Origin of the sequence: Xanthomonas sp. CFBP 7698, assembly GCF_003600855.1 — a bacterium.
Taxonomy (GTDB): Bacteria; Pseudomonadota; Gammaproteobacteria; order Xanthomonadales; family Xanthomonadaceae; genus Xanthomonas; species Xanthomonas cannabis.
The window spans coordinates 342,051-454,363 of the sequence record NZ_PRDN01000003.1 but is presented as its reverse complement, the minus strand read 5'-3'; the positions used below and the strand labels follow the sequence as shown (position 1 = coordinate 454,363).

Genomic DNA, 112,313 nt, shown 5'->3' with positions numbered 1-112,313 from the left:
GTAGAACAGCTCCTTCATCTGGCGCTCGATGAAGGCCTTTTTCTCTTCCACCACCACGATGTCTTCAAGCCCGCGCGCAAACGCGCTGATGCCCACCGGCTCCAGCGGCCAGGTCATGCCGACCTTGTACACGCGGATGCCGATCTGCGCGCAGGCCTGCGCATCCAGGCCCAGGTATTCCAGTGCCTGCAGCACGTCCAGGTAGCTCTTGCCGGTGGTGACGATACCCAGCCGCGCGCGTGGCGAATCCAGCACGATGCGGTCGATCCGGTTGGCCCGTGCAAAGGCCTGCGCCGCGGCCACCGCATAGCGATGCAGGCGCATTTCCTGATCCACTGGCGGGTCCGGCCAGCGGATGCTCAACCCGCCCGGCGGCAGCGCAAAGTCCTCCGGCAGCACGATCGTGCGTGCGAATGGGTCCACGTCCACCGAGGCGGACGATTCCACCGTTTCGGCAATCGTCTTGAAGCCGATCCAGCGCCCGGTGTAGCGGCTCATCGCCCAGCCCAGCAGACCCATGTCCAGGATGTCCTGCACCCCGGCCGGGTTGAGGATGGGCATCATCGCGCTGACGAACTCGTCTTCCGAACCGTGCGGCAGGGTCGAGCTGCGGCAGGCGTGGTCGTCGGCGGCCAGCGCCAGCACGCCGCCAAAGGGCGAGGTGCCGGCGGCATTGCCGTGCTTGAACACGTCGCCGCTGCGGTCCACGCCCGGGCCCTTGCCGTACCACATGCCGTAGACGCCCTGCACCTTGGCGCCGGGGAACAGGTTGGTCTGCTGGGTGCCCCACACCATGGTGGCGGCCAGGTCCTCGTTCAGGCCGGGGGTGAAGGTCACCCGGGCCGCGTCCAGATGCTTGCGCGCGCGCCACAGCTCCAGGTCCAGTCCGCCCAGCGGGCTGCCGCGGTAGCCGCTGATGAAGCCGGCGGTGTCCAGGCCGGCAGCCTCGTCGCGCAGGCGCTGCAGCAACGGCAGCCGCACCAGCGCCTGCACGCCGGACAGATAGATGCGCCCGTCGGTGCGCGTGTATTTGTGGTCCAGCGTGTAGTCCGCATCCACCCGGCCGAGCTCCGGCGTATTGGCAGAGTCGGGAGAAGAAAGTGCAGCGGTACTGGTCATGGCGTGCCCGGAAAGGGTGGCTGGGACCCGGTGCAGGTCATCTGAAACCAGATGATCCGCCCGACGGATTCCAAAACGGCGGCGCAAAGTGTAACAGTCAGCTTTCACGCGCCCGTCCGCATGCGGATGCGCAGCCGTCGCGCTGCGGTTAGGATGGGGATGGGAAGGGGTCGTTTGCTGTCAGGGGAAAACACAGTGAAAAGGAAATACGCATGGGCCGCCTTGGCCCTGCTCGGGGGCGTGTGGTCGTTGGCGCAGGCACAGAGCCTGCCCAAGCCCAAGGAGTTCTATTTCGACGAAGACCGCAGCACCACCAAGGCGGTGGTCGCGGTGCAGGGGCAGGGCGATGCCGTGGTCGACCGCCTGGCCGCGATGGTGCAACGTGACGCACGCGCGGCCGAACCGCGTGCCCAGCTGGCCTCGCTGGCCTATGCGGGCGGGCGCACGCAACTGGGTGATGAGCTATACCAGGGCGCGCTGGCACTAGTGTCCAACGGCAGCCAGCAATATCGCGCAATTACCTGGAATTACGGCTGGGACCTGCTGCGCGCCGACAAGCCCGACAAGGCGCTGCAGCAGTGGGCCAACCTGGCCAATGGCCGCCCGGCCACGCCGGAGTGGCTGCCCGTGACGGCCGCGCTGGCCCTGTGGCGCGCCGGGCGCAAGCAGGAGGCTACCGAGTGGTACGCCGCCGCCGTGCGCACCTGGCCCGATCGCTGGAGCAGTACCGCCAGCTACGCCAGCCTGCTGCCGGACTGGCGCGAGGCAGAGCGCGCCAGCCTGGCCGAGGTCTTCACGGCATGGCAGGCCAACCCGCCCGCGTTCCCGTAAGCGCTTCGCTCCGCTGCGGGAGTGTCGCGCAGCGGGCCGTGCACCGGGCCGAGTTGCTGCAGGGCCCTTGCCCGTGCACCATCGCGGGACACGCTGCAAGTACGTCCATGTGAGCTCTGGCGCGGCATCCATGCCGCCAAGGGTCCCGCGACGGTGGGCGGGCAAGGACCAGTCCAGATGGTCGATGCGCATGGATCTCAATAGCGACTACCAAGCTGGCGACGCGGTGTCTTAGCTTTCAACAAAACCACCAGCCAACTGTCTGGCGTGGTGTCCTCGCCGATTGCGGGACCGTGTGGCGGCATGGATGCCGCCACCGAGCCTCCACGGACGGATTCACGGCGTGTCCCGCGAGCGGTGAGGGCACCGCGCCCTCGACGCTGCGGCATTGCTGCACTTCCCTTGCCCGTCCGCCTCGCGGGACACGCCGCAAGTACGTCACGTCAGCGCTCATGCGGGATGCCGACTTCGGGATAGACCAGATGACCGAATTGCATGCCGCGCCTCGCGTCAGCGCGCCCCACGCCAGCGCTCTGCCGACGCCCGCGCTGCGTCATGCGATCCTGTGCCTCTGTTTCCAATGGACCTGACCCCGCATGGCGGTGGATGCCTTTGCGTTGATCCTGGCGATGCTGGGCCTTGGCTTGCTGTTCGCCCGTCTGCGGGTGCTGCCCGACAACAGCGCCGACGTGCTCAATCGCGTGGTGTTGTACATCTGCCTGCCCGCCTCGGTGCTGACCTACGTGCCGCGCCTGCACCTGGACGCCTCGCTGGGCGGGGTGATCGCCACGCCGTGGCTGCTCACCGCGATCATCGTGCCGCTGCTGTGGGCTTGCAGCCGCCTGCTGCGATTGGGCCGTGCCGACTACGCCGCGCTGCTGATGTGCGTGGTGTTCACCAACTCCAGTTTCATCGGGTTTCCGATGGTGCGCGCACTGCTTGGCGATCAGGCCTTGCCGTATGCGGTGGTCTACGACCAGTTCGGCACCTTCGTGCTGCTGTCCACCTTCGGGCTGTACGTGCTGGCGCGCTACAGCGGCGACACCCCACCGACCGCCAGGACCATCCTGACCCGGGTGCTGAAGTTCCCGCCGCTGTGGGCGCTGCTGTTCGCGCTGACGTTGATGCCCGAGCAGCCGCCGGCCTGGATCGGCTCCGGGCTCAAGAGCCTGGCCGATGCCATGCTGCCGCTGGTCATGCTGGCGGTCGGCTTCTCGCTGCAGTTGCGTCTGCCTGCCGACGAGCTCAAGCCACTGGCGGTCGGCCTGGTGTTCAAGCTGGCGGTGATGCCGGTCCTGGCGCTGCCGTTGTCCTGGGCGCTTGGCCTGCGCGGCCTGCTGCTGCAGACCAATGTGCTCGAATCGGCCATGCCCACCATGATCACCGCCGCCGCGCTGGCCATCTCGCATCGGCTGGCCCCCAGGCTGGCGGCGGCGATGGTGGGCTACAGCATCCTGCTGTCGTTGCTCACGCTGCCCGCGTGGGCCTGGTTGCTGGCGCAGCTGGTAGCTTGATGCGGTTCAACCCTTATGAAATGCTGATCTCAACAACGTGCACCATCACATGGACAGGAGCAACACATGTACGGATATCGCGTGATCGGCAGTACGCTGCTGTGGATTGGTAGCGTCTGCATGGCACATGCCGCCTCGGTGCCGTCCTCCAATTTATCGGCTCCGGCAAATGACCCTGTCGTGGATCACTGGGCGCAGCAGGTCGGCCAGACCATGCAGGCACGCCTGCGCAGCATGGCGGCCAGCGGTGATCCCAGGCAGCTGTATCTGGCCGGTCTGTTGTGGGCCGATTCCGAGCACGACGACACCGCGCCCGCCGCAGAGGGAGGCTATGCGCCCATCCAGCGCGTCTGGCTGCAGCGCGCCCTGGACGCGCGGCCGCGCGACCCGATGGTAGCGCGGATGGAAGCAGTCGGTTGCGCGCCCGGATTACGCTGCGATCCAGATGCTGCCCTTGCCTTCCTGGAGCAGGCCGATGCCGGCAATGCGGATGTGCACCTGCGGGCCTACGCCGCTGCGCAGCGGCGCGGCGATCAGCCGGGTGCCGAACGCGCCTGGCAGGCGGCGGTGCAGGCGGATCATTTCGACAGCGGCGCGCTGGAACTTGGCAAGGCCCTGCATGCCACCTACGACGGCGTGCAATGGCCATCGCTGACCTCGGTCAGCTTGCGCTCGCAACTCGACGCGCAAGGCCTGCCTTCCACCGGCGCGGGCATGGCTGCGATGTTCGTGATGGGCGCCTGGTCTGCACATGCACTTCCCGCGTTAGGCGATGTGGTGCGCCGCTGCACTTCCAATGTTGCTACGCCCGCATTGCGCGACGAATGCATGGCAGTGTTCAACAGCGTGGCCAATGACGAGTCGACAATGCTGACGGCCATGGTCGGCGCCAGGCGCATGGCCGCATTGAGCAGCGGTGCCGACGCCACGCGCTGGCAGGCGCGGCTGCGAGAGCTGGAGTGGCTGCAGCAGCAATACCAACGCCGCGCGCCCACGGCCACCGACCAAGCCATCGATCTGGACGCCCTCCTGACGCAAGGCGAGGTGCCTGCATTGCGCGCGCTGGTGCAGCGTCAAGGCCTTGCACCGCAGCCGCCTGCGCAGTGGCAGCCGAGCGCAGCGGTCCAGTAGTCCAGATAACCTGCTGGCCGCCGTATGCCTGCGTTGGCTACGTTGCCGGCGAGCGATGCTGCGTTGCGACACCTTCCGCCGTTCGACGTTTAACGCCTTTCGACTACTTCCTCACCCAGCTGCGGTGTACGCTGCCGGCTTGCTCCCGGAAGCGAGGCGTGCATGAAGACAGTCCTGGTGGCCGCCTCCAAAGGCGGCGTCGGCAAGACCACGATCGCCACCAATCTGGCCGCACACGCGGCGTTGCAGGGCCAGCGTACCGTGCTGGCAGATGCCGATCCGCAAGGTTCGTCCACCCGCTGGGCGCAGCGTCGCGCCAGTCTCGAAAGTGCGGTGCTGCCGATCGATGCCACCAAGCGCCGCAACTGGCAGGCCGCGGTGCCCGATGGCACCGACCAGCTGATCATCGATGCCCCGGCCGGCGCCATGGCCGACGACCTGAGCGGTTTCCTGGACCATGTCGACGCCATCGTGGTGCCGGTGCTGTCCTCGGCGCTGGACATCGAAGCGGTGGTGGGCTTCCTCAATACGCTCGCCAAGGTGCCGCGCGTGCACCAGCGCAAGCTGCCGGTGGGCCTGGTGCTCAACCGCGCACGTCCGTGGACCCAGACCTCGCAGCAGGCCGCCGAGATGATCGGCACCTGGCCCTATCCGCTGGTGACCCAATTGCGCGACACCCAGGCCTATGTGGTCATGGCCGGGCTGGGGCGCAGCTTGTTCGATTACCGCTCGGCGCAGGTGCGCGACCATCAACAGGACTGGGAGCCGCTGTTGAAGTGGCTCAAGAAGTCCTAACCGGAAAGTTCCCATGCGCGAATTGATCTTGTTGCGACACGCCCACGCCGAACCGGCCGACACCGGCCAGGCCGATTTCGACCGCCCGTTGTCGCCGCACGGCATCGCCGAGGCCGAATCGGCCGGGCGCTGGCTGCGCGAGCAGCGTCTGGTGCCCGACCGCGTGCTGTGTTCGCCGGCGCGGCGTGCCCGCGAGACCCTGGAAGCGGTCCTCGAGCTCACCGGTTATATCGAACAACGGCTGGACGAACGCATCTACGAGGCCACGCCCGGCACCCTGGCCAGCCTGGTGGACGAGCATCGCGAGGCCGAGCGGCTGCTGCTGGTGGGCCACAACCCGGGCCTGGAGCGGTTGGCCGCGTTGATGCACAGTGGGCAGACCGGCGATTACCGCGGCATGCCGACCGCCTCAATCGCCCTGCTGGCCCTGCCGCTGGATGCCACCATCGAGCCGGGCATCGCCCGCCTGACCGCCTTCTGGTGGCCTTGATCCGTGACATCGTCGCTGCGCTGGTTCGCCTGGCTCGCGCTCTGGGTCGCGCTGCCCTGCCTTGCACAGCAGAAGGTGCACACCATCGACCCGGCGCAGTCGCGCTTCGGGTTCGAGATCAAGACCCGCTTCGGGATGAAGATCGAGGGCTTTTTTCCACGGTTTCGCGGTGAACTGGTGGAGCTGCCGGACCGGCGCCTGCAGGTGCGGTTCCGCCTGGACGCCACCCAGGTGGAGATTCCCGGCAAGGACCGCTACACCAGCTGGATGCGTGGCGAGGATTTCTTCAACGTGGCGCGTTACCCGGTGGTGGAATTCGAGTCGCTCCCCTATGCCGAAGAGGTGGTCAACCAGGGCGGCGACATCACCGGCAACCTGACCATCCGCGGAATCACCCACATCGAGACCCTGCATGTGGCGCCAGCTGAATGCGCACGGCCGGGCTATGATTGCGACGTGATCAGCCGAGGTACGGTCCTGCGTGGACGTTACGGAATGAATGCGTGGCAGATGGCCCTGGGCGACAGGGTGACGTTCATTCTGCGTGGGCGGCTGCAGGAGGCGCGGCGCCCGTGAGGTTCCTGTTGAGGGTCCTGGTGCTGGCAACCCTGTTGCTCGGCACCGGATGCGCCAGCCTGTCGCAAACCGAACGCAACCGCGCGGCCGGTGTTGCCGCTGCCGCGCGCAGCACGGTGGTGGATTGCACCCAGGCCAACCGTTGCGCCCAGCCTTCGCCCTTGCGCGCGCTGGGCGGGCAGGCCATCACCGCCTCCACGCCGGCCGCGCCACGGCATTACGCCACCATCCTCGACCACGGCGAGGAATCGCTGGTGGCGCGGCTCAACCTGATCCGCAGCGCCACCCGCAGCATCGACCTGCAGACCTATATCTTCGACAAGGACGACAGCGCGCGCATGGTGCTGGACGCGCTGACCGACGCGGCCCGCCGCGGGGTCAAGGTGCGCATCCTGATCGACCAGCTGTCGGCGATCGCCGATCTGCAGATCCTGGGCGCACTCGCCAGCAGCCACGACAACCTGCAACTGCGCATCTACAACCCCACCTTCGGCAAGGTCAAGCTCAACTACTTCGACTATGCCGGCAGCGTGCTGTGCTGTTTCCGTCGCTTCAACCAGCGCATGCACAACAAGCTGCTGGTGGTGGACGACGTGCTCGGCGTGGTCGGCGGGCGCAATTACCAGGACGACTATTACGACTGGGACAGCGAGTACAACTTCCGCGACCGCGACGTGATTCTGGCCGGGCCGGAAGTGCGTGCGATGGCGGCCAATTTCGATGCGTTCTGGCGCGCGCGGCGCAGCATTCCGGCCGAGCGCCTGAACGATGTCGGCCGGCTGTTGCTGGAGCAGGGCGCCCCGCAGATGCCGCCGGCACAGTTCCGGCGCCCGGAGCGGGTGGCGCGGGTCGATCGCGAGGCAGGCGACGCGCAGTTCATACGCGACGCCTTCGTGACCCCGGCCATGCCGGTGCAGCGCGTGCTGTATGTGGCCGACCTGCCGCAAAAGCACCGCAAGGAACATGGCGCAAAGGCGGTGTCCACCGCGCCGGAACTCGATGGCCTGATCGCCAATGCGCAGCAGGAAGTACTGCTGCAGACGCCGTACCTGGTGTTGTCCGACGAGGCCCAGGCCATCTTCCGCGATCTGCGCAAACGCCCGCAGCCGCCGCGCGTCGTGGTGTCGAGCAATAGCCTGGCCGCCACCGACAACCCCATCGTGTACGCGCTCTCGTACAAGTTCAAACGGCGCAACCTGCGCGAGCTGGGCTTCAACGTGTACGAGTTCAAGCCATTCCCGCTGGATGCGCCGGTGGACTATGCCAACCTGGTGCCGGATCCGCTCAACCCCGCCTCGGAGATCAACGAGGACAGCCGCGACAACCGCGACAACCGGTTGATCGGCGGCAGCGCGGCCGGCAATGCGATGCGGGGCAGCAGCGGCGGGGACGGGCGCACAAGTGCCGGAAGCGTGATTCGCGGCAGCAGTGGGGGTGGCCGTGCACCCGGCGGCAGCGAAGTTGATCGCCGCGTGTTGCGCACCGAAACGCGGCCTTCGTTCCTGGGCACGCGCGCGGTCAACAAACCGCTGCCGGTGACCCGCGCCGGTGCGCGCATGGGGCTGCACGCCAAATCGCTGGTGGTGGACCGCCGCATCGGGGTGATCGGCACGCACAACTTCGATCCGCGCAGCGAGAACTACAACACCGAGGCCGCGGTCGTCATCGACGATGTGCGCTTTGCGCAGGCGCTGGCGGCCAGCATCGAGCGCGACATGAGCCCGGAGAATGCCTGGACGGTGGCTCCGCGCGAAAAACCGCCGCTGTTCAGCGGATTGAACTACAGCGTGGGCAAGGTGTCGGAAGCCTTGCCGGTGCTGGATTTCTGGCCCTGGCGCTATGCGACCAATTACGAGTTCCAGCCCGGCCCGGGCTGCCCGTTCCCGCTCAAGCGACAGGACCCGCAGTTCCGGCAGTGCTATGTGGCGGTGGGCGATTTCCCCGAGGTCAACGTCGGACCGAAATGGCTGCTGGTACGCATGCTGACCGCTTTCGGTGCGGGCCTGGTGCCGATTCTCTGATCGCTGCAGCGTGCTGGCCTGGGCCGGCGTGCAGACGGCGCGTGGTGGGGGCATCGTGCCGTGGCGCGCCGCTGCAATGGCACGTTGCGCGGAAATAGGCCGCGCCGCCAACCCGCTGAAAGTCGCTGGCGCAATTCGGCCCGCAGATAGCCGAAAGGCAGTTGCATCAGACCCCAGCGCCGCCGATGCTGTCCCGATTCCCGATTCCCGATTCCCGATTCCCGATTCCCGATTCCCTGCCCATGACCTTCCGCGCTCCCGTCGACCTCGTTGCCCTCAACGCCTCCAGCAAAAACACCCTGATCGACCATCTGGGCATCGTGTTCACCGAAGCCGGTGACGATTGGTTGCGCGCCACCATGCCGGTGGACGCGCGCACCAGGCAGCCGTACGGCCTGCTGCACGGCGGCGCATCGGTGGTGCTGGCCGAAACCCTGGGCAGCAGCGCCGGCAATCTGTGCGTGGATATGACCACGCAGATGTGCGTGGGGCTGGAAATCAACGCCAACCATCTGCGCGCGGCCACCGACGGCCTGGTCACCGGCACCGCGCGCGCAGTGCATGTGGGGCGCAGCACCCAGGTCTGGGACATCGTCATCGAGAACCCGGCCGGCAAACGGGTCTGCGTGTCGCGCCTGACCCTGGCCGTGGTGGCACGCAGCAATGGCTGAGCACACCCGGCAACGGCATGGGTGGAACAGCGCCATCCGCTGCCGGCGCTGCGCCGCGCCCATGCTGCTGTCACAATCGTCGTGCTCCCTTTCCCTGTCACCGGTCCCGTTGGTCGAATGAGCGAGTCATCCCTGGACGCCACGCGCGAGGCTGGCGGCGCGTCGCGTTGGTTCCGGTACCTGTATCGGGTGCCGTTGCTGCTGCTGCACCTGTGCATCGGCCTGCCGATCACCATGCTGTGCGTGGTGGCCCCGCCGCTGGCGCGCATCCGCACCGGCCCTGCAGACACCCTGGACGAGCGGATGATCCGCTGGTGGCAGGGCAACCTGATGCGCATCTTCGGCTTCCGGCTGCGCCGCTTCGGCACGCCGCTGTCCGGCGCGACCCTGTTCGTGGCCAACCACGTCAGCTGGGTCGACATCTCGATGCTGCACAGCCAGCGCGTGATGGGCTTTGTAGCCAAGCGCGAAATCGCCGGCTGGCCGCTGGTGGGCTGGCTGGCGACCAAGGGCCAGACCATCTTCCATCAGCGCGGCAATACCGAATCGCTGGGCGGGGTGCTGCTGGAAATGCTGCAGCGCCTGCGCAGCGGCAAGCCGGTGGGCGTGTTCCCGGAAGGGCGCACCCGCGGCGGGACCGAAGTCGGCCCGTTCCATGCGCGCATCTTTCAGGCAGCGGTGGAGGCCGGCGTGCCGGTGCAGCCGGTGGCGCTGCGCTACGGCGTGCGCGGCAATGCGCAGGCGGTGGTGGCCTTTGGTGAGCGCGAGAGTTTCTTCGCCAATATCGTGCGCCTGCTCGGCGAGCCGTCGCGGCTGGCCGAGGTGCATTTCCTTGAGCCGATCGCCGCATTCGATCTCGAAGGACGTCGTCGCCTGGCCGATACCTCGCGGCAACGCATCATCGCCGCGATGGAGTCCTGAGCCGACCATGCACGCACGCATCTTCCTTGCGGCCAGCATCCTGCTGCCGGGCCCGATGCGCGCATGAACGCCTCCGACTTCCAGCCGCCGCGCTGGCTGCGTAACCCGCATGTGCAGTCGGTGCTGGGCAGCAGCGCCTTGCGTCGCCTGCGCAGCCGTCAGTTGCTCAGCGCCAGCGGCGCAGTCACCCGCGAACATATTCTCGATGGCGGCGACGGCGTGCGCCTGCAGGGCTGGATGAGCGTGCCGCCCGTCGATGCGCCGGTGCGCGGCACTGTGTTGCTGCTGCACGGCTGGGAAGGCAGCGCCGATTCCAATTACATGCGGCTGACCGCCGCGCGTTTGCTCGGCCTGGGCTACCAGGTGTTCCGGCTGAATTTCCGCGACCACGGCGGCACCCATCACCTCAACGTGGACCTGTTCCACTCCGATCGCATCGACGAGGTGGTCAACGCCGCAGGCGATCTGTGGCGGCGCTTTCCGGCGCCGCAGCTGCTGGCGGCCGGGTATTCGCTGGGCGGCAACTTCGCGCTGCGGCTGGCGTTGCGCGCACCGGCCGCCGGCCTGCCGCTGGCACGCGTGGCGGCGGTGTGCCCGTTGCTGGACCCGGCGGCCACCATGACCCAGCTGGAAAAGGGCCCGCAGTTCTACGACTGGTATTTCCGCCGCAAATGGCGCGAATCGCTGCTGCGCAAGCGCAAGCTGTTTCCGGACCAGCACGGCTACGACGATGCCACCCTGGCATTGGACATGCGCGAGCTGATGGCCTGGCTGGCCGTGCAACACACCGGCCACGGGTCGCTGGAAGCGTATTTCAACAGCTATTCGATTGCCGGCGCGCGCCTGACCGGCCTGCAGGTGCCCGCGGACATCCTGATGGCCGAAGACGACCCGGTGATTCCGTTCGAGGATTTCGCCGGCTGGCAGTTGCCCGAGCATGCGCACCTGGAAATCGCGCGCTGGGGCGGGCATTGCGGGTTTCTGGAAAATGCCCGTGGCGACGGCTTCGCCGAACGCTGGGTGGCCGAGCGGCTGGCCGCTGCTAGGTAGGTCGGCGGCGCAGCGCGCATCGTTACAATAGCGGTTTGTCCTGGACACCCCGCCGCCATGCAAGACGCCATTCTTCAAGCCCTGCGCCGCAATGCGGCCGACGATGCGGTGGCGCTGGCCCGCGAGTGGGCGATCAGCGCGCCCGACAGCGCCGCCGCACACCGCTGGCTCGGGCTGGCCCTGCAGCAGCAGGGCCAGCCGGCACTGGCGCTGACCAGCATCGACACCGCGTTGGCCCTCACACCGGAAGACGCCGACCTGCACCTGCTGCGCGCCGGCCTGCTGCTGGCTGCGCGCGACCTGTCCGCCGCAGACGCCGCCTTGTCGCGCAGCACCGCGCTGGACCCGAACCAGTTCAACGCTTACGTGATGCAGGCGCACCTGGCCGTGGCACGCGACGATCTGGACGAGGCCGAGCGGCTCAGCCGCACTGCCGCGCGATTGGCGCCGGAGCATCCGCAGCTGCTTGCGGTCGATGGCGTGGTGGAGATGCGCCGCGGCCAGAGCGACCGCGCGCTGGCGCTGCTGACCCGCGCCGCCGAGCAACTGCCGGACGACCCGCGGGTGATGTTCGCGCTGGGCTTTGCATATCTGCAGAAGGAGCATTTTGCATTTGCCGAGCGCGCCTTCGAGCGCGTGGTCGAACTCAATCCGCCGGGCACCGCGCTGCGCGCCTTCATCGCCCAGCTGGCCCAGCGCCAGGGTCGTCTGGACGATGCGCTGACCGCGATGCAGGCCGTGCTGGCGCAACCCGATGGCGACCTGCCGGCCATGCGCCGGCTGGCGGGCGAGATGGAATTGCAGGCCGGCCGCCCCGACCAGGCCGTGGCGCACCTGCGCCTGGCGCTGGCCCACTGGCCGGCCGACCGCCGCACCTTGCACGCGCTGCTCACCGCCTGGGAACGGCTGGGCGCGACGGACGATGCGCGCGACACGCTGGACGCGGCACTGGCCACCTCGGCCACGGCGCACGACCTGTGGCTGGCGCGCCTGGCGGTGGAGCCGGTCGGCGGGCCGCAGGCGCAGGCCGTGATCGAACGCTGGCTGCTGGCCATGCCCGAGCACCTGCCGGCACTGGAAGCGCTGATGCGCGTGCACGACATGCAGGGTCATGCCGACGAAGCGGAAATGGTGGCGCGTCAGATCGTGGCGGTGGAACCGGGTCGCATCAGCGGCGAGCAGCGCATCGTCGAGGCCTTGCTGGAACGCGACCCGCCGGCGGCGATCGCCTGCGTCGAATCGTTGATCGAGTCGTTGCCGCCGCCACAGCAGACCGTGCTGCGGCCGTGGCTGGGCAATGTGCAGGACCGCGCCGGCCAGCCCGACGCCGCGCTGGCCACCTGGATGCAGTTCCATCGCGAACAGGCCCAGCACCGGCTGCCGTTGCCGCCGCAGGCCGCCAGGCAGCCGATGCAATGGCCTGCGCTGGGCAGCATTCCGGACAGCGTCACCTCGCGCCCGCTGTTCGTCTGGGGCACGCCCGGCTCGCATGTCGAACGCCTGATCGCGGTGATGGACGCTGCCACTCCGCTGGTGCGCGGCGATCGCTACGGCACCACCCCGCCGTCCGATGCGCTGCAGAGCTACCGCACGGTCGAGCAACTGGCGTCCGGCGAGCTGGCGCCGATGGCGCTGGTGGAAGGCTGGAAAGCGCAGCTGCCGCGTCGCGGCATCGACGACGGCAATGTCATCGACTGGCTGCTGTGGTGGGACAACACCCTGCTCACCGCGCTGCGCCCGCACCTGCCCGAAGGCCGGCTGGCGATCGCGCTGCGCGACCCGCGCGACATGCTGCTGGACTGGCTCTCGACTGGCGCGCCGGCACCGCTGGCGCTGCAGTCGCCGCAGCAGGCCACCGACTGGCTGCTGGCCGCGCTGGAACAACTGGCGGTGTTGCACGAGCGCGATCTCTACCCGCACCGGATCATCCGGCTCGACGGCATCGAAAGCGACCCGCAGGGAATTTCCGACGCGCTGGAGCAGGCCTTCGGGCTGCGCTTCCCGCTGGTCGAACCACGCGGCCCCGCCCGCCTGGCCTCCGGCCGCTGGCGCAACTACCGCAGCGTGCTCGGCGCCCAGTTCGACCTGCTCACCCTGATCGCGGTGCGCTTCGGATATCCGCAGGACTGACGCGCCGCCGCCGCATATATCCCGCAAGCGCGACGCCGTCGTAGGAGCGGACCCGGCCGCGACGAGGCGTTACCGATACCGGTGAAGCCCGTCGCGGCCAGGTCCGCTCCTACGGAGATCCAGAGACCCGGACGGCGCGGCACGCATGGACGCCGATGGCGTTCACGCGTGCCTGCAATCCGTGCCCAGAGATCCCCGATGCGCAAGGCTGTTGTAGGAGCGGACCCGGCCGCGACAAGGCGTTACCGATATCGGTGAAGCCCGTCGCGGCCAGGTCCGCTCCCACAGAGATCCAAAGCCCGCACCACGCGTGCCTGCAATCCATGCCCGGAGATCCCCGATGCGCAAGGCTGTTGTAGGAGCGGACCCGGCCGCGACAAGGCGTTACCGATACCGGTGAAGCCCGTCGCGGCCAGGTCCGCTCCTACGGAGATCCAGAGACCCGGACGACGCGGCGCGCGTGGACGCCGATGGCGTTCACGCGTGCCTGCAATCCGTGCCCGGAGATCCCCGATGCACAAGGCTATTGTAGGAGCGGACCCGGCCGCGACGAGACGTTACCGGTACCGGTGGAGCCCGTCGCGGCCAGGTCCGCTCCTACGGAGATCCAGAGACCCGGACGACGCGGCACGCGTGGACGCCGATGGCGTTCACGCGTGCCTGCAATCCATGCCCGGAGATCCCGATGCGCAAGGCTGTTGTAGGAGCGGACCCGGCCGCGACAAGGCGTTACCGGTACCGGTGAAGCCCGTCCCGGCCAAGTCCGCTCCTACGGAGATCCAGAGACCCGGACGGCGCGGAGCGTGGACGCCGATGACGTTCACGCGTGCCTGCGATCCGTGCCCGGGGATAGTGCAGCTTGCTGTTTGGCGTGTTGCTCGCCTTGGTTGGCGCATCGCGCGCTCCACTCTCGCTGCGCTCTGCCGCACGCTGAATTGGCTGACAACACGCGCACACCAGACGCGCCTGCTGTGCCACACAAGGTTCCACTGCGACGGCTTCCGTTGCAGTGCCAATCCAGGCAGGCTGGGTGCTTGGATCCACGGAGACTTTGCATGCGTCTGACCAGCACCAGCATCGAAAACGGCAAGCCTATCGCAGTGGAATTTGCTGCCGGTACCCCGGACGGCTTCGCGCCCAACCGCAACCCGCATCTGGCCTGGAGCGATGTCCCGCAAGGCACGCAATCGTTCGCGCTGCTGTGCCTGGACCCGGATGTGCCCACCGTGCCGGAGACCGTCGGCCGCGACGATATCCAAATCCCGGTGGACCAGCCACGCACCGATTTCGTGCATTGGGCCATGGCCGATATCCCCGCCGACGTGCATGAAATTGCGGCAGGCAGTTGCAGCGACGGTTTCGTGGCCAAGGGCAAGCAGCAGCCGGCCGGCCCGGCCGGTGCGCGCCAGGGCCTGAATTCGTACACGCAGTGGTTTGCCGGCAATCCCGACATGGCCGGCAATTATCTGGGCTACGACGGACCGTACCCGCCGTTCAACGACCTGCGCGTGCACCGCTATTTCTTCCGCGTGTTCGCGCTGGACGTGGCCAAGCTCAGCCTGCCCGAGCCCTTCACGGCCGCCGACGTGCTGTCGGCCATCCAGGGCCACGTACTTGCCGAAGCCGCGCTGCATGGCACCTACACACTGAATCCTGCCCTGCGCTGAGAGACCGGCTCGCGTACCCCGCACGACCAAGCGCGCGGGGTACGCGCAACGGCCGGCTGGATCGGTCACCGCGACCGACCGGCGCACCGACACGCCGCACGCTCAATCCTGCATGGCATTCGCAATCAGGCAGCCATCGCGGCCGCGTTGGTTCCGGTTTGTTTCTGCTTTCCTGGTCAGTCAGCGGAACGGCAATTGATCCCGGCTGCAGTCTCCCGCTTGGGCCGGATTGGCATCGCCTGCGCGGGCCGCCGACCGCATTGCCGGTCACATAACGCTTGGCAATGAATTCGAGAGTGGCGGCCCAACCATTAGATTCCCGACTCCCGACTCCCGACTCCCCATTCCCGATTCCCAATTCCCAATTCCCAATTCCCAATTCCCAATTCCCGAACCTACCCACTGGCCTCGATCATCTGATCCAACACATACACCGGGGCACCATCTGCGCCGGGATACCGGGTGACGCGCAGCAAGGTGCGGATGCCCGCTTCGTGGTCGAAGCCCTCGATCCGGCCATCAAGGGGGCGCCAGGGTTCGGTCGCGGGCTGGCCGTCCGCCGTCTGCTCGCGCAGCTGCAGACATGCGCGCGACGGGTCGGCGGGGCAGGGCACGGTTTCGGCGGCCACCTCGAGCAACAGTGTCTGTCCGGGCCCGCCGTAGCGGGTGGCGGCCGTCGGCGTGCTGCCGAACAGCAGGCGGGTGCCATCGCTGCGGGTCAGGGCCAGCTGCGGCGTGGCCTGCGCACTGTCCATCGTCACCGCAAAACGGCCGGACAACAGGTCGCTGGCAGCACGTTCCTGCGCCATCTTGCGCGGTTGCGCGCACAGGCGTTTGCTCGAAACCACCCGGCCGATCTGCAGCTGCGTCCCGGCCACGCTGTAGCTGGCGCCCAGGGCGTTGCAGGTCTGGCTGACGTGGATGCGCTGGTCGCTGAAGTCCAGTTGCAGCGGTGCGCTACCGGCAACGAACAAGCTGCGTAACGCGGTGCCATGGGCGTCGCTGGCCTGCACCAGTTGCCAGTGCCTGGCCTGCAATGCCGCGCGCAAGGGGGCGTTATCGGCCAACGGCGCAGCGGCGGCGGTCGCGCCGGACCCGGCACCGCCGGGCCCGGTACCACCAGGATCCCGCGCATCGGGCAGCGCACCCGAACCGCAGGCCGTCACGCCCGCCGCCAGCAGGGCTGGGGCGAAGAACACGGCACGCATGGGCGGCTCCCGGTGGGCAAGGCCTCAGTGATACCGCCGGCGTGGCGCCAGGGCAATGACCGGCGTCACTGCCCGTGCAGTTGCCCTGCCTCGCTGCTCAAGCAGCGACAGGCAGGGCCACGGCCGTGGCGGGTCAGGCCGCGACCGGCAACCACAGCAGCAGGGCGGCGCCGAGCACGATGCGGTACACCGCAAACACCGTGAAGCGGTGCTTCTTGATGTAGCCCAGCAGCCACTTCACCACCACAAAGCCGGTGAGGGTGGCCGCCACGAAGGCCACTGCCACATCGGTCCAGTTTTCGCTGCCGACGCCGCCTTCCTTGTACATCTCCAGCAGTGCATAACCGCTGGCCGCGAACATGGTCGGGATGCCCACCATGAACACGAAATCCGCCGCCGCCGAGCGCTTGCTCAGGCCCAGCAACATCGCCAGGAAGATCGCCGAGGCCGAGCGCGAGGTGCCGGGAAACACGCCGGCCACCACCTGTGCCAGGCCGACGGCAATCGCCACCTTCCAGGTCACCACGTCGCGCTCGGGCAACTTGCCGGCAAAGTGCTCGGCCACCAGCATCCAGACACCGCCGATCAACAACGCCCAGGCCACCGGGTGCACGGTTTCCGGCAGCTGCCAGCCGGCCTTGCGCACGATCAGCCCCACCACCGCCGTGACCAGGAAGGCCACGCCGATCTTGAGCACATAGTCGCGGTTGGCGCGCTCGCCCAGGCCGGTGGCCAGGGTCCACAGCTTCTGTCGCAGCGCCAGGCAGATGGCCAGGATGGCGCCGGCCTGGATGACGATATTGAAGAAGTCAGAACGGCGTCCGAGCCATTGTTCGGCGATCAACAAGTGGCCGGTGCTGGAGATCGGCAGGAATTCGGTGAGGCCTTCGAGAATGCCCAACAGCAGGGCGGAAATCAGATCGGACATCGGACTGGAGGGGGGGTTGGGGGAGGCGTCAGGATAGTGCATTGCGGCATGCACCATATTGGTGCAGCATGGATCCGGTTAGCACCTTTCCGGTGCTAACGCCAACGTGGCGGTCTCAAGTGATGCAAGCAAAATCAACGACTTGTGAAAATCCGCGATTTGGCACGGTCCCTGCTGTATTCCCGTCCACGAGCCACTTCACTCCAATCCGAGGTTTCTTCCGATGTCCGTGGAAAACGTTGAAAAGCTGATCAAGGACAACAAGGTCGAGTTTGTCGACCTGCGCTTCGTCGATATGCGTGGTGTACAGCAGCACATCACCTTTCCGGCCAACATCATCGAGCCGGCGCTGTTTGAAGAAGGCAAGATGTTCGACGGCAGTTCGATCGCGGGTTGGAAGGGCATCAACGAGTCGGACATGGTGTTGTTGCCCGACGCCGGCACCGCGTATCTGGATCCGTTCTTCGCCGATCCGACCATCGTGCTGACCTGCGACATCCTCGACCCGGCCACCATGCAGAGCTATGAGCGCGACCCGCGCGGCATCGCCAAGCGCGCCGAGGCCTACCTCAAGTCCTCCGGCACCGCCGACCAGGCGTTCTTCGGCCCGGAACCGGAATTCTTCATCTTCGATTCGGTGCGCTTTGCCAACGACATGGGCCACACCTTCTTCCAGGTGGGCTCGGAAGAAGCGGCCTGGAACACCGGCGCCAAGTACGACGGCGGCAACAGCGGCTATCGCCCGGGCGTGAAGGGCGGCTACTTCCCGGTACCGCCGACCGACACCCTGCACGACCTGCGCGCGGAAATGATCAAGACGCTGGAACAGGTCGGCATCGAGACCGAAGTGCACCACCACGAGGTGGCGACCGCCGGCCAGTGCGAGATCGGCACCAAGTTCAGCTCGCTGGTGCAGAAGGCCGACGAACTGCTGACCATGAAGTACATCATCAAGAACGTCGCCTACCGCAACGGCAAGACCGCGACCTTCATGCCCAAGCCGATCGTCGGCGACAACGGCTCGGGCATGCACGTGCACCAGTCGTTGACCAAGGGCGGCACCAACCTGTTTGCCGGCGACGGCTACGGCGGCCTGTCGCAGATGGCGCTGTGGTACATCGGCGGCATCTTCAAGCACGCCCGCGCCATCAATGCGTTCTCCAACTCCGGCACCAACAGCTACAAGCGCCTGGTACCTGGCTTCGAAGCACCGGTGATGCTGGCCTATTCGGCGCGTAACCGTTCGGCCTCGTGCCGCATTCCGTGGGTCACCAACCCCAAGGCGCGCCGCATCGAAATGCGCTTCCCCGATCCGTTGCAGTCCGGCTACCTGACCTTCACCGCGCTGATGATGGCCGGCCTGGACGGCATCAAGAACCAGATCGACCCGGGTGCACCGAGCGACAAGGACCTGTATGACCTGCCGCCGGAAGAAGAGAAGCTGATCCCGCAGGTGTGCTCCAGCCTGGATCAGGCCCTGGAAGCGCTGGACAAGGACCGCGAGTTCCTCAAGGCCGGCGGCGTGATGAGCGACGACTTCATCGACGGCTACATCGCGCTGAAGATGCAGGAAGTGACCAAGTTCCGTGCGGCAACGCATCCGCTGGAATACCAGCTGTACTACGGCAACTGAGTTCCACCGCGGTGATGGCGGAGGCCCCCCCTCCCACCTCCGCCATCGCCGCACATGTTTGACGCTCCACGGCACCGGCCGTGGAGTGAGGGGAACGAGAGAGCACACAGTTCGCGGCGCGCGGGCCTGACCTCTCCCACGCGGCAGATGCATCGCATCGGCCGAGGTCTGCGCGATCTGCGAACGATTGGATGCCGGGGTTGGCATCCAGGTGACTGACACCGCCGGGCGGCGCAATGCCGGCCGGTTCCTTCCACCTTTCGGGGTATGCGCATGAAATTGATCACCGCCATCATCCGGCCGTTCAAGCTCGACGAGGTCCGCGAGGCCCTGTCTGCCGCTGGCGTGTCGGGTATCACCGTCACCGAGGTCAAGGGCTTCGGGCGCCAGAAAGGCCACACCGAGCTGTATCGCGGCGCCGAGTATGTCGTGGACTTCCTGCCCAAGATCAAGATCGAGACGGTGGTGACCGACGACCGGCTCGATGCCGTGGTCGAAGCGATCCAGAACGCGGCCGGCACCGGCAAGATCGGCGACGGCAAGATCTTCGTCACCGCGATCGAGCAAGTGGTGCGTATCCGCACCGGCGAAATCGGCGCCGATGCCCTCTGAGTCCACCACCTCCGGAGTTCGTATGAAGACAGCTCTTTTTGCCGGGTGGAAAGCCCGGTTCTACAGCGTGTGCATGCTGATGCTGTTCAGCGCGCTGGTGGTGGGCGGCATGGGCAGCGCGCAGGCGCAGTCCACCCCGCAGGTCACCCCGCTCCCGACCGAGCCGGTCACCACCGAGCCGCTGCCGTCTGCGCAGCCGGCCGCCGCGCCGGTGGCTGCCGCCGAGGCCGCACCGGTGGTGGACAAGGGCGACGTCGCCTGGATGCTGACCTCCACGCTGCTGGTGCTGCTGATGGTGGTGCCGGGCCTGGCGCTGTTCTACGGCGGCATGGTGCGCGCCAAGAACGTGCTCTCGGTGCTGATCCAGGTGGCCACGGTGTTCTCGCTGCTGACCATCCTGTGGGTGATCTACGGCTACAGCCTGGCGTTCTCCGGTGAAGGCGCGTGGATCGGCAACCTGGACAAGGCGCTGCTCAAGGGCGTCACCATCGAGACCCTGTCGGCCACCTTCACCAAGGGCGTGAGCCTGCCGGAATACGTGTTCGTCGCCTTCCAGGCCACCTTCGCCGGCATCACCGGCGCGCTGATCGTCGGCGCCTTTGCCGAACGCGCCAAGTTCGCCGCGGTGCTGCTGTTCTCGGTGATCTGGTTCACCTTCGGCTACCTGCCGCTGGCGCACATGGTCTGGGCCACCGGTGGCTACCTGTTTGGCCTGGGCGCGCTGGACTTTGCCGGCGGCACCGTGGTGCACATCAATGCCGGTATCGCCGGCCTGGTGGGCGCCTACTTCGTCGGCAAGCGTGCCGGGCTGGGGCGTGAGGCGATCAAGCCGCACAACGTGACCCTGACCTTCGTCGGTGCCTCGCTGCTGTGGGTGGGCTGGTTCGGCTTCAACGCCGGCTCCAACCTGGAGGCCAATGCCGGTGCGGCGCTGGCCTTCCTCAACACCTTGCTGGCCACTGCCGCGGCCATCCTGGGCTGGTCGTTGACCGAGAAGATCATCAAGGGCAAGTCCTCCGCCCTGGGTGTGGCGTCGGGCATGGTGGCCGGCCTGGTCGGCATCACCCCGGCCTGCGGCACCGTGGGCCCGTTCGGCGCCATCGTGATTGGCCTGGCGGCCGGCGTGCTGTGCGTGTGGGGCGTCACCGGTCTGAAGCGCCTGCTGGGCGCCGACGACAGCCTGGACGTGTTCGGCGTGCATGGCCTGGGCGGCATCATTGGCGCGATCCTGACCGGCGTGTTCTCGGCGGCCTCGCTGGGCGGCCAGAAGGGTGGCGATTACGACATCGTGCACCAGGTCGGCATCCAGGCCCTGGGCGTGGGCATCACCGTGGTGTGGATCGGCGTGGTGTCGGTGGTGGGCTTCGTGGTCGCCAAGCTGGTGTTCGGCCTGCGCGTCACCGAAGAAGCCGAGCGCGAGGGGTTGGACATCACCTCGCACGGCGAAGCCGCCTACGAGTCCTGAGCATGGCCACCCGCGGCTCCCTGGCCGCGGGTGGCGCAACGACCCGGCCGGCGCTGCCGTGCCGGGGACGGTTTCTCCCGCGGCCCGTGCTGGCGCGGATCCACTACCGAGGTGCCTGCATGACCAGCCCCCCGCCCGTCACTGTCGGCGCGGATGCGCGTCGGGTCGGTGCACGCCACCACCGTCGGACCCCGGATGTCCTGATGCACGCTTCGTTCGGCGCGCCACACGCGCACGCCGGCGCTGCTTGCACTAAATTGGTGCAATGCTGATGACGACCCCCACACCGTCGCTCGACAGCCTGGGCACGCCGGTAGCCTGGGCCGACCGCGAGGGCCGCGTGCTGGGTGTCAACCCGGCCTTTGCGCGCTGGCTTGGCGTCAGCGCCCGGCGCCTGGTCGACCAGCCGCTGGCCGCGCTGGAAGTGCAGGGCGATGCGCTCGCGCGCTTCCTGCTCAACGACGAGCGCGACGTACTGCGCCTGCATCGCCTGGCCCTGGGCCTGCCCAACGACGCGCCACGCTTTGCCGAAGGCTGGCTGTCGCGGCTGGATGATGGCGGCTGGCTGTTGGAAACCCACCCGGTCGACGAATTCCCCGCGCTGGACCCCACGCACGCCTTGCCCAACGCCTTGAGCGCCGCGCTCAAGGGGCTGGCGCACGAACTGCGCAACCCGCTGGCGGGCCTGAAGGGCGCAGCGCAGCTGCTGGCCCGCCGCTCGGCCGGCCGCGACGAGGACGAGCGCGAGTTGATCGAGTTGATCGGCACCGAGATCGAGCGCCTCAACACCTTGCTCGAGCGCCTGCTCTCACCCTCGCCGCTGCGCCCGCACGAGGGCCTCAACATCCATGTGGTGCTCGAACGCGTGCTGCGCCTGGCCGAGGCCGAAGGCGGCTGGTCGGTGCAGGTGCAGCGCGACTACGACCCCAGCATTCCGGACATCCTCGGCGATGTGGATCGCCTGACCCAGGCGGTGTGGAACCTGGTGCGCAATGCCTTCCAGGCCGGCGCCACCCGGGTGACCCTGCGCACCCGCGTCGAACACGGCCAGCGCATCCGCGACCGCGTGCATGCGATGTCGCTGCGGCTGGAAATCATCGACGACGGCGGCGGCGTGCCGGAGGAACTGGCCGAGCATCTCTTCCTGCCGCTGGTCAGCGGCCGTGCCGAAGGCAGCGGACTGGGCCTGGCGCTGGCCCAGCAGGTCTCGCGCGAACACCACGGCACGCTGACCTACCGCTCGCGTCCGGGCCATACCGTTTTCACCCTGCTGCTGCCCGAGCTGGCCGGCGATCACGACAAGGAGCACCTGCATGGCTGAGGCCGCCGCCGCATCCCACCATATCTGGGTGGTCGACGACGACCGTTCGGTCCGATTCGTGCTGTCCACCGCGCTGCGCGATGCCGGCTATGCCGTCGATGGTTTCGACAGCGCTGCCGCTGCATTGCAGGCGCTGGCGATGCGGCCCACCCCGGACCTGTTGTTCACCGACGTGCGCATGCCCGGCGAAGACGGCCTGACCCTGCTGGACAAGCTCAAGGCCAAGCACCCGCAGCTGCCGGTGATCGTGATGTCGGCCTACACCGATGTCGCCAGCACCGCCGGTGCCTTCCGCGGCGGGGCGCATGAATTCCTCTCCAAGCCGTTCGACCTGGACGACGCCGTCGCGCTGGCCGCACGCGCCTTGCCCGACGCCGATGCCGGTGTCGACGAGATCATCGGCACGCCGCTGGCCGAGGGCTCGGCCGCATTGATCGGCGACACCCCGGCCATGCGCGCGCTGTTCCGCGCCATCGGCCGGCTGGCGCAAGCTCCGTTGTCGGTGCTGATCAACGGCGAAACCGGCACCGGCAAGGAGTTGGTCGCACGCGCGCTGCACAACGAGTCGCCGCGCGCGCGCAAACCGTTCGTGGCGCTCAATACCGCCGCCATTCCCGCCGAACTGCTGGAAAGCGAGTTGTTCGGCCACGAAACCGGCGCCTTTACCGGTGCCACCAAGCGCCACATCGGCCGCTTCGAACAAGCCGATGGCGGCACCTTGTTCCTGGACGAAATCGGCGACATGCCGCTGCCGCTGCAGACGCGCCTGCTGCGCGTACTGGCAGAGAACGAGTTCTTCCGCGTCGGCGGGCGCGAGTTGATCCGCGTGGACGTGCGCGTGATCGCCGCCACCCACCAGGATCTGGAAGCGCTGGTCGAACAGGGCCGCTTCCGTGCCGACCTGCTGCACCGTCTGGACGTGGTGCGCCTGCAGCTACCGCCGCTGCGCGAGCGTCGCGGCGACATCGCGCAACTGGCGGAAAACTTCCTGGCCATGGCCGGACGCAAGCTCGACATGCTGCCCAAGCGGTTGTCGTCGGCCGCGCTGGAGGACCTGCGCCAGTACGACTGGCCCGGCAACGTACGCGAACTGGAAAACGTGTGCTGGCGCCTGGCTGCCCTGGCCACCGCCGACATCATCGACGTGGTCGACGTGGACGCCGCCCTGTCGCGCGGCCGTCAGCGGGCCGGCCGCAGCGATGGCCAATGGGACGACATGCTGTCCAGCTGGGCCGCGCAACGCCTGAGCGAAGGCGCCCAGGGCCTGCATGCCGAAGCCCGCGAACGCCTGGACAAGACCTTGCTGGAAGCCGCCCTGCAACTCACCCAGGGCCGTCGCGCCGAAGCCGCCGCCCGCTTGGGCCTGGGCCGCAACACCGTAACCCGCAAGCTCGGGCCGGGGCGCAAACGCCGCTGATCAGTCCGCACGCGGCGTCGAGCCCCTCTCCCGCCTGCGGGAGAGGGGTTGGGGTGAGGGGCGCTGCGAAACGCAGTGCTGCGCGCGCAGGTGCTGGAGCCAGGCAGCGAACCAGGCGGGACTGACGCGCATCACGGCGGCAAGCGTGCATGCGCTCACCGGTTTGCTCGCACGCGCCACTGTCTCGATTAGCTGGCGGCGCACAACGCCCCCCATCCGCCCTTCGGGCACCTTCCCCCGCACGCGGGAGAAGGCAAGGCAGGCGAGAAAGGCAAGGCAGGCAGGCACGGGCAAGGCAGGCAGGCGGGCAGGCGGGCAAAGCGGGCAGGCGGGCAGGCAGGCAAGGGCAAGGCAGGCGGGCAAAGCGGGCAGAAAACTGCGCAGTCGAGCCCCTCTCCCGCCTGCGGGAGAGGGGTTGGGGTGAGGGGCGCTTTTTGCGCATACCCCGGCTCGCGACACCCGCCCCGTAAACTCCCGGGCTGCCCCGGCGCATTTCATGACACGTGAACATGCGCCCGCATAGGTTTCCAGCCTGATCAGGAGAACAGCTCGATGCGTTACCGGTCGCCCACGATCGTTGCCCTCACCGCGCTGGCGCTTGCCGCCTGCAGCAGCACGCCACCGCCGCCAAAGACACCTCCACCGCCGGTGGCGAGGGTAGTGCCCACCCGTCCGGTGCAACAGGCCGAAGCGGTGCTGGCATCGGCCTCGGGCAGCCTGGTCAGCGGTCGCGTCGTGCTGGTGCCTGCATTGCAGGGCATTCGCGTGACCGGGACTGTCGGTGGCCTGCGCCCCGGTGGCGTGGCCGGCTTCCATGTGCACGAACGTGGCGATTGCAGCGCCGCCGATGCCAGCAGCGCGGGCGCGCATTTCAATCCGGCGGGTGCGCCACACGGGCGCGCTGGCAGCAATCCCCACCACGCCGGCGACATGGACAACCTGCGCGCCGATGCCGAAGGCGTTGCGCACCTGGACATGATCGTTTCAGGCATCACCCTGGGCGATGCCGCGCCCGGCGATGTGGTCGGCAAGTCACTCGTCGTGCATGCCGATCCCGACGACTATCGCAGCCAGCCCAGCGGCAACGCCGGCGCACGTCTGGCCTGCGGCGTCATTCGCGTCACCCAGTGGCGCATACCCCCTTCGCAGCCCTGAGATGGGGCATCCATGGCCGCCTGCGCGGCCCCTACAGGAGTTTTCCATGCGCATTCTTCCCACCACGCTATTTCTGGCAACCGCCCTGGCATTGACCGCATGCAAGCGCGAGGAGCCCGCGCCGGCCGATCCCGCCCCCGCACCGCAGGCCGGCACGCCGGCTGAAGCGGCGCATGGTGGCGAGCATGCCGCCTCCATGGTCACCGAAGCGGCGGCCACCACCACGGCCACCGCCGAGCTCAAGCCGACCAAGGGCAATGACGTCAAAGGCACGGTGACCTTCAAGACGGTCGACGGCGCGCTGCGCGTCACCGGCCAGCTGAGCGGCCTCAAGCCCAACACCGAGCACGGCTTCCACATCCACGAAAAGGGCGACTGCAGCGCCCCGGACGGCAGCAGCGCCGGCGGCCATTTCAACCCTGCCCAGTCCGACCACGGCAACGTCAGTGCCGACCCGCACCACGGCGGCGACATGCCCAACATCAAAGCCGACGCGCAGGGTAATGCCAGCATCGACGGTCCGGTCTCGAGCAACGTCAATCTCGGCAAGGCGGACCAGTTCGACATCGCCGGACACGCCGTGATCGTGCATGCCGATGCCGACGACTACAAAACCCAGCCCACCGGCAATGCCGGCGGCCGCCTGGCCTGCGGCGTGATCACCACCGACAACGCGCAGGCGGCGACCAAGTAAATAGAGGTGTGGCGCACCAGTGGCCACACATCCTCATCGATGGACGCGGCTGCGTAATGCAGCTGCGTCCATTGCGGATGGAGCCCGAGTGAGATGGCTGAGGCGTCGGTGGGTGTCGCCATGCTGTCGTCCTCTGTGCAGCGAGTGGCGATGGACGCGCATGTGCGAGCGCATGCGAGCGGCACGGCCGCCTAACTGCTGGTTCGCCACAGCAACGATCAGTAATTGGTCCAGAGCCCCGGAGTGGCTAGTTCCAGCAGGTGCGCATCGGGATCGCGGAAGTAGATGCTCTGTCCGCCTCCGGGCCATTGCGTGCGGCCTTCGATCGGCACCGCGCACTCACACAGATGTTCTTCCCAGCCGGCCAGCGCGTCGGTGGCGATCGCAAAGGCGTAATGCGTACGCCCGCTACCGTCGTGCGGCGGAATGGTGCCACCAGGCAGGCTGACCGTGGTTGCCGTGCTGCCCTGCAGGAACAGCAGCAACACCTGTGCTGGTGCGATTGCATAGGCAGCCATGCGCGTATCGCGATGCATGGGCTGCAGCCCCAGCACACGGGCATAGAACGCACACGCGAGCTCCAGGTCGGCCACATACACGCCGGTTTCCAGCACACCCTGCAACGCGGGCGGCGACGAAACCTGCGCCTGCGTCACGCCGCCAGTGCCTGGTGCGGATCCTGGCCCGGCTCGACATGCACGTACAGCACCGGCAACCCATGCGCTTCCAGCACGGCCGCCATTTGCCGCTGGCGCGAGAGGAATTGCTCGTAGACGCCGCGCAGGCGTTCGCAATGCTCGCGGTCGTGTGCGTAGTGATCGCACCAGCCGGCTGGGTCGAACAGCGCGATGCGCACTTCGCCGCCGACATAGCGCAGCACCGGCTCCGGCGCCTGCTCCAGCCATTCTTCGCTGGTTGGCGCGAGCAGGGCGGCTTCGATCAGCGGCCACAGCGGCGCCAGGCCCTGATTGTCGTACTGCATCGAAATCATCGCCGCCAGGTCGTGCGCGGTGAGATAGCGGGCGTGTTCGATGCGCGCACCGAAGCTCTCCTGCGCCAGCAGCGCAGTGTCGGCCTGCGCCATGCCCTGGGCCAGCAGCACTTCTTCCATTGCCTCGGCGACGCTGGCCACGGTCTGCGCATCGCCGGTCAGCAGGAAGGGCAGCACGCGCAGGCCGCCACCGGTGAGCTGGGCATCGGCCTGGAACGGCAACGGAATCTCGCCTTGCGCATCGGCGCCGAAGGCCAGCACGCGCGGGCCCTGGTCGCGTCCGGGCGCACGCGCCTGCAGTTCTTCCAGGCGGCGATGCAACGGCCAGCCGGGCCGCAGGACCTCGGCCGGGTCGAAATGCGCCATCGCCACGCTCAGTTCCAGATCGCGGATCTCCGGGATCCATTGCGCCAGGTCGCGGCCGATGCGCTCGGCCAGCATGCCAGCCTGTTCGGGCGGCAGGGCGCCGCGCTCGGGGGCGCTTCCGCCGGTCAATTCCAGCGCCAGCACACCCATGGCGGTCACGCCGTGTTCGGTCTTGCTCATGATTCGCGGTTGGCCCATCACGGGGTCGAAGCTACACTGCGGCCATTATGCCTGCCGGCCCTGTGCAGGCCATGTCCCCGAGTCCTCCATGCCAGGTCAACCGATGCCCGCAGCCCGTCCCGTCGCCATCCTGGGCGGCGTTCGTATCCCGTTCTGTCGTCAGAACACCGCTTATGCGGACGTGGGCAACCTGGGCATGTCGGTGCGCACGCTGGGCGCGCTGGTCGAGCGCTTCGGGCTGCACGGGCAGCAATTGGGCGAAGTGGCGATGGGGGCGGTGATCAAGCACTCCTCGGACTGGAACCTGGCCCGTGAGGCCGCGCTGTCGTCGGGCCTGTCGCCGCTGACCCCGGGCATCACCCTGCAGCGGGCCTGCGGCACCAGCCTTGACTCGGTGATCACCATCGCCAACAAGATTGCGCTGGGGCAGATCGATTCGGGCATCGGTGGCGGTTCGGACACGACCTCTGAAGTGCCGATCGTCTACGGCAAGAAGCTGCGCGCGCGGCTGCTTGCCGCCAACCGCGCCAAGGCCACCGGCGACAAGCTCAAGGCGCTGCTGCGCGGATTCAAGCTGGGCGAGCTCAAGCCAGAATTCCCCGGCGTGGCCGAGCCGCGCACCGGCAAGAGCATGGGCGACCACTGCGAAGACATGGCCAAGGAATGGAACATCTCGCGCGATTCGCAGGACGAGTGGGCGGTGGCCTCGCACCACAAGTTGGCCGCAGCGTATGAGCGCGGTTTCTTCGATTCGCTGATCGCTCCGTTCCGCGGCGTCTCGCGCGACAACATCCTGCGCGCCGACACCTCGCTGGAAAAACTCGCCACCCTGCGCCCGGCCTTCGACAAGACCTCCGGCCGCGGCACGCTCACCGCGGCCAATTCCACTCCGCTCACCGATGGTGCGGCCGCCGTGCTGCTGTCCAGCGAAGCCTGGGCGTTGGCCCATGGCCACACGCCGATGGCCTACCTGCGCGACGCGCAGGTGGCGGCGGTGGATTTCGTGCACGGCGAAGGCCTGCTGATGGCACCCACCATCGCGGTGCCGCAGATGCTGGCGCGCCAGGGCCTGACCCTGCAGGATTTCGATATCTACGAAATCCATGAAGCCTTCGCCGCGCAGGTGCTGTGCACGTTGCGCGCCTGGGAGAGCGAGGATTACTGCCGCAACCGGCTGGGGCTGGATGCGCCGCTGGGCCGCATCGACCCGGACAAGATCAATCCGCTGGGCTCGTCGCTGGCCACCGGCCACCCGTTCGCCGCCACTGGCGCCCGGGTGGTGGCCACCGCCGCCAAACAACTGGAAGAACGCGGCGGTGGACGCGCGCTGATCTCGATCTGCACTGCCGGCGGCATGGGCGTGGTGGCGATCGTCGAGCGCTAAGCTGCTGCGCAGCGGGATTGGGCATTCGGGATTGGGGATTTGCAATGGCGAAACCCGCTCTTGCGAATCCCCAATCCCGAATCCCGAATCCCCAACCTGCAAGGACGCATGGATGTCGAACGATGCAAAGCACCCGTCGCCCAGCCTGTACCTGCCGCCGGTGGACGGCGATGTCTGGCGCGAGGGCGATGTGCTGGTCTGCACGCCGGGCGCGACGCTGCCGCCGCGGTGCGTCAAGTGCAATGCGCCGGCCGATATACCGCCGCGCCGCTACATCTTTTACTGGCATCACCCGGTGATCTACGCCGCGCTGTTGCTCGGCGTGCTGCCCTATCTGATCCTGGCGATCGCGCTGCGCAAGCGCAGCGCCCATGTGCTCATCCTGTGCGAGCAACACGAGCGTCGCCGCGTCCGCTATGTCGCGGTGGCGGTGGCCTCGGTGCTGGCGCTGCTGGTGTGTGGGCTATCGCTGGATGGCCCGTCCCGCTGGCTGATCGGCGCCGGCGTGATGGCCGTGATGTTGCTTGTCGCTCGCCTGGGGTCGCGCGTGTTGTCACCGACGCGGGTCGGTCACACGCAGGCGCGCTATCTCGGCGCCTGCGATGCATTCCTGGACGATCTGCCACCGCCGCCGTGGGTGTCGCGCGGACGCTGACACTGGGCAGCGCTGTCTATCTGCCGCGACGGCCCAGCGCCGTCAGATCCACGGCCTGAGCCCGTGTCACAGAATCCGGTCGTCCGGTGGGGGCGCAAACGGGTCGGCCGCAGGCGTTGGCCCCACCGACACGATCGGACCGCGCAACGACTGCTGCGGCATGCCTTGCTGCACCGGCTCGCCGCGTGCGGCGCGCAAGGCATTGGCGTAGCAATGCTGGGCGGAGAGTAGGTCGCCGGCAGCCGCAAAGCCATGCCCGAGCTCCTCCCACGCATCGGCGCTGGCGCCGGTGGCGATGGCACGGTGCAGGAACTCTTCGGCCTGCGACCACTGCTGCTGATGGCGTGCCAGGCGTGCCAGCGTCAACAGCAAGCCCGGGCTGTCCGGGTACTGGGTGAGCCAGCGCTGTGCACTGGCCCGGCGCGAATCGTATTTTTCCAGCGGCAGTACGCCGTACAGGCGCACCAGCGACTCGTCCCACTGCGCATCCAGTGCCTGTTCCAGGCTGTGCACGGCGGCGTCATCCCAGTGCAGCACCGCTGCCCGTTGCGCATACGCCCCGACCACGGCCGGATAGGTGCGCAGCGGCTTGGGCAAGGCTTCCCAGCGCTCGGCCAGCGCATTGGCATCGCCGGCCTGCAACAGGGTCTGTTCGGCCAGCGTGGCTTCCAGCGCGCCGTAGGCCTCCGGTGCCAGCACCGCCTGCTGACGCAGGGCGCCGAGCTGGCCATAGGCCTCATCGGCACGGCCGATCTGGGTCAGCGCATGCGTGCGCAGCAACAGCCCGCGCGCCGGTAGCGGCTGCGCATTGGCGGCATCGAGTGCATTGATCGCTTCCACCGGGCGTTGCCGCGCCAGATGCCGTTCGCCCTGCAACAGCGCATGCGCGGTGGGGTCGCGCTCGGCCAACTGCTGCGCAAGCGCATTGGCCGAGGCCTCGTCACCGCGTGCATCGGCCACACGCACTGCGCTCGCCAGCGCAATCCCGCTGACTTCATCGTCTTCGCTGGCAGTGACCAGCAAACGTTCGGCGCGTTGCCACTGGCCGTGGTCGGCGGCGCGCAGGCCTTCGATCAGGCGTGCGCGGCCTTTCTTGCGGCGGTACTTGCCCCACACCCGGAACGGCAGGCTGATCAACGTCCACAACAGCCACAGCACCAGCAGCGCGATGATCAGGATCAACACCGCCTGCGGCATCGCGGCGCGGTAGTCGTTGCCACCGACGCTGACCACGACATTGCCCAGGTCGTAACTGTTTTGGTGCGACAGCCACTGCGCACCGAGCACGCCCAGTGCCACGGCCACCAGCAGGATCAAGACGGTACGCAACACTTTCATTGGGTGGATCTCCCTTCACGCATGGCCTGCAGTTGCAGCAGGGTGGTGCCCAGTTCCGGCAGGCGCGGACGCAGTGGCGCTTGTTGCAACGTGCGCAGGCGCGCGAGCACCTGCGCACGTTGCGGCGACTCCGGCCACAGCCGGGTGGTCCAGGTGTCCACGCGGCGCAGCGCGTGTGCAAAGCCGTCCGCATCGCCGCGTTCTGCGGCCGCACGGGCCAGGCTGAGTTCGATCTGCAGCGCATCGCCGGCGGCATGGCGGTCGCTGCGGGTCAGCGGGGCATCGCCGCGGCTGGGCCGGATATCCACCAGCGGGGCGAGCACCTTCTGCCACCACGGTCTGGCCGCGTCGCCGGCCTGTGCGGACTGCTCGGGCAGGCGCTGCAGATCGGCGGCGATGCGGTCCAGCGTCTGTCCCACCTGCGCCTGCGGGCCGGCGCCTAGGCGGTCCAGGGCATCGCGCTCCTGCACCAGGGCCTGGCGCAGGTTGAGATAGCCCGGATCGTCGATGCCATTGAGCGCGCCATTGGCCAGCGCGTAGGCGCGGCGTGCGCCGTCGGCATCGCCGGCGATGCTGAGCCGTTGCTGGCCGAGCCGCAGCAGCAGCTCCACTTCATCCAGCCGCAATGCCTGTGCGCCGTGACGATTGGGGTCGGCCAGCTTCTGCACGGTGTCTTCGAGCAAGGCGCTACGCTGGCTCAGGCCCAGCATTTCGTCGCGCAGCACGCGGTTGGTCGCTGCCGCATCCTGCAGCCGCTCGTTGGCCAGACGTTGATCGCGTCGCAGCGTTTCCAGCAACTGCTGCGTGCCATCCCAGCGCTGCTGCTGTGCCTGCGCCGCCTGCAGCTGCGCTGCTTGATAGCTCTGCCATGCGCGCCAGCCCAGAAACAGCGCCACGCCCACGGCGACCACCGCCACTGCAAGCAGCAGCCAGGCCAGCGGAAAGCGTCGCGGGGAAGCGGGGACTTCGGTCATTCGGACATCCTCGGGCGGTCACAACGGGCGCAGGCGCCGCAGTCATCCCACACAGCATGGCGTGCGCCGGCAGACGCCCGCAAGCTGTGCTTGAGTTCGCAGTTCAGCAAGGTCGCGACGATGTCACGACGGCAGCTGCCGCAGCGGCCAACTGCACTGGCAGTGGGCCCTCGGCACGCGCCACGCGGGTGAAACCGGCGGCCTGCGCTGACGCCAGCATGCGATCGCTGGACGCGACCACCGGCTGCTGCCGCCATGCCTGGGCCAACGCATTCGGAAGTTGCTGCAGCACCAATGCCAGCGCCTCGGCACTGCTCAGGGCCAGGACGCTGCGCGGCATTGCGGCGGCCAGTGCCTTTACCTGCCCGGCGCGCAAGGGCAGCGCGAAGCGTTGGTAGACATCGGCGCGCAGGACGCGCGCGCCGCGGTGTTCCAGCGCGGGGGCAAGCATGCCGCGCCCGCCCGGTGCGGTGACCAGCCCCACCGATGACAGTGGCGGCTGGAACAGCGGCAGGGCGAGCAGGCCTTCGCTGTCCATGCGGGACGGGCGGACCACGTCGTCGATACCGCAGGCATGCAGGGCGCGCGCGGTGCCGTCGCCCACGCTGACCCACTGTGCCTGCGGCGGTCGCTGCAAGGGCGCAAGCCGCTGTGCTGCCTGGACTGCGGCCGGGCTGGTAAACACCACGATCGGTGCCCGCAGCGCTTGGTGCAGGGCAGTGCGTGCCTGGTCGGTGTCATTCGGCGTCAGCCGCCACGGCGACAGGGCAAGGACGCGGGCGCCATGGCGCGCGGCGGCACGTCGCAGCGGGCCGTGTTCACCGCTGGGCCGCAGCGAGATCAGGGTCCAGGCAGCGGTGGCAGGGGCAGGGCGGGTCATGGGGCGATTATGCGAGAGCTGCCTGGCCGCCGTGCGGGTGCAGCGCGACGGCGATGTCGCGCTCGGCGATTCGTCGCCCTGCCTGTCACTCCAGGGTGTACCCGGGCCCAGCCTGGCCCGGATCATTTTCGAGACTTGACGCGCATTTCCACCCCTCTTGCAAATGCGCCCAATCGCGCCACGATCCGCCTCGACAATCGAGCTGGAGCGGCGCGTGATCAAGTCCTACCTCATCAACATGCAGCGCAGCGGCGACCGTCTGCAGGCGATGTCGGCACGGTTCCAGGCGCTGGGCCTGCCGTTCGAGCGTCTTCCGGCCGTCGATGGCGCCACCTTGAGCCCGGAGCAGATCGCCGATTTCGTGCGCGAGCGCCCGCTCGAGGGATCCGGCGATGCCTACAGCGCCGGCCCCCGGAGATGGACCGCCTCCAATATCGGCTGCTTTTTGAGCCACCACGCCGCGTGGCGTATCGCGGCCGAGTCCGACGATGCCTACACCGCCATCTTCGAAGACGACATGCATCTGTCCGATGCGCTGCCGGCGCTGTTGCGCAGCACCGACTGGCTCCCGCCGGGCAACAGCATCGTGCGGCTGGAGCCGTCCTACAACCGGATCAAGCTCGATGCCAAGGTCGCCGACGTCGCCGGGCGCCAGCTGCGCCTGGTGCGTCCATCGCCTCACCAGCATTGCTGGCCGGTGTGCGCCGGTGCGTTGATCATCAGCCGCGATGCGGCGCGCCTGCTGCTGGCGGCGCAGGCGCGCTGGCACACCATGGCCGACATCTTCCTGTTCGGCTGGAACGAATCGCCGGTGGCGCAGCAGCTATCCACCTACCAGCTGTCGCCGGCGGCCTGCATCCAGGACAAGTTCTTCCACGCAGCGCCGGAGCAGATCGTGTTCACCAGCACCATCGACGCACCGCTGACCCAGGCGCAGAAGCAACGCAGCGCGCACTGGAAGGCCAAGGCGACGGCCCTGTTGCGCGTGGCGCAGGGCTATCGCAAGGTGGGGTTCGCACCCTGAAACACCGCTGCAGCACGCGTGCGCATTGCTGATAGCGGAGCCGTCGCGCATGCGCACGGAGCGCGCGTGCGGGGCACACGTGCGTGTGCAGTGCGTGGTGTCCGACCGGCGATTGGCGCGCGCAAGCGCTCCTGTTCGATGCGGCATCGGCGAAACGACGCGCACCGCAGTGCTGCACGCGTTCACCATGCGGTACCGCATGTCATCGAACAGCACAAGACGCTTGCCGGACATTGCGGCATGATGCCGCCCTTCGCCGTCTTCCTGCCTTTCCGATGACTCCTTCGTGCACGCTCGTTTCCGCCCTGCAGTCGCTGCAGCAGCAGTTCATCGCCATGCCGCCGGTGCTGTCGATGGGCATTGCCGTCGACGGGCTGCACGACGGCGCGCTGCGCCTGCGCGCGCCGCTGCAGGCCAACGTCAACGACAAGGCCAATGCGTTCGGCGGCAGCCTGGCCTCGTTGATGACCCTGGCCAGCTGGGGGTGGCTGACGCTGCAACTGCAACTGGCCGGGTACGAAGCCGACGTGTATGTCGCCGACAGCCAGCTGCGCTACGTCGCGCCGGTCTACGAGGACCTGGTGGCCAATGCCGAGCCGGCCGAGCTGGGCGGCTGGGATGCGTTTCTGTCCACCTTCCGGCAGCGCGGCAAGGCGCGTATCGGCATGCGCGCGCAGATCGCGCTGGGGTCCGGTGCGGCAGCGGCCACGCTGAGCGGGCGCTTCGTGGCGTTTCCAAAACGGTAGGATGCGGGCTGGATGGAAGGGGGATTACGCATGCGTGCAGTCATTGGAGCACTCGTCCTGCTGGGGCTGGCGACACTGAGCGGGGTGGCCAGCGCGGGCAGCCGCGCCCAGGCGCGCGCGCTGGAAACCACCCAGGCCGCCTACACGGCGGCAGTGCGCTGGAGCGATTTCGATGCTGCGCAGGGTTTTGTCGAACCAACCTATGCCCAGGCGCATCCGCTCAGCGACCTGGAACGTTCGCGCTACGAGCAGGTGCAGATTTCCGGTTACCGCGAGCTGCGCGTGGGCGAAGACGCCAATGGCGACCTGCGCCGCGAGGTCGAACTGCGCGTGATCAACCGCAATACCCAGGCCGAGCGGTTGGTGCGCAGCATCGAGCTGTGGCGCTGGGACGCCGAGCACAAACGCTGGTGGCTGGCCAGCGGCCTGCCCGACCTGTGGAAGGGCCAATAGCCCGGCCCTGCCCGCGCTGGCCGTCGCGTGCGCCAGCTGTGCGACAATTCCCGCCCGCTTGACTGACCCTGACCCCGTGAATTTCGAAGAGCTGCAGGCCTTTGTCGGCCGCAACCCCATGTTGTCGCTGGCCCTGGTGGGCCTGACCATCGCCCTGATCGTCACCGAGGTCGCGCGCCTGTTCCGTGGGTACCGCGCACTCAAGCCGGCCGAGCTGACCCGCCTGATCAACAGCGAAGACGCGCTGGTGATCGACCTGTCGCCGACCGCCGATTTCGAAAAAGGCCATATCGCCGGCAGCCGCAACGTGGCGCTGGCCAAGTTCGACCCGGCCAGCAAGCTGCTGGCCAATGCCAAGGCGTCTCCCGTGGTGGTGGTCTGCCGCAGCGGAAACACCTCTGCAGGTGCGGCCAAGACGCTGAAGAAAGCCGGCTTCGAGAAGGTGTACTGGCTCGAAGGTGGCATTGCTGCCTGGCAGATGGCCGAGCTGCCACTGATCAAGGGCCGCTGACCCGCCTTGTGCGGTCCCCCGCAAGCCCCCATTGCTGGCATGAGAGACTTGCACTTTCACGTCTGCATCACTCAACGCTGCATCCACCGAACCGTTTCTGGAGTTAGGAATGTCCGACGAAATCCTCAACGGCGCCGCTGCGCCGGCCGACGCCGCTGCTGGCCCTGCCTTCACCATCGAAAAGATTTACGTCAAGGACGTGTCCTTCGAATCGCCGAATGCACCGGCTGTCTTCAATGACGCCAACCAGCCCGAGCTGCAGCTGAACCTCAACCAGAAGGTGCAGCGCCTCAACGACAACGCCTTCGAAGTCGTGCTGGCCGTGACCCTGACCTGCACCGCCGGTGGCAAGACCGCCTACGTGGCCGAAGTGCAGCAGGCCGGCGTGTTCGGTCTGGTCGGCCTGGAGCCGCAGGCGATCGACGTGCTGCTCGGCACGCAGTGCCCGAACATCCTGTTCCCGTACGTGCGCACCCTGGTCAGCGACCTGATCCAGGCCGGCGGCTTCCCGCCGTTCTACCTGCAGCCGATCAACTTCGAAGCGCTGTACGCAGAAACCCTGCGTCAGCGTCAGGGCGAAGGCACCTCGCTGGCCGATTCCGAGCCGGCTGGCAACGCCTAAGCACTGTCTGCGCCGATGAGCGAGTCGACCCGGAAAATCGCCGTGCTCGGCGCCGGCTCCTGGGGCACGGCGTTGGCTGCGCTGCTCGCCAGGCACGGTCATCCGACCGTGCTGTGGGGACGCGATGCGGCGATGGTGGACACCATCGACCGCACCCACGAGAACGCGCGTTACCTGCCGGGCATTCCACTGCCCGACAGCCTGCGTGCCACCACCGACCTGCAGGCAGCGATTGCCGATGCCGCCTGGATCCTGGTGGTGGTGCCTTCGCATGCCTTCACCGAAACCATCCGGCTGATTGCACCGCTGCGTCCGGCCAACGCCGGCGTGGCGTGGGCAACCAAGGGCTTCGAGCCCGGGTCCGGGCGGTTTCTGCATGAAGTGGCGCGCGATCTGCTCGGCCCGGCCATTCCGCTGGCCGTGGTGACCGGGCCGTCCTTCGCCAAGGAAGTCACGCTCGGCCTGCCGACCGCCATCACCGTGCACGGTGACGATGCCGCGTTTGCACAGGTCGTGGCCGATGCCATGCATGGCCCCGCCTTCCGCGCCTATACCGGCGATGACATGGTGGGCGCCGAGCTCGGCGGCGCCATGAAGAACGTGCTGGCCGTGGCGACCGGTGTAGCCGATGGCATGCAGCTCGGCCTCAATGCGCGTGCCGGCCTGATCACCCGTGGCTTGAACGAGATGTTGCGGTTGGCTGCGGCGATCGGCGCGCGTCCGGAGACCTTGATGGGCTTGGCTGGCCTGGGCGATCTGGTGCTCACCTGCACCGGCGATCTATCGCGCAACCGGCGGCTCGGATTGGCGTTGGGGCGTGGGCAGAGCTTGACCGATGCAATCCGCGAGATCGGCCAGGTGGTCGAGTCGGTGCAGACCGCCGACGAGGTGATGCGGCAAGCCGAGCAGCATGGCATCGAACTGCCGATCTCCAATGCGGTGCGCGCCGTCCTGCACGGCGAAATCACGCCGGAGGCCGGTTTGAAAGGCCTGCTGGCACGCGAGCGCAAGCCCGAGTACCCGCACACCTTGTTTACCTGAGTGGACCCAGCGCGCCGCGTGCGCTGCGCAGAATGCAAAAGCCCGGCACTGCCGGGCTTTTTGCTGTAACCGACCATGGCCGGATTGCGCTGCAATCACGATGCGCACGCGGTGCGTTGCCCGAACGCCACGCCGAATGCGGAGTCTGACGCCAACCGCTCCTGGCTTCACCGATCGCACAAAAGAAAGAAGCCCGGTCGGGGGACCGGGCTTCCGATGCAGCGCGGGAGAGAGTCGCGCTGCAGTCAAACGTGCGGCTTACCAGCTGAAGCGCGGGCCGACCGACCATTCCTTGTTGCCGTCGCCATCCATACGGATGTCGCCGTTGATGCCCCAGTTCTGGTTCAACTTCACCTGGGCGCCGAGGCGGCCGTAGAAGTTGTCGCCGATGTCGATGCCGCGCTTCTTGGAGAAGTCTTCGTAGCCAGCCAGGGCATAGACTTCGAAGTGCTCGCCAAAGGCGTTACGCAGGCCGGCTTCCACGCTGTAGCCGTCGAAGCTGATGTTCGGGGTGTCCAGGTCCAGCTTGCGGTAGGCAACGCGCGCAACGAAGTCGGTGCTGGTGGCGATCTCGTGGTTGTAGCCCACGCCCACGCCCCACTGCTGGAAGTCGGAGTTGGAGCTTTCGAACACGTTGTCGTTGTCGTCAGCGTTCTGCTTGCTGTAGTCGCCGAACACGTGGAAGTTCGGAGCAACGGCGTAGGACGCCTTCAGGCCCCAACCGTCGGCGTCGCGACCTTCGGTCGGCGTGCGCACGTAGTCGCCTTCGACGAAGTTGTAGGAGAGATTTTCAGCAGCGGAGGCCGCAAACGGCAGGGCTGCGAGGAGGCCGAGGGCCAGCAGTGAGTTCTTCATGATCGATACCTGTACTTATGGTTTGGGCCGGCGCTGAGGCGGATGCCGTTCGCTGCCGAGATGTAAATTCTCCGTTATTCGATGGAACGCGACATGAATTCTGGACCGACCAGTGAATGAATCATCGCGCCAGATTCAGCTGCGCTTTCTTGTGGCGCTCAGGCGATGCGCGTAGCGCACGCGTGAAGCGTGACGGCATGACGGTTATGCGGCGCAAATGTGAGATGCGTGTGCAGAAATGCAAAATCCCCGCAATTCCCGCTGCTTTCGCATGTCAGCACATTGTACTGACATCGCCGCTGGGAGCATTGCACGCTCCTGGATGAGTGCGGAGCTACATCGTGGCGAAGAAGAAGACGTTGGCGCGGTTTCTGGCCGAGACACTGCAGAGCGCGGGGGTGGAGCGGATCTGGGGTGTGACCGGCGACAGCCTCAACGGCCTGACCGACGCGCTGCGCGAGATGCAGACCATCGAGTGGATGCACGTGCGCCATGAAGAAGTCGCCGCATTTGCCGCAGGCGCGGAAGCGGCGGTCACTGGCCAGCTGGCGGTGTGCGCGGGAAGCTGCGGGCCGGGCAATCTGCACCTGATCAATGGTTTGTTCGATTGCCACCGCAGCCGCCAGCCGGTGCTCGCGATCGCCGCGCACATTCCGTCCTCGGAGATCGGCCTGAACTATTTTCAGGAAACCCATCCGCAGGAGCTGTTTCGCGAGTGCAGCCACTTCGTGGAGTTGGTGACCAACCCGGCGCAGTTGCCGGAGGTGCTGCACCGGGCGATGCGCTCGGCCATCCTGCAGCAGGGCGTGGCCGTGGTGGTGATTCCCGGCGATATCGCCTTGCTGGAAGTGGACAAGAATCTGTCCAGCGCATGGCCGGCGCTGCGTGCGCCACGTGTGCTGCCCGCCGCGCAAGACGTGCAACAGCTGGCCGAGTTGTTGCAGCAGAGCAAGGCGGTCACCTTGTTGTGCGGCAGCGGCTGTGCCGGTGCGCACGATGCGGTGGTGGCACTGGCCGATACGCTGGGCGCGCCCATCGTGCACGCGCTGCGCGGCAAGGAATACGTGGAATGGGACAACCCGTTCGATGTGGGCATGACCGGCTTGATCGGCTTCAGTTCCGGCTACCACGCAATGCTCAATTGCGACACCTTGCTCATGCTGGGCACGGACTTTCCGTACCGGCAGTTCTATCCGAAGGACGCCACCATCGTGCAGGTGGACCGCGACCCGAGCGCGCTCGGGCGGCGTACGCCGTTGCAGCTGGGCATTGCGGCGGATGTCGGCGAGACCATCGCCGCGTTGCTGCCGCAGCTGCAGCGCCGCGAAGAGCGCGGATTCCTTGAAAAATCGCTAGCGCACTACCGCAAGGCGCGCGAAGGCCTGGACGATCTGGCGGTGCCGGCCGACCCGGGCGAGCCGCTGCACCCGCAGTTCGTGACTCGGCTGATCAGCCAGATTGCCGATCGGGATGCGGTGTTTACCTGCGATGTCGGCACGCCGACGGTGTGGGCGGCACGCTACCTGCGCATGAACGGCAAGCGGCGCCTGCTGGGGTCCTTCAACCACGGCTCGATGGCCAACGCGATGCCGCAGGCGCTGGGCGCACAGGCGGCATTCCCGGGGCGCCAGGTGATCTCACTGTCCGGCGATGGCGGCTTTGCGATGCTGATGGGCGATTTCATTTCGTTGGCGCAGTTGAATCTGCCGGTGAAGATCGTCGTGTTCAACAACGCGTCGCTGGGATTTGTGGCGATGGAGATGAAGGCGGCCGGGTATCTGGACACCGGCACCGAGCTGCGTAATCCGGACTTTGCCGCGATGAGCAATGCGATGGGCATCCTCGGCATTCGTGTCGATGAATCGGCGCAGCTGGAACGTGCATTGCGACAGGCCTTTGCGCATGCTGGTCCGGCGCTGGTGGATGTACGCATCGCCACCCAGGAACTGGCGGTGCCGCCGGCAATCAAGCTCGAACAGGCCAAGGGCATGGGGCTGTACCTGCTCAAGGCGGTGATGAGCGGGCGTGGCGATGAGGTGATCGAACTGGTCAAGACCAACCTGCGTTAATTCAGTTGCACTCGCGCACACTGGCCGCCCTCTTCAGGTCGCTTCGTCCATGCCCCGTTCGCTGCTACGGCAACTGTTGCTGATCTGGGTGGTGATCGTGGCCGCGTGTCTGGGCGTGGCCACGATGCTGTACGGCTTGTATCGGCAGACCGAAGGAGTGCGGCTGGAGGAAGCGCGGCAGCAATTGAGCGGGCAATGCGCGCGCATCGTGCAGCGCTATGTCGGGGCGAGCGAGGCGGCGCGTACCGGCGACGATGGCGTGGGCCTGGCTGCGGTGGTGGTGCATCTGGTGCTGGCCGATGCGCCAGGTGTGGAAGGTGGCGTCTGGGACCTGCACAAGGGCTTCGTTGCCTACGCGTACCCCACCTACGACGGAAGCGACCACAAGACCGACATTCCTGCTGCGGAATGGACCACCATCGTCAACACCGCGCGGCAGAGCGTGAGCGAGGACAAGCCGGTGCACTACCGCCGCGACGGCAGCCGCGAGGTCCTGTTGATCAGCGCCTGTCCGTTGGCATCGAACAGTGCGGCATGGACGATGATGCGGGTGCCGGCCAGCAAGGCCGATGCGTGGCGGCCGCTGGTCGTCGGCATGCTGTTGATCTTCGCGATGGTGGCGGTGTCGGCCATTGCGCTGGGCGTGGTGGTGCGGCGCTGGCGCCAGCGCCTGCAGCGCATCGAGCAGGCGCTGGCCGCCGACACCGAGACGCCGCAGATCCCGCCAACCGGTACGCCGGAACTGGATCGGCTGGGCGCGGCGGTCAATGACTATGCGCAACGCACGGCACAGGCGCTGGTGCAGACGCGCAGGTTGGCCGACGAACTGTCGCGGCACGAGCGCCTGGCCGCGCTGGGCCGGATGACTGCCACGGTGGCGCATGAGATTCGCAACCCCATCGCCACGATGCGGCTGGCGGTGGAGAACGAGGTCGCCCAGCGCGAGGCCACCCCCGACTCGGCGGCCCATGCCGAGATGATGCTGGCGCAGATCCGGCGCCTGGACGGGGTGGTCGAGAGCCTGCTCGGCATGGTGCAGCCGATCCGCCTGCACCTGGAGACGGTGGTGGTGCAGGACTGGCTGGACACGCTGCTGGAGCCGAGTCCGTTGCCGCCGGGCACGCCGCCGCCCCGCTTGCTGCTGCCGGCTGCGCCATTGCACTGGACCCTGGATCCGCAGCAACTGGGGCGCGCGGTGCACAACCTGCTGCGCAATGCCGGGCAGCACGCCGATCCGGGCAGTGCGATCACGCTGCAGGCGGCAGCGGTGGAAGGGACGCTGCAGCTGCAGGTCTCCAACCACGGCGCTGCAATCGCCGAACCGATCGCCGCGCAGTTGTTCGAACCATTCGTCAGTGGTCGTAGCGATGGCAATGGCCTGGGGCTGGCGCTGGTGCGCGAGATCGCGCGCGCGCATGGCGGGCAGGCGCGTTACGCGCATGCCGACGGGCTGACCCATTTCATCCTGGAGCTGCCATGGCGCGCATCCTGATCATCGACGACGATGCCGCGTTCCGCATGACCCTGCAGGCCACCTTGCGCTCGCTCGGGCACGCGGTGGTCACCGCCGAGAACGGGCCGGACGGGCTGGCCCGGCTGAGCGAAGGCGGGATCGACATGGCGTTCGTGGATTTCCGCATGCCGGGCATGGACGGCATCGCGGTGCTGCGTGCGCGCCAGGACGATGCGCAGGCGCGTCAGGTGCCGCTGGTGATGCTCACCGCCCATGTGTCCAGCGGCAACACCATCGAGGCGATGACGCTGGGCGCCTTCGATCATCTGGTCAAGCCGGTGGGCCGCGCGGACATTGTCGAGGTGGTGCAACGTGCGCTGCTCAGTCGCGCCGATGCGCAGGCTGCGGCAACGGAAACGCCACGTGCGTCAGACGAGGACGACGACGCGCTGGTGGGACACAGCCCGGCGATGCGCACGGTGCACAAGCGCATCGGGCTGGCGGCGGCGTCCGAGTTGTCGGTGTTGATCACCGGGGAAACCGGTACCGGCAAGGAGCTGGCCGCACGCGCGCTGCATCGCGCCAGCTCACGTGCCAACGCGCCGTTCGTTGCGGTCAACTGCGCGGCCATTCCGCTGGAGCTGATGGAGAGCGAGTTGTTCGGCCATCGCAAGGGTGCGTTTTCCGGCGCCGGCAGCGACCGTCTGGGGCTGATTCGCGAGGCCGACGGCGGCACGCTGTTCCTGGACGAGATTGGCGACATGCCACTGCCGATGCAGGCCAAGCTGCTGCGGTTTCTGCAGGAAGGCGAAGTGACGCCGTTGGGTGGCAGCGGCCCGCAGAACGTGGATGTGCGCGTGCTGGCCGCCACCCATCGCGACCTGGCGGCCTGCGTGGCCGATGGACGCTTTCGCAGCGATCTGCGGTACCGGCTCAACGTGGTGCCGATCGAACTGCCGCCGTTGCGCGAGCGTGGCCAGGACATCCTGCTGCTGGCCAGGCACTTCCTCGGTACCAGCGCAGCGCGCGCGCAGCGCCTGTCGCCTGCCGCGCAAGAGCGCCTGCTCGCGCACAGCTGGCCCGGCAACGTGCGCGAATTGCGCAACGTCATGCAACGCAGCCAGGTGCTGGTGCGCGGAGCCAGCATCGATGCGGCCGATCTGGATGAGGCACTGGCCGAGATCAGCGAGCCGCCGCCCGCCATCGTGCCGGAGCCGACCGGAACCCTGCCGGAGGCCGTCGCACGGCTGGAGAAACAGATGATCCAGTCCGCCCTGGCGCAGAGCCGGGGCAACCGTGCCGAGGCCGCGCGGCGGCTCGGAATTCACCGGCAACTGCTCTATCGCAAGCTGGAGGAATACGGCCTGTGACGCGCGCGGAGTGCTCGCAGACAGCCGGCAGGTGTCCCCGAAGCGGACAGGGTGGATGAAATGCAGACGTCTCCGCCGCGCGATCTGATTGAACAAGCCCTGTAAAAACAAGGATTTAAAGGTTGGCATGATTGCTGCTTTGCTTGTCGGCACGCGGCTCCTTTCCGCCGCGCTGGAGACATCCCCATGATGCGTCAGACCGTTCTTGCAATTGCCCTGGCCTGCACCATCGGCGCCGCCGCCGCCCAGGTTGCCGCCCCGCCACCGCCGCCGGCCCCCAATGGCCCGGTCGGCAGCCCGCCGGTCCCGCCGACCCCCGTCGCCGCCACGCCGGTCAGCGTGAGCGGTACCGTCGAGCGCTTCCTGCTCAACCCCAATGGCGAAGTCGACGGACTGTGGCTGCGCGACGGCACCCAGGTCGGGTTTCCACCGCATCTGTCCACCGAGGTGAAAGCGGCTGTGCGTAGCGGTGACAACGTGGTCGTGCAGGGCTTCCGCCTGGGAAATCTGCCCGTGCTGCGGGTCAGCTCGATCCGCTCCGGCCGGAGCGGCCGCGAGGTGGTCGACCGCCCACCCGCCTTCGGTGCGCCGCCACCGCCGCCGCCGACCCCGGGCCAGCTCACCCCGCTGCAGTCCGACGGCACGATCCAGCGCCTGGTGTATGGGCCGGCCGGCGAGGTCCATGGGGCGCTGGTCAGCGATGGCACGGTAGTGCGGATGCCGCCGCATCTGGCGCTGCAGTTCACCGACCTGCTGCGCGTGGGCGCACCACTGAGCGCCAACGGATTCGGCGTGGCCACCCCGGACGGTCGTGCGATCGAGGCCACCCAGGTGGGGCGCGACCGCGCCTCGCTGCGTGCGCTGTTCAGCGCGCCGCGTCCGGACGGCCCGCTGCCGCCACCGCCGCCGGGCGCTCCGGTTCCGCCGGCCGGCCGTTGAGCCGGACTGCACATTTCGTGTGCGTTGTTCCCTCCGTTGGCCGCGCCGAGCGCGTGGCCAACGGCTTGACCGGCGTTGCCGGTTTCTTCTTCGGAGTATTCCATGCATTGGGTCGACCCTGATTTCCTGCCCGCCACCCACGGCACCCTGGCGCGTTTCCTGCTCAATCCCAAGGCCGATATCGACGGCCTGTTGCTCACCGACGGCACCGAGGTGCACACGCCGCCGCATTTGTCGGCCGCGTTGCTGAAGGCGCTCAAGCCGGGCAGCACGCTCACCGTGCGTGGCCTCAAGCCGCGCGACGTGGACATGCTGGTGGCGCTGGCGATCGATCCGGATGGCGGCAAACGCATCCTCGACGAAGGCCCGCATGGGCCGCATGCCAAACCCAAGCCCAAACCGCCCGGCAAGCCGCCCAAGCCGGAGGTCACCCGGCACAGCGGCACCATCACCCGGCTGCTGCACGGCCCGCACGGGCAGGTGCACGGCGTGCTGCTAGACGATGTGGTCACGGTGCGGTTTCCACCGCATGCCGGTGGCGACTTCGCCAGACAGCTGGTGGTCGGCAAGCCGCTGGTGGCCGAAGGCGAGACCAAGGCCACGCCGCATGGTGTGCTGATCCATGCCCATGCTTTGGGTGGCAAGGCGGCGACGCTGAAGCAGATTGCGCATCCGCCGCACGGCCCTGCGCACAAACCCAAGCCCAAGCCCAAACACTAGGAGCCGGACATGCAGCCACCGCGTGCGGTTGAGATGCGTGTCCTGCGGTCTGCCCTGCGTGTCTGTGCATGCGCTGGCAGTGCATCCGGCAGCGGAGCACTGCCATGCCGATGACCAGAGCCAGGCCGCGCGGCACACGTGCGCTGGAAGCACTGCACTTCAGCGTGGCCGATGTGCAGGACGGACTGGGACCCTTCCTCAGCGTGTTCCTGCAATCCAAGGGCTGGTCGGTGGCGGCGATCGGCACGGTGATGAGCATGGGCGGCATGGCCGGCATGCTCGCCACCACGCCGGCCGGCGCGCTGGTCGATGCCACCCGGCGCAAGCGCGCCGTGGTGGTCATCGGTTGTCTGGCGATCCTGCTTGCCACCGCGCTCATCTGGCTGCGCCCGACCTCGACGGGCGTGGCTGCCGCGCAGATCGCTTCGGCCTTGGCGGCGGCCGGCATCGGCCCGGCGCTGACCGGCATCACGCTGGGCCTGGTAAATGCGCGCGGCTTCGACCATCAGCTGGCGCGCAACCAGGTGGCCAACCATGCCGGCAACATGCTGGCGGCGGTATTGGCCGGCTGGTTGGGCTGGCGCTACGGTTTTGCTGCGGTGTTCCTGCTGACTGCGGTCTTCGGCGTTCTGGCACTGGTAGCGGTGCTGGCGATTCCAGCCGCGGCGATCGACCACCGCGCAGCACGCGGTCTGGCATCCAGCGATGGTGGCGATGCGCTCAGTGGCTGGCGCGTGTTGCTGACCTGCCGCCCGCTGGCGCTGCTGGCGGTCACGCTGGGGCTGTTCCATCTGGGCAATGCGGCGATGCTGCCGTTGTACGGCATGGCGATCGTGGCGGCGCATGCCGGCGACCCGAGTGCGCTGACCGCCACCACCATCGTGGTGGCTCAGGCCACGATGATTGTCGTTGCACTGTTGGCGATGCGCTGGATTCGGGTACATGGACACTGGTGGGTGCTGCTGGTGGCCTTCATGGCGTTGCCATTGCGCGCGCTGGTGGCAGCCTCGGTGATTCGTGGCTGGGGCGTGTTCCCGGTGCAGATCCTCGATGGGCTGGGCGCCGGCCTGCAAAGCGTGGTGGTGCCGGCGCTGGTGGCCCGGTTGTTGCAAGGCACCGGGCGCGTGAATGTCGGCCAGGGTGCGGTGATGACGGTGCAGGGCGTGGGCGCGGCGCTGAGCCCGGCGTTCGGTGGTTGGCTGGCGCATGCCTTCGGCTACCGCATCGCGTTTCTGGCGTTGGGCGCGATCGCGTTGCTGGCCGTGGCGTTGTGGGCCGGTTGCCGCGGCATGTTGCAGACGGCGACGTCGGTACAGGCGCAGACCGTGTTGTGATCGGCGCGGCATGCGCGCAAGGACGCGCCGATTGACCGACAGCCATCGCAGCTTGTGCTCTCGTTACTGCACTGCACTGGCGAGGATGGCCAGGTGTGGTTTGACCGGAACCGCGTCTTGTCGTCTCAGGACGCGCCGCGGGCGTGCAGATGACGTGGCATGCCTCATCGTTCCCGCCAGGGCCGGTCGATGGGTGCCTCTCGCCGTCGACCGAGCAGCCAGCACGGTTGGCGAGTCTTCGTTTGGAGATCCATGCGCGTCACTGGAGATCCCACCGTGCACGTGGCCCGGCGCATGGGCCGCGGGTGCGTCGGCGCGGATGGTTGCGCGCAATCTGCGGCTACTGGCCGCCAGCGAAATTCCACTGCCGCCAGGCTTCGAACACCATCACCGCAACGGTGTTGGACAGATTGAGGCTGCGGTTGTCCGGGCGCATCGGCAGGCGTAGCCGGTGCTGCGGCGGGATCGACTCCAGCACCTCGGCCGGCAGGCCGCGCGTTTCCGGGCCGAACAGAAAAGCATCGCCATCGGCGAACTGCGGAGTGTCATAGCGCACCGTGCTACGGGTACTCAGCGCGAAGACACGCTTGGGACCGATGGCCGCCAATGCGGCCGGCAGATCGGCATGCACCTGCAACGGTGCGTATTCGTGATAGTCCAGGCCGGCGCGCTTGAGCTGCTTGTCGCTGAGGTCGAAGCCCAGCGGCTCGATCAGGTGCAGGCGCGCGCCGGTGTTGGCGCACAAGCGAATCACATTGCCCGTGTTGGGCGGAATTTCCGGTTGAAACAGGATGACATCAAGGACGGGTGCTGGCATGCGCGCAAGTGTAGCTGCGCGCGTGCTCAAAGGCCGACGGTGGCGCTGACCAGCGCTTCCAGTTCGGCGGGCGAGGGCTGCAGCTGCGGCACCGGCAGGTTGACGATGACCTGGCCCATCAGCGCACCGACGACTGCAGCCGCCTGGCCAACGCCGGTCTGGGTGGTGGCGGTGGCGCTGCGGACCACCAGTTCCGCGCGCTGGTCGGCCGAGGGGCGGACCTGCACCGCAGCCAGGGTGACGATGCGCGGGCCAGCCTGTTCGGCGGCCAATTCAGCCAGCTGTTCGGCGGAGGGGCGCACCTGCACGGCGGCCAGGGTGCGGATGTCGCTGCTGCGTTCCAGGGCCTGCTGGGCAATCTGGTCGGCGGCCGGGCGGACCTGGACGGTGTCCATGGTGGTCAGCTTGGCCGCCTGGGCGACACCGGCCAGGCTGGCGCCGGCAAACAGGGCGGCGGAGAGGGCGATGCGCAGGGTCTGGGTCTTCATGGCGAGGTCTCTTGGTGTGGTTAATCAGTGGTGTGGTAGTAATGTAGTACACCGTTTCAGTACGCGCAAGGACTTTTCCGTCGTTCGACTAATTGTTCAGCTAAAAGTCAGCTTCAAGATTAGGCATCTGGGCGTGTATGTAGCTGAGCAAGCCGCATGCCACCCGAGAGTCATTGTTTTTCATGGTGTTTTTTGCAGTCACAGGTGTCCGTGTCCGGACACCCGGACGCAACGGTGGGCAGCGGACGGCGCTGCGTCTGCGGGAACGCGGTCGTCTCGCCACGGTCGGGTGCGCTGAATGGGGGCGTGTACTGGGTGCCTAGCGCGCACGAAGCCGCCGGCCAACTGCGGCACAATCCGGCTTTGCCCACAGGTTGATGACGTATGCGCGTGCTGATGCTGTCTGTTCTGGTTGCCACCACCACGGCGGCGTGCACCTGGGTACCGATCGAACAAAGCGGCAAGAGCGTGCAGGTCCTGCCCGCAGGCCCTGTGCCCGCTGGCTGTCAGCAGCAGGGCGAGGTGGTGGTGACGGTCAAGAGCAAGGTCGGCTTCTACAACCGCAACCCGTTGCGGGTGCAGGAGGAGCTGGAAACCCTGGCGCGCAACGAGGCACCGGGCGCCAACGCCAACGCGGTGCAGGCGCAAGGCCAGCCGGCCGAGGGAAGCCAGCGTTTCAGCGCCTTCCGCTGCCCGCCGCGCTGAACCGTTGGGCTGGGGCGCCGTCCATTCAAATGTAAAGATGCGGTAAAACCAGCCAGCAGCTAGACTAACGCCCCCTCGCCTGACGCCATGGCGCTACTTCGATGCTCTTCCAGAATGTCTCCATCGCGGGACTGGCGCATATTGATGCGCCGCATACGCTGACTTCCAAGGAAATCAACGAGCGCCTGCAACCGACCTACGACCGCCTCGGGATCAAGACCGACGTGTTGGGCGACGTTGCCGGTATCCATGCACGGCGCTTGTGGGACCAGGATGTGCAGGCCTCCGACGCCGCCACCCAGGCCGCGCGCAAGGCGCTGGTCGATGCCGGGATCGGCATCGAGAAGATCGGCCTGCTGGTCAACACCTCGGTGAGCCGCGACTACCTGGAGCCATCCACCGCCTCCATCGTGTCCGGCAACCTGGGCGTGGGCGACCACTGCGTCACCTTCGACGTGGCCAATGCCTGTCTTGCCTTCATCAACGGCATGGACATCGCCGCGCGCATGCTCGAGCGCGGCGAGATCGACTACGCGCTGGTCGTCGATGGCGAAACCGCCAACCTGGTCTATGAAAAGACGCTGGAGCGGATGACCTCGCCGGATGTCACCGAAGAGGAGTTCCGCAACGAACTGGCTGCCCTGACCCTGGGCTGCGGTGCCGCTGCCATGGTGATGGCGCGCAGCGAGCTGGTACCGGACGCCCCGCGCTACAAAGGCGGCGTGACCCGCTCGGCCACCGAGTGGAACAAGCTGTGCCGGGGCAACCTGGACCGGATGGTCACCGATACCCGCCTGTTGCTGATCGAAGGCATCAAGCTGGCGCAGAAGACCTTCCTGGCTGCCAAGCAGGTGCTGGGTTGGGCGGTGGACGAAGTGGACCAGTTCGTCATCCACCAGGTCAGCCGCCCGCACACCGCCTCGTTCGTGAAGTCGTTCGGTATCGATCCGGCCAAGGTCATGACCATCTTCGGCGAGCACGGCAACATCGGTCCGGCCTCGGTGCCGATCGTGCTGAGCAAGCTCAAGGAGCTCGGCCGCCTCAAGAAGGGCGACCGCATCGCGCTGATGGGCATTGGCTCCGGGTTGAACTGCTCGATGGCGGAAGTGGTCTGGTGACGCACTGATGGTGCCTGGCTGGGAATAGTTCCACGCCAGGCGCTCTCGCTGCTTAGATAAAAAAGTGGTATCTAAGTTTCCTTGCAGGAACGGTTGCGGTCTGTAAGGAAAAACGATGGGGCAGCGCATCACCGGGCACTATATTGCGGGCGCTCTCGCAGGGAGCCGTTACCAGGCCTTTGTTCCTGATCCGTTGCCACCGGTGCCGGCCTTGGATTTCGCACAAGCGGAACTGCTGGCACGCAAGGAGCGCGCCGACCAGGCCTTGGGGCGACTGGACGGCATCACACTGATGCTGCCGGATCCGGAACTGTTCCTATACCAGTACATCCGCAAGGAAGCCTTGCTGTCATCCCAGATCGAAGGCACCCAGTCATCGCTCTCGGATCTGCTGCTGTTTGAAATGGATGCCGCGCCGGGCGTGCCTGTCGACGATGTCGAGGAAGTTTCCAACTATGTCGCGGCCCTCAACCATGGCTTGCGGCGGCTGCGTGAGGACGATTTCCCGCTATCGCTGCGTTTGATCCGCGAAATGCATGCGCTGTTGCTGCAGGGGGGGCGTGGTGCCAGCAAGCAGCCAGGTGAATTCCGTCGGAGTCAGGTGTGGGTGGGCGGGGCTTCGCCTGCACTTGCGCACTTTGTTCCGCCGCCGCCAGACGCATTGCCCGACGCGCTGTCGGCACTCGAGCAATTTCTGCATGCGCCGCAGGGCCAGATGCCACCGTTGGTGAAGGCAGCGCTTGCCCACGTGCAATTCGAAACCATCCATCCCTTCAGCGATGGCAATGGGCGTTTGGGTCGGCTGCTGATTACCTTGATCCTGTGCAGCGAAGACGTGCTGCGCGAGCCCAGTCTTTATTTGAGTCTGTATTTCAAGCGTCGTCGTGCCGATTACTACGATCGTCTCAATGCAGTTCGAATCAACGGTGACTGGGAAGGATGGCTTGGTTTCTTTCTGGATGGCGTGGCAGAGACGGCGCAGCAAGCTGTCGATACCGCGCAGCGCCTGTTGGCATTGTTGGCACGCGACCGTGCCCGCATCGCGGCCCTGGGCCAGCGAGCAGGCAACGTCGGCTTGGTATTTGAGCAGTTCGCCCGGCGCGTGGTGTTGGCGGTGCCGCAAGTGGCGCCCAGCCTGTCATTGAGTGCGCCCACCATCCGCGCTGCAGTGCGTACCCTAGAGGAACTGCAAATCGTCAACGAACTCACCGGCCAGCAGCGGCATCGTATTTTTGCCTATCACGCCTACCTCGACATCCTCAGCGAAGGAGCGCAGCCGCTGTGAGCGAACGGTTCGCGCACGGCCACGGCCGGCGATGCGGCCGGCCCGGCGTATTTTCGGTACTGTCGTGGCGATGTAGTTGACGACTTGCCGGACACACACAGTCCAAGCTTTAGCAATACAGAGAGATCCATGAACTACCCAGGCTATCCCTTCACTCCCAAGCGCCTTGAGGTGCGTCCCGGCGTTGCGATGTCGTACCTGGACGAAGGTCCGCGCGATGGCGAGGTCGTGATCATGCTGCACGGCAACCCGTCGTGGAGTTATCTCTGGCGCAACCTGGTGAGTGGCTTGTCCGATCGCTACCGCTGCATCGTGCCCGACCACATCGGCATGGGGCTGTCCGACAAGCCCGATGATGCGCCCGACGCGCAGCCGCGTTACGCGTACACGCTGCAATCGCGCGTGGACGATCTGGACACGCTGTTACGGCATCTGGGCATCACCGGTCCGGTCACGTTGGCGGTGCACGATTGGGGCGGCATGATCGGCTTTGGCTGGGCGCTGTCGCACCACGCGCAGGTCAAACGGCTGGTGATCACCAACACCGCAGCGTTCCCGTTGCCGCCGGAAAAGCCGATGCCCTGGCAGATTGCGATGGGTCGCCATTGGCGGCCGGGCGAATGGTTCATCCGCACCTTCAATGCGTTTTCGTCCGGCGCATCCTGGTTTGGGGTGTCGCGCCGCATGCCGGCCGCCGTGCGGCGTGCCTATGTCGCGCCGTACAACAACTGGCGCAACCGCATCTCCACCATCCGCTTCATGCAGGACATCCCGCTGTCGCCCGCCGACAAGGGCTGGTCGTTGCTGGAGCGCTCGGCGCAGGCGTTGCCCTCGTTCGCCGATCGCCCGGCCTTCATCGCCTGGGGCATGCGCGACATCTGCTTCGACAAGCACTTCCTGGCCGGCTTTCGCAAGGCGTTGCCGAACGCCGAGGTGACTGCATTCGAGGATGCCAACCACTACGTGCTGGAAGACAAGCACGAGGTGCTGGTACCGGCGATCCGCGCATTTCTGGAGCGCAATCCGCTGTAACGCCTTGCCGCCGGCATTGGATCGCACGTGCTCGATAGCTGCGAGCGATACCAAGCAAATGCGAGGCGACACAGCGGACCGGTCGTGCAGGCGATGCGTCGGCCTTCTTCAGGGATGCACTGCGTGCGTGTTGCGCTGCGCGTTACAGCATCGGCAACGGGTTGCGTTGCGCATCGTCCACGCCAGCCCAGTCGGCCTCGGTCAACGCATGCAGGCCATGCGCCAGGCGCGATTTATCGCACTGCGCACTGCGCTGCCCGAATTCCAGCGAGGCCGGGACGGCGGCGCAGGACGACGGGCGCCGGTCGTGGATGCTGCAACGGCTGTACCGGCCGATGTCGGCATCCAGGGCGATGCAGCGTGGTTGCGATTGCGAGGTGCCGCGCATCACCCGCTCGTGCGTGCGCAATGCGTCGGTCAGTTCAATCGGCACCCTGCCGCCCAACGCGGGATCGGCTTCGCTCCAGTGGAAACTGACGCGGAAAAAGGCGCAGCAGGCGCCGCAGGTAAGGCAGGGGTGTGCCATGGAAGCCGGGCCTGGCGCGGCGAAATCACGTGGAGAGCGCGGCATTCTGACCGAACCACGCCGCGATACAAGTGGCACGGCCGCGTGCCGGTTAGCGATTCATCTGCGTAGCTCGAACTGGCACGTGTGTGCGCAACGCGGAGTGGCTCGCGCGAACACTGCGCGGCATCGCTGCGCCCAGGTGACGCGCAGTCACCGTGCCAGGCGCAGCCGCGCTGTGGGCACGCTCCAGCGTAGCGACGTGCGCGATCAAGCGGCCGGCACCGTCGGCGCATGGGTGATAATGCGGCAATGACTACTCTTTGCAATATCGCCGCTACCTTGCCGCAGCTGGCGCGCGAGCGCCCCGACCAGATCGCCATCCGTTGCCCGGGCCGCCGTGCCGCCAACGGATTTGCCGCCTACGATGTGACCTTGAGCTATGCCGAGCTGGACACGCGCAGCGATGCGATCGCCGCAGGCCTGGCCTTGCACGGCATCGGCCGTGGCGTGCGTGCGGTGGTGATGGTGCGGCCGTCGCCGGAATTCTTCCTGCTGATGTTTGCCTTGTTCAAGGCCGGCGCGGTGCCGGTGCTGGTGGATCCGGGCATCGACAAGCGTGCGCTCAAGCAATGCCTGGACGAAGCGCAGCCGCAGGCATTCATCGGCATTCCGCTTGCGCAGCTGGCGCGCCGTCTGTTGCGGTGGGCGCGCTCGGCGAAACGGATCGTCAGCGTCGGCGGCCGTTACGGTTGGGGTGGGGTGACATTGGCGCGCGTGGAGCGCGATGGCGCCGGCGCCGGAAGTCAGCTGGCCGACACTGCGCCGGACGATGTGGCCGCGATCCTGTTCACCAGCGGCTCGACCGGCGTGCCCAAGGGCGTGGTGTACCGGCACCGGCATTTCGTCGGGCAGATCGAATTGCTGCGCAATGCGTTCGGCATGCAGCCCGGCGGTGTGGATCTGCCGACGTTTCCGCCGTTCGCCCTGTTCGACCCGGCCCTGGGGCTGACCTCGGTGATTCCGGACATGGACCCGACCCGCCCGGCCACCGCCGACCCGCGCAAGCTGCACGATGCCATTGCGCGCTTCGGTGTCACCCAGTTGTTCGGTTCGCCTGCGCTGATGCGGGTGTTGGCCGACCATGGCCAGCCGCTGCCCAACGTACGCCTGGCCACCTCGGCCGGTGCGCCGGTGCCGCCGGATGTGGTGGCCACGATCCGTGCGCTGCTACCAGCCGATGCGCAGTTCTGGACCCCGTACGGCGCCACCGAATGCCTGCCGGTGGCCGCGATCGAAGGACGTACGCTGGATGCCACGCGCGCGGCCACCGAGGCCGGCGCCGGTACCTGCGTGGGCCAGGTGGTCGCACCCAACGAGGTGCGCATCATCGCCATCGACGATGCGGCCATTGCCGAGTGGAGTGGTGCGCGCGTGCTGGCCACGGGCGAGGTCGGCGAAATCACTGTCGCCGGCCCCACCACCACCGACACCTATTTCAATCGCGATGAGGCCTCACGCATCGCCAAGATCCGCGAGCGCCGCAGTGATGGCAGCGAGCGCATCGTGCACCGCATGGGCGATGTGGGCTATTTCGATGCCGACGGCCGCTTGTGGTTCTGCGGGCGCAAGACCCACCGCGTGGAAACGGCCACCGGCCCGCTGTACACCGAACAGGTGGAGCCGGTCTTCAACGTGCATCCGCAGGTGCGTCGCACCGCGCTGGTGGGCGTGGGCGCAACCGGGCAACAACAGCCCGTGTTGTGCGTGGAATTGCAGCCGGGCGTACCGGCGTCGGCATTTGCGCAGGTGCAAACCGACTTGCGCGTGCTAGGCGCGGCGCACCCGCATACCGCGGGCATCGCGCGTTTCCTGCGCCATTCCGGCTTTCCGGTGGACATCCGTCACAACGCCAAGATCGGCCGCGAAACGTTGGCAGTCTGGGCGGCGCAGCAGCGTGCGTAATCGGCTGCTGCGTGACACCGCTGCGTCGGCGTGTAGCGCCACGCGCGCGGGTAGTCGTTCTTCTTTACGTTCTTGCAATGGAGGTGGTGCGTGCGGATTCTGGTGACCGGTGGTGGCGGTTTTCTCGGTCAGGCCTTGTGTCGCGGGTTGCGTGCGCGTGGGCACGAAGTGGTGAGCTTCCAGCGTGGCGATTACCCCGTGCTGCAGACGCTGGGCGTGGGCCAGATCCGTGGCGACCTGGCCGACCCGCAAGCGGTGCAGCACGCCTTCGCCGGCATCGATGCGGTGTTCCATAACGCAGCCAAGGCCGGTGCGTGGGGGAGCTACGACAGCTATCACCAGGCCAACGTGGTGGGCACGCAGAACGTGCTCGATGCGTGTCGCGCCAACGGCGTGCCACAGTTGATCTACACCTCCACGCCCAGCGTGACCCATCGCGCCACCAATCCGGTGGAAGGCCTGGGCGCCGACGAAGTGCCGTATGGCGAAGACCTGCGCGCCGCATATGCGGCGACCAAGGCGATTGCCGAGCGTGCGGTGCTGGCAGCCAACGATGCGCAACTGGCGACCGTCGCCTTGCGTCCGCGGCTGATCTGGGGGCCGGGCGACAATCACTTGCTGCCGCGCCTGGCAGCGCGCGCACGCGCCGGCCGCCTGCGCATGGTGGGCGATGGCAGCAATCTGGTGGACAGCACGTACATCGACAATGCTGCGCAGGCGCATTTCGATGCGTTCGACCACCTTGCTGCAGGCGCTGCCTGCGCAGGCAAGGCGTACTTCATTTCCAATGGCGAACCCTTGCCGATGCGCGAGTTGCTCAATCGCCTGCTGGCGGCGGTGGATGCACCGGCAGTGACGCGCTCGCTGTCGTTCAAGACCGCGTACCGGATTGGCGCGGTGTGTGAAACGCTATGGCCACTGTTGCGTCTGCCAGGCGAGGTGCCGTTGACGCGCTTTCTGGTGGAGCAGCTGTGCACGCCGCACTGGTACAGCATGGAGCCGGCGCGCCGCGATTTCGGCTATGTGCCGCGCATCAGCATCGAAGAAGGGCTCAATCGGCTGCGATCCTCATCTTCCAACGACATCGCCATCACCCGATAAAGACCGGCACATCCACAAGATACGTCTGCGCCGATTCGGCACGACAACTTTTGGAACCATTGCCATGCTGCATTACGCCATCATCTTCTTCGTCATCGCCATCATCGCTGCTGTCCTGGGCTTCAGTGGTATCGCCGGTGCGGCGACCAACATCGCCTGGATCCTGTTCGTGGTGTTCCTGATCCTGGCAGTGATCTCGATGTTCCGTCGCGGCAAGGTATAACGCCTAAACGCGATACGTCACGGCAGCGGCGCTGCCGATCGGCGCTCACATGGCCCGCTTCCGCAAGGAGGCGGGCCATGTGCGTTTTGGGCTGCGCGATGCAGTGCGCTGCGTTACAGCCGCTTTTCCAGGTAGCGCACCTGTTTGCCGCTGGCCAGTACCGCCTCGCCGATCGGCACGAACCCCAGCTGCTCATGCAGTGCCAGCGAGGCCGGATTGGGCGGTTCGATATTCACCTCGCACACCAATCGCAGGTGCGCTGCGGCGCGCGCCTTGCGGATGAGGTCGCCATACAGCTGCATGGCAAGGCCGCGCCGCCGCGCATGTGCGGCGATCACGATGCGGTCGACATAGACGAAGCGCGCAAAGCGCTCGGCCAGCCACGCGAAGTTGGCGTTGGCATAGGCGGCATCCTGATCCAGCGCAATCAACAGGCCGTCGGCCGGCGCAACGACGCGCGCATGCCAGGCTCTGCGCAACAGCGCAGTCAGCCCGTCGGCATCGAGCAACGACAACTCGGTGGCATGTGCATTGTTGAGCGCAAGCAAGGCCGGTGCGTCGCACGGTTGCAGCGCGCGCAGGGGAGCGGCGGTCATGGGTGCGTGGGTAGCGCGCTGCGCAGCAACTGGTCGTCGGCATGCCGCTGCAATGCCAGGTCGATCAATTGCGTGATCAGGCTTGTGTAGTCCAGTCCACTTGCCTGCCAGAGTTTGGGATACATGCTGATGCGGGTGAATCCGGGCAGCGTGTTGACCTCGTTGATCACGATGCGCCCGTCCGCGTCCAGAAAGACATCCACCCGTGCCATGCCGGCACAGTCCAGTGCCTGATAGGCCTGCACGGCGACCTGCTGGATGCGCTGTTGCGTCTGTGCGTCGATCGCGGCGGGGATCACGATGTCGGCGCCATGGGCGCTGATGTATTTGGTCTGGTACGAATAGAACGCGTCGTGCACCACCACCTCGCCGCAGACACTGGCTTGCGGGGTGGCATTGCCGAGCACGGCGCATTCGATTTCGCGTCCGGCAATGGCCGCTTCCACCAGCACCTTGTGGTCGTATGCCAACGCCAGGGCAAGCGCATCGGCGAAGTCCGCTGCGCTGCGCACCCGGCTGACGCCGACCGAAGAACCCTGGTTGGCCGGTTTGACGAACAACGGCAGCCCGAACCGCGCGATCAGCGCATCCACATCGGCGTGCGCGGCTGTGTGGCGGTTGAAGCACACGAACGGCGCCACTTCCAGGCCGGCATCGCGCAGCACGCGCTTGGCCATGTCCTTGTCCATTGCCAGCGCCGAGCCCAGCACGCCGGAGCCGACGAAGGGCAGGTTGGCCATGCGCAACAATCCCTGCAGCGAGCCGTCCTCGCCCAGGGTGCCGTGCACGATCGGAAACACCACATCGATCTGCGCCAGCGCCTGCTCCGACTCTACCGGGCGCAGCTGCGCCTGCTCGGCGCCGGGCAGCACCGCCACTGCCTGACCGCTGCGGTGCAAGGCGATCCGGCTCGGGTCGTCTGCATCGCGTAGAAAGCCGTCCTGCGCGCTCAGATGCCATTGGCCCTGCTTGTCGATGCCGATCAGCACCGGCTCGAAGCGCCGCGGGTCCAGCGCCTCCAGGACGTTGCGTGCCGACTGCAGCGAGACCTCGTGCTCGGCCGATTTTCCGCCGAAGATGAGACCGACCCGGATCTTGCGCATTGCCTGCTCCTGCAAACTGTTCGAGAAGGGCGCCAGCATGCCCGTGACCGGCCGGCCGAAGGAAGTCGGCAGATCGGGTGCGGCCGGCAAGTCCGCACGGACGCCGCACTGCTCACCGCAGGGCGCGATGGTCGCAATGGGCCGCCCGCCCAGCGCAGCGAGTGCAGCCTGCCCACACGCCGCCGCACAGCGCCGGCAGGCAAGGCCCTCCAGGCAGCGACCGCTGCATCGATCGCTCCACCGCCAAGCAAGCGCGTGCCATGGCCAGCGCGGCGGCCTTCGGTGCGCAGCGTCCCACCATCGTCAGCCAGCTGCGACATGCAGGGACGGTAGAATGCGGGCATGCCCGGATCACTCTTCAATTCCCTCAAGCCGCTCGCCGGCCAGGCCCTGCAGGCCGCGCTCAATCGCGCGCTGGCGCTGGACCCGGATAGCCGCGACGCCCTGTTGCCGCTGGAAGGCCAGCGCATTGCGCTGACCCTGGACGCGCCCGCGTTGGCCCTGCAGATCCGCGTGCACGAGCGCCGGTTGCTGGTCGGCCCGGTCGACCAGGCGCAGGAGCCGGATCTGGCGGTGCGCAGCAGCCTGGCCGGCTTGCTCGGGCAATTGCCGCTGCTGGCCAATGCACGGCGCAGCGGCCCGCCGGCCGGCCGGCTCAAGGTCTCCGGCGACGCCGAGCTGGCGCGCCAGCTGCAGCAGCTGGCCGGGCGCTTCGACCCGGACTGGCAACTGCCCTTCGTGGCGGTGTTCGGGCAGATCCTGGGCGTGCAGGTCGCCGGCGCAGTGCGTGCAGCGCTGCAGCAGGCGCGCCGCAGCGCATCGGACCTGGTCCATAGCGCGGCCGAATTCGTCACCGAGGAATCGCGCGACGTGGTGCCGCGTGCCGAGCTCGATGCCTTCTACGACGACGTGGACGAGCTGCGCGACGGCGTCGAACGGCTGGCCGCACGCGTGGCACGGCTGCGCGCGGCCGGAGGTGCCGCATGAAGGCGCTGTTGCGGGCGAGCCGCATCGGCCGGGTGATCCTGCGCTACCGCCTGGACGACCTGCTGCAGGGCAGCGCCGCCGAGCGCTGGCTGCGCCTGGCCAAACCGTTCGTGCCGCGTGCCAGTGCCGAGATCGCCGCGCAGTCGCGCGGTGCGCGGCTGCGGCTGGCGTTGCAGGAACTGGGCCCGATCTTCGTCAAGTTCGGGCAGATCCTGTCGACCCGACGCGACCTGATCCCGGCCGATGTGGCCGAAGAACTCACCCTGCTGCAGGACCGGGTCAAGCCGTTCGACGGCGAGGCCGCACGCCTGATCGTGGAAGGCGCGCTCGGCCTGCCGGTCAGTGTGGCGTTCGCCTCCTTCGACACCGTGCCGCTGGCTTCGGCCTCGATTGCGCAGGTGCATGCGGCCACCTTGCCGCCGGATGCCAACGGCGTGCGCCGCGCCGTGGTGGTCAAGGTGCTGCGCCCGGACATCGAGCGCCAGATCGATGCCGACATCGCGCTGCTGCATTCGCTGGCCACGCTTGTCGAACGCACCCACCCGCGCGCCGACAAGATCCGTCCGCGCGAGGTGGTGGCCGAGATCGAAGGTACCTTGTCGGCCGAACTCGACCTGCAGCGCGAGGGCGCCAATGCCAGCGTGCTGCGCCGGTTCTGGGAGGGCTCGGACGATCTGTACGTGCCGGAAGTGATCTGGTCGCATACCGCCGAACGCGCGCTCACGCTGGAGCGCGTGTACGGCATTCCCTCCGATGACATCGTCAAGCTCGATGCCGCCGGCATCGACCGCAAGGCGCTCGCGGCCAAGGGCGTGCGCGTGTTCTACACGCAGGTGTTCCGCGACAACTTCTTTCACGCCGACGCGCACGCCGGCAACATCTGGGTCGATTCGGACCCGGAGCGCCGCCTCAACCCACGCTTCATCGCGCTGGATTTCGGCATCATGGGCCAGCTCTCGCAGGAAGATCAGTACTACCTGGCCGAGAACTTCATGGCGATCTTCCACAAGGATTACCGCCGCATGGCCGAGCTGCACGTGGAGGCGGGCTGGATGCCGTCCAACGTGCGCATCGACGAGCTGGAGGCGGCCGCGCGTTCGGTGTGCGAGCCGTATTTCACCCGGCCGCTGTCGGAAATCTCGCTGGCGCAGGTGCTGATCAAACTGTTCCGCGTGGCGCAGCGCTACGAGCTGACCCTGCAGCCGCAATTGATCCTGCTGCAAAAGACACTGCTCAATATCGAAGGCGTGGGCCGGCAACTCGATCCCAAGCTGGACATCTGGGCGGTGGCGCGGCCGGTGCTGGAGCGCATCCTGCGCGAGCGCTACAGCCCGCGCCGGGTGCTGGGTGAGTTGAGCAAGCGCCTGCCGGAAATCATGACGCACGCACCGGACATGCCGCGCCTGGTACATAGCTGGTTGAAGCAGCAGGTGGAAGGGCGGCATCAACTGGAGATCCGCTCGGCCGAGCTGCGCGCGCTGGATGCGAGCCTGCGCAAGTTGCAGACCCGCGTGGTCACCGCCATCACCGGCAGCGGGCTGCTGGTGGTCGCCGCGGTGCTGTACGGCCTGCACCCGGATGGCTGGTACCTGGGCACGGTGCCGGTGTGGAGCTGGATCAGCGGCGGTGCCGGCTCGGCCGCCCTGCTGGTGGCGTGGCTGCGTCGTTAGGCAAGGGGCTGCGCCAGGGCGCTCATCCGTCGGATGTCGGCGGTGCGGCGGCGGTGTGCCAGGTGTGCGGCGGTCTTGCCGCCACACCGGCAGCGGGCAAGGAGTAAGGGCGTGGCGAGCGATCTGCAGGCATTGAAGGACGAGCTGGCGCGCTTTGGCAGCGCCAACGACGCGCGCGAGTCCGCGCGCGACCGGCGCATGCTCAACATCACTCCGGACACCGGTGCCTTGCTGGCCGTGCTGGTGCGTGCCACCGGTGCGCGCCGCGTTCTCGAAATCGGCACCTCCAACGGCTATTCGACGGTGTGGCTGGCCGAGGCGGCTGCGGCGATCGGTGGGCATGTCACCACCGTGGAGCTTGCCGCCGACAAGGTGGCCCTGGCACAAGCCACGCTCGCACGCAGTGGCTTGGCGGCGTCGGTGGATGTGGTGCACGGCGACGGTGGCGCGTGGCTGACGCAGGCAGCCAGCGCCAGCGTCGATCTGGTCTTCCTGGATTCGGCGCGCGACGCGTATGTGCGCTGGTGGCCGGCCCTGCGCCGCGTGCTGCGCCATGGTGGCCTGCTGGTGGTCGACAATGCGCTGTCGCACGCCGACGAACTGGCGCCGTTCACCGCGCTGCTGGCTGCCGATCCGGCGATCACCTGCAGCGTGGTGCCGGTGGGCAACGGCGAATTGCTGGCGGTGTGCGGCGCGGCCTGAGTGTGCACCGCTGGCCTGCCACGGCCTCACGCCCAGGGCGCGCGCTGGAGGGAGCCACACGCTCTGCCGGTGCCGCCAGTGTGTGTTCAACGGCGGAGCGGCGCTGCGACGCGATGGCACGCCGCGGCCACGGCGCGGATACTCTGCCGGTGAGCACATCCCCCAAGCATCTGCAGATTCTCTACCAGGACGCTGTCCTGGCCGTCGTCGACAAACCCGCGGGCCTGATGGTCCACGACAGCAAGCTGGCGCGCGGGGAGGACGACTTCCTGGCCGACCGCCTGCGCGAGCAGTTGGGCAAGCCGATCTTTCTGGTGCACCGGCTCGACCGCGCCACCAGCGGCTGCCTGCTGCTGGCGTTCGACCGCGACAGCGCCAGCGCGCTGGGCAAGGCCCTGATGGCGGGCGAGGTGGATAAAAATTATCTGACCGTCTGCCGCGGCTGGCCGGCCGAGGAGCGCTTCATCGTCGATCACGATCTGGATGGCGGCCCCGGCAAACCGGTCAAGAAGCCGGCGGTGACGCATTTCCAGCGTCTGGCCACCGGCGAGCTGGAGATCCCGTCCACCGGCTTTGCCACCTCACGCTATGCGTTGTTGCGCTGCCAGCCGCAGACCGGCCGCTTCCGGCAGATCCGCCGGCACATGAAGCACCTGTCGCATCACATGATCGGCGACACCAGCCATGGCGATGGCCGCCACAACCGCAGCTTCCGCATGCTCGGCATCCACCGCATGTTGCTGCACGCCGAACGGCTTGAATTCCCGCATCCGGCCGACGGCAGGCGCATCAGCATTACCGCGCCGCTGGATGCGGAATTTACCAAGGCGTGTGCGTTGTTCGGCTGGGACGTGGCGCAATTGCAGGCGATGCCACTCGCACAGTGATGCGGGGGTGCCCAGCGGTCTGTCGATGCCGCAGTGGCGACCGGCAACGCGTCCGGGGAACCGTACCCTCACCCCAATCCCGCTCCGCGCCCCGGCCCGCGCAAGCAGCGCGGGCGCTACAAGACACTTCCGTCAATGGCGTGCAAGCAGTGCCTTCTCGTCCAGCAGGGACGTACATGCACGAGCTGCTGTCGTCCACCACAAGCTCGGCCGCGCGAGCCGACGATTCCCTTCTCCCGCCGGGAGAAGGTGCCCCGCAGGGGCGGATGAGGGTACGGGCGAAGCCTCGTGCAGTTGAACAACACGAGGGCTTCGCCCCGTACCCTCACCCCAACCCCCGCTGCGCGCCCCGGGCCGCGCTAGCAGCGCGGGCGCTCCAAGGCACGCGCGCCGATGGCGCGCAAGCGGTGCCTTCTCGCCCCGCAGGGAGAGGGGCTTTACCTGCGCGGCCCGGCCCGCGCTAGCAGCGCGGGCGCTCCAAGGCACGCGCGCCGATGGCGCGCAAGCGCTGCCTTCTCGCCCAGTACGGAGAGGGGCGAGAGCTGCGCTCTTACGAATCCCCACTCCCCACTCCCGAATCCCCGCCCCTCAGGGCCTCTTCGCCGGCGCCGGCTCGTTGACGATCTTCTCCAGATCCTTCTGCAGATCGGCAAACAGCGGCAGCATCTTCTGCTGGATCGCGCCCATCAGGTTCTGGGTCAGGGCCGGGGTCTTGTCGAGCAGGCTCTGGCCGGCCGAGCTCTCGTAGAACTCGGCCATGGCCAGCACGTCCTCGCGCGAGAACGAGCGCTTGTAGATGTCCACATACATCGGGCGCAGCTCCGACCACGACAGGGCTTTGCGCACGGTCTGGCGGGTGCGCTCCTGGATGCGTTGCAGCTGTGCCTGCTGGTCGCCGCTGAGCTGGCGCTGCGCGGTGAGCTGGGCGAACTGCTGCTGCTGCATCGCTTCGATCTGCGGCAGCATGGTGTCCAGCATGGTCTGCGCGCGCGAGGCGGCCAGCAGACGGTTGACGTCGGCATCGCTGGGCGCCTGCGCCAGCGCGGCAGGGGCCGTCACGGCCAGCAGGCCGAGCAGCAGCCGGCGGGCAAGGCCGCGTGCGGCAGCAAGCGAAAAGGAAGGTGTCATCGGAGCATCCTGCAAGCGGGGAACCGGCGGCAGCATACGGGAAGCCGGCGTTCGCGCGCGCGTCCACGCTGCTGCCGATACAATCGGCGCAATGGCCAGCGACCCGATCCAGATCACCCCCAGCCTGACGATTCCGCCCAGCGAACTCGTCGAACGCTTCGTGCGCGCCAGCGGCGCGGGCGGGCAGAACGTCAACAAGGTGTCCACTGCGGTGGAGCTGCGGTTCGACGTGGCCGGGTCGCCGTCGCTGCCCGAGCCGCTGCGGGCGCGGCTGCTGTCGCGGCGCGACCGCCGCATGACCGCCGACGGCGTGCTGGTGATCGATGCGCAGCGCTTCCGCACCCAGGACCGCAACCGCGACGATGCGCGCGAGCGGCTGGCCGAGATCATCAGTGCGTGCCTGTCGGTGCCTAAGCGCCGGGTCGCCACCAAACCGAGTCATGGTGCCAAGCTGCGGCGGCTGGATGCCAAGCGTGAGCGCAGTCAGATCAAGCGTGGACGCTCTGCGTCCCACTGGGAGTAAGCGTGAGTCAACCCGACCCGTCGTTGCCACCGGTAACACAGGCCAACATCCTGCTGCAGCCATCCCCGCCCAGAATGCCGCGTGCGCACGGCCGTTTCGGCCGTTGGCTGGGCCGTACCGCCCTGCGCTTGACCGGCTGGCGCCTGCTCGGGCGGCTGCCCGACGAGCCCAAGCTGGTGATGATCGTGGCGCCGCACTCGTCCAACTGGGACGGCTTCCTGGGCTTTGCCGCCAAGTTCGCGCTCGGCTTCGAGGTGCGCGTGCTGGGCAAGGCGCAGCTGTTCTGGTGGCCGCTGGGCCCGCTGCTGCGCAAGCTCGGCGGCATCCCGCTGGACCGCAGCTCGCCGCAGGGCACCATCGGCCAGGCGGTGCGGCTGATCCGCAATTCCGAACAGATGTGGTACGTGATCACCCCCGAAGGCACGCGCAAGCGCGTCGAACACTGGAAGGCCGGTTTCTGGAAGATCGCCTCTGATGCCAAGGTGCCGATCCTGCCGGTGTACTTCGATTACCCCAGCAAGACCGTGGGCATCGGCGAGCCGTTCTGGACCGGTAACGACATGGCCGCCGACATCGCCGCGATTCGCACCTGGTACCGGCCGTGGCGCGGCAAGCATCGCGATACGTTGTAGCTAGCGTGGTGTGCATGTGCCGGTGTGCCTTGCCCAGAGGTGCTGGACCAGACATAAGAGCAGCGGACAAGTGAGGGCTCTTGTATGAGGCCGCTTCTTCCTTCGTGACTCAATGGCGCTACCTACCCAGACAAAAGGCCGAGGGTTCAAACGCGTAATGGGGGACAGATTGTTCGAAGTTCTGGAATCGGTGCGGGATGAGGCATCGTTCGTGCGCTTTGCTGAGCTCCTGGCGGCCGATCGTCGTTCGGCAGAGTCTCTTGCAGTGACTGTCGATGGGTTTCGGGGAGAATGGGCTAATCAGTCAATTGCCGACTTTCTGGAGGCAGCGTCCGCGTGGGCGACCAGCTCATCTTTCGGCGAGCTGCCTGGACCCAAGCCAAGCAATCCTTGGCACGCGTTTGCTCTATTTCTATGGGCTGGGCGCGGTTATGAGTAACGCAGCTAATGCTTCATTCAAGCCGACAGCGTTTCGTGTTGCTGCCTTACCCAGGGCGTTTTCGATAGGGTAGGGAAGCGTGCATGAGACGAGACTGGCTTGCTCATGACACCTTGCGCAGTGCCAGTGTCGCCATTCACTGCCATGAAGGTTTGAGGAAACATCATGATCGCTTCGTCCACCCGCGCGTTATTGCTGTCCTTGCTGCTGTGTACCGGCCCGACGCTCGCAGCCACGCCGATGCTGGTCATCCACGGCGGCGCGGGCGTGGAGAAATCCAGCCTCTCGCCTGACGAACAAACCCAGGCACGTGAGGCGATGCAGCGCGCGCTGCGCGCCGGGCATGCGGTGTTGAATGGTGGCGGCAGCGCGGTGGATGCGGTGGCCGCCACCATCACCGTGCTGGAGGATGCACCGCAGTTCAACGCCGGTCGCGGTGCGGTGTTCACCCACGACGGCAAGAACGAACTGGATGCGGCGATCATGGACGGGGCCAGCGGCAAGGCCGGTGCGATCGCCGGCGTGCACACGGTCAAGAATCCTATCCAGCTGGCGCGCAGCGTCATGGACCGCTCCAGGCACGTGATGCTGGTCGGCGAGGGCGCCGAACAGTTCGCGCGCGAGCAGGGCATCACCCTGGTGGACCCGAGCTACTTCCGCACCGACAAGCGCTGGCAGCAACTGCAGAAAGCGCTCAAGGCCGAAGCCGGCGACCGCCAGGCCCAGGCCGCGCTGGAGCTGGAAACGGCCAAGCACTTCGGCACCGTCGGCGCGCTGGCGCTGGATCGCGAGGGCCATCTGGCCGCCGGCACCTCCACCGGCGGGATGACCAACAAACGCTATGGCCGCGTGGGCGATGCGCCCATCATCGGCGCCGGCACCTATGCCAACAGCCAATGCGCGGTGTCGGGTACCGGCTGGGGCGAGTTCTACATCCGCGCCGTGGCCGCCTACGACATCTGCGCACGCATGAAATACGCCGGCCAGTCGTTGCAACAGGCGGCCGAGACGGTGATCGATCAGCAGATCCCCGCCGCCGGTGGCGACGGCGGCGCCATCGCGCTGGACGCGCAGGGCAACATCGCGTTTCCATTCAATACCGAAGGCATGTACCGCGGCTGGATCGGCGCCGACGGCACCCCGCATGTGGCGATCTTCAAGGACGAGACGCTTTGAGGGAGCACCGCGCGCCGGCACGGTGCGTTGGCTGTCCCGCAGCGCTACCACCGTCGGAACGGTACCGATGGCCAGCTTTCGCTCCTATCGCCGCATACCAACGCCGCTTGCCTGGCTCGCCGCCTCGTCCTTCTCCCGCACGCGGGAGAAGGTGCCCGAAGGGCGGATGAGGGCCACGCACCCTCGGCCGCCTCTGTCCGCACATCGCCATTCATTAATCCCCCAGCCAACGGCACATGCCGGCGCCGCCCAAACCCGCTAGCGTGGCCGGCTGCACTACCCACTCAGGAATCACACGCCATGTCGCGTACCGTCGTTCTGGCCGCTGCCATCACCCTGGCGCTGGCCGCTTGTTCTGGAAAAGAGCCATCCGGTAAGGAGTCCACCACCGTGCCCGAGAAGACCGCCACCGCCCCGGCTGCGGACGCTGCACCGAACCCGTTGCTGGCCGCCAGCACGCTGCCGTTCCAGGCGCCGCCATTCGACAAGATCAAGGACAGCGATTATCTGCCGGCCTTCGAAGAAGGCATGCGCCTGCATCTGGCCGAGGTGCGCAAGATTGCCGACAACAGCGAGCCGCCCACCTTCGACAACACGATCGAAGCACTGGAGCGCAGCGGCGAGACGCTGACGCGCGTGTCGCGCATCTTCTTTGGCCTGGTGCAGGCCGATACCAGCGATGCGCGCCAGAAGATCCAGGAAGAGATCGCGCCCAAGCTGGCCGCGCACGAAGACGAGATCAACCTCGATCCCAAGCTGTTTGCGCGCGTCAAGACCATCTACGACCAACGCGACACGCTGGGCCTGGATCCGGAACAAAAGCGCCTGGTCGAGCGCGACTACGAAAACCTGGTACGCGCCGGTGCGCAGCTTTCAGATGCCGACAAGGACAGCCTGCGCAAGCTCAACGTGGAAGAAACCACGCTCTCCACGCAATTCCATACCCGCCTGGTGGCCGCCTCGGCCGCCGCTGCGGTGGTGGTGGACGACAAGGCCAAGCTCGATGGCCTGAGCGAAGGTGACATTGCCGCCGCCGCCGAAGCGGCCAAGGCGCGCAAGCTCGATGGCAAGTATCTGCTCACCCTGCAGAACACCACCCAGCAACCGGTGCTGGCGTCGCTGAAGAATCGCGAGCTGCGCGCCGAAGTGTTGAAGGCGTCCGAAACGCGTGCGGAAAAGGGCGATGCCAACGACACCCGCCAGACCATCCAGCGCCTGGCGCAGCTGCGCGCGCAAAAGGCCAAGCTGCTCGGGTTCGACAGCTATGCGGCCTACAGTCTTGGCGACCAGATGGCCAAGACCCCGGCCGCCGCGCTGAAATTGCTGACCGACACCGTGCCGGCTGCCACCGCCAAGGCGCGCCGCGAAGTGGGCGAGATGCAGAAGGTGATCGATTCTCAGAAGGGCGGCTTCAAGCTCGCCGCCTCCGATTGGGACTTCTACGCCGAGCAGGTGCGCAAGGCCAAGTACGACCTGGACGAGTCGCAGATCAAGCCGTACTTCGAGCTGGACAACGTGCTGCAGAACGGCGTGTTTTATGCCGCCACGCAGTTGTACGGCATCACCTTCAAGCAGCGCACCGATATCCCGACCTACCACGCCGACATGAAGGTGTATGAAGTCTTCGATGCCGATGGCACCTCGATGGCGCTGTTCTACACCGACTACTTCAAGCGCGACAGCAAGTCCGGTGGCGCATGGATGGACGTGCTGGTCGAACAGGACGGCCTCACCGGCGCCAAGCCGGTGGTCTACAACGTGTGCAACTTCACCAAGCCCGCAGCCGGCCAGCCGGCGTTGCTGAGCTTCGACGACGTCACCACGCTGTTCCACGAGTTCGGCCACGCGCTGCATGGCATGTTCTCCAAGGTGAAGTACCCCTCGATCGCCGGCACCAGCACCTCGCGCGATTTTGTGGAATTTCCCTCGCAGTTCAACGAACACTGGGCCTCGGACCCGGCCGTCTTCGCCAACTACGCCAAGCACTACCAGACCGGTGCGGCGATGCCGGCCGAGCTGGTGGAGAAGATCAAGAAAGCCAAGACCTTCAACAGCGGCTATGCCACCACCGAGTACCTGTCGGCTGCGCTGCTGGATCTGGCCTGGCATACCCAGCCTGCCGACGCCTCGCTGCAGGACGTGAGCAAGTTCGAGGCCGATGCGCTCAAGCGCTTCAAGGTGGACCTGGCCGAAGTGCCGCCGCGTTACCGCAGCACGTACTTCGACCACATCTGGGGCGGCGGTTATTCGGCCGGTTACTACGCCTACTTCTGGTCGGAAGTGCTCGATGACGACGCGTTCGAATGGTTCAAGGAAAACGGTGGCCTGACCCGCAAGAACGGCGACACCTTCCGCGCCAAGATCCTTTCGCGCGGCAACACCGTCGATCTGGCCACGCTGTACCGCGATTTCCGCGGCAAGGACCCCAGCGTCAAGGCGCTGCTGGAAAACCGTGGCTTGACCGAGTGAGTGATCGAAACAGGTGGTTGCACGGGTGATGTGCAGCAAGCATCGAAGCGGGATGGCCATGTGCCATCCCGTTTCGTTTGCGCGGGCCGCAACACATCGCAGTTGCTGCTGCTGAGCAAGCAGATCAACGGAGCCATGCCTTTCGTCACTTCCGTGCGCCCGCCACCCACGCGCATTGTCGGGGAGAGCCAACGCGGCTCCCCCTGATCGGACAGGTCTGCCATGAACCCATCACCTCTCGCACGCTCCCGTGTGCAGCGCGCCGCACAGTGGTCGCGCAAGGAACTGTTGCCACTGCTCGTCATGCTGGTGCTGTTGACCGCCGCGCGCTCCTCGTTCGCCAATCACTACCAGGTGCCCACCGGCTCGATGCAGCCCACCTTGCAGCCGGGCGACCGGGTGGTGGTGGACATGCACGCCTATGGCTGGCGCTTGCCGCTGGGCAACCGCATCGTTGTCGATGGCGAGCAACCGCAGCGCGGCGAGGTGGTGGTGTTCGATTTGCCGCGCGATGGCACGCGCCTGATCAAGCGCGTGGTGGCGGTGGCCGGCGACCGTGTCGACCTACGCAATGGCCATCTGTCGATCAACGGCCAGCCGCTGCAGAGCGATGGCGACGGTGCGCACGAACGCTTTGGTGCGCGTGTGGCGCAGCTCGACCTGGATGCCGGTGGCGGCCCGGACCTGCACGCGGTACAGGTGCCGGCCGGCAAGCTGCTGGTGGTGGGCGACCATCGTGGCAACAGCCTGGATGGGCGCTATTTCGGCTTTGTCGATGCCGCGGCGGTGTATGGCAAGGCGGTGGCGGTGTATTACCGGCGCGGTGACGGGCTGGAGTGGATCCGGCTGTAAGCGGCGCCCGATTGCTCCCCCGTCGCTGCATGCAAGCAGGCACGCCTACCGGCGGTGCAGACCACGGCTCCGCCTGAGCTCAGAACGCCACACCCGCCAGCGTACAGGAGGTCTCCCACAGGCGCGCAGCCACGTGGCGGTCGTTGGCCTGGCGGGCGATCTTTGCCGGGGCCGGGTCGCCTTTGAGCTCGAACAGGCCGTCCGGGCCGTAATACCCGCCGCCCTGTGCCTGTGGCGCGGTGGCGGCATATAACGTGGGCAGTGCGCCGGCCGCCGCCGAGTGGCTGAGATAAGGCCCCAGCAAGGCGGTTGCCGCGCCAAGCGCCGTACGGCGGCCACCGGCGGCCGGCCCGTTGGCGATCAATGCGGTCCGTGCAACGCCGGGATGTGCGGCGATTGCACGCAGCCCCCAGCCCTGCGCATCGCTGCGCCGCTGCAGCTCCATGCTGAACATCAGCATCGCCAGTTTGGACTGGCCATAAGCCTTCCAGGGGCGATACGGGCGCTCGGTCTGCAGGTCGTCGAAATCGATGCGGGCCTGACGGTGGGCCAGGCTCGACAGGTTGACCACACGCGGCGCTGCGGCCGCACGCAACAGCGGCAGCAGCTGCGCGGTGAGCGCGAAGTGCCCGAGATAATTACTGCCGAACTGCAGCTCCATGCCGTCGGCGGTGGCCTGCCGCTGCGGCGGGGCCATCACCCCGGCGTTGTTGATCAACAGATCCACCCGCTGCTGGTACGCGGCAAGCCGATCGGCAAACGCGCGCACCGATGCCAGTTGTGCAAGGTCCAGGGTTTCAACGCGCACCGCGGCGTCGGGATGCGCGGCCAGCAGTGCCTGCCGGGCGGCCTCGCCCTTGGCGGCATTGCGCGCGGTCAGCACCAGGCTGGCGCCGGCACCGGCCAGGGCCAGTGCGGTTTCATGGCCCAGCCCACCTGGGCTGGCACCGGTAATCACGGCCACCCGTGCCCGCTGCGGGGGCAGGTTGGCCAGCGTCCAACGGCTCACCGCGCCACCGCCAGGCTGTCGGGCAGCGCGCGCCACCAGCGTTCGCCGGTGGCCGGGCGGCGCAGGTCCACGCGCTCGCCCATGTGCGGGGTGGCCAGCGGTACCTGCGCATCCGCCGCCAGGGCGACGATGCGTTCGAACGGCTCGGTCCACACGTGCAGGGCCAGATCGAAGGTGCCGTTGTGGATCGGCAACAAGGTGCGGCCGCCTACGTCCAGAAACGCCTGCAGGCTCTGCTCCGGTTGCATGTGCACGTCTGGCCACATGTGGTCGTAGGCGCCGTTTTCGATCAGCGCCACATCGAACGGCCCCAGCCGCTCGCCGATTGCCTTGAAGTGCGGGCCGTAGCCGCCGTCGCCGCTGAAGAACACGCGCAGGTCGTCCTGCTGGATTGCCCACGAGCACCACAGCGTGCGATCGCGGTCGAACAGGCCGCGCCCGGAAAAGTGCCGCGACGGCGTGGCAGTGAGCGTAACGCCGTCGATCTGCACCGACTGCCACCAGTCCAGCTGGCGCACCTTGGCCGGATCCACGCCCCAGCGCACCAGCAGGTCGCCCACGCCCAGCGGCGCCACGAACACGCCGACGCGGTCGGCCAGCGCGGCAATGGTGGCCCGGTCCAGATGGTCGTAATGGTTGTGCGACAAGATCACGCCGGCCAGGGGCGGCAGGTCGTCCAGCCCAATCGGCGGGGCATGGAAGCGCTTTGGGCCGGCAAATGCAAATGGCGAGGCGCGCCGGGAGAACACCGGGTCGGTCAGCCACAGGCCGCTCCCCAGCTTCATCAACACCGTGGAGTGACCGAGCCGGAACAGGCTGCGGTCCGGCGCGTTGTGCACGTCCGTGGCGGTCAACGGCACAATCGGCAATGCCTGCGACGGCACCGTGCGCGCCGGCTTGTTGAACAGCACCTGCCACAGTAGCCGCAGGCCTCCCAACACGCCGGGAGTGCTCAAGGTGGTGGGCAGCGCGTTGCGGAACCGCCCATGACGAAACTGCGGCGAAGAGGCGTATGGCAGTGGCAGGGATTGGGTGGGCACGACGGTATCCGGCGTTGGGGTGGTGTATCGGGATATTAGAAACACAAATTACACTACACAGTGTAGTTTTATTTTGGGGAATGTAAACCGCCCGGTGTAACATTGCGCCATGTCCAGTTCATCCGATTCGGCGCCGGCGCCGCAGCGGCTCACCGACCGCAAGCGTCACGCCATCCTGGAAGCGGCCAGTGTCGAGTTCCGCCAGCATGGCTTCGAAGCCACCAGCATGGACCGCGTGGCCGCTTCCGCAGGCGTGTCCAAGCGCACCGTCTATAACCACTTCCCCAGCAAGGACGTGTTGTTTGGCGAGATCCTGCGCGGCTTGTGGCAGCGCAGCGCCGAGGCGGTAAGCCTGGCCTATCGCCCCGACCAAGCATTGCGCACGCAGTTGACGCAATTGCTGCAGCAGAAATTACGCCTGCTCGACGACGCGGCATTTATCGATCTGTCGCGCGTGGCGATTGCCGAAGGTATCCACTCGCCCGAGCGCGCACGCGCGTTGCTGGCCCAACTGGGTAGCAAGGAAGAGGGCACCACCACCTGGCTGCGCGCCGCACTGGCCGATGGCCGCCTGGCGCCGGTGGACCCGGACTTCGCCTCGCAGCAATTGCAGGCGCTGGTCAAGGGATTTGCGTTCTGGCCGCAGCTTGCGCTGGGGCAGCCGCCGCTGACGCCGGCCCAGCAGGTGCAGGTCGTCGAATCGTCGGTGGAGATGTTTCTGGGGCTTTACGGGCGCGAATGAGCGGCCGGGGGCGAACCGGCGTCGGCTATTGAAGGACATGGGGCCGGCAACGCTGCAGCGCAGGTTGCCGGCTCACGGCGGCCGGATGCAGAAGCCTTCGCCGCACCACGTGGCCTGGGCCGGAGCATGCCCGGCAGGCCAGGTCACGCCTCGGCCAGCTCCTGCGTCCATACCGCCAGCGCGTACCCGTCGGGGTCGGTGAAGTGGAAACGCCGCCCGCCCGGGAATGCGAACACCGGGCGGGTGATGGTGCCGCCAGCGGCTTCGATGCGTGCCTGCGAGGCCGCCAGATCGTCGGAGGCCAGAACCACTAGTGCGCCACCCGGCTGCGGGGCTGCATGGAAGAAGCCGCCGCTCAGGCGGCCATCGCGGAATTCGCAATAGTCCGGTCCGTAGTCCTGAAACGTCCAGTCGAACGCTGCAGCGTAGAAGGCCTTGGCGGTGGCAATAGAGGCCACGGCAAATTCCAGATAGTCGATACGGTGATGCTGTGCGCTGTGTTGCATGGCGATGTCCTCGCGGTCGGTGGCTGCACAGCGTGCCCTGCGCAGCGACCCGGCGGCTTGGCGAAAACGGCCATCACCGTGCGTGTTGCTGCACCAGCTCACGCGGACTCAGCTGGGCAAGCAGGCGCGCATCGCGCACCAGATGCGGTGCATCGCCATACCCGGCCTCCAGCGCGGCGGCGGTCAGCGTGGGCTGGCGGCTTGCCAGCCGCAGGAAACGCTGCAGCCGCAAGATCCGCTCCAGCGTCTTGGGGCCATAGCCGAATGCTGCGTGACAGCGCCGCCGCAGCTGCCGCTCGCTGATCTCCAGGCTTGCGCACAACGCCGGCAGGCGCGGCGCTACAGGCCCGGCCAGCTGGGCGAAGGTGAAGGCCATCTGTTGGTCCACAGCCACCGCGCGGTGACGACACAGCGCATGCAAGGTCTGCAGCACGTCGCTGCCATCGCACAGCTTCTGTTGCCAATCGCCTGCATCGCGGCCCCACAGCGCATCCAGTGCCACGCGCTGGTCGGCAATATGGTGCAGCGGAATGCCCAGCACACCGGCAGCCGCGCCTGCAGTCAATCGCACGCCGGTGAGCACGTTGCCGGCGGCTACGCAGGCCATGGTCGCGACATGGTCGGGGCCGGCGACGAACAGTGCAGCGCCATCCCAGATCAGGTCGACGCAGCCGTCCGGTAACACCCGTACCGGCGCATTGGCCGCACCTTGCCGATGGCGCCAGCTGCAACGCAGCTGGGTGCGCAACTCGGGCGGAGGTGGGAGCTGCGTATACCGGGACCGGGTTTCTGAGGACATGGCGGAAGTCTGTGGCACAATCCGTCAACGCGCCTGGCGGAAGAACTGTGCTGTGAAGCGGATGCCGCCGATGCGGCAATCGCGTAGCGCAATCCTCCTTGCCACCCGCGTTACCGGTGGTGGCAAGGGTGCTTCACGTCCTGCCGGTGCGATCGCGCGCGAGCAGTGCGGTGTCGACACGCAGCTCGCATGACTGCCTGTGCGCGCTGATGCAACGTCGGCAAGTGCAGCGGCAGACAACACGTCAGTGACCCGAACGGTTCGCTTGCATGCCGTCGGCCGAGGCCGCATGGCGCCGGCCATGAAACCAGGCCACCATCGGCGAGGTCATCACCGTGGTCACCAGCGTCATGCCGAACAACAGCGTGAACAGGTCCGGGCCGATCACGCCGCTGTCCAGGCCGATCTTGATCACCACCAGTTCCATCAGGCCACGTGCATTCATCAGCGAGCCGACGGTGAGACTATCGCGCCAATCGTGCCCGCTCAGCCGCGCGCCCAGCGTGCAGCCGGCCAGTTTGCCGGTCACCGCCACGCCGATCACCAGCACGAAACCGGCAATGCCGGCGCCGGCAAACGCACTGGGGCTGGTGGCCTGTCCGGCGACGGCAAACAGCACCGGCATCAGCAAGGTGATCGCCAGCGGTTCGATGCGTCTGGCCAGATGCTCCAGCAAACGGTCGTCGCGCGGCAGGCAGATGCCGAACACGAATGCACCGAAGATCGCATGCAAACCGATCCATTCGGCCACCGCCGCGCAGCTCAGCAGGCCGATCAACACCCACACCAGCGCAGTGGAGGCATAGCCGCCATCGCTCGGCCGCGGCCGCAGCAGTCGCGCATACGCCGGCTTGAGCACACCGAACACCAGCGCGATCAAGACCAGCGCACCGGCCGCAGTAAATGCCACGCCACCGTGCGCAGTGTTGCCGGTGAGCGTGAGCACGATCGCCAGGAAGATCCATACCGTGGCGTCGTCGATGACCGCCGCGCCCAGTGCCAGACGGCCGGCCGGCGTGCGGGTCATGTTGCGGTCCTTGAGGATGCGCGCCAGCACCGGAAATGCAGTGACCGACATGGCTGCCGCAATGAACAGCGCAAACGGCCAGAAGCCGACGTCGTGCGGCGCAAAGCGCGGAAACAGCCACGGCGCAGCGGCCAGGCCCAGTGCCAGCGGCAACACGATGCCCGACACACCAACCAGCACCGACGCGCGCACCTGTGCCTTGGTGCCTTCCGGTGCACGCAGCTCCACGCCGACGACGAACATGAAAAGCACCACCCCCAGATTGGCCAGCCCCGACAACGGTGGCAGGCTCTTGGCGGCGAACAGCGCGCCATGCAGCTCCGGCAGCCACGCGCCGAAGGCGATCGGGCCCAGCAACAGGCCGGCCGCCATTTCACCGATGACAGGCGGCTGCCCGACCCGTTGCAATAGCGCACCACACAGGCGCGCCGCCCCCAGAATCACTGCCAACTGCACCAGCAACAACGTGGTCGGATTCATTGCGTCAACGTTCCATTGGTTGAGTCGGCTCGACGTGCGGGTCGAGCGCGCTGTATGCGGTCCGTCGTCCCCTGGACAGACCACGCGCTCGTGCGCTGCATGCTGCAGCGCAGTCGCCGAGTGTATGCGGACGCCGTTGCGTCGTGCGTCGCACGATCACGCATCGCGCGCAATGTCGCCTGGAACGGTGTGTAGGAGCCACACACCGTGCATCGCCGTCCTGTCGCGTTTGCTGAATTTGTTGCACAGCACACGGCGCCTGCGCAATCGACACAGGGCACGTGGCAACCTCGACCGCGACGCGCACTCACGTAGCGGGGCGCGCCAGCAAATTCGGTGATCGCGTTGATCGCGTCGATCACCTAATGGCTCAGCGCTCCGAGTCGCCGCTCTCGTCATAGCCGCGCGGCGTAAACAGATCCGGCTGGATCAGTTCGATGAAGGCGCGTGCCTGCGGCGACAGATACTTGCCCTTGCGCACCACCACGCCGTAGCTGCGGGTAGGGAAAAAATCCTTGAGCGAGCGTGTGGCCAGTTTGTCGCGATCGGCATCGGTGACGCAGATGGCGGTCACGATGGAAATGCCCATGCCCATCGCCACGTACTGCTTGATCACCTCCCAGCCGCCCACTTCCAGTGCCACGGTGTAGGGCACCCGGGCCTGTTGAAAAATCAGGTCGACCAGGCGGTAGGTCACCTGCCGCCGCGGCGGCAGGATCAACGGATACGGCGACAGATCCTGCAACGACACCGTGGGCTTGTGCGCCAGGGGATGGTCGGGCGGGGTGATCAACAGCTGCTCGAAGCGGTACACAGGTGCGTAGTTGAGGTCGGCTGGCACGTCCAGCATCGAACCGACCGCCAGATCCACCGCATCCTCGCGCAGCAGGTCGGTGCCGTCGGCGCTGATCGCGTTGTGCAAGGTCAGCCGCACATCCGGATGGCGCGCGCGGAAGTTTTCCACGATGCGCGGCAGCAGGTACAGGATGGTGGAGCTGTTGGCGGCGATGGTCAGCTCGCCCGCATCCAGCCCACGCACCTTCTCGCGGAAGCTCGCCTCCAGCCCGTCCAGGCTTTCCACTAGCGGCAGCGCCATGTCGTACAGCAGTTGTCCCTCGCGGCTGGGCGCCAGCCGCCGCCCGGAGCGCTCGAACAAGGGCACACCCAGGTCGCGTTCCAGTGCCTGCAGTTGCAGGGTCACTGCCGGCTGACTGACGTACAGCGCCTCAGCAGCCCGTGAGACCGAGCCCAGTCGCACGGTCTGACAGAACGCCCGCAGCGGCTTGAGCCGATCGGATTTGTAGGAAAATCGCGGGGTTGGCGCCATATCTGTGAGCGATCATCAATCGATATAAGTCCAGCTTATTTACAGCATTGATAAAACTGCTTTGTCAAATAGTCGGCTGGCGCGCACGGTGCAGGTCCGGACGCACAAGGAACTCCCCATGTCTGCCACCGCTTTTGCTCCACGTCCTACCGACCGCGCCACCCCAGGTCTGTCGCTGACCACCCAGGTCGCCGGGCAGGCAGAACTGCTGCCGCCAGCGGCGCTGGCGCTGCTGGTCTCGCTGCACCGTGCGATCGAGCCCGGCCGTCAGCAGCGTCTGGCCCAGCGGCGCGCCCGCCAGGCCGCCTTCGACGCCGGCCAGCTGCCGGACTTCCGCGCCGACACCCGGGCCATCCGCGAGGGTGACTGGCGCGTTGCGCCGTTGCCGGCGGCATTGCAGGACCGCCGCGTCGAGATCACCGGCCCCACCGACCCGAAGATGGTCATCAACGCGCTCAACTCCGGCGCCAAGGTGTTCATGGCCGACTTCGAGGACTCCACCGCACCGACCTGGCGCAACCTGCTCGCCGGCCAGCGCACCCTGGCGGCCGCCGTGCGCGGCGATCTCAGCTTCGAGGCCCCCAACGGCAAGCACTACGCACTGCGCCCGGAAGCCGAACGAGCGGTGCTGATCGTGCGCCCGCGCGGCTGGCACCTGGACGAAAAGCATGTCCACATCGACGGGCAGCCGCTGGCCGGCGGCCTGTTCGATGCGGCCCTGTTCGCCTTCCACAACGGCCGCGCGCTGCTGGCCAGGGACCGCGGTCCGTATCTGTATCTGCCCAAGCTGCAGAGCATGGAAGAAGCCGCACTGTGGGAAACGGCGCTGTCGCATATCGAAGCGATGCTGGGCCTGCCGCATGGCCAGATCAAGGTCACCGTGCTGATCGAAACGCTGCCGGCGGTATTCGAGATGGACGAGATTCTGCACGCGCTACGCGAGCGCATCGTGGGCCTGAATTGCGGGCGCTGGGACTACATTTTTTCGTATCTGAAAACCTTCCGTGCGCACCGCGACCGCGTCCTGCCCGAACGCGGCCAGGTCACCATGACCCAGCCATTCTTGAAGGCGTATTCGGAGCTATTGATCAAGACCTGCCATCGCCGCGGCGCGCATGCAATGGGCGGCATGGCCGCGCAGATCCCGATCAATCACGACGAAGCCGCCAACGAACAGGCCATGGCGCGTATGCGTGCCGACAAGCTGCGCGAAGTCAGCGCCGGCCACGATGGCACCTGGGTGGCACACCCGGCGCTGATCCCGGTGGCGATGCAACTGTTCGACCAACACATGCCCACCGCGCATCAGCAGCATGTGCTGCGCAACGACGTGCAGGTGACGCGCGACATGTTGATCGCCCCGTCGCCGGGCACCATCACCCGCGCCGGTTTCGAAGGCAATGTCGAAGTCTGCGTGCGTTATCTGGCTGCGTGGCTGGACGGCAATGGCTGTGTACCGATCCACAACCTGATGGAGGACGCGGCCACCGCCGAAATCAGCCGCGCGCAACTGTGGCAGTGGCTGCATCACGGCCAGCATCTGGATGATGGCACCGCCATCGATCAGCACCTGCTGCAGGCCACCTTGCGTGCGTTGCCGGCCCGGTTGGGCGCCACCACCACGTTGCCTGGCGCCGCCCGCATCGATGAGGCGATCGCCTTGCTGCAGGAGCTGAGCGTTGCCGATGCACTGGCCGACTTCCTCACCGTGCCGGCGTACCGCCTGATCGATTGATCGCTGCCGCGGCACCGCCACCGCGTATCGCCGCAGCTTCCACCTCACCGCAGCACACCGCCCGTTGCGCGCCACCGCGCAACGACGGCCTTGCCTTGCCGCGTGCGCCGTCGGGCACGCCGCTTCCCTGTTCCATCCGTCGTCCCCCTCAGGAGAACGCAAGATGAGCACCACACTGCAAAGCGCCGAACAACTGCAGCAGGACTGGGCCAGCAATCCGCGCTGGACAGGCATCACCCGCAACTACACCGCCGCCGACGTGGTGCGCCTGCGCGGCACCGTGCATGTCGAGCACTCGCTGGCGCGGCTGGGCGCCGAAAAACTATGGACGTCCCTGCATGCCACCCCGTTCGTCAACGCGCTGGGCGCCTTGACCGGCAATCAGGCAATGCAGCAGGTCAAGGCGGGCCTGAAGGCGATCTACCTGAGCGGTTGGCAGGTGGCGGCCGATGCCAACCTGGCCGGGCAGATGTATCCGGATCAGTCGCTGTACCCGGCCGATTCGGTGCCGGCGGTGGTCAAGCGCATCAACAACACCTTGCTGCGCGCCGACCAGCTGCATCACGCCGAAGGCAACGATGACATCGACTTCCTGCAGCCGATCGTGGCCGATGCCGAAGCCGGTTTCGGCGGCGTGCTCAATGCCTTCGAACTGATGAAGGCGATGATCGAAGCTGGTGCCGCTGGCGTGCACTTCGAAGACCAGCTGGCCTCGGTCAAGAAGTGCGGCCACATGGGCGGCAAGGTGCTGGTGCCCACGCGTGAGGCGATCGAAAAGTTGAACGCCGCGCGCCTGGCCGCCGACGTGCTGGGCGTGCCGACGCTGCTGATCGCGCGCACCGATGCCGAAGCAGCCGACCTGCTCACCAGCGACGTGGACGCCAACGATCAGCCGTTCACCACCGGGCAGCGCACGGTCGAAGGTTTCTTCAAGACCCGCAACGGCCTGGACCAGGCGATCAGCCGCGGCCTGGCCTACGCGCCCTATGCCGATTTGATCTGGTGCGAAACCGGCAAGCCGGACCTGGCGTTTGCGCGCGCCTTCGCGCAAGCCATCCATGCCAAGTACCCGGGCAAGTTGCTGGCCTACAACTGCTCGCCCAGTTTCAATTGGAAGAAGCACCTGGACGATGCCACCATCGCCAGATTCCAGACCGAGCTGGCCAGCTACGGCTACAAGTTCCAGTTCATCACCCTGGCCGGGTTCCATGCGTTGAACCACAGCATGTTCCAGCTGGCGCACGGTTACGCCCGCAGGCAGATGAGTGCGTTTGTCGACTTGCAGCAGGCCGAATTCGAAGCGGCCGATCGAGGCTTCACCGCGGTCAAGCATCAGCGCGAAGTCGGCACGGGTTATTTCGACGCAGTGACGCAGGCGATTCAGCAGGGCCAGTCGTCCACCACCGCGCTGCGCGGCTCTACCGAAGAAGAACAGTTTCACGGCGACAAGGCCGCCTAGCCTGCAGCGGGCGGCCAGACATTCGCCACCCCGGGAGGGGGAGGGGCCCGGAAAACCGGGCCCCTTTTTTGACTGCAATACCCGTCATTTCGTCTCTTCGCCTGTGAGAAAGAGTGTGACCTGGTACTGAACAAGGGGGTCCTGTAGGATTTGTCCATGGGCTAACGTTGTAGGCCGGCCTAAGGAAACTGGATGACTTGCCACAACTCCACAGGCGCAGTCGAGCCGACGGGAAGCGTTGCCAAAACGCTTTCGGACGGGCTGCACGCGTCGATGACTGCCGAGGAACTTGCATTTTTCGCGCGTTTTGGCCGGCTGCGCGACCTTGCCGCGGGCCAGGCGCTGTTCGAGCGCGGCGCGATCGGCACGCAGATGTTCATCGTGGTCAGTGGCCAGATCGACCTGGATTTCGGCGAAGACCTGATGCTCAAGCATCTGGGCCCGGGCGAGTTCTTTGGCGAGCTCGGCCTGCTGATTGGCGACCATGCGCGCAGCGCGGGCGCCAGTGCGTCGATGGACAGCCGCCTGATCGAACTGGCACACGACGATTTCCGGCGCCTGGTCGACCACGACCCGTCGATGGTGGCGCATTTCCTGCGCCGTTCCATCGTGCGTGTGGTCAATAACGAACAATTGCTGATCCGCCAGCTGCGCCGCCGCAACCATGACCTGGAAGCGGCGCTGGACAACCTCTACGTCACCTCGCACCAGCTCAACCATACCGAAGAGCTCAGCCGCACCGACGAGCTGACCGGGTTGCACAATCGCCGCGGCCTGGCGCTGTATCTGCAGGAATGCCGCCGCGCCGGCAACGTGCCCGGCGTTGGCCTGATCCTGATCGATTGCGACCGCTTCAAGCGCATCAACGACGAATTCGGTCATCTGGCCGGCGACCGTGTGTTGCAGAACGTGGCGCACGCATTGCGGTCGGTCATCGCCGAAGGCGATCTGGCCTGCCGGCTCGGGGGCGACGAATTCTGCGTGCTGGTGGCGCAAGGCACGCGCGAGCTGGTGCACCACATCGGCGAATGCATCGTGCGCGCGGTGGAAGCGCGGCTGTGCAACGGACCGAGCGAGCAAGGCTGCTCGGTCAGCGTCGGCTTGTGCATGATCGATGCGGATGCGGCCTGGAACGATTGGTACACCCTTGCCGACAGCGCCCTGTACGAAGCCAAACGGCAGGGCGGCAACGTGCTGGCCATGCACGATGCGATCGCATCGGCGATCTCGCCGCCGCCCGGTACCACGCCCGATTCGGGCCATCGTTAAGTCATGAGCGCCCGCAACGCACGCAAGGACGCGTCGTCGGAGGTTATCCAGGCACCACGTCTGCGCACCTTGCTGTTGACCGATCTCTGCGACTCGACCGCGCTGGTCGAACGCATCGGCGACAACGCCGCCGCCGCCCTGTTCCGCGAACACGACCGCCTGGTGGTCAAGCTGCAGCAGCACTGGCGCGGCCGCCTGATCGATCGTTCCGACGGGCTGTTGTTGTTGTTCGATCGCCCTATCGACGGCCTGGGCTTCGCGCTGGATTACGCGCGCGGGCTCAAGGCCATGAGCGATGCCCATGCCCAGCCGCTGTGCGCGCGGCAAGGGTTGCACGTGGGCGAGGTGCTGACCTGGCGCAACAGCGACGAGGCGGTGAGCATCGGCGCCAAACCGCTGGAGGTCGAAGGCCTGGCCAAACCGACTGCCGCACGCCTGATGTCGATGGCACGCCCGGGGCAGATCCTGATCTCGGCAGTCGCCGAATCGCTCACCCACCGCGCTGCGCGCGAACTGGGCGACCGCGTCGAACGCATCCTGTGGAAATCCCACGGCCGCTGGCGCTTCAAAGGCGTCCCCACGCCGATGGAAATCTACGAAGTCGGCGAAATCGGCCTGACCCCGTTACGCGCCCCGAAGAACTCCACCAAAGCCTGGCGCGATGTCCCGCTATGGCGGCGGCCGGCGGCGTTGGCGACGGAGCTTGCGGTGATTCTTCTGACCACGGGTATCTTGTGGTTATTCGGGCGACCGCAGCCGGCAATTGCATTTGCCGAACGTGATTGGGTAGTGGTGGGCGATCTCCACAACCTCACCGATAGCGTGACGCTGGATGAGCCGCTGCAGCAAGCGCTGCGGCTCAGCTTGCAGCAGTCAAAGCACGTCAATCTGATTTCTGAAAAACGTGCGCATGACATGCTGGAGCTGATGAAACAAAGCGATCGCACCAAGGTGGATCGGGCGCTTGGTGCGCAAGTTGCAATGCGGGCTGGCGCCAAGGCGCTGATATTGCCGAGCGTTGCAGATATCGGGGGCAACCTCCGCTTCACGGTAGAGGTGATCGATCCAACCACCCAGGCGACGGTCTACATGTATAAAGCGGAAGGCCGCGGGCAGCGTTCGTTGCTCACCTCCGTGGATACAGTGAGTTCGAACCTGCGCGAAGGGCTTGGGGAAACGCTGGCTTCCATCAAGGCAAACTCCGCGCCGTTGCCGCGCGTCTCCACCGCGAATATGGATGCCCTGAATGCCTATGCGCTAGCCCAGCGTGAGTTCGGTGTGGGCCATTATTTGCGCGCCCGGGATTACTACCTGCGCGCCGTGGAACTGGATCCGACATTCGCTTTGGCAAACGTCGGGGTCGCCCGCTGCTATTTCTATCTCGAAAACACGTCTACCGGTTTGCCTTATCTCGAAAAGGCATTGAGTCTGCGGGCAAAATTGCCTCCGCGCGAGCAGGTCTATCTCGACGCCTGGTATGCGCAGATCAAGGATCCGGCAAATGCCTACGAGAAGTGGATGCAGATGGCAAACCTGTATCCAGACGATTTTGCCGCAGCCGAAAACACCGCCTATGCGTTAGAAGTGCGTAACCGCTACAAGGAAGCGCTGGTCTACGCCAAGCGGGCAGCGGCATCGCGTTACGATTTCGACCCGCTGTCGTTGGAGATGGTCGGGCGTATGCAATTGGCGTTGGGAAAGACCTCCGAGGCGCTAGGGACATTTCGTTCCGCCAGGGCCGCGGGGCTGGCGTCTGCGGCCGTGTGGGAAGCAGTGACCTTGGCGGTCCTGAACGATTTCCCGGCAGCCCATGCGATCTGGCCGGCGGAGGGGCGTCTGGACGTTGCCTACTTCGATCAAGTGTCCATCTATATCGACGAACACCGCAGGGAGCAGGCGTTGGTGGAGATGGCGCGAATCTCCGACTCGATCGACCATGCCTCCTCGCGGTACCAGCAGTCACTGGTCGCCAAAGCATCGGCGCAATATGCGCAAGGCAAGCATGCAGACGCGCTGCAAACCATCGATGCAGCGGTGCCGGCGGCATTGTCGAGCGTTGCCAAAAGTGACGAGGGTGTCGCACAGCGAAGTGATGCCGTTGTTGCTGCATCGCTTGCCCTCATTGGGCAGCGGATGGGCCATGCCGCTGCTGCCAAGTCGGTACTGCGCGCGCTGCTGGCCAAGCCGGAACTGGCCAGGATGCCGTCTGTTGCCGAGCTCGTCGTACTTCTGCAGGCGCGCATGGCTCTTTTGGAGGGGCATGCCCAGGAGGCGATCAAGTTGCTGGAGCCAGGCCTTGATGGAAATGAAGCCTACCAGTACCACGTGGTCCTCAAAGAAGCCTATACGGCACTCGGGGATTCACGCGCTGCCGCCAGCGAGAAGACGTGGCTGAAAAATGCACATGGCAGAGCCTATGCAGAGTTCGGTGGATGCGGATGGTGCCAGCAGCCGATGAACGTTTTCGATGCGGCGATGGCTGACGGCAAGTAACGCAAGACTACTTGCCGTCGCTACATCATTTCTTGAGTTGCGGTGACGAACCCAATGGCACGTTCAGGCGAATCGGCTGCATATTGACCGAGGACGTCAGGCTGGCATGAATTTCGTCACGTGCCTGCGCAATCGTGTCTTTGTCGGCCAATGCATCGACCTTGAGCTGGGAAGCCATGAGCTCGGCGTCCTCCGAGGGATAACCGACCTGCAGCAAGGCAGCCTTGGGATCCTTTTTGAACAGGTCACGGAATGCATCGTCGGTGGCCAAGAGGTCAAGAAGCTTGTGAGCGACCTCTGGTTGCAGCGGAGCTGGGCGTTTGTCGTTCTCGGTCATGCTCATCAACGGTAGGGAATCTTCAAGAAATCTAATTCCAGACCGCTAGAAGATCAATCTCGATGATGAGCGTTGGATCATGTTGGTGAGGCGCTGTGCAGTTGTCTACGTTGAACCCAGGGAATCGGTAGAGATCGACCTTATCGGCCTATGTGCAGGAGGAGCGGGTACCACGCGCTCCAGGCATTGGGTTGCGCTGGCGCCTCATCTGGATGCGGAACGTCTACTCACCGAGGATGAAGTGCTCCTATTGGGCCGAACCAGCCCGAGCCAATGGCTGCATCAAGGACTCCTCGGGGACAGCTCGGTTGTGGAGTCATTGTTGGAAAAAGGACTGCTGTTGGCGGGCGAGCCGAATCCCAGCCTGACACACGACCGCGATGAGATTCAGCGGAAAAGCCAGTGGCATCCATTGGCCGCGACGTATCACGCGTTCACCCGATGGAGCAATGTTGACTCGGCCAGGGCTGCCAGGGATGCGGGCGCCGATACGTCGGCAGCGTTGTTGTCGACGTTCGGTCCGCCACCGCCAGAGCAGATCGTACGGGGCAGTGACGGACAGGTCGCGCTCCTGCGAGGTTCCGATGTCTATCTCGACAAGGTGCTGCGGAAGCGGACAACATGCCGGAACTTCGATGCCCAGGCTTGCATGGAGTTTGACGTTTTCTCAAAGATCATCGAGCGCACCTTCGCTGCGAATGCAGTGCTGCAGGCAGATGCCGATACCGTCTTTCTAAAGCGTTCTAGTCCGTCGGGCGGCGGCCTGCATCCGCTGGACGCCTATCTACTCATCAAGAACGTCTCCGGCGTTATCGACGGGGTATACCACTACCTTCCGATCGATCACGCGCTGGAGCCATTGGACACCCAGGTACCGGATCTGGAGGGCGTGGCGTTGAAGATCCTGGCCGGACAGGACTGGTTTTCCGGCGCGCAAGTGATTGTGGCGCTGTGTCCCCGCTACTACCGCAACTTCTGGAAGTATCGCGCGCACGCAAAGGCCTATCGCGCACTCGCATTGGAGGCAGGTCATTTTTCCCAGACACTCTACATGGCAGCCACAGATGTAGGGCTAGGCGCATTTGTGACCTGCGCGATCAATGAGGTGCAGGTTGAGGACCTGCTTGGGCTGGAGCCCATCATGGAGGGTGTGATGGCGATCTGTGGATTTGGCGTACGTGGCGAGGTCATGAAGACCATGGAACTGGACCCCAATCACGAGGTGTGGGCAGGTCACTAGCCGGAGTCGAGTCGCATGGGAATGGCGGCAAATCGGAGCACGTAAGCTTTGCAGGAAGTGGCGAGCCACTCAGTAAAGAGTTGCCCTTCGCTATGGATGGTGACGGCTTTGCCCCGGCGATTGGCTAGGGATGCTCGCGCATGACGCCATCGACGTCGCGAATCAGCGGATGGGCGTGCTCCGCCAGTGGCGCACCCGGAACCTCATCCACCGATACCCCGTGGGACCAGTTGGGTGGAGCGATGGCGATGTAGCGGGCGAAGCCACCCGTGCCGCCTTCGGGTTTTGCAAAGCCAATAGCGATCAGGGCGCCGGACGGTGGCACCTGATCGAGATGTGCCACGCCTTCGGCCTGGGCAAAGTTGTGGTGGAGCAGCCACTGTTCGCCTTCTAGGGTGTCGGTCGTATCGGTGTCCAGCGGTTCATGGCCGTGGAACAGGATGTGCCGCTGCAGATGCAGATATTTCAACGCGGCCAGGCTGACACCGGGGAAAGGTTTTTCGGCAAAGCGCTGGGTCTGGTTCCAGCGCTTGTACCAGTCGGAGCGGAACATCACCACCGAGCCCTCCGGAATAGGCCCATAGGTTCGCTCCCAGGCGGTGACGTCGGCGACGCTGGCGTGGTAGCCGGGGTCTTTTTCGACTTTTTCGTGGATATCGATGACCACCAGCGGGCGCACCGCGTAGGTGGCCGGAAGGTCGCTGATCGTGGCGCCTTTGGGATTCCAGTGGGCCGGTGGATCCAGCTGCGTGCCGTACTGGTCGGTGCTCAGTTCGTAGGCGGTGGCGACGAAGCCGTGTGCGTCATAGCGGAATTGTTCGCCTTGGGCGGCAAACCCGGGCAAGGTTTTGCCCGCCACTGCAGGCTTGAACTTGGCTGGCGCGAAGCCGGGCCAGACCGGCTGTGTCGGGGAGAAGGCATGGGTCAGATCGATATATTTGGCCTGCCGCAGACTCTGCTGATAGAGCTGCCACAACTGCAGGTCTGGCACTGGGGTCGCGGCCGTAGCCGAACCGAGCGAAACGGCAAGCGACAATGCGGTGGCTAAGCGAAGCAATGGCGACATGTCAGGTCTCCGGTAAGGGATTCTGCATGCTAGCTGAGTGCGCAAGCGCCGCGCAGCGGTGACACCGGACGCCGGTCAGTGATGACGCATGGGCAGCGATGGACGCACGACCGTGCGCCGGCGCAGCGGCCCGACGATCCGGCGTCATCTGCCTTCGACGCGTCGCTGCAGTGTTGCGCACTTGCAGATGTTCCTACGGGGCGATCGACTGTGAAACTTGCACTTGCATCAGCCGGTTGTATTGCTAAAACGATGAACCGGCGACTGGAGGTCGCCGGTCACGCCGATGTTGTGGCCGATGCCGCCACGTGCGAGCTACTGCCGAATCGCCTGCGTATGTGTCTTCAACGCATCGGGCAGGCCGTTGATCTTGTCTGCGCCCTCCGGGACGGTGATGCTGGAGCCGTCGAAGTCTGCGCCGATCGGTTGCGCGCGGCCGCCCAGGCACTGGCTCAGGAAACCTTCGGTAACCGCGCTGAATGCCTTGATATTTTCTGGACGCTGGAAGCCGTGGCCTTCGTCGGGGAACAACACGTAGGTCACCGGAATGTTCTTGGCCTTCATCGCGTTGACGATCTGGTCGCTCTCGGCCTGCTTGACGCGCGGGTCGTTGGCGCCCTGGCCGATCAACAACGGCTTGCTGATCTTGTCGACATGCGTGAGCGGTGAGCGCTCGGTCAGCCATTGCTTGCCTGCGGTGGTAGCCGGGTCGCCCATGCGCTTGGTGAACTGCTTGTACTGGCCTGCCCAATACGGCGGTATGGTGCCGAGCAGCGTGTTGAGGTTGACGGGACCGACCAGATCCACACCGCACTTGAAGACATCGGGGGTGAAGGTCAGGCCAACCAGCGTGGCGTAGCCACCATAGCTGACCCCAAGGATGGCGACTTGGTCGGGCGTAGTCACACCCTGCTTGACCGCCCATTGCACGCCATCCAAAAGATCGTCGTGCATCTTAGCTGCCCATTCGCCATTACCGGCATTGATGAAGGCCTTGCCGAAGCCGGTGGAGCCGCGGAAATTGACCGAAAGCACTGCGTAGCCGCGATTGGCCATCCATTGCTGGAACCTGCCATAGCCGTAGCTGTCGCGTGCCCACGGGCCGCCGTGCACGAACAGCACCAGCGGTACCGGCTTGTCGGCCTTGCCGTCGTGATTGGCGTCGGCTTCAGCGGGCAGGGTGAGGTAGCTGACCAACTTGAGGCCGTCGCGTGCAGTCAGTTCCTGCGGCCACATCGGTACCAGCGGCTTGCCCTCCAGCGCAGGCCGTGCGGAGAACAGCTTGGTCAGCTTGCCGCCATCGGCGCGATCGTAGCGGTAGTAAGTCAGTGGCGTTTCTGCTGCCGAATAGCCGACGATCCAGATGCGGTCGTCGAGCGTACGTGCGGCAACGCTGGCATCGCCTGCGCCCAGGGATTTGAGTTTCTGCAGGTCTGCCGCAACGTCGGTATCCAACGCCTTCCACTCCTCGCGCAGGTAGTCGGTCGATACCGCCTGCACCACGCCGGTCCTGGGGTCGTTCAAGGTGGCGCCGACGTCGGCGCGCGGGCTTTCGAACAACAGCGTGCGTGCATTGCTGGCGGTGTCGATGGCGTACAGGGCGGCGGTATCGCGATTGCGCGAATCCTGCATGTAGAGCGTCTTGCCGTCGTCGGTCAGCCCGTCGGGCAAGGTGTTGGTGACATCTTCGAATGGAATGCGGTCCACAGGCTTCCAGCCCTTGCCATCGGGTACCAGCAGTTCCCGGCCGGCGTCCTCGGTGGCACGCGTGGCGTAACGCAGCTGGAAGTTTCCATCCAGCAGATAGGAGTCCAGGCTGTCGGTGTTCTTCTGCACCAGGGTGCGCTTGCCCGAGGCCAGCTCCACCCGGTACAGGTCGTGCCACTTGGCGTCGCGGTCGTTCATGCCGACCATGATGGTGTCCGGATGCTGCGCGCTGACGCGGTACACCTCGGCATTGGTCTTCTTGAACGGGGTCAGGTCCTTGCTGCTGCCATCGGTCAGGTTGACCGAGAACAGATGGAAGTCTTCATCGCCGCCGGTGTCGCGCAGATACAGCAGCGTGTTGGATTGGTAGGTCCAGAAATAGGAGCGGATGCCACGCGCAGTGTCCTTGGTGATGGCGCGCGCCTGGTCCGGTGCATCCACTGGCGCCACCCAGACATTGAGTACGCCATCCAGCGGTGCGACCCAACTGAGATACTTGCCGTCCGGGCTGATGCTGACATTGGCGCGCTCGGGATTGCCGAACAGCGCCTCGCGGGTGATCAGTTCAGGGGGCGCCGTGGGCGCTGCCGCTGCGGCGGATGCTGGCGGTGTGGCCTTGTCGGGTGCGGGAGCGGTCTTGTCGCTGCAGGCAGACAGCGCCAGCAGCATGCTGGAAGCAAGGAGCAAACGTTGCATGAAGCCTCCGGTGGCTAGACGGCCAGTCCGGCCGAGTGCCCACGCTAGGGGCGGCGCCTGCGCCAGCGGACGTGCCGTTGGTCACGCTCCCATGCGGCACTACGCAGATGCGGACACAAATTCCACCAGGGCGACACCGTCGGCCACCAGATCGCCCTCGGCCACCAAGTAGGCCTTGACCATGCCGTCGCCGGGCGCGTGCAGGGTGTGCTCCATCTTCATCGCTTCCAGCACCACCAGCGCCTGCCCGCGGGTGACCGGCTGGCCCACCGCCGCCGCCAGCGACACGATGCGCCCGGGCATCGGCGCCGTCAGGCCGCCGGCCTCGTGCGCGGGCTGGTCCGCGTTCTCCAGCGCATCGTGGTGGCGGAACATCGCACGCTGCGTGGAGCCGATCACGGTCACCGTATTGCCGTCGCGCAGAAGCTGCGCACGCCACTGCCGGCCATCCATGTCCACGCGTACGTCATGGTCGTGGGAGTGGTGGCGCAGGCGATGCGTCTGGCCGGCATGAGTGACCTGCCAGCCATCGGTGAGCCGACGCACGCCCAGCGTGCGATGTTCGCCCGCTGCCTCCAGCTGCACGCTGCGCGCCGCATGTGCGCCGATCCGCCAGCCGTCGGCGGTCTGCCATGGCGAAAACGGATCGGCAGGATCCGGCGCAGGCTGCAGCGCTGCCTCGGCGATCGAGACCGCAGCCAGGCACCACCAGGCATTCTCGGGGACGGTGGCGTCGGCAAACAGCGCAGCGTGTTCGCGCTCGATCAGCCCGGTATCCAGATCGGCCGATGCGAACGCGTGGGTGCGGATCAGGCGTGCCAGAAATGCGCTATTGGTGGTGACGCCTACCGCATGAACCTGTGCCAGCGCAGCGTGCATGCGTGCCAGTGCCGCAGGGCGGTCGACATCCCAGACGATGAGCTTGGCGATCATCGGGTCGTAGTAGGGGCTGATGCTGTCGCCTTGCTCCACGCCCGCATCGATGCGCACGTGCGCGCTGGCGGCAGGCAACTGCAGCTGGCGCAAGGTGCCCGTGGAGGGCAGGAAGCCGCGCTCGGCATCTTCGGCATACAGGCGCGCTTCCAGCGCATGCCCATGGATGCGCAACTCGTGCTGGCGGCGTGGCAGCGGCGCGCCTGCGGCAACCTGCAGTTGCCACTCGACCAGATCGGTGCCGGTGATCAATTCGGTCACCGGGTGCTCCACCTGCAGCCGGGTGTTCATTTCCATGAAATAGAAATCGCCCTCCGGCCCGGCGATGAATTCCACCGTTCCCGCGCCCACGTAACCCACGGCGCGTGCGGCATCGACCGCTGCCTTGCCCATCGCTGCGCGGCGCTCCTCGGTCATGCCGGGCGCGGGCGCTTCTTCCAATACCTTTTGATGGCGGCGCTGTACCGAGCAGTCGCGCTCGAACAGGTACACCACCTCGCCATGGGTATCGCCGAAGACCTGGATCTCGATATGGCGCGGGCGCTCGACATATTTTTCCACCAGCACATGGGCATTGCCGAACGCCGACTGCGCTTCGCGCTGGCAGCTGGCCAATGCATCCTCGAATGCGGCGCTGGCATCGACCCGGCGCATGCCCTTGCCACCACCACCGGCGCTGGCCTTGATCAGCACCGGGTAGCCAATCGCATCGGCCTGCGCACGCAGGAACGCCGGTGCCTGTTCGTCGCCGTGGTAGCCCGGCGTCAGCGGCACGCCGGCGCGTTGCATCAATGCCTTGGCCGCGCTCTTGTCGCCCATCGCGCGGATCGCAGCGGCCGGGGGCCCGATGAACACGATGCCGGCCTGCGCGCAGGCGTCGGCAAAGACCGCGTTTTCCGAGAGGAATCCGTAGCCCGGGTGGATCGCCTGCGCACTGGTGAGGCGCGCTGCCTCCAGGATCGCTTCGCCACGCAGATAACTCTGCTGCGCAGGCGCCGGACCCAGATGCACCGCTTCATCGGCCAGGCGCACATGCCGCGCATCACGATCGGCATCCGAATACACGGCCACCGTGGCGATGCCGAGCGTGCGACAGGTGGCGATCACCCGGCAGGCGATCTCGCCGCGATTGGCGATCAGGATCTTGTCGAAGGGGCGTTGCGCTGCGGTGGCGACGGGGTCGTGCTGTGTCATCGGGTCGGTCTCTGCACATCGCCATCGTGGCGGTGGTCGCGCGCATGAGCGCAGGTGGATGTCGTGCTGCGCTCAGTCAGTGCGATGTCTGTATTCCATGCTGCCGGCATGCGTTGCGCTGTGTTTGACCGCAGCGCACGTAGACGCATACGCCGGCACATGCAACGCTGGCCAACGGTCGTGCTCACATGCGGAACACGCCAAAGCGCGTCGGTTCGATCGGCGCATTCAACGCTGCTGACAAGCCCAGGCCCAGTACGCGCCGGGTATCGGCCGGGTCGATGATGCCGTCGTCCCACAGGCGTGCGCTGGCGTAGTAGGGGTGGCCTTGCTGTTCGAACTGCGCGCGGATCGGCGCCTTGAACGCGTCTTCTTCTTCGCCCGACCATGTCCCGCCCTTGGCCTCGATGCCGTCGCGGCGCACCGTCGCCAACACGCTGGCAGCCTGCTCGCCGCCCATGACGCCAATGCGTGCGTTCGGCCACATCCACAGAAAGTTCGGCGAATACGCGCGGCCGCACATGCCGTAGTTGCCGGCACCGAACGAGCCGCCGATCACCACGGTGAACTTGGGTACCTTGGCGCAGGCCACCGCCATCACCAGCTTGGCGCCGTCCTTGGCGATGCCGCCGTGTTCGTACTTGCGCCCGACCATGAAGCCGGTGATGTTCTGCAGGAACACCAGCGGAATGCCGCGTTGTGTGCACAGCTCGATGAAGTGCGCGCCCTTGAGCGCGGACTCGGAAAACAGGATGCCGTTGTTGGCGATGATGCCCACCGGGTAGCCATGCAGATGCGCAAAGCCGGTCACCAGGGTGCTGCCGTAGCGCGGCTTGAATTCGTCCAGGCGTGAGTCGTCGACGATGCGCGCGATCACTTCGCGCACGTCGAACGGCTTGCGTGTGTCGGCAGGAATCACGCCGTACAGCTCGTCGGCGGCATGCCGCGGCGGCGCCGGCGTTTGCAGTGCCAGGGAAGCAGGCGGTTTGCGCCAGTTGAGCTGCGCGATGATGGCGCGGACGCGTGCCAGTGCCTGCAGATCGTTGTCGGCAAAATAATCGGCCACCCCGGAGATGCGCGTATGTACATCGGCACCACCAAGCGCTTCGGCAGTGACTTCTTCGCCGGTGGCCGCTTTCACCAACGGCGGGCCGCCGAGAAAGATGGTGCCCTGCTCGCGCACGATCACCGTCTCATCGCTCATTGCCGGCACGTACGCACCGCCGGCCGTGCAGGAGCCCATCACGCAGGCGATCTGCGGAATGCCGTTGGCCGACAGGTTGGCCTGGTTGTAGAAGATGCGCCCGAAGTGGTCGCGATCGGGGAATACTTCATCCTGCAGCGGCAAGAACGCGCCGCCGGAATCGACCAGATAGATGCATGGCAAGCGGTTCTGCTGCGCGATGTCCTGCGCGCGCAGATGTTTCTTCACCGTCATCGGGTAGTAGGTGCCGCCCTTGACGGTGGCATCGTTGGCCACGATCACGCACTCAACGCCAGACACGCGGCCGATACCGGCCACCACGCCGGCACACGGCACCTGGTCGTCGTACATGCCGTGCGCGGCGAGCGGTGCGATCTCCAGCAGGGCGCTGCCCGGATCCAGCAGCGCATCGATCCGGTCGCGTACCAGCAGCTTGCCCCGTGCGGTGTGCTTTGCCCGCGCCGCGTCGTTGCCGCCAAGCGCAGTCTGCGCCAGGGTGCGGCGCAAATCATCGACCACCACGCGCATTGCCGCGGCGTTGGCCTGAAAACTCTCGCCGCTGATCTGCAGCTGGCTGGTGATCACGCTCATGAGGGCCCCGTCAGGCGGTGCGTTCGAACAGTTCGCGGCCGATCAGCATGCGCCGGATCTCCGAGGTCCCCGCGCCAATCTCGTACAACTTGGCATCGCGCCACAAACGTCCGGTGGGGTAGTCGTTGATGTAGCCATTGCCACCCAGCACCTGGATCGCCTGGCCGGTCAGCCAGGTGGCCTTCTCGGCGGCATACAGGATGGCGCCGGCCGCGTCCTGGCGCGTGGTGCGCCCGGCATCGCAGGCACGTGCCACCGCATAGACGTACGCGCGGCAGGCATTGAGCCCGACGTACATGTCGGCCAGCTTGGCCTGCATCAACTGGAAGGTGCCGATCGGCTCGCCAAACTGCTTGCGCTCATGCACGTAGGGCAGCACCACGTCCATCGCCGCCGCCATGAGGCCCAGTGGGCCACCGGCCAGCACCACGCGTTCGAAATCCAGCCCGGACATCAGCACGCGCACGCCACCGTTGAGGGTGCCGAGCACGTTTTCGGCCGGCACTTCGCAATCGGTGAACACCAACTCGCAGGTGTTGGAGCCGCGCATGCCCAGCTTGTCGAGCTTCTGCGCGGTGGAAAACCCCGGCATGCCCTTTTCGACGATGAAGGCGGTGATGCCGCGCGCGCCGGCGTCCGGGTCGGTCTTGGCGTAGACCACCAGCACGTCGGCGTCGGGGCCGTTGGTGATCCACATCTTGTTGCCGTTGAGCACGTAGCGGTCGCCGCGCGCGTCCGCTCGCAGCTTCATCGACACCACGTCCGAGCCGGAGCCGGCCTCGCTCATCGCCAGCGCGCCCACATGCTCGCCCGTGCACAGCTTGGGCAGATAACGCTGCTTCTGCCCGGGCGTTGCGTTCTTGCGCAGCTGGTTGAGGCACAGGTTGGAATGCGCCCCGTACGAGAGCCCGATCGCGCCACCGGCGCGGGAGATTTCTTCCATCGCCACCACATGCGCCAGGTAGCCCATGCCACTGCCGCCGTATTCTTCTTCCACGGTCAGCCCCAGCAGGCCTTGCTCACCGAACAGACGCCACAGTTGCGACGGAAAGACATTGTCGTGATCGGCCGCCGCGGCGAGCGGGGCGATATGGTGGCTGGCGAACGCCGCAACGCTTTCGCGTAGCAGATCGATCTCTTCGCCAAGCTCGAAATTCAAGGACGGCACATGCATGGAGCAACTCCACAGGGATCGGGACGTGCCGGGTGGGGGCGGGCGGGCCGCGCGGCGTAAGCAGGCAGCCTAGCCGTCCCCGGAAAAAAAGTGAACTAAAATTCAACTATTGAACCCAGAATCACACCATGGCTTATCGACGCTCCGCCCTGATGGAAGAACGCCTGGCCGGCAACCGCGAACGCATCCTGCACGCGGCCCGCGCGCTGATCGCCGAGGGCGGCTACCGCAACGCCCCGATCACCGCGGTGGCGGCAGCCGCTGGCGTGTCAACCGGGCAGATTTATCGGCATTTCCCGTCCAAAGCCGAGCTTTTCGTTGAAGTTTTAAACGCGGCGGTGCAGCGTGAGATGACCATCCTGCGCGCCATTGCCACCACCGATGCCAGTGCGGCCGAGCGCCTGGGCACCGCCATCGCCACCTTCGTGCGACGCGCGCTGGCCGGTCCGGCGCTGGCATACGCCTTCATCGCCGAGCCGGTGGAAGGCGAAGTGGATGCCGAGCGCATCCGCGGCCGTCGCCTGTTCGGCGAGGTATTCCGGCAGTTGTTGGCCGAAGGCGTGGCCGCCGGAGAATTTCCCGAACAGTCACTGGATGCCGCAGCGGCCTGCATCGTCGGCGCATTCACCGAGGCCCTGGTCGGGCCGATCGCGCCCAGTCGCGGCGACCCGCAGCAAGGCGAACAGCTGGTGGAAGCGATCAGCGGCTTCTGCCTGCGCGCAGTGGGGGCGGCCAGGCAGGTCTGACACTGCGCTGACCGTGCATCCCGCCGTGCTGGATGGATGCTTATTGCTGTGCATATACTGTGCACGTCACCTGCCCGAGCACACCCATGGTCGCCGTCCTCAATCCCCTCTCCCTGACCGAGCGGTTGCGCGCGCCCGACCGCACCATTCTTTCGCCGGCAGCCATGGCCGGCCTGCTGGAGCTGTCGCAGCAGGAGCTGGCCGAGCTGGCCGGCGTGCATCGCAACAGCCTGCGCGTGCATCCGGAAAGCCCGCGCGTGCAGGAGGTGTTGCGCAATCTCTCGCGGTTGCTGGTGGCGATGGCGCAGATCCAGCCGGACGAACACCAGGTGGTGTTCCATCTGAAAAACACCCCGATCCCCGTCTTCGAGTTCGCCACCCTGCTGGAGGTGGTCAAGCAGGGACGCACCGACGATGCGTTGACCTACCTGCGTACCGTCGCCTCGGGGGCCGCCGGTTGAAGCTGAGCGCTCCGGCGCACTGCACGCTGTATCGCGCCTTCACTCCGCGCTGGGCCGCCGAACCGCTGAGTGGTGCCGGTGCGGCGCGCTCGGGCGGGCGCTTCAATCGTTTCGGTCAGCCGGCGCTGTACCTGTCGCTGCAACTGGACACGGCTGCGGCCGAATACGCACAGGCCGCCCCGTTCCTGCCGCCGTTCACGCTGGTCAGCTACGCGGCCGAGTTGCCGGCGCTGGCCGATCTGCGCCTGCTCGATGCCAGCTGGGACGCGCTCTGGGCCGACTGGACCGACGACTGGCGCAAGGCCCTGGTCACCAAGGTCGAGCCGGTGAGCTGGGTGCTTGGCGACCTGCTGCGTGAGGCGCAGATTCCCGGGGTGATCTTTCCCAGCCTGGCAGCGCCAGACGGGATCAACGTGGTGCTGTTCCTGGACATGCTGCAGCCCGAGCAGGTGCTGCGGGTGCTCGACGATGGCCGGCTGCCACGCGATGGGCGCAGCTGGGGCGATCCGCCGCCATAGTCGGCCGCGGTCTCAGCCCATCAGCAGGTGCGCGGCGCCAGCCAGCACCGGCACGGCGATGGCGGCCGGCAGCACCGCGCCACGCCGATAGGGCAGCAGCCACAGTGCCAACACCGCCGCGGCGGCAGTCAGCGTTCCCAGCCACAGTACCGGGCCGATGCCCCACCCCTGTGCGCGGACCGCCAGGCCAAAGGTGAGCAGCAGCAACAGCCAGCCGATGCTGCGCAACTGCCGCGTGCGCGCAGCGCCCAGGCTGCGGCCACGCAGCTCGTGCTGGTGTTTTTCCATCGCCAGGCACAGCGCCGCGAAGCCGGAAAAATTCAACGCCAGCAACAGCATCACGCTCATGCACTTTCCTGCAGCGGTACGCTGTTTTCCGCCGGGGTGGCGACCGTGGCACGCGCACGTCGGGCAGCCGCGGATTGCGGCGCTTTCCAGTGCTGCAAGCGCCAGCCGGCAATGCCCAGGCAGATACCCAGGCCCAGGCAGACCAGATCGACGCCGGCCAGCATCCATTGGCCGGCCGGCAGCGTCACGCCCAGATGCACATCGGTGGTGATCGCGTTGAGCAGCGGCACCAGCGCGAACAGGGCGCCGCCCAGGTACAGCTGCCAGCTCCACATCGCGCGGCGCGGCCAGACGAACGCAGCCAACAACGCGCTGGCCCAGGCGGCAAAGAACAGGTTCGCTTCCATCGCTGCGCGCGCTTCCAGCGCCACCGGCAAGAGCCGGTTTGCCCAGAAGAAGCTGGCAAAGGCAATCGGCAGCCCGGCCACGGTGCCGATGTTGAGCGCGTCCACCAGGCGCAATCCAAACCCGATGCGTCCGGCCTTCAGGTGCTTGGGGCGTTCCTTCACCGCCCACATCACCACGCCGCTGGCCACCATCAGGCAGCCAAGCAGGCCGGAAGCAAAAAACAGCACGCGCAGCCACGGACCGGCAAAATGCGCGATGTGCAGCCCCACCATCACCCCGCGCGTTTCGCTCGCGCCACCGGGCACGCCGCTGCGCTGCAGGCGCGCGCCGGTGAGGCCGTCGTACAGGATGGAGGGCGCGGTGCTGGACAGCTGCGCGGCCAGTTGGCTGACGCCGACTGCCGCATGCGCATCGTTGGGCAGCGACACCGCCACGTTGCCGATCTCGCCCCCGCGCAGGTCGCTGCGGGCGCGCACCACAAACTGTTCCAGCGGCAGCATGTGCGCTGGCGTGCCGGCCGCCTGCCGGGTGTCGGCCACGCGGTTGGCAGACTCGTCGTAAAAGCGCATCTCGTCGCTGGCGTAGCGTGCCTTGATGCCCCACGGCAGGTACATGAACATCAAGGTCACGATGCCGGTATAGGTGATCATCGCGTGGTATGGCAGCGCGGTCACTGCGCTGACGTTATGGAAGTCCAGCCACGAGCGCAGGCCCTTGCCCGGGCGGAACGTGAAAAAGTCCTTGAAGATCTTCTTGTGCGTGATCACGCCGCTGATGATGGCCACCAGCATGAACATCGCGCAGAACCCGACGATGTAGCGAGCCCACATCACCGGCAGGTAATGCAGGTCGAAGTGCAGCCGGTAGAAGAAGTCGCCGCCCAGCGTGTCGCGCGCGGCGATCTCCTTGCCGGTGGCCGGGTCGATGATGGCGTTGCCGTACATCTCGCGGCGGCTGGCCGGTTTGCCGTCGGCTGGCGCCGGGTTCTGCCAGTACATGCTGGCCACCGGCGTCCGCGCGTCCGGCAAGGTGATGTTCCAGCTCACTGCGTCAGCTGCATGGGTCTGCAGATACTGCTCGGCGCTGCGGACGGCGGCCTCGCTGCTCACCGTGGTGGTGGGCAGCTCCGGACGCATCCAGCGGCTGATTTCATCGCGGTAGTAACTGGCGGTGCCGCCCATGAAGATCAGCAGCAGCACCCAGCCGACCAGCAGGCCGGTCCAGGTATGCAGCCATGCCATCGACTGGCGAAACCCCTGCTTCATGCCGCTCCCCGCTGCAGCCAGGCCGCCAGCGCGAACATCAGCGCCGCCGGGACCGCGATTCCCGCCCAGGCCCGCCACACGCTGGCGGTGGCAAATGCCCACAGCGGCGCACAGGCGCACACCAGGATGCCGACCAGCATGCTGGTCAACACCGCTTCACTGCGCGGCATCGGCAGGACCAGGGCCAGCAACAGGTTGGTGGCGCTGGCCAGCGCATAACCGCCAACAATCGCGGCCAACGTGCGCGCCAGCACGCCCAGCCACGGGCGCCTGAACCAGGGAAGCGACAGGTGCGGGGCGCTGGACATCAGGCAAGCGTTGGAGGTGGCCGGTTTATTCGGCGACGAAGGTCAGCGTGCTGATGTGGTGCACCAGCGTCACCTGCTTGCCGGCGATCTCGCGCTTGACCGGCTCCTTGTTGTTCACCACCAGGATGTGGCGACCGGGGCGCAGCTTGGGCAGGGTGACCTGGCCCTTGGCGTCGGAGGTCAGCGTCTTCTGCCACTTCTGCGGGTCGATCACGGTGACCTCGGCCTTGGGCAGCGGCTTGTTGCGATACAGCACCGTGAGCGTGCTGCCGTTGGCGGTGGTGGGCACCAGTTCCAGATCCAGCTTGGCCGACGGGGTCGCGCGGCCGGCACGGGCGTAATAGCTCACGGTCTCGAAGCCGCCGGCTTCACCCTTCCACGGCTCGAACACGCTGTCGTCGCTCAACCAGGCATCGCCCGCGCCAGACAGAGGTGCAGTCAGGAACTCGCTGCCGCGTTGCAGTGCACCGGCCTTGCCGGCAGTACCGAACACGGTCGGCTTGACCACGCGCTTGATCTCGTCCTGGCCGTGATCGAGCGTTTCCTGCGCCGGCTCGCCGAAGAAGATGCGCACCGGGCCGCTGCCATCGCGTTCGATCCAGATTTCGTGGGCCTGGGCGGACAGACTGAGGCTGGCCAAGGCCAGGCAGGACAGCAGGAAGGATTTCATCGGGGCGACTCCTGGTAACGGACCGGGCGAGGCGGCAGGCGCGTCCCCGTGGATTGATGGGAATGATACGCAATTCCGTCGGACCAGACCAACGCGCCATGCGGCATTGCGGCAATTTGCCGGCAGGCGCGAGCGTGCCCGTGCGCAGGAACCATCTCCGGGTGGGGCACGCTGCACATTGGCTCCAATCACTGTCACGCACGCTGGTCAGACTGGCAGGAACTGTGCTCTATACTCCGGCGCTAGCAGAGGTCTTCGACCAACAGCCAGGGGTGAGCGCGTGCGGAATTACGACCTCGAGTTCCTGAAAAAATTCTCGATGGTGATCGGATTACTGGTAGTGATCACCCTGGGCCTGATCGCCCTGGCAGCGTATTTGCAACGCGCCATTCCCGACGAGGTCTCGCCGACTGCCGCCAAACGGGTGCAGCAGCGCATCGCGCCGGCCGGCGCGGTCTATGCCGGCACCACCGGTGCGGCGGCGCAGGCAGCCGCCCAGGCGGCAGCGCTGGCCAAGGCCTCATCGCAGTCGGCCTACGGTGGTACCACCGACGGCAAGACCATCTTCGACAACCTGTGCACCGCCTGCCACACCACCGGCGTGGGCAAGGCGCCGACGCTGGACCACTCGCACTGGGATGCGCGTATCGCCCAGGGCAAGGACACCTTGTACAAGCACGCGATCGAGGGCTACACCGGCCCGGATGGCGGCATCATGCCGCCCAAGGGCGGCAACCCGGCGCTGACCGAAGAACAGGTGCGTGCAACGGTGGACTGGATGCTGGGCAATCTGAAGTAAGGTCGCTGTGGGGAATCGCGGGGCGTGGTGTGCCGTTGGCGCTCCTGCACCGCAAATCGCCAGCGTTGTCCCTTGCTTGATCGGATGCGTCGCCTGCAGACCCTGGTGCGGGCAAGCGCAGCGGAGTGTCGATGCAGCACACTGGTCGCATCGCGTGTCCCTTAAAGAACACGCCTGGCGGCACGTCACTGCGGTTTGTTAGCCTGTTCCCGCGCTTCACCCTCTCGCGCCGCCTTCCGGGCGGCGCTTGCGTTTGATCCATCCCATCTGGAGTCGTTCGATGTCGCATCGCCCACTGCTTGTGCTCGGTCTGGCCGGTCTATTGGCGCCACTGCTTTGCAGCGCTGCAGACGGTGCCGCGCAGCGGCTCTCGATTGCCGACGTGCAGGGCGAGGACACCCGCAGCCCGTACGATGGCCGGGCGGTCGAGGTGGAAGGCATCGTCACGGCTGACACGCGGGCGGGCCTGGCCGGCCTGTTCGTGCAGCAGCCGGGCGTCGAGCCGCGGCGCTCGCACGGGCTGTTCGTCACCTGTGCCGGCAATGCCGAGGTGGCGGTGGGCGACCGCGTGCGCATCGTCGGCACGGTGCGCGAGGTCTCGGCAGGTGGCGACGCGAGTCTGACCACGCTGGAGGCCAGCAGTATCGAGCGGCTTGCCAGCGGCCAGCCGGTGCCGGTGCGCATGCTCAGCGGGCCGCCGGCCAACTGGGAAGCGCTGGAAGGCGAACACGTGCGCATCGCCGCGCTGACGCTCAACGGCAGCGATCGCCTGGACACCGACGGCGAGCTGGTTGCCGCGTTCGGTGGGCGGCTGTGGCAGCCGAGCGAAGTGGCGGCGGCCGGCACCCCGGCCTTCGCCCAGGTGGAGGCCGATAACGCGCGTCGCCGCGTGTTGCTGGACGATGCACGCAACGGGCGCAGCCCCAAGCAGGTGTCCTACCTGCCGGCCGATGCGGCGTTGCGCAGCGGCAGCCTGCTCAAGTCGGTCGATGGCATCGTCGATCAGCGCTACGACGGCCGGTACCGCATCCAGGTGCTCACGCCGCTGGCCGTGCCGGCCATGCCCACCGCAGTGGCGCCACAGGTGGGTGGCGACCTGCGCATCGCCTCGTTCAACCTGGAGAATTTCTTCAACGGCAATGGCCGCGGTGGCGGCTTTCCGACCAAGCGCGGCGCGCGCACGCACGAACAGTTCCAGGCGCAGCTGGCCAAGCTGGTCGCCACCATCGTGCCCTTGCGCGCCGACGTGGCCGCGCTGATGGAGCTGGAAAACGACGGCAGCGGCGCCGATACGGCGGTGGCGCAACTGGTGGCTGCGCTCAACGCCGCCGGCAAGGACAAGGATTGGCAGTTCGTCGATACCGGCAGCGGCCCGGGCGATGACGCGATCCGGGTCGGCATCGTGTATCGCAGCTCGCAGGTGACCCCGGTGGGCAAGCCGGCCACGCTGACCGGCGGGCCGTTCGAGAACCACAGCCGCGTGCCGCTGGCGCAGGCGTTCCGCAGCACGCGTGGGGCGACCTTCGTGGTGGTCGCCAATCACTTCAAATCCAAGGGCTGCGGCAATGCCAGCGGCGCCGACGCCGACCAGCAGGACGGCCAGGCCTGCTGGAACGCCACCCGCACCGAATCGGCCAAGCGCCTGCACCAATGGCTGCAGACCGACCCCACCGGCGCGCAGACCAGGCTGGCCGTGCTGCTGGGCGACTTCAATGCATACGCGATGGAAACGCCGATGCGCAGCCTACGCGCCAGCGGTTGGCAGGATGCGTTTGCGGTAGCCGGGGTGAAACAGCCTTACAGCTACGTCTACGACGGCATGAGCGGACGCCTGGACCACGCGTTGCTCAGCCCGGCCATGGCCAAGCAGCTGCGTGGCGCGGTCGAATGGCACATCAATGCCGATGCGATGGACGAGGCCGGCTATGCCAAGCGCAATCTGCCCGGCCCATGGCGCAGTTCCGATCACGACCCGGTATTGCTGGGCTTCTCGCTGTAGCGCAGGGCGGGGATCGATGTGGCGCGCGGTAAGCGCGCGTGCTGCTGCAATCCAGGGAGCGCGCTGCGGACGGCGTTGGCCTGGTCAGGGCAGCGGACGAGCTCGGGTCTGGGTGCAACCGGCGAGTGGGGCGGTGGCAGTCGCCGCCACGCCGCAGGCGCGTTCTGCGGCGACGTGGTGCGAGGGCCTGCAAGCGCTGATCAAGCAGCTTGGGCATATTCGTAACCTGGCAAGCTTCCCCGGCGAGCCGCTCCGGCACATCGCGCTGTCGCGGTGATCGCTCCTGCCGCTAGCGCGCGCAGTTTCCGTGTCGGCGCCGCAGCCGCAGATTCACCAGGTGGGTGCTTGCCAGCAGCAGGCTGCCGACGACGGTGATCGGTGTTTCCCACGCGCCGGCCAGACCGCTCGCGCCGAGCACCAGCCCGGTCAGCCCGCAGATCGCCAACATCCACACCAGTGGCGGCAGCGCGTGCCGGCGGTGGGTGCTCCACAACGCGTAGCCGCTGAGCGGTACCGCCGCCGTGGCAAACACCACATGCACCCATTCGGCCCGGCTCCAGGCGCCCAGCAGTGGCAGCGCGGCGGCCAACAGCGGCAGGGCAAGGCAATGCAGCAGGCACAGCCCGGACAAGGCGATGGCCGAGCTGTCCAGCAGGGAAGCGGTGGCGCGCATCTACGGTGTCCTGTCGGCAAAGTGTTATATAGTAACACTCCATCTCAGCCAGGCCTTCAGGATGTCCCTGTCCCCCAAGCGTGATTCGCGTCTGCCCGTCACCGTATTGTCCGGCTTTCTGGGCGCCGGCAAGACCACCTTGCTCAATCGCATCCTGCATAACCGCGAGGGCCTACGCGTGGCGGTGATCGTCAACGACATGAGCGAGATCAACATCGATGCGCAGCTGGTGCGCGAGGGCGGCGCGGCCCTGCGGCGCACCGAAGAGACGCTGGTGGAATTCAGCAATGGCTGCATCTGCTGCACCCTGCGCGACGATCTGCTGCAGGAAGTGCGGCGGTTGGCCGAACACGGCGGCTACGACTACCTGCTGATCGAATCGACCGGCATTGCCGAGCCCATGCCGGTGGCGGCCACCTTTGCGGTACGCGACGCCGACGGTTCCAGCCTGTCGGATATCGCCCGTCTGGACACCATGGTGACCGTGGTGGATGGCAGCCGTTTTCTGCAGGACTTCGGCTCGGCCGCCACGCTGGCCGACCTTGGCCAGCAAGCCGGTCCGGACGACACGCGCGGGCTGGTGCAGTTGCTGGGCGAGCAGGTGGAGTTCGCCGATGTGTTGGTGATCAGCAAATGCGATCGCATCGACGCGCAGCAGCTGCAACGCCTGCGCGCGGTGCTGCGTGCGCTCAATCGCGAGGCGGCGATCGTGGATGCGGCCCATGGCAATGTGCCCTTGCAGCAGCTGCTCGATACCCGGCGCTTCGACTTCACCCGCGCGCAGCTGGCGCCGGGGTGGATGCAGGAACTGCGCGGCCAGCACACACCGGAGACCGAGGAATACGGCATCAGCAGCTTTGTGTACCGTGCGCGCCGGCCATTCCACCCGCAGCGCTTCGCGCGCATGGTGGGCAGCGGTCTGCCGCAGGTGATTCGCAGCAAGGGATTCTTCTGGCTGGCCAGCCGGATGGACTGGGTGGGCGAATTGTCCAGCGTCGGTGGCGCCACCCAGACCACTGCGGCGGGCTTCTGGTTTGCCGCACGCCATCGCGTGGATGCGCAGGCGATCGGCCAGCCACAGCAAACCAGCATCACCCCGTTGCCCTACACCGATATCGGCTGGCAGCGGCAACAGACGCACTGCTGGAGCGCGCCGCTGCCGCAGCTGCACGAAGTGGGGGACCCCAACGAATATGCCGCCATGCAGCGGCTCTGGCACCCGCTGTGGGGCGATCGCCGCCAGGAGCTGGCGGTGATCGGCGTGGACATGGATGCACCGCGCACACGCGCGGCGCTGGATGCCTGCCTGCTCAGCGACCAGGAGCTGCGCCAGGGTCCGGCACACTGGCAGCTGCTGGATGACCCGTTCCCGCACTGGGAGCGCTAAGCCCGGCGTGCTGACGCATGACGCGCACGGCCATCGTGCACGTCATAAGGCCACGACGCGCTGCGTCAGCGTGATCCCCACGCGATCATTGCGATCGCCACCACCGCCAATGCCAGGCCCACGCGGGTCCAGCGTGTGGTGCGTTCGCCAAAGACCAGCATGCCGACCAGCGCGCCGAGCACCACCACACCGATGTTCATCGTCGCAAACACCGTGGCAGGGCTATGCGCCAGGTGTTGATGCGCACGCACGTAGAACAGGATGTTGCCGAAGTTGAGCACGCCCAGCAGCAGGCCGGCGGCGATGCTGGGCAGGTGCAGGCGATGACCCCGGCGCAGCCGCAGCACCTGCGCGCACAGCAGCAGCGCAAAGGCAAGCGCAAAGCACAGCGTCAACGCAGTGAGCGAGGGCGTGCCCGACAGCGCGATGGTCTTGAGCAACACATCGATCAGCGCAAAACCGGCCCAGACACCCAATAGCCACGGCCATGCGCGTGCCTGCACCACCGGTTCCGACACAGGCTCGACCGCAGGCGCTGCGCGCGGGCGCTGCACGATGCCGACGATGGCCAACAGGCCGATGCCCAGGCCTGCCAGTTTCCAGACCCCGGCGTGCTCGCCGAACACCGTGAATGCGGCTGCAAGCGACAGCAGCAACGACAGCCGCTGGGCCACATCGGTACGCACGATTCCGGCCACCCGCACCGAGCGCGCCAACACCAGGAAAATGCCTGGCAACGCGACTGCCAGCCCTAGCAGCGCGAGCCACGGCGTGCCGGGTGCATGCAGGCTGGCGAACGACGGTTCGAGCAGTCCCACGGCCAGCACGCTGGCGGTGGCGTAGTTCCAGGTGATGGCCTGAAAGACGTCGATGTCGCGACGCGGTGCGAGCTTCAACAACACCGACACCAGGACACTGCAAATGACGGCAAACAACAGAAAATGCATGGGCAACGCAACGAAGTGTGCAGGCAGGGCGATGAACGCGGCCGGCGGGGCGGCTATTATGAGGCCATGTCCAATCCCCCATTCCCCACCGAATCCGCAGCGCTGACGCTGAGCGGGCCTGTCGGTCCGCTCGATGTCGCGGTGGATCTGCCCGACGCGGACGTGGCCGTGCAACCGGTCACCGCCATCGTCTGCCACCCGCTCTCCACCGAGGGCGGCAGCATGCACAACAAGGTCGTCACCATGGCCGCACGCGCGCTGCGCGAGCTCGGCATCACCGTGGTGCGTTTCAATTTCCGCAGCGTCGGTACGTCTGCCGGTGTGTTCGATCATGGCGATGGCGAGCAGGAGGACCTGCGCGCAGTGGCCGAGTGGGTACGCGCGCAGCGCCCGGACCACACGCTGTGGCTGGCCGGTTTCAGCTTCGGCGCGTATGTGTCGTTGCGCGCTGCCGGAGCGCTGGCGCCGCAGGCGTTGATCTCGATCGCGCCGCCGGCCGGGCGGTGGGATTTCAGCGACATGCAGCCGCCGGCGCAATGGCTGGTGATCCAGGGCGATGCCGACGAAATCGTCGACCCGCAGGCGGTGTACGACTGGCTGGATACGCTGGAGCAGCAGCCCGAGCTGGTGCGCATGCCCGACACCAGCCACTTCTTCCACCGCAAATTGATCGACCTGCGCGGTGCGATCCAGCATGGTGTCCGGCGCTGGCTGCCGGCCGCCGTCTGACCGCGGCATGGACCACGCGTATCGCCTGGCGATGCGCCGTTGAGCGGGCAGGGCAGCAGCCGGCCTGCGGAGAACGCAATGAGTGAGATGACCCCGTCGCAGCGCTACGCCGCCGGCGTACAACGTGGCGACTGGCGTGCCGATCCTGCCCAGCAGGCGGCGCTGGCGGAACTGGACCGTATCCACGAGGCGCTGGTGGACAGCGCGCAGGATGGCTGGCTGGACCGGCTTTCGGCCTTCTGGAAGAAACCCGAGCCGGTGCGCGGCCTGTACTTCTGGGGCGGAGTCGGCCGCGGCAAGACGTTTCTGGTCGATCTGTTCTACGACGGCCTGCCGATCAAGCAGAAGTACCGCACCCATTTCCACCGCTTCATGCGCGGCGTGCACGAGCAGCTGCGCGAGCACGCCGGGCAAAGCGATCCACTGGCCAAGATTGCCCAGCAATGGCGCGAAAACCTGCGCGTGCTGGTGCTGGACGAATTCTTCGTCACCGACATCGGCGATGCGATGTTGCTGGCGCGCCTGCTCGAGCGCCTGTTTGCCGAAGGCGTGACGCTGGTGACCACCTCCAACACCGCGCCGGCAAACCTCTATGCCAACGGATTGCAGCGCGACAGCTTCATGCCGGCGATCGGCCTGCTGCAGAAGTTCTGCGTAGAGCTCTATGCCGAAGGCACCGAGGATTACCGCATGCGCGCATTGACGCGCTCGCCGGTGTACCGCGCGCCGCTGGACGCGCAGGCCGACGACTGGCTTGCACAGCGTTGGGGCGAGTTGAGCGGCAATGCCGAGGCGCGCGCGGGCAATATCGAAATCGAATCGCGCAAGATTCCGGTGCGCGCGCGCGGCAAGAGCATCGCCTGGTTCGACTTTGCCGCGCTGTGCGAAGGCCCGCGCGGACCCAGTGACTACATCGAGATCGCGCGCGAATTCACCACCGTGTTGCTTGGCGGCATCCCGCACTTCGACCGCATCAATGAAGACGCCGCGCGTCGCTTCGTCAACCTGATCGACGAGTTGTACGACCGCCACGTCAATCTGGTCTGCACCGCGCAGGACGCGCCGCCAGACCTGTACAGCGGCCAGCGCCTGGCTGGCGCATTCGAGCGCACCGCTTCGCGCCTGATCGAGATGCAGAGCTCGGACTACCTGGCAACGGCGCATCGGGCGTGAGTTGATGGCGTGACAAGCGCAGGCCACAGGAGCATTGCGCCGATTGCGTCGCTGCCAGGCTCTTGCAGCTACCGGCGTCATAGCCGGCAGCTCTTTCACCAGGGGCGAGGCCTCCCTTGAAGTGAAGCGCTCTGAGGGTAGCGGTAAGGTCGCGCAGCCCATGGCCGGCGATGCGATCCCGATTATTTATCGCTCGGAGGGCTGCGCTGCGGGACTGCGGCAAATCGTGGCTGTGTTGATCGCCTGCGTAAATCGCTTGCTATTGAATAGCGCGCTATGTAAAGTGCAGCCCATGGACACCGCCACCGCCACCGCCCGGACAGACGCGCTGCTGCAGCTCGACAACCAGCTGTGCTTTGCGCTGTATTCGGCCAATCTGGCGATGCACAAGCTCTACCGCGGCCTGCTGAAGGGGATGGACCTGACCTATCCGCAGTACCTGGTGATGCTGGTGCTGTGGCAGACCGACAGCCGCAGCGTGTCGGAGATCGGCGAGCGCCTGCACCTGGATTCGGCCACGCTGACGCCGCTGCTCAAGCGGCTGCAGGCCGCCGGTCTGGTGACGCGCACGCGCGCTGCCGTCGACGAGCGCCAGGTCATCATTACACTGACCGATGCCGGCCGCGCGCTGCGCAGCAAGGCCGGTGGCGTGCCGGAGCAGGTGCTGTGCGCGTCGTCCTGCTCGTTGGATGAACTGGTCCAGCTCAAGCAGGATCTGGAAAAGCTGCGCGCCAGCCTGGGCGTGGGATAAGGCGGGTCGCCGCCCCTGTCACCGTCTGATACATCGCACCCTATTAAATAGTTATCGATTCACTCACCGCGCATTGCGCTCATCAGGAGAACCACCATGGCCTCACCCGAAAAGATCCTCTATACCGCCCACGCCACCGCAACCGGCGGCCGCGAAGGCCGTGCGGTGTCCTCGGACAGCGCGCTCGACGCCAAGCTGTCCACCCCGCGCGAACTCGGCGGCGCTGGCGGCGACGGTACCAACCCGGAACAGCTGTTCGCCGCCGGCTACGCCGCCTGCTTCATCGGCGCGATGAAGGCCGTGGCCGCGCAGGACAAGCTCAAGCTGCCGGGTGAAGTGAGCATCGACAGCAGCGTCGGCATCGGCCAGATCCCGGGCGGCTTCGGTATCGCCGTCGAACTGCGCGTGGCCGTGCCGGGCATGGACAAGGCCGAGCTGCAGACGCTGGTCGACAAGGCCCATCAGGTCTGTCCGTACTCCAACGCCACCCGCGGCAATATCGACGTCACCCTGACCCTGGCCTGAGATCGGCCGACGCCGTGCGGCAGACGCATGGCGATGTCAGCAGCGGCCCGGCGCATGCGTCGGGCCGCTGCATTGACGGGGCCGGGTGTTGCCAGGGCTTGGCACACGGCACACTTCAGCAATGACACTGCATCTCCCTCCGGCTTCGGCCGGCAGCGTCGGCGCATGAGCGTCGATCGCCCCACACTGTTGCTGCTGCCAGGACTGCTCAACGATGCCGAGCTGTGGCATGCGCAACGCGAGGCACTGGCCGACATTGCCGATTGCGTGGTCGGCGATCTCACCGGCGCCGACAGCATGCGCGCGCTGGCGCTGCAATTGCTCGCGCAGCTGCCGCCGCGTTGCGCGGTGGCGGGTTTTTCGTTGGGTGGCTACGTTGCGCAGGAATTGCTGCGCGTGGCGCCCGAGCGGGTGGAGCGCCTGGCCTTGCTGGATACCTCCGCACGCGCCGACACGCCCGAACGCCTCGCGCAGCGACGCGCGCAGGAAGCCAGCGTGCTTGGCGGCAACAGCTTTCATGGCTTTGGCGAGCGTTTGCTGCGCCACTACGTGCATCCCTCGCGCTGGCAGGACCAGGCGCTGCTCGCGCGCGTGCGCGGCATGACTGGGCGGTTGGGCGTGGATGTGTTCGTGCGGCAGAACCGCCTGGAGCGGCAGGACGGACGCGACCTGTTGCGCGCCTACCCTGGGCCGGTGCTGGTGATGTGCGGGGAAGACGATGCGATCACCCCGCCAGCCCTGCACGAAGAGATGGCCGCACTCGCTCCACAGGCACAGCTGGTGCGGCTGCCCACATGTGGGCATCTGTCGCCACTGGAACAACCGCAGGCGGTCTCGCAGGCGCTGCGGAACTGGCTGGCGCGCTAGCTGCTGCGTGCAGCGCGCTTCAATCGCTCAGCCGGCACCTGCGGACTGTGGCCTGCGCAAGCCACATGTGACATGGGCGCTGCGGCACCCCGGCAGCAATATGCCGCCTCTTGCCGCCCTGACACTTCAGCGCATGACCGTCGCCACCACGCTGCCGGAAGCGGCGGCGTCTTCGTCCTGCGGATGGGTGGTGAGCTCGAGCATCTGCAGGCGTTGCCCGTCGATGCGGACCTCCAGCGCCTGCTGGATGGCATACAGCGCCTGGGCCTGCACGCAGACCGCTTGCGCCTGTGCCTCCAATGCCTGACTGCGCTGCTGCATGGTCTGCTCCAGCTGCGCATCCAGCGCCGCGCCACGGCGTTCCAGCTGTCCTGCGCGGCCGGTCATCACCGTCCACAGCACGCTGCGGGTGAGGCTGCCGGCCAGATCTTCGGCCGCAGCGTCGACGTTGGCCTGGAAGCTCGCATCGAACAGCTGCTGCTCCCAACGCCCACGTCCCAGGCTGCCATCGACCTGGGCCAGCGCGCCGCTGCGCAGCTGCTCGACCTTGCGTTGCTGGCGCGCGTTACCGGACAGCACATGCACCACACCGCCCAGCGCATCGAAGGTGATGTCCACCACTGAATGGGCAATGCCCGTCACCGCCGGCATCAGCGCGCGGGTGCGTTGTTCGAGTTCGCGCAAGCGCTGCGCATCCGCTGCACTGACCGGCGCCGGCTGGCGGTCCACGTTGAGCTCGCCACCGTGGAAGAAGATTTCGCGCGGGGCGCCGTGCTTGCGGCGCAGCCAGATCCCGCCGCCATCGGCCAGCACGTCGTAGGAGGTGCTGACCTCGCATTGCCGCGAGGACAGGACCGGCTTGGCCGTCTCGGCCCGCACAGCGCAGCTCGCCAGCAGCAGGATGGGCACGAGGACAAGGCGCATGAGGATGGCCGCTGTAGGGGACTGCAGCATCACGCAGCGCCGCGCAGGCTGCATGGGCAGGAAGTCAGGGTGCCGGTAAGCCGGCTGGCGGTCGCCGGAAAGCGTGAACCGGGTCGAGCATCGGCGCGCTGACGGTTTTCCAACGGCGGGATCACTTGATTCTCACGGCAGATGGTGTGAATTATGTTGCACAGCAGCATCGGAGCTCCGCAATGCTCGACTCACGTATCGAAAAGGTTGACCTGGCGCTGACCGAGATCGCTCAGGACCCATCGGAAAAGGTGGCGCTGTGGCAGTGGGCGTGCCGGGAGATGCTGCACGAGACGCTGATCGGCATGCACCAGCTGTCGCACCTGGCCGGCATCGCCCGTCATGTCGCCAACGACTGGCGCGCCCCGGTGGACGTGATTGCGCCGGCAAAGCCCTACCTGGCGGCGTCGGCCTTGGCCGACCGCCGTCTGCCGCAGGTACTGGATGGCCTGGGCAGCACCCAGGACGACGACGACCGTGCCAACCTGTGGCGGCTGCGCTACGCCAGCCTGATCGCCTCGACACTGCAAGGCATGCAGGCATTGGCCGAGAAGCACCGGATCGATCGTCAGGCCATGGCAATGGGCCAGTTGAACTAGGCAACGGCCACGCCACCGCCCATGGTCGGCAGCGGGCGTGGATGTGCACGCCCAAGTATCAGCCTCGAGCAAAGACGCCGCCTGCCTCGTAGGAGCGCGCCCGAGCGCGAGGACATTACCGACCGGACCGACTCCCATTCAATCGCGCAGCACCGCACGGTCGTTGTAGGAGCGCGCCAGATGGCGACGGGCAGGACCGTGTAACACTCATCGCGCGCAAGCGCGCTCCTACGAATGCAGTCATCTCTAGTGCTTCGTGCCGGCACGTTGCAGGTGCCTCCAGGCATCGCGTACGGTCCAGCGCGTCTGATCCACGGCACCGATAGCGTCGATTGGGAGCGGTAGTCCGCATCCTGCAACACGCGATACAACTGCGCTTCGGATGCTTGCGGATAGGCCAGATAGATGGCGTAGCCCAGCATCGGTACGCGGGCATCGTCGTCAGACGCGTAGCCACCCAGATGACCGTCGGCATGGAGATCGCGCCAGTACGCGATCTCCGCGTCAACGTTGGCGCGAGTGCGGGGCAGAACGGATAGTGCGGGGCAGAACAGACGCGGCATGCATGCATGGGGAGGACTCCGTCAGCGAGACTGCTCGCCTGTCGCGGAACCGTAGCAGCGCGTTTTACAAGCCCACCAGCGCGCGACGACGAGCGGTCGTCGCGCGCTGCGCCTGCACCGCATCAGCCAAGGCGGACACGCACTGCCGGATCAGTCCCAGTCCGGCGCAATGGCGTGCGGGTTGGCCAAGCGCTGGCCACGGTCGAGTGCGGCAATCTCGCCCATGTCCTGCTCGCTCAAACGCAGCTCCTGCGCCTTGAGATTGCTCTCCAGGTTCGCCCGCTTGGTCGACGAGGGAATCACCGAATATCCCTGTTGCAACGCCCAGGCCAGCGTCACCTGCGCCGGGGTGGCGCCGTGGCGGGCGGCAATTGCCTGGATCACCGGATCCTTCAGTACCTCGCCCACGGCCAGCGTCATGTAGGAAGTGACATGGATGCCCTGTTCGCGCAGAAAGGTGGTCAATGCGCGATTCTGAAGGTACGGGTGTACCTCGATCTGGTTGGTGGCGATCGCCTCGGCGCCCAGGATCTCGATTGCCTGCTTGACCAGCGCGATGGTGAAGTTGGAGACGCCGATCGCCCGCGTCAGGCCCTGCGCCTTGGCTTGCGCCAATGCTTCCAGATACTCGCGCATCGGCACCTGGTCCTTGGGCGAGGGCCAGTGGATCAGGGTAAGGTCGACATGGTCGGTGCCCAGCTTGCGCAGGCTTTCCTGCAGGCTTGGCAGCAGTGCGTCGCGGTCGAACTTGTCGACCCAGATCTTGGTGGTCAGATACAGCTGATCGCGCGCGATACCGGATGCGGCGATCGCCTCGCCCACCTGCGCTTCGTTGTCGTAGATCTGTGCGGTATCGACCGCGCGGTATCCCAACTCAAGTGCAGTGCGCACCGAGTCGATGACGACCTGGTCCTTGAGACGGAAGGTGCCGAGGCCGAATGCGGGGACAGTCATTGTGTTCCTTTGGGAATGGGGAATGGGGAATGGGGAATCGCAAAAGCGTGAGTTCTGCGCGGCGCTGCGAGTTGCTTAGTCGAGGGCGACGACGGCTTTTCCGAAGTTCTTGCCGCGCAGGACGTCGATCAGGCCTTGCGGAGCGCTGTCCAGACCGTGCAGCACATGCTCGCGATACTGAATCTTGTCCTCGCGCAGCCACTGGCCCATTTCGCGCAGGAATGCCGGCATCAGGCGGATGAAGTCGTGCTGGATGAAGCCGCGCACGGTCAGCCGCTTGCGCAGCACCTGACCCATGAAGTCCGGTAGCCGGTCGGGTCCCGGCAGCGCCTGGCCGCGGCTGTTGTAGGTGGCGATCACCCCGCACACCGGGACGCGCGCAAAGTCGTTGAGCTGCGGCAGCACCGCGTCAAAGACCTTGCCGCCGACGTTCTCGAAATAGATGTCGATGCCGTCCGGTGTGGCAGCACGCAATTGCTCTGCAAAGTCGTCGGCGCGATGGTCCAGCGCCACATCCACCTTCAGCGACTCGCGCAGGTAACGCACCTTTTCCTCGCCGCCGGCAATGGCCACCACACGCAGCCCCTGCAGGCGCGCCAGCTGCGCCACCGTGGCGCCGACCGGGCCACTGGCCGCTGCCACCACCAGGGTCTCGCCGGCCTGCGGCTTGCCGATTTCATGCAGGCCGGCATACGCGGTAAAGCCGGGCATGCCATACACGCCGAGCGCAGTGCTCAGCGGCAGGCTGTCGTCCTTGGGCAGCTTGCGCAAGGGCGTGGTCGGGGTGAGCAGGCTATGGGTCTGCCAGCCGCCGCCGAGCACGAGCAGGTCGCCGGGGTGATAGTCGGCATGGTGCGACTCGATGACTTCGCCGATGGTGCCGCCTTCCATCACCGCATCGATCGCAACGGGTGCGGCGTACGAGGGGCCTTCATCCATGCGGCCGCGCATGTACGGGTCCAGCGACAGGAAGCGGTTGCGCACCAGGATCTGGTCGTGCCCGGTGGGCGGCAGGCTGGCCTCTTCGATGCGGAAGTTGTCGGCCGTGGGTTCGCCGTGCGGGCGCGAGGCCAGCACGATGCGGCGGTTGGTGATCGATGTCATGCGGGAGATCCTCGCAGTGGGGCCGCAGGTGCGCGGCCAAAGGAGCACAGCCGCACGGGCGGCTGCGCGAGGGAATGAGCAGGTATGCGCTGGTGCGCGGGGTCAGGACGCAGCCGGTTCCGGTGCGCTGGCACTGTCCAGCTGCGCAATCTGGTCGGCACTCAGCGACAGCTGCGCTGCGGCCAGCACATCGTGCAGCTGGGTCACGCTGGTGGCGCTGACGATTGGCGCGGTCAAGCCCGGGCGCGCAATCAACCAGGCCAGCGCGATCTGCGCCGGGGTGGCATTGTGGGTGACTGCCAGGTCGTCCAGGGCCTGCAGGATGCGCAGCCCGCGTGGGTTGACGTACTGCTTAACCACCGAGGCACCGCGCGCGCTGCTCTTGCCGGCATCCTCGGCGCTGCGGTACTTGCCGGTGAGAAATCCGCTGGCCAGCGAGTAGTAACTGATCACGCCCAACTCGCGTTCGCGCGCCAGAGGCTCCAGTTCGGCTTCATAGCCGGCGCGGTCGTAGAGGTTGTATTCGGGTTGCAGGCTTTCGTAGCGCGGCAACGTGTATTGCTCGGAAATATCCAGTGCATCGCGCAGACGCGCGGGGGTGTAATTGGACGCGCCGATCGCGCGTACCTTGCCCTGTTCGATCAAGCGGCCGAACGCGGCCAGCGTGGCTTCCAGCGGAATCGATTCGTCGTCTTCGTGGGCCTGGTACAGATCGATCACATCGGTCTGCAGGCGCGTGAGCGAGTCTTCCACGGCGGCAGCGATGTTGTCCGGCGACAGACCGGGGTGCTCGCTCCACTTGGCCACCTTGGTGGCGATCAGCACCTTGTCACGCTTGCCACTGCGTGCAAGCCAGCGCCCGATGATGGTTTCCGATTCGCCGCCACGATTGCCCGGCACCCAGCCCGAGTATGCATCGGCGGTATCGATCAGATTGAAACCGGCATCGACAAAGGCGTCCAGCAACGCAAACGAGGTCGCCTCATCGGCGCTCCAGCCAAAGACGTTGCCGCCGAAGACGATGGGTTGAACCTGCAGGCCGGAGCGGCCCAGTGCGCGGGGGTGAGTCATCGTGGAGGCTCCTGATTCGAACTCCCCACAGGATAGTCATGCACACCGATCGTGCGTGTGACACCAACGTGGATTCAGCGTTCCGTCGATCGTGTCCATCGACTCACAGGATGTGAACAAGTCGCTCACGGCCTGTGCTGCGAACCGCTGCTGCGCGTGGCGAGGCGGGCTGATGGCAGGCTCCGGGCCGCATGCTAGGCTCGCGCTACTTTTTACCCGGAAGAGGGCGCTGCGATGATCCGCAACAAGCTGGCCTGTGCATGTGTGATGAGTGTCCTGGTGGCGATGAGCGCGCCGCTGGCGCTGGCGATGAAGCCGGCCGACAGCGCGAGCCTGCCTGCGCCCGATGCCGCGTTGCAGGCGGCCATCAATGGCAATTGGCGCGACCGCGTCTATGTGCAGCGCGATCAATACCGCCATCCGGGCCAGACCCTGGCGTTCTTCGGCATCAAGCCCACCCAGACCGTCATTGAGATCACCCCCGGTGGCGGCTGGTATTCGGAGATCCTGGCGCCCTACCTGCGCGAAAAGGGCAAGTACGTGGCAGCGGTGGTCGACCCGGCCTCTGCTGCGGAAGGCCGCGCACGCGACTACGCCCAGCGTGCGCGCGACGAGCTGGAAAAGAAGTTCCAGGCCAAGCCCGACCTGTACGGCAAGCCATCGTTCGTGTCGTATGTGCCCAAGTCGCCTTCGTTCGGCGTGGACAACTCGGCCGATCTGGTACTGACCTTCCGCAACGTGCATAACTGGCGCATGGCCGGCAATGCCGAGGCGATGTTTGCCGGCTTCTACAAGGTGCTCAAGCCCGGTGGCGTGCTCGGCGTGGTCGAGCATCGCGCCAAGACCGACGTGCCGGCCGACGACAAGAG

Annotated in this window: 105 protein-coding genes (2 of these 105 cut by a window edge); 68 read left to right on the top strand and 37 right to left on the bottom strand. The window is 66.6% G+C overall.

Translation table 11 applies throughout. From position 1 onward, the window contains the following. A protein-coding gene (locus tag XnspCFBP7698_RS15835; RefSeq protein WP_104580251.1) for an indolepyruvate ferredoxin oxidoreductase family protein crosses the window boundary here: on the bottom strand, positions 1–1,119 show its start. It extends 2,589 nt beyond the left edge of the window; 1,119 of the gene's 3,708 nt are visible here — the first part of the coding sequence; it begins with the start codon at positions 1,117–1,119; its stop codon lies off the left edge, out of view. Between the two features lie 195 nt (positions 1,120–1,314). On the opposite strand from XnspCFBP7698_RS15835, the gene XnspCFBP7698_RS15830 reads away from it, so the two are divergent. The 12 genes from XnspCFBP7698_RS15830 to XnspCFBP7698_RS15770 all read left to right on the top strand — a co-directional run bounded on the left by XnspCFBP7698_RS15830 (position 1,315) and on the right by XnspCFBP7698_RS15770 (position 14,916). Continuing rightward, positions 1,315–1,950: a hypothetical protein gene (locus XnspCFBP7698_RS15830; protein ID WP_104580250.1), complete on the top strand. Its 636-nt coding sequence runs from the start codon at positions 1,315–1,317 to the stop codon at positions 1,948–1,950. Positions 1,951–2,546: 596 nt separating this feature from the next. Beyond that, a complete protein-coding gene (locus XnspCFBP7698_RS15820) occupies positions 2,547–3,464 on the top strand; it encodes an AEC family transporter (protein WP_047695559.1) in 918 nt (305 codons plus the stop codon). Positions 3,465–3,530: 66 nt separating this feature from the next. Further along, entirely contained in the window at positions 3,531–4,595 is a 1,065-nt protein-coding gene (locus XnspCFBP7698_RS15815) for a hypothetical protein (RefSeq protein ID WP_104580249.1), read from the top strand. A gap of 162 nt (positions 4,596–4,757) precedes the next feature. Beyond that, complete coding sequence (locus tag XnspCFBP7698_RS15810; protein ID WP_005992682.1) at positions 4,758–5,390, top strand: ParA family protein; 633 nt, start codon at positions 4,758–4,760, stop codon at positions 5,388–5,390. 13 nt (positions 5,391–5,403) lie between these two features. Next, positions 5,404–5,880 (top strand): histidine phosphatase family protein, encoded by a 477-nt coding sequence (locus tag XnspCFBP7698_RS15805; protein WP_005992684.1) that lies wholly within the window; start codon positions 5,404–5,406, stop codon positions 5,878–5,880. A 3-nt stretch (positions 5,881–5,883) separates the two neighbouring features. Next, positions 5,884–6,456, top strand: a complete 573-nt coding sequence (locus tag XnspCFBP7698_RS15800; RefSeq protein WP_104580248.1) for a YceI family protein — start codon at positions 5,884–5,886, stop codon at positions 6,454–6,456. Continuing rightward, positions 6,453–8,477, top strand: coding sequence for a phospholipase D-like domain-containing protein (locus XnspCFBP7698_RS15795; protein WP_123137566.1), 2,025 nt, complete (start codon positions 6,453–6,455; stop codon positions 8,475–8,477). The genes XnspCFBP7698_RS15800 and XnspCFBP7698_RS15795 overlap by 4 nt, the downstream gene beginning before the upstream one ends. Before the next feature lie 242 nt (positions 8,478–8,719). Continuing rightward, positions 8,720–9,148, top strand: coding sequence for a hotdog fold thioesterase (locus XnspCFBP7698_RS15790; RefSeq protein WP_104580247.1), 429 nt, complete (start codon positions 8,720–8,722; stop codon positions 9,146–9,148). 21 nt (positions 9,149–9,169) lie between these two features. Beyond that, a complete protein-coding gene (locus XnspCFBP7698_RS15785) occupies positions 9,170–10,069 on the top strand; it encodes a lysophospholipid acyltransferase family protein (RefSeq protein WP_199680198.1) in 900 nt (299 codons plus the stop codon). A gap of 63 nt (positions 10,070–10,132) precedes the next feature. Next, positions 10,133–11,119: an alpha/beta fold hydrolase gene (locus XnspCFBP7698_RS15780; protein ID WP_104580245.1), complete on the top strand. Its 987-nt coding sequence runs from the start codon at positions 10,133–10,135 to the stop codon at positions 11,117–11,119. Between the two features lie 57 nt (positions 11,120–11,176). After that, positions 11,177–13,249 carry a tetratricopeptide repeat protein gene (locus XnspCFBP7698_RS15775; protein WP_104580244.1) on the top strand — a complete coding sequence of 691 codons (2,073 nt, stop codon included), beginning with the start codon at positions 11,177–11,179 and terminating at the stop codon, positions 13,247–13,249. 1,055 nt (positions 13,250–14,304) lie between these two features. Further along, a complete protein-coding gene (locus XnspCFBP7698_RS15770) occupies positions 14,305–14,916 on the top strand; it encodes a YbhB/YbcL family Raf kinase inhibitor-like protein (protein WP_104580243.1) in 612 nt (203 codons plus the stop codon). 395 nt (positions 14,917–15,311) lie between these two features. Here the strand turns inward: XnspCFBP7698_RS15770 and XnspCFBP7698_RS15765 are convergent, their stop codons facing one another. Both XnspCFBP7698_RS15765 and XnspCFBP7698_RS15760 read right to left on the bottom strand, forming a co-directional pair. Continuing rightward, positions 15,312–16,124: an META and DUF4377 domain-containing protein gene (locus XnspCFBP7698_RS15765; protein ID WP_104580242.1), complete on the bottom strand. Its 813-nt coding sequence runs from the start codon at positions 16,122–16,124 to the stop codon at positions 15,312–15,314. A 133-nt stretch (positions 16,125–16,257) separates the two neighbouring features. Next, complete coding sequence (locus tag XnspCFBP7698_RS15760) at positions 16,258–17,052, bottom strand: undecaprenyl-diphosphate phosphatase (RefSeq protein ID WP_039415041.1); 795 nt, start codon at positions 17,050–17,052, stop codon at positions 16,258–16,260. Between the two features lie 223 nt (positions 17,053–17,275). Here XnspCFBP7698_RS15760 and glnA point away from each other — a divergent pair, with 223 nt between their 5' ends. From glnA to XnspCFBP7698_RS15720, 7 genes are all read left to right on the top strand, one after another. Then, positions 17,276–18,685, top strand: a complete 1,410-nt coding sequence (gene glnA, locus XnspCFBP7698_RS15755) for a type I glutamate--ammonia ligase (RefSeq protein ID WP_005992704.1) — start codon at positions 17,276–17,278, stop codon at positions 18,683–18,685. A gap of 273 nt (positions 18,686–18,958) precedes the next feature. Then, positions 18,959–19,297 (top strand): P-II family nitrogen regulator, encoded by a 339-nt coding sequence (locus tag XnspCFBP7698_RS15750; RefSeq protein ID WP_002808480.1) that lies wholly within the window; start codon positions 18,959–18,961, stop codon positions 19,295–19,297. A gap of 22 nt (positions 19,298–19,319) precedes the next feature. Then, positions 19,320–20,762 carry an ammonium transporter gene (locus XnspCFBP7698_RS15745; protein WP_047695549.1) on the top strand — a complete coding sequence of 481 codons (1,443 nt, stop codon included), beginning with the start codon at positions 19,320–19,322 and terminating at the stop codon, positions 20,760–20,762. 265 nt (positions 20,763–21,027) lie between these two features. Next, the gene (locus tag XnspCFBP7698_RS15740) at positions 21,028–22,083 is read left to right on the top strand and encodes an ATP-binding protein (RefSeq protein WP_039565894.1); all 1,056 of its coding nucleotides are present in this window, start codon (positions 21,028–21,030) and stop codon (positions 22,081–22,083) included. Beyond that, positions 22,076–23,500: a nitrogen regulation protein NR(I) gene (gene ntrC, locus XnspCFBP7698_RS15735; RefSeq protein ID WP_039565892.1), complete on the top strand. Its 1,425-nt coding sequence runs from the start codon at positions 22,076–22,078 to the stop codon at positions 23,498–23,500. The genes XnspCFBP7698_RS15740 and ntrC overlap by 8 nt, the downstream gene beginning before the upstream one ends. A 552-nt stretch (positions 23,501–24,052) precedes the next feature. Then, positions 24,053–24,655, top strand: coding sequence for a superoxide dismutase family protein (locus XnspCFBP7698_RS15725; RefSeq protein WP_199680197.1), 603 nt, complete (start codon positions 24,053–24,055; stop codon positions 24,653–24,655). Between the two features lie 46 nt (positions 24,656–24,701). Continuing rightward, positions 24,702–25,349 (top strand): superoxide dismutase family protein, encoded by a 648-nt coding sequence (locus XnspCFBP7698_RS15720; RefSeq protein ID WP_047695547.1) that lies wholly within the window; start codon positions 24,702–24,704, stop codon positions 25,347–25,349. 218 nt (positions 25,350–25,567) lie between these two features. On the opposite strand, the gene XnspCFBP7698_RS15715 is transcribed toward XnspCFBP7698_RS15720, so the two are convergent. Then, positions 25,568–26,005, bottom strand: coding sequence for a VOC family protein (locus tag XnspCFBP7698_RS15715; RefSeq protein WP_199680196.1), 438 nt, complete (start codon positions 26,003–26,005; stop codon positions 25,568–25,570). Continuing rightward, positions 26,002–26,886: a hypothetical protein gene (locus tag XnspCFBP7698_RS15710; protein WP_199680195.1), complete on the bottom strand. Its 885-nt coding sequence runs from the start codon at positions 26,884–26,886 to the stop codon at positions 26,002–26,004. The genes XnspCFBP7698_RS15715 and XnspCFBP7698_RS15710 overlap by 4 nt, the downstream gene beginning before the upstream one ends. 88 nt (positions 26,887–26,974) lie before the next feature. Between XnspCFBP7698_RS15710 and XnspCFBP7698_RS15705 the strand changes: the two genes are divergently transcribed. Both XnspCFBP7698_RS15705 and XnspCFBP7698_RS15700 read left to right on the top strand, forming a co-directional pair. Further along, complete coding sequence (locus XnspCFBP7698_RS15705) at positions 26,975–28,270, top strand: acetyl-CoA C-acetyltransferase (protein ID WP_104580239.1); 1,296 nt, start codon at positions 26,975–26,977, stop codon at positions 28,268–28,270. A gap of 112 nt (positions 28,271–28,382) precedes the next feature. Further along, positions 28,383–28,925 (top strand): hypothetical protein, encoded by a 543-nt coding sequence (locus XnspCFBP7698_RS15700; protein WP_199680194.1) that lies wholly within the window; start codon positions 28,383–28,385, stop codon positions 28,923–28,925. 66 nt (positions 28,926–28,991) lie between these two features. On the opposite strand, the gene XnspCFBP7698_RS15695 is transcribed toward XnspCFBP7698_RS15700, so the two are convergent. The 3 genes from XnspCFBP7698_RS15695 to XnspCFBP7698_RS15685 form a co-directional block, all read right to left on the bottom strand. After that, entirely contained in the window at positions 28,992–30,263 is a 1,272-nt protein-coding gene (locus tag XnspCFBP7698_RS15695) for a heme biosynthesis HemY N-terminal domain-containing protein (protein ID WP_104580238.1), read from the bottom strand. After that, the gene (locus tag XnspCFBP7698_RS15690) at positions 30,260–31,237 is read right to left on the bottom strand and encodes a uroporphyrinogen-III C-methyltransferase (RefSeq protein ID WP_104580237.1); all 978 of its coding nucleotides are present in this window, start codon (positions 31,235–31,237) and stop codon (positions 30,260–30,262) included. Before XnspCFBP7698_RS15690 ends, XnspCFBP7698_RS15695 begins: the two co-directional genes overlap by 4 nt. 103 nt (positions 31,238–31,340) lie before the next feature. Continuing rightward, complete coding sequence (locus XnspCFBP7698_RS15685; protein WP_233548993.1) at positions 31,341–32,117, bottom strand: uroporphyrinogen-III synthase; 777 nt, start codon at positions 32,115–32,117, stop codon at positions 31,341–31,343. Positions 32,118–32,331: 214 nt separating this feature from the next. Here XnspCFBP7698_RS15685 and XnspCFBP7698_RS15680 point away from each other — a divergent pair, with 214 nt between their 5' ends. The 6 genes from XnspCFBP7698_RS15680 (at position 32,332) to XnspCFBP7698_RS15655 (ending at position 36,514) form a co-directional block, all read left to right on the top strand. Beyond that, positions 32,332–33,141, top strand: a complete 810-nt coding sequence (locus tag XnspCFBP7698_RS15680) for a glycosyltransferase family 25 protein (protein WP_104580377.1) — start codon at positions 32,332–32,334, stop codon at positions 33,139–33,141. 275 nt (positions 33,142–33,416) lie between these two features. Then, positions 33,417–33,887 carry a YiiD C-terminal domain-containing protein gene (locus tag XnspCFBP7698_RS15675; RefSeq protein WP_104580235.1) on the top strand — a complete coding sequence of 157 codons (471 nt, stop codon included), beginning with the start codon at positions 33,417–33,419 and terminating at the stop codon, positions 33,885–33,887. 30 nt (positions 33,888–33,917) lie between these two features. Next, positions 33,918–34,340, top strand: coding sequence for a hypothetical protein (locus tag XnspCFBP7698_RS15670; protein WP_104580234.1), 423 nt, complete (start codon positions 33,918–33,920; stop codon positions 34,338–34,340). Positions 34,341–34,416: 76 nt separating this feature from the next. Then, positions 34,417–34,851 (top strand): rhodanese-like domain-containing protein, encoded by a 435-nt coding sequence (locus XnspCFBP7698_RS15665; protein ID WP_005992735.1) that lies wholly within the window; start codon positions 34,417–34,419, stop codon positions 34,849–34,851. Between the two features lie 109 nt (positions 34,852–34,960). After that, complete coding sequence (gene secB / locus XnspCFBP7698_RS15660) at positions 34,961–35,473, top strand: protein-export chaperone SecB (protein WP_039565876.1); 513 nt, start codon at positions 34,961–34,963, stop codon at positions 35,471–35,473. Between the two features lie 15 nt (positions 35,474–35,488). After that, a complete protein-coding gene (locus XnspCFBP7698_RS15655; RefSeq protein WP_104580233.1) occupies positions 35,489–36,514 on the top strand; it encodes an NAD(P)H-dependent glycerol-3-phosphate dehydrogenase in 1,026 nt (341 codons plus the stop codon). A 258-nt stretch (positions 36,515–36,772) separates the two neighbouring features. Here XnspCFBP7698_RS15655 and XnspCFBP7698_RS15650 read toward each other — a convergent pair whose 3' ends face one another. Beyond that, positions 36,773–37,369 (bottom strand): diffusible signal factor-reguated Ax21 faimly virulence factor, encoded by a 597-nt coding sequence (locus tag XnspCFBP7698_RS15650; protein WP_039415115.1) that lies wholly within the window; start codon positions 37,367–37,369, stop codon positions 36,773–36,775. Between the two features lie 359 nt (positions 37,370–37,728). Here XnspCFBP7698_RS15650 and poxB point away from each other — a divergent pair, with 359 nt between their 5' ends. From poxB to XnspCFBP7698_RS15620, 6 genes are all read left to right on the top strand, one after another. Next, entirely contained in the window at positions 37,729–39,438 is a 1,710-nt protein-coding gene (poxB, locus tag XnspCFBP7698_RS15645) for a ubiquinone-dependent pyruvate dehydrogenase (protein WP_199680203.1), read from the top strand. Positions 39,439–39,487: 49 nt separating this feature from the next. Then, complete coding sequence (locus XnspCFBP7698_RS15640) at positions 39,488–40,930, top strand: HAMP domain-containing sensor histidine kinase (RefSeq protein ID WP_104580232.1); 1,443 nt, start codon at positions 39,488–39,490, stop codon at positions 40,928–40,930. Continuing rightward, positions 40,915–42,261 (top strand): sigma-54 dependent transcriptional regulator, encoded by a 1,347-nt coding sequence (locus XnspCFBP7698_RS15635; protein ID WP_104580231.1) that lies wholly within the window; start codon positions 40,915–40,917, stop codon positions 42,259–42,261. Before XnspCFBP7698_RS15640 ends, XnspCFBP7698_RS15635 begins: the two co-directional genes overlap by 16 nt. Before the next feature lie 186 nt (positions 42,262–42,447). After that, complete coding sequence (locus XnspCFBP7698_RS15630; RefSeq protein ID WP_104580230.1) at positions 42,448–43,200, top strand: hypothetical protein; 753 nt, start codon at positions 42,448–42,450, stop codon at positions 43,198–43,200. Between the two features lie 102 nt (positions 43,201–43,302). Beyond that, complete coding sequence (locus tag XnspCFBP7698_RS15625) at positions 43,303–43,920, top strand: hypothetical protein (RefSeq protein WP_104580229.1); 618 nt, start codon at positions 43,303–43,305, stop codon at positions 43,918–43,920. A 104-nt stretch (positions 43,921–44,024) separates the two neighbouring features. Continuing rightward, the gene (locus XnspCFBP7698_RS15620; protein ID WP_104580375.1) at positions 44,025–45,254 is read left to right on the top strand and encodes an MFS transporter; all 1,230 of its coding nucleotides are present in this window, start codon (positions 44,025–44,027) and stop codon (positions 45,252–45,254) included. Between the two features lie 340 nt (positions 45,255–45,594). Here the strand turns inward: XnspCFBP7698_RS15620 and XnspCFBP7698_RS15615 are convergent, their stop codons facing one another. Beyond that, positions 45,595–46,071, bottom strand: coding sequence for a tRNA (cytidine(34)-2'-O)-methyltransferase (locus XnspCFBP7698_RS15615; RefSeq protein WP_039406870.1), 477 nt, complete (start codon positions 46,069–46,071; stop codon positions 45,595–45,597). Positions 46,072–46,097: 26 nt separating this feature from the next. Then, a complete protein-coding gene (locus tag XnspCFBP7698_RS15610; protein ID WP_104580228.1) occupies positions 46,098–46,559 on the bottom strand; it encodes a hypothetical protein in 462 nt (153 codons plus the stop codon). A gap of 384 nt (positions 46,560–46,943) precedes the next feature. On the opposite strand from XnspCFBP7698_RS15610, the gene XnspCFBP7698_RS15605 reads away from it, so the two are divergent. From XnspCFBP7698_RS15605 to XnspCFBP7698_RS15590, 4 genes are all read left to right on the top strand, one after another. Beyond that, positions 46,944–47,264, top strand: coding sequence for a DUF4156 domain-containing protein (locus tag XnspCFBP7698_RS15605; protein ID WP_039406865.1), 321 nt, complete (start codon positions 46,944–46,946; stop codon positions 47,262–47,264). A 101-nt stretch (positions 47,265–47,365) separates the two neighbouring features. Continuing rightward, positions 47,366–48,382, top strand: coding sequence for a 3-oxoacyl-ACP synthase III (locus XnspCFBP7698_RS15600; RefSeq protein WP_039406862.1), 1,017 nt, complete (start codon positions 47,366–47,368; stop codon positions 48,380–48,382). Positions 48,383–48,497: 115 nt separating this feature from the next. Next, positions 48,498–49,667: a Fic family protein gene (locus tag XnspCFBP7698_RS15595; protein ID WP_179453379.1), complete on the top strand. Its 1,170-nt coding sequence runs from the start codon at positions 48,498–48,500 to the stop codon at positions 49,665–49,667. A gap of 129 nt (positions 49,668–49,796) precedes the next feature. Further along, on the top strand, positions 49,797–50,699 hold the full coding sequence (locus tag XnspCFBP7698_RS15590; protein ID WP_104580227.1) for an alpha/beta fold hydrolase: 903 nt from the start codon (positions 49,797–49,799) through the stop codon (positions 50,697–50,699). Positions 50,700–50,841: 142 nt separating this feature from the next. On the opposite strand, the gene XnspCFBP7698_RS15585 is transcribed toward XnspCFBP7698_RS15590, so the two are convergent. Further along, a complete protein-coding gene (locus tag XnspCFBP7698_RS15585; protein ID WP_104580226.1) occupies positions 50,842–51,225 on the bottom strand; it encodes a YkgJ family cysteine cluster protein in 384 nt (127 codons plus the stop codon). Positions 51,226–51,516: 291 nt separating this feature from the next. Here XnspCFBP7698_RS15585 and oleC point away from each other — a divergent pair, with 291 nt between their 5' ends. From oleC to XnspCFBP7698_RS15570, 3 genes are all read left to right on the top strand, one after another. Next, positions 51,517–53,169 carry an olefin beta-lactone synthetase gene (gene oleC / locus XnspCFBP7698_RS15580; protein ID WP_104580225.1) on the top strand — a complete coding sequence of 551 codons (1,653 nt, stop codon included), beginning with the start codon at positions 51,517–51,519 and terminating at the stop codon, positions 53,167–53,169. A 90-nt stretch (positions 53,170–53,259) separates the two neighbouring features. Beyond that, the gene (gene oleD, locus XnspCFBP7698_RS15575; protein ID WP_104580224.1) at positions 53,260–54,270 is read left to right on the top strand and encodes a 2-alkyl-3-oxoalkanoate reductase; all 1,011 of its coding nucleotides are present in this window, start codon (positions 53,260–53,262) and stop codon (positions 54,268–54,270) included. Between the two features lie 64 nt (positions 54,271–54,334). Then, positions 54,335–54,493, top strand: a complete 159-nt coding sequence (locus XnspCFBP7698_RS15570; protein ID WP_003468167.1) for a DUF1328 domain-containing protein — start codon at positions 54,335–54,337, stop codon at positions 54,491–54,493. 113 nt (positions 54,494–54,606) lie between these two features. Here XnspCFBP7698_RS15570 and XnspCFBP7698_RS15565 read toward each other — a convergent pair whose 3' ends face one another. Beyond that, positions 54,607–55,089 carry a GNAT family N-acetyltransferase gene (locus XnspCFBP7698_RS15565; protein ID WP_104580223.1) on the bottom strand — a complete coding sequence of 161 codons (483 nt, stop codon included), beginning with the start codon at positions 55,087–55,089 and terminating at the stop codon, positions 54,607–54,609. Beyond that, positions 55,086–56,192, bottom strand: a complete 1,107-nt coding sequence (gene ddlA, locus XnspCFBP7698_RS15560; protein WP_104580373.1) for a D-alanine--D-alanine ligase — start codon at positions 56,190–56,192, stop codon at positions 55,086–55,088. Before ddlA ends, XnspCFBP7698_RS15565 begins: the two co-directional genes overlap by 4 nt. A 342-nt stretch (positions 56,193–56,534) precedes the next feature. On the opposite strand from ddlA, the gene XnspCFBP7698_RS15555 reads away from it, so the two are divergent. The 4 genes from XnspCFBP7698_RS15555 (at position 56,535) to XnspCFBP7698_RS15540 (ending at position 60,438) form a co-directional block, all read left to right on the top strand. Then, positions 56,535–57,179, top strand: a complete 645-nt coding sequence (locus XnspCFBP7698_RS15555) for an SCP2 sterol-binding domain-containing protein (RefSeq protein WP_104580222.1) — start codon at positions 56,535–56,537, stop codon at positions 57,177–57,179. Further along, positions 57,176–58,849: a ubiquinone biosynthesis regulatory protein kinase UbiB gene (ubiB, locus tag XnspCFBP7698_RS15550; RefSeq protein WP_047694421.1), complete on the top strand. Its 1,674-nt coding sequence runs from the start codon at positions 57,176–57,178 to the stop codon at positions 58,847–58,849. The genes XnspCFBP7698_RS15555 and ubiB overlap by 4 nt, the downstream gene beginning before the upstream one ends. A gap of 111 nt (positions 58,850–58,960) precedes the next feature. Further along, positions 58,961–59,551: an O-methyltransferase gene (locus XnspCFBP7698_RS15545; RefSeq protein WP_228313289.1), complete on the top strand. Its 591-nt coding sequence runs from the start codon at positions 58,961–58,963 to the stop codon at positions 59,549–59,551. Between the two features lie 113 nt (positions 59,552–59,664). Next, positions 59,665–60,438: a pseudouridine synthase gene (locus XnspCFBP7698_RS15540; RefSeq protein WP_146093211.1), complete on the top strand. Its 774-nt coding sequence runs from the start codon at positions 59,665–59,667 to the stop codon at positions 60,436–60,438. Positions 60,439–61,026: 588 nt separating this feature from the next. Here XnspCFBP7698_RS15540 and XnspCFBP7698_RS15535 read toward each other — a convergent pair. Beyond that, a complete protein-coding gene (locus tag XnspCFBP7698_RS15535; protein ID WP_146093210.1) occupies positions 61,027–61,602 on the bottom strand; it encodes a DUF2059 domain-containing protein in 576 nt (191 codons plus the stop codon). 55 nt (positions 61,603–61,657) lie between these two features. Between XnspCFBP7698_RS15535 and arfB the strand changes: the two genes are divergently transcribed. The 5 genes from arfB to lepB all read left to right on the top strand — a co-directional run bounded on the left by arfB (position 61,658) and on the right by lepB (position 67,657). Further along, positions 61,658–62,089 (top strand): alternative ribosome rescue aminoacyl-tRNA hydrolase ArfB, encoded by a 432-nt coding sequence (gene arfB / locus XnspCFBP7698_RS15530; protein WP_104580220.1) that lies wholly within the window; start codon positions 61,658–61,660, stop codon positions 62,087–62,089. Between the two features lie 2 nt (positions 62,090–62,091). Further along, a complete protein-coding gene (locus XnspCFBP7698_RS15525) occupies positions 62,092–62,721 on the top strand; it encodes a lysophosphatidylcholine acyltransferase (protein WP_039406796.1) in 630 nt (209 codons plus the stop codon). Between the two features lie 604 nt (positions 62,722–63,325). Next, the gene (locus XnspCFBP7698_RS15515) at positions 63,326–64,336 is read left to right on the top strand and encodes an isoaspartyl peptidase/L-asparaginase (protein WP_199680192.1); all 1,011 of its coding nucleotides are present in this window, start codon (positions 63,326–63,328) and stop codon (positions 64,334–64,336) included. A 300-nt stretch (positions 64,337–64,636) separates the two neighbouring features. Next, positions 64,637–66,805, top strand: coding sequence for a peptidyl-dipeptidase Dcp (gene dcp, locus XnspCFBP7698_RS15510; protein ID WP_199680190.1), 2,169 nt, complete (start codon positions 64,637–64,639; stop codon positions 66,803–66,805). A 222-nt stretch (positions 66,806–67,027) separates the two neighbouring features. Next, complete coding sequence (gene lepB, locus XnspCFBP7698_RS15505) at positions 67,028–67,657, top strand: signal peptidase I (protein ID WP_104580218.1); 630 nt, start codon at positions 67,028–67,030, stop codon at positions 67,655–67,657. A 79-nt stretch (positions 67,658–67,736) separates the two neighbouring features. Here lepB and XnspCFBP7698_RS15500 read toward each other — a convergent pair whose 3' ends face one another. Next, the gene (locus XnspCFBP7698_RS15500; protein ID WP_104580369.1) at positions 67,737–68,666 is read right to left on the bottom strand and encodes an oxidoreductase; all 930 of its coding nucleotides are present in this window, start codon (positions 68,664–68,666) and stop codon (positions 67,737–67,739) included. Further along, on the bottom strand, positions 68,663–69,706 hold the full coding sequence (locus XnspCFBP7698_RS15495; protein WP_233548991.1) for an MBL fold metallo-hydrolase: 1,044 nt from the start codon (positions 69,704–69,706) through the stop codon (positions 68,663–68,665). The genes XnspCFBP7698_RS15500 and XnspCFBP7698_RS15495 overlap by 4 nt, the downstream gene beginning before the upstream one ends. A 109-nt stretch (positions 69,707–69,815) precedes the next feature. Between XnspCFBP7698_RS15495 and XnspCFBP7698_RS15490 the strand changes: the two genes are divergently transcribed. Continuing rightward, entirely contained in the window at positions 69,816–70,448 is a 633-nt protein-coding gene (locus tag XnspCFBP7698_RS15490) for a TetR/AcrR family transcriptional regulator (protein WP_039406782.1), read from the top strand. Positions 70,449–70,591: 143 nt separating this feature from the next. On the opposite strand, the gene XnspCFBP7698_RS15485 is transcribed toward XnspCFBP7698_RS15490, so the two are convergent. The 4 genes from XnspCFBP7698_RS15485 to XnspCFBP7698_RS15470 form a co-directional block, all read right to left on the bottom strand. Then, positions 70,592–70,954 carry a VOC family protein gene (locus XnspCFBP7698_RS15485; protein WP_104580367.1) on the bottom strand — a complete coding sequence of 121 codons (363 nt, stop codon included), beginning with the start codon at positions 70,952–70,954 and terminating at the stop codon, positions 70,592–70,594. A 73-nt stretch (positions 70,955–71,027) separates the two neighbouring features. After that, positions 71,028–71,753 carry a helix-turn-helix domain-containing protein gene (locus XnspCFBP7698_RS15480; RefSeq protein ID WP_104580217.1) on the bottom strand — a complete coding sequence of 242 codons (726 nt, stop codon included), beginning with the start codon at positions 71,751–71,753 and terminating at the stop codon, positions 71,028–71,030. Between the two features lie 244 nt (positions 71,754–71,997). Further along, positions 71,998–73,260, bottom strand: coding sequence for a cation:proton antiporter (locus tag XnspCFBP7698_RS15475; RefSeq protein WP_104580216.1), 1,263 nt, complete (start codon positions 73,258–73,260; stop codon positions 71,998–72,000). 370 nt (positions 73,261–73,630) lie between these two features. Next, positions 73,631–74,587 (bottom strand): LysR family transcriptional regulator, encoded by a 957-nt coding sequence (locus XnspCFBP7698_RS15470; RefSeq protein ID WP_039406770.1) that lies wholly within the window; start codon positions 74,585–74,587, stop codon positions 73,631–73,633. A gap of 118 nt (positions 74,588–74,705) precedes the next feature. Between XnspCFBP7698_RS15470 and aceB the strand changes: the two genes are divergently transcribed. The 4 genes from aceB to XnspCFBP7698_RS15450 all read left to right on the top strand — a co-directional run bounded on the left by aceB (position 74,706) and on the right by XnspCFBP7698_RS15450 (position 81,543). After that, positions 74,706–76,322 (top strand): malate synthase A, encoded by a 1,617-nt coding sequence (aceB, locus tag XnspCFBP7698_RS15465; RefSeq protein WP_104580215.1) that lies wholly within the window; start codon positions 74,706–74,708, stop codon positions 76,320–76,322. A gap of 163 nt (positions 76,323–76,485) precedes the next feature. Then, on the top strand, positions 76,486–77,781 hold the full coding sequence (gene aceA, locus XnspCFBP7698_RS15460; protein WP_047694435.1) for an isocitrate lyase: 1,296 nt from the start codon (positions 76,486–76,488) through the stop codon (positions 77,779–77,781). A 192-nt stretch (positions 77,782–77,973) separates the two neighbouring features. Continuing rightward, positions 77,974–79,050, top strand: a complete 1,077-nt coding sequence (locus XnspCFBP7698_RS15455) for a GGDEF domain-containing protein (RefSeq protein ID WP_104580214.1) — start codon at positions 77,974–77,976, stop codon at positions 79,048–79,050. A 3-nt stretch (positions 79,051–79,053) separates the two neighbouring features. Next, on the top strand, positions 79,054–81,543 hold the full coding sequence (locus XnspCFBP7698_RS15450) for a putative peptide modification system cyclase (RefSeq protein ID WP_104580213.1): 2,490 nt from the start codon (positions 79,054–79,056) through the stop codon (positions 81,541–81,543). A gap of 25 nt (positions 81,544–81,568) precedes the next feature. Here XnspCFBP7698_RS15450 and XnspCFBP7698_RS15445 read toward each other — a convergent pair whose 3' ends face one another. Beyond that, positions 81,569–81,880 carry an NHLP-related RiPP peptide gene (locus tag XnspCFBP7698_RS15445; protein ID WP_039563860.1) on the bottom strand — a complete coding sequence of 104 codons (312 nt, stop codon included), beginning with the start codon at positions 81,878–81,880 and terminating at the stop codon, positions 81,569–81,571. Between the two features lie 79 nt (positions 81,881–81,959). Here XnspCFBP7698_RS15445 and XnspCFBP7698_RS15440 point away from each other — a divergent pair, with 79 nt between their 5' ends. Then, positions 81,960–83,120 (top strand): putative peptide maturation dehydrogenase, encoded by a 1,161-nt coding sequence (locus XnspCFBP7698_RS15440; RefSeq protein WP_104580212.1) that lies wholly within the window; start codon positions 81,960–81,962, stop codon positions 83,118–83,120. A gap of 124 nt (positions 83,121–83,244) precedes the next feature. On the opposite strand, the gene XnspCFBP7698_RS15435 is transcribed toward XnspCFBP7698_RS15440, so the two are convergent. The 5 genes from XnspCFBP7698_RS15435 to XnspCFBP7698_RS15415 form a co-directional block, all read right to left on the bottom strand. Continuing rightward, positions 83,245–84,186, bottom strand: coding sequence for a cyclase family protein (locus tag XnspCFBP7698_RS15435; protein ID WP_104580211.1), 942 nt, complete (start codon positions 84,184–84,186; stop codon positions 83,245–83,247). A 315-nt stretch (positions 84,187–84,501) separates the two neighbouring features. Next, the gene (locus XnspCFBP7698_RS15430) at positions 84,502–86,589 is read right to left on the bottom strand and encodes a S9 family peptidase (protein WP_104580210.1); all 2,088 of its coding nucleotides are present in this window, start codon (positions 86,587–86,589) and stop codon (positions 84,502–84,504) included. A 99-nt stretch (positions 86,590–86,688) separates the two neighbouring features. After that, positions 86,689–88,716, bottom strand: coding sequence for an acetyl/propionyl/methylcrotonyl-CoA carboxylase subunit alpha (locus XnspCFBP7698_RS15425; protein WP_104580209.1), 2,028 nt, complete (start codon positions 88,714–88,716; stop codon positions 86,689–86,691). A gap of 184 nt (positions 88,717–88,900) precedes the next feature. Then, positions 88,901–90,511, bottom strand: coding sequence for a carboxyl transferase domain-containing protein (locus XnspCFBP7698_RS15420; RefSeq protein ID WP_104580208.1), 1,611 nt, complete (start codon positions 90,509–90,511; stop codon positions 88,901–88,903). A gap of 10 nt (positions 90,512–90,521) precedes the next feature. Continuing rightward, positions 90,522–91,685, bottom strand: coding sequence for an isovaleryl-CoA dehydrogenase (locus XnspCFBP7698_RS15415; RefSeq protein ID WP_039406742.1), 1,164 nt, complete (start codon positions 91,683–91,685; stop codon positions 90,522–90,524). A gap of 128 nt (positions 91,686–91,813) precedes the next feature. On the opposite strand from XnspCFBP7698_RS15415, the gene XnspCFBP7698_RS15410 reads away from it, so the two are divergent. From XnspCFBP7698_RS15410 to XnspCFBP7698_RS15400, 3 genes are all read left to right on the top strand, one after another. Further along, entirely contained in the window at positions 91,814–92,431 is a 618-nt protein-coding gene (locus tag XnspCFBP7698_RS15410; RefSeq protein ID WP_104580207.1) for a TetR/AcrR family transcriptional regulator, read from the top strand. Positions 92,432–92,517: 86 nt separating this feature from the next. Then, complete coding sequence (locus tag XnspCFBP7698_RS15405) at positions 92,518–92,892, top strand: hypothetical protein (RefSeq protein ID WP_039406735.1); 375 nt, start codon at positions 92,518–92,520, stop codon at positions 92,890–92,892. Further along, positions 92,889–93,410, top strand: a complete 522-nt coding sequence (locus XnspCFBP7698_RS15400) for an RES family NAD+ phosphorylase (protein ID WP_104580206.1) — start codon at positions 92,889–92,891, stop codon at positions 93,408–93,410. The genes XnspCFBP7698_RS15405 and XnspCFBP7698_RS15400 overlap by 4 nt, the downstream gene beginning before the upstream one ends. 12 nt (positions 93,411–93,422) lie before the next feature. Here the strand turns inward: XnspCFBP7698_RS15400 and XnspCFBP7698_RS15395 are convergent, their stop codons facing one another. From XnspCFBP7698_RS15395 to XnspCFBP7698_RS15380, 4 genes are read right to left on the bottom strand one after another with little or no spacing between them, the layout of a single operon-like run. After that, complete coding sequence (locus XnspCFBP7698_RS15395) at positions 93,423–93,758, bottom strand: DUF3325 domain-containing protein (protein WP_039406728.1); 336 nt, start codon at positions 93,756–93,758, stop codon at positions 93,423–93,425. Then, complete coding sequence (locus XnspCFBP7698_RS15390; RefSeq protein ID WP_104580205.1) at positions 93,755–95,371, bottom strand: PepSY-associated TM helix domain-containing protein; 1,617 nt, start codon at positions 95,369–95,371, stop codon at positions 93,755–93,757. Before XnspCFBP7698_RS15390 ends, XnspCFBP7698_RS15395 begins: the two co-directional genes overlap by 4 nt. Further along, entirely contained in the window at positions 95,368–95,679 is a 312-nt protein-coding gene (locus XnspCFBP7698_RS15385; RefSeq protein ID WP_104580204.1) for a DUF3649 domain-containing protein, read from the bottom strand. The genes XnspCFBP7698_RS15390 and XnspCFBP7698_RS15385 overlap by 4 nt, the downstream gene beginning before the upstream one ends. 25 nt (positions 95,680–95,704) lie before the next feature. Then, positions 95,705–96,349, bottom strand: coding sequence for a hypothetical protein (locus tag XnspCFBP7698_RS15380; protein ID WP_104580203.1), 645 nt, complete (start codon positions 96,347–96,349; stop codon positions 95,705–95,707). A 280-nt stretch (positions 96,350–96,629) separates the two neighbouring features. On the opposite strand from XnspCFBP7698_RS15380, the gene XnspCFBP7698_RS15375 reads away from it, so the two are divergent. Both XnspCFBP7698_RS15375 and XnspCFBP7698_RS15370 read left to right on the top strand, forming a co-directional pair. Further along, a complete protein-coding gene (locus XnspCFBP7698_RS15375; RefSeq protein WP_039412147.1) occupies positions 96,630–97,148 on the top strand; it encodes a c-type cytochrome in 519 nt (172 codons plus the stop codon). 280 nt (positions 97,149–97,428) lie between these two features. Continuing rightward, positions 97,429–99,147, top strand: a complete 1,719-nt coding sequence (locus tag XnspCFBP7698_RS15370) for an ExeM/NucH family extracellular endonuclease (RefSeq protein ID WP_104580202.1) — start codon at positions 97,429–97,431, stop codon at positions 99,145–99,147. Positions 99,148–99,436: 289 nt separating this feature from the next. Here the strand turns inward: XnspCFBP7698_RS15370 and XnspCFBP7698_RS15365 are convergent, their stop codons facing one another. Then, positions 99,437–99,820: a MerC domain-containing protein gene (locus XnspCFBP7698_RS15365; protein WP_104580201.1), complete on the bottom strand. Its 384-nt coding sequence runs from the start codon at positions 99,818–99,820 to the stop codon at positions 99,437–99,439. 61 nt (positions 99,821–99,881) lie between these two features. On the opposite strand from XnspCFBP7698_RS15365, the gene XnspCFBP7698_RS15360 reads away from it, so the two are divergent. Then, positions 99,882–101,207, top strand: a complete 1,326-nt coding sequence (locus tag XnspCFBP7698_RS15360; RefSeq protein WP_104580200.1) for a GTP-binding protein — start codon at positions 99,882–99,884, stop codon at positions 101,205–101,207. A 65-nt stretch (positions 101,208–101,272) separates the two neighbouring features. Here XnspCFBP7698_RS15360 and XnspCFBP7698_RS15355 read toward each other — a convergent pair whose 3' ends face one another. After that, positions 101,273–102,154 carry an EamA family transporter gene (locus XnspCFBP7698_RS15355; RefSeq protein ID WP_104580199.1) on the bottom strand — a complete coding sequence of 294 codons (882 nt, stop codon included), beginning with the start codon at positions 102,152–102,154 and terminating at the stop codon, positions 101,273–101,275. 66 nt (positions 102,155–102,220) lie between these two features. Between XnspCFBP7698_RS15355 and XnspCFBP7698_RS15350 the strand changes: the two genes are divergently transcribed. The 5 genes from XnspCFBP7698_RS15350 (at position 102,221) to XnspCFBP7698_RS15330 (ending at position 106,199) form a co-directional block, all read left to right on the top strand. Beyond that, on the top strand, positions 102,221–102,883 hold the full coding sequence (locus tag XnspCFBP7698_RS15350) for an alpha/beta hydrolase (RefSeq protein ID WP_047694541.1): 663 nt from the start codon (positions 102,221–102,223) through the stop codon (positions 102,881–102,883). Positions 102,884–102,961: 78 nt separating this feature from the next. Continuing rightward, positions 102,962–104,056, top strand: coding sequence for a cell division protein ZapE (zapE, locus tag XnspCFBP7698_RS15345; protein ID WP_104580198.1), 1,095 nt, complete (start codon positions 102,962–102,964; stop codon positions 104,054–104,056). Between the two features lie 292 nt (positions 104,057–104,348). Then, complete coding sequence (locus tag XnspCFBP7698_RS15340) at positions 104,349–104,807, top strand: MarR family transcriptional regulator (protein WP_104580197.1); 459 nt, start codon at positions 104,349–104,351, stop codon at positions 104,805–104,807. A gap of 96 nt (positions 104,808–104,903) precedes the next feature. Next, entirely contained in the window at positions 104,904–105,332 is a 429-nt protein-coding gene (locus tag XnspCFBP7698_RS15335; RefSeq protein WP_104580196.1) for an organic hydroperoxide resistance protein, read from the top strand. A 165-nt stretch (positions 105,333–105,497) separates the two neighbouring features. Continuing rightward, positions 105,498–106,199 (top strand): alpha/beta fold hydrolase, encoded by a 702-nt coding sequence (locus tag XnspCFBP7698_RS15330; RefSeq protein ID WP_104580195.1) that lies wholly within the window; start codon positions 105,498–105,500, stop codon positions 106,197–106,199. A gap of 126 nt (positions 106,200–106,325) precedes the next feature. Here the strand turns inward: XnspCFBP7698_RS15330 and XnspCFBP7698_RS15325 are convergent, their stop codons facing one another. After that, a complete protein-coding gene (locus XnspCFBP7698_RS15325; protein ID WP_104580194.1) occupies positions 106,326–107,123 on the bottom strand; it encodes a DUF2884 family protein in 798 nt (265 codons plus the stop codon). A 212-nt stretch (positions 107,124–107,335) separates the two neighbouring features. Here XnspCFBP7698_RS15325 and XnspCFBP7698_RS15320 point away from each other — a divergent pair, with 212 nt between their 5' ends. Next, positions 107,336–107,752, top strand: coding sequence for a hypothetical protein (locus tag XnspCFBP7698_RS15320; protein WP_047694459.1), 417 nt, complete (start codon positions 107,336–107,338; stop codon positions 107,750–107,752). Between the two features lie 713 nt (positions 107,753–108,465). Here XnspCFBP7698_RS15320 and dkgB read toward each other — a convergent pair. From dkgB to XnspCFBP7698_RS15300, 3 genes are all read right to left on the bottom strand, one after another. After that, the gene (gene dkgB, locus XnspCFBP7698_RS15310; protein WP_104580192.1) at positions 108,466–109,269 is read right to left on the bottom strand and encodes a 2,5-didehydrogluconate reductase DkgB; all 804 of its coding nucleotides are present in this window, start codon (positions 109,267–109,269) and stop codon (positions 108,466–108,468) included. Positions 109,270–109,344: 75 nt separating this feature from the next. Continuing rightward, a complete protein-coding gene (locus tag XnspCFBP7698_RS15305) occupies positions 109,345–110,373 on the bottom strand; it encodes an NADP-dependent oxidoreductase (protein ID WP_104580191.1) in 1,029 nt (342 codons plus the stop codon). Between the two features lie 102 nt (positions 110,374–110,475). Continuing rightward, entirely contained in the window at positions 110,476–111,444 is a 969-nt protein-coding gene (locus tag XnspCFBP7698_RS15300; protein WP_104580190.1) for an aldo/keto reductase, read from the bottom strand. 234 nt (positions 111,445–111,678) lie between these two features. On the opposite strand from XnspCFBP7698_RS15300, the gene XnspCFBP7698_RS15295 reads away from it, so the two are divergent. Further along, positions 111,679–112,313 carry the 5' portion of a class I SAM-dependent methyltransferase gene (locus XnspCFBP7698_RS15295; protein ID WP_039413952.1) on the top strand. 220 nt of this gene lie beyond the right edge of the window, so only the first 635 of its 855 coding nucleotides appear in the window; its start codon is at positions 111,679–111,681; the stop codon falls past the right edge of the window.

Coding starts and splice junctions, on each gene's coding strand:
- XnspCFBP7698_RS15820 (WP_047695559.1), top strand. CDS start 2,547: ATGGCGGTGGATGCCTTTGCGTTGATCCTGGCGATGCTGGGCCTTGGC.
- XnspCFBP7698_RS15815 (WP_104580249.1), top strand. CDS start 3,531: ATGTACGGATATCGCGTGATCGGCAGTACGCTGCTGTGGATTGGTAGC.
- XnspCFBP7698_RS15810 (WP_005992682.1), top strand. CDS start 4,758: ATGAAGACAGTCCTGGTGGCCGCCTCCAAAGGCGGCGTCGGCAAGACC.
- XnspCFBP7698_RS15805 (WP_005992684.1), top strand. CDS start 5,404: ATGCGCGAATTGATCTTGTTGCGACACGCCCACGCCGAACCGGCCGAC.
- XnspCFBP7698_RS15790 (WP_104580247.1), top strand. CDS start 8,720: ATGACCTTCCGCGCTCCCGTCGACCTCGTTGCCCTCAACGCCTCCAGC.
- XnspCFBP7698_RS15780 (WP_104580245.1), top strand. CDS start 10,133: ATGAACGCCTCCGACTTCCAGCCGCCGCGCTGGCTGCGTAACCCGCAT.
- XnspCFBP7698_RS15775 (WP_104580244.1), top strand. CDS start 11,177: ATGCAAGACGCCATTCTTCAAGCCCTGCGCCGCAATGCGGCCGACGAT.
- XnspCFBP7698_RS15770 (WP_104580243.1), top strand. CDS start 14,305: ATGCGTCTGACCAGCACCAGCATCGAAAACGGCAAGCCTATCGCAGTG.
- XnspCFBP7698_RS15765 (WP_104580242.1), bottom strand. CDS start 16,124: ATGCGTGCCGTGTTCTTCGCCCCAGCCCTGCTGGCGGCGGGCGTGACG.
- XnspCFBP7698_RS15760 (WP_039415041.1), bottom strand. CDS start 17,052: ATGTCCGATCTGATTTCCGCCCTGCTGTTGGGCATTCTCGAAGGCCTC.
- glnA (WP_005992704.1), top strand. CDS start 17,276: ATGTCCGTGGAAAACGTTGAAAAGCTGATCAAGGACAACAAGGTCGAG.
- XnspCFBP7698_RS15750 (WP_002808480.1), top strand. CDS start 18,959: ATGAAATTGATCACCGCCATCATCCGGCCGTTCAAGCTCGACGAGGTC.
- XnspCFBP7698_RS15745 (WP_047695549.1), top strand. CDS start 19,320: ATGAAGACAGCTCTTTTTGCCGGGTGGAAAGCCCGGTTCTACAGCGTG.
- XnspCFBP7698_RS15740 (WP_039565894.1), top strand. CDS start 21,028: ATGCTGATGACGACCCCCACACCGTCGCTCGACAGCCTGGGCACGCCG.
- ntrC (WP_039565892.1), top strand. CDS start 22,076: ATGGCTGAGGCCGCCGCCGCATCCCACCATATCTGGGTGGTCGACGAC.
- XnspCFBP7698_RS15725 (WP_199680197.1), top strand. CDS start 24,053: ATGCGTTACCGGTCGCCCACGATCGTTGCCCTCACCGCGCTGGCGCTT.
- XnspCFBP7698_RS15720 (WP_047695547.1), top strand. CDS start 24,702: ATGCGCATTCTTCCCACCACGCTATTTCTGGCAACCGCCCTGGCATTG.
- XnspCFBP7698_RS15710 (WP_199680195.1), bottom strand. CDS start 26,886: ATGAGCAAGACCGAACACGGCGTGACCGCCATGGGTGTGCTGGCGCTG.
- XnspCFBP7698_RS15705 (WP_104580239.1), top strand. CDS start 26,975: ATGCCAGGTCAACCGATGCCCGCAGCCCGTCCCGTCGCCATCCTGGGC.
- XnspCFBP7698_RS15700 (WP_199680194.1), top strand. CDS start 28,383: ATGTCGAACGATGCAAAGCACCCGTCGCCCAGCCTGTACCTGCCGCCG.
- XnspCFBP7698_RS15695 (WP_104580238.1), bottom strand. CDS start 30,263: ATGAAAGTGTTGCGTACCGTCTTGATCCTGCTGGTGGCCGTGGCACTG.
- XnspCFBP7698_RS15690 (WP_104580237.1), bottom strand. CDS start 31,237: ATGACCGAAGTCCCCGCTTCCCCGCGACGCTTTCCGCTGGCCTGGCTG.
- XnspCFBP7698_RS15685 (WP_233548993.1), bottom strand. CDS start 32,117: ATGACCCGCCCTGCCCCTGCCACCGCTGCCTGGACCCTGATCTCGCTG.
- XnspCFBP7698_RS15675 (WP_104580235.1), top strand. CDS start 33,417: ATGACTCCTTCGTGCACGCTCGTTTCCGCCCTGCAGTCGCTGCAGCAG.
- XnspCFBP7698_RS15670 (WP_104580234.1), top strand. CDS start 33,918: ATGCGTGCAGTCATTGGAGCACTCGTCCTGCTGGGGCTGGCGACACTG.
- secB (WP_039565876.1), top strand. CDS start 34,961: ATGTCCGACGAAATCCTCAACGGCGCCGCTGCGCCGGCCGACGCCGCT.
- XnspCFBP7698_RS15655 (WP_104580233.1), top strand. CDS start 35,489: ATGAGCGAGTCGACCCGGAAAATCGCCGTGCTCGGCGCCGGCTCCTGG.
- XnspCFBP7698_RS15650 (WP_039415115.1), bottom strand. CDS start 37,369: ATGAAGAACTCACTGCTGGCCCTCGGCCTCCTCGCAGCCCTGCCGTTT.
- XnspCFBP7698_RS15640 (WP_104580232.1), top strand. CDS start 39,488: ATGCCCCGTTCGCTGCTACGGCAACTGTTGCTGATCTGGGTGGTGATC.
- XnspCFBP7698_RS15635 (WP_104580231.1), top strand. CDS start 40,915: ATGGCGCGCATCCTGATCATCGACGACGATGCCGCGTTCCGCATGACC.
- XnspCFBP7698_RS15630 (WP_104580230.1), top strand. CDS start 42,448: ATGATGCGTCAGACCGTTCTTGCAATTGCCCTGGCCTGCACCATCGGC.
- XnspCFBP7698_RS15625 (WP_104580229.1), top strand. CDS start 43,303: ATGCATTGGGTCGACCCTGATTTCCTGCCCGCCACCCACGGCACCCTG.
- XnspCFBP7698_RS15620 (WP_104580375.1), top strand. CDS start 44,025: ATGCCGATGACCAGAGCCAGGCCGCGCGGCACACGTGCGCTGGAAGCA.
- XnspCFBP7698_RS15615 (WP_039406870.1), bottom strand. CDS start 46,071: ATGCCAGCACCCGTCCTTGATGTCATCCTGTTTCAACCGGAAATTCCG.
- XnspCFBP7698_RS15610 (WP_104580228.1), bottom strand. CDS start 46,559: ATGAAGACCCAGACCCTGCGCATCGCCCTCTCCGCCGCCCTGTTTGCC.
- XnspCFBP7698_RS15605 (WP_039406865.1), top strand. CDS start 46,944: ATGCGCGTGCTGATGCTGTCTGTTCTGGTTGCCACCACCACGGCGGCG.
- XnspCFBP7698_RS15600 (WP_039406862.1), top strand. CDS start 47,366: ATGCTCTTCCAGAATGTCTCCATCGCGGGACTGGCGCATATTGATGCG.
- XnspCFBP7698_RS15595 (WP_179453379.1), top strand. CDS start 48,498: ATGGGGCAGCGCATCACCGGGCACTATATTGCGGGCGCTCTCGCAGGG.
- XnspCFBP7698_RS15590 (WP_104580227.1), top strand. CDS start 49,797: ATGAACTACCCAGGCTATCCCTTCACTCCCAAGCGCCTTGAGGTGCGT.
- XnspCFBP7698_RS15585 (WP_104580226.1), bottom strand. CDS start 51,225: ATGGCACACCCCTGCCTTACCTGCGGCGCCTGCTGCGCCTTTTTCCGC.
- oleC (WP_104580225.1), top strand. CDS start 51,517: ATGACTACTCTTTGCAATATCGCCGCTACCTTGCCGCAGCTGGCGCGC.
- XnspCFBP7698_RS15570 (WP_003468167.1), top strand. CDS start 54,335: ATGCTGCATTACGCCATCATCTTCTTCGTCATCGCCATCATCGCTGCT.
- XnspCFBP7698_RS15565 (WP_104580223.1), bottom strand. CDS start 55,089: ATGACCGCCGCTCCCCTGCGCGCGCTGCAACCGTGCGACGCACCGGCC.
- ddlA (WP_104580373.1), bottom strand. CDS start 56,192: ATGCGCAAGATCCGGGTCGGTCTCATCTTCGGCGGAAAATCGGCCGAG.
- XnspCFBP7698_RS15555 (WP_104580222.1), top strand. CDS start 56,535: ATGCCCGGATCACTCTTCAATTCCCTCAAGCCGCTCGCCGGCCAGGCC.
- ubiB (WP_047694421.1), top strand. CDS start 57,176: ATGAAGGCGCTGTTGCGGGCGAGCCGCATCGGCCGGGTGATCCTGCGC.
- XnspCFBP7698_RS15540 (WP_146093211.1), top strand. CDS start 59,665: ATGGCACGCCGCGGCCACGGCGCGGATACTCTGCCGGTGAGCACATCC.
- XnspCFBP7698_RS15535 (WP_146093210.1), bottom strand. CDS start 61,602: ATGCTGCCGCCGGTTCCCCGCTTGCAGGATGCTCCGATGACACCTTCC.
- arfB (WP_104580220.1), top strand. CDS start 61,658: ATGGCCAGCGACCCGATCCAGATCACCCCCAGCCTGACGATTCCGCCC.
- XnspCFBP7698_RS15515 (WP_199680192.1), top strand. CDS start 63,326: ATGATCGCTTCGTCCACCCGCGCGTTATTGCTGTCCTTGCTGCTGTGT.
- dcp (WP_199680190.1), top strand. CDS start 64,637: ATGTCGCGTACCGTCGTTCTGGCCGCTGCCATCACCCTGGCGCTGGCC.
- lepB (WP_104580218.1), top strand. CDS start 67,028: ATGAACCCATCACCTCTCGCACGCTCCCGTGTGCAGCGCGCCGCACAG.
- XnspCFBP7698_RS15490 (WP_039406782.1), top strand. CDS start 69,816: ATGTCCAGTTCATCCGATTCGGCGCCGGCGCCGCAGCGGCTCACCGAC.
- XnspCFBP7698_RS15485 (WP_104580367.1), bottom strand. CDS start 70,954: ATGCAACACAGCGCACAGCATCACCGTATCGACTATCTGGAATTTGCC.
- XnspCFBP7698_RS15480 (WP_104580217.1), bottom strand. CDS start 71,753: ATGTCCTCAGAAACCCGGTCCCGGTATACGCAGCTCCCACCTCCGCCC.
- XnspCFBP7698_RS15475 (WP_104580216.1), bottom strand. CDS start 73,260: ATGAATCCGACCACGTTGTTGCTGGTGCAGTTGGCAGTGATTCTGGGG.
- XnspCFBP7698_RS15470 (WP_039406770.1), bottom strand. CDS start 74,587: ATGGCGCCAACCCCGCGATTTTCCTACAAATCCGATCGGCTCAAGCCG.
- aceB (WP_104580215.1), top strand. CDS start 74,706: ATGTCTGCCACCGCTTTTGCTCCACGTCCTACCGACCGCGCCACCCCA.
- aceA (WP_047694435.1), top strand. CDS start 76,486: ATGAGCACCACACTGCAAAGCGCCGAACAACTGCAGCAGGACTGGGCC.
- XnspCFBP7698_RS15455 (WP_104580214.1), top strand. CDS start 77,974: ATGACTTGCCACAACTCCACAGGCGCAGTCGAGCCGACGGGAAGCGTT.
- XnspCFBP7698_RS15450 (WP_104580213.1), top strand. CDS start 79,054: ATGAGCGCCCGCAACGCACGCAAGGACGCGTCGTCGGAGGTTATCCAG.
- XnspCFBP7698_RS15445 (WP_039563860.1), bottom strand. CDS start 81,880: ATGACCGAGAACGACAAACGCCCAGCTCCGCTGCAACCAGAGGTCGCT.
- XnspCFBP7698_RS15440 (WP_104580212.1), top strand. CDS start 81,960: ATGTTGGTGAGGCGCTGTGCAGTTGTCTACGTTGAACCCAGGGAATCG.
- XnspCFBP7698_RS15435 (WP_104580211.1), bottom strand. CDS start 84,186: ATGTCGCCATTGCTTCGCTTAGCCACCGCATTGTCGCTTGCCGTTTCG.
- XnspCFBP7698_RS15430 (WP_104580210.1), bottom strand. CDS start 86,589: ATGCAACGTTTGCTCCTTGCTTCCAGCATGCTGCTGGCGCTGTCTGCC.
- XnspCFBP7698_RS15425 (WP_104580209.1), bottom strand. CDS start 88,716: ATGACACAGCACGACCCCGTCGCCACCGCAGCGCAACGCCCCTTCGAC.
- XnspCFBP7698_RS15420 (WP_104580208.1), bottom strand. CDS start 90,511: ATGAGCGTGATCACCAGCCAGCTGCAGATCAGCGGCGAGAGTTTTCAG.
- XnspCFBP7698_RS15415 (WP_039406742.1), bottom strand. CDS start 91,685: ATGCATGTGCCGTCCTTGAATTTCGAGCTTGGCGAAGAGATCGATCTG.
- XnspCFBP7698_RS15410 (WP_104580207.1), top strand. CDS start 91,814: ATGGCTTATCGACGCTCCGCCCTGATGGAAGAACGCCTGGCCGGCAAC.
- XnspCFBP7698_RS15405 (WP_039406735.1), top strand. CDS start 92,518: ATGGTCGCCGTCCTCAATCCCCTCTCCCTGACCGAGCGGTTGCGCGCG.
- XnspCFBP7698_RS15395 (WP_039406728.1), bottom strand. CDS start 93,758: ATGAGCGTGATGCTGTTGCTGGCGTTGAATTTTTCCGGCTTCGCGGCG.
- XnspCFBP7698_RS15390 (WP_104580205.1), bottom strand. CDS start 95,371: ATGAAGCAGGGGTTTCGCCAGTCGATGGCATGGCTGCATACCTGGACC.
- XnspCFBP7698_RS15385 (WP_104580204.1), bottom strand. CDS start 95,679: ATGTCCAGCGCCCCGCACCTGTCGCTTCCCTGGTTCAGGCGCCCGTGG.
- XnspCFBP7698_RS15380 (WP_104580203.1), bottom strand. CDS start 96,349: ATGAAATCCTTCCTGCTGTCCTGCCTGGCCTTGGCCAGCCTCAGTCTG.
- XnspCFBP7698_RS15370 (WP_104580202.1), top strand. CDS start 97,429: ATGTCGCATCGCCCACTGCTTGTGCTCGGTCTGGCCGGTCTATTGGCG.
- XnspCFBP7698_RS15365 (WP_104580201.1), bottom strand. CDS start 99,820: ATGCGCGCCACCGCTTCCCTGCTGGACAGCTCGGCCATCGCCTTGTCC.
- XnspCFBP7698_RS15360 (WP_104580200.1), top strand. CDS start 99,882: ATGTCCCTGTCCCCCAAGCGTGATTCGCGTCTGCCCGTCACCGTATTG.
- XnspCFBP7698_RS15355 (WP_104580199.1), bottom strand. CDS start 102,154: ATGCATTTTCTGTTGTTTGCCGTCATTTGCAGTGTCCTGGTGTCGGTG.
- XnspCFBP7698_RS15350 (WP_047694541.1), top strand. CDS start 102,221: ATGTCCAATCCCCCATTCCCCACCGAATCCGCAGCGCTGACGCTGAGC.
- zapE (WP_104580198.1), top strand. CDS start 102,962: ATGAGTGAGATGACCCCGTCGCAGCGCTACGCCGCCGGCGTACAACGT.
- XnspCFBP7698_RS15340 (WP_104580197.1), top strand. CDS start 104,349: ATGGACACCGCCACCGCCACCGCCCGGACAGACGCGCTGCTGCAGCTC.
- XnspCFBP7698_RS15335 (WP_104580196.1), top strand. CDS start 104,904: ATGGCCTCACCCGAAAAGATCCTCTATACCGCCCACGCCACCGCAACC.
- XnspCFBP7698_RS15330 (WP_104580195.1), top strand. CDS start 105,498: ATGAGCGTCGATCGCCCCACACTGTTGCTGCTGCCAGGACTGCTCAAC.
- XnspCFBP7698_RS15325 (WP_104580194.1), bottom strand. CDS start 107,123: ATGCGCCTTGTCCTCGTGCCCATCCTGCTGCTGGCGAGCTGCGCTGTG.
- XnspCFBP7698_RS15320 (WP_047694459.1), top strand. CDS start 107,336: ATGCTCGACTCACGTATCGAAAAGGTTGACCTGGCGCTGACCGAGATC.
- dkgB (WP_104580192.1), bottom strand. CDS start 109,269: ATGACTGTCCCCGCATTCGGCCTCGGCACCTTCCGTCTCAAGGACCAG.
- XnspCFBP7698_RS15305 (WP_104580191.1), bottom strand. CDS start 110,373: ATGACATCGATCACCAACCGCCGCATCGTGCTGGCCTCGCGCCCGCAC.
- XnspCFBP7698_RS15300 (WP_104580190.1), bottom strand. CDS start 111,444: ATGACTCACCCCCGCGCACTGGGCCGCTCCGGCCTGCAGGTTCAACCC.